Source organism: Mycolicibacter algericus DSM 45454 (assembly GCF_002086455.1).
GTDB lineage: Bacteria > Actinomycetota > Actinomycetes > Mycobacteriales > Mycobacteriaceae > Mycobacterium > Mycobacterium algericum.
Genome location: NZ_MVHC01000007.1, coordinates 113,894 through 217,718, shown reverse-complemented (window position 1 = coordinate 217,718; position 103,825 = coordinate 113,894). Strand labels below are relative to the sequence as shown.

Here is a 103,825-nt window from a genome sequence, read left to right as displayed (position 1 = left end):
ATCGCCCCCTGCCCGTCGCCACGGCTGGTCACGTGAGGTCACCCAGGCGACGTCCTGGTTCGCCGGAGTGCCCCCACCCCCGGCCATCGCCTGCATCATCGCCCCGGCCAGGGCCGCCTCACCGACCCCGGGTTGCAGTGCGTTCACCGTTGCCGCCAGCGCCGACTCCGCGACGGCGATGGCGCTGCGCAGCGCGGTCAGCTCGTCGGGCGTCTTTATCGCCCGGGCCGCCCGCATGGCCGGTTCACCGTCGACGAGTTCGGCTTTGGGAAAGGCCAGCGGCAGCAGTTGGGCGAACAGCGGTGAGATCGCGTCGGTTCCAACCCGGCGCGCGGTGAGAGCGCCCTCGATATGCGCCAGCGCGGCAATGATATTCGTCGGATTGCACGAGATCTCGTAGAGATTGTCGTGCGGGATGTCTTCGGGGACACCGTCGTCCCAACTGCTCAGCAGGTGGATGGCGCCGGTTGCGCGCACCAGAACGCAGTTGGGCGAGAACGGCCGGGTGCCGGCCGTCCAGCGCTGCGGTACGCCGGTGACATAGCGAACGTTGGCCTGGCGCCCCAGCACCAGCACGTCGAGGTCGTGAGCCGCCATCTGAGCCAGGGCACGCTCACGCCGCCCGCAGCGCAGCCCGGCGACATCGGGCAGGACTTCAGTGCTCATAGGGCGCAAACGGGTAGTCGGTCAGCGAGATGAAGCCTTCATCGGTGACCACCACGACTTCTTCGCCGCGGTATCCACCGGTGCCGTCTTCCCACACCATCGGCTCCAGCACCAGCACCATGCCGGGCTCGAAGACGAAGTTCCGGTCGAACTCCGCGCCCAGGTCGGTGCCGATCTTGGGCATCTCGGTATCGGTCACTCCGATGCCGTGGCCGAGGCAACCGTGCGGCAGCCACGGCCGCACGCCGGCATTGGCGGCGGTGGCCACGCGAGCCAGCTCGGCGGCATTGCAGCCCGCACGGATCACTTCCTGCATGGCCGAGATGATCTCCCGCCACCTCCGGAACTGGGCACGCTGGCTTGACGTCGGTTCGGAACCGGCTATCCAGGTTCGCCCGAGTTCTGAGCAGTACCCGTCACAGCTGATCGAGACCTGGCTCCACAGCACGTCGCCCGCGCTCAGCTCCCGCCCGGTCGCCAGCAGTGGCAGCGCCAACTCCCCGTGGGTGGTCCACACGCCGGCGGCCCTGCTGGCCGGCATCACCTGCCAGATCGGTTCGAACATGCTGGCGTCCGCACCCAATTCGAATGCCCGCCGCAGGAAGTGGGCTGACAGGTCGAGTTGGCGGGCCCCGGGCGCCAGCATCGCCTGCGCGGCGGCCATCGCCTGCTCGGTGATCCGGCAGGCGGAGCGGATGTAGGACAGCTCATCGGCGGTCTTGATCAACTTGGCGTCGGCGACCACCTGTATCGCATCGATCGGCCGTCGGCCGGGAAAGAGGTGCTGCTGAGCGCGGCGCATGGCACCGGTGCACTCGTCAACGCCGACCGCGGAGCCGGCCGGGATGAGTTCGGCGATCTGCTTGGCGAACTGCGCTACCCCTTCATCGAATTCGAGGTACACCGGCCCGTGCAGGTGATCGGCCGGCAGCTCCGGGTTCTCCGAGCCACCCCGGTGGAACGGCAGGAACAGATGCGGGTGCGGGTCATCGGCGAGGACCACCGCAACCGGTCGGTCCACGTGGGACAGTCCGGCGTCGCCGAGCCGACGGCTGGTTCCGGTTGCGTAGGTGACGGCGTCGTTGCCCAGCAGCACCAGGGCGTCGATTCCGCGTTCGGCCATCGCCGCGCGCAACCGGGCGCCGGTCTCCCGACGTAACCGTGCCCGGTCCGGGACATCTGCGATCTCAACGCTGCCGACCGCGGCCGGCAGCGTTGCCGCAGCCGGCCCCATCAGACCCTCAGGAAGTTCTTGATGTTGGCGCTCACCACTTTTGCGGCGTCCTCGGGTCCCAACGCGTTGACCACGCCGGCCAACGACTTCTCCGAGTAGCCGAAGGTGCTTTCGTTATGCGGGTAGTCCGACGACCACATCACCTTGTCCACCCCGATCTCGTCGATGAGCCGCAGGCCCAGCGGATCAACCATGAAGGACGCACTCATGTGGGTGTCCCAGTAGTGCCGGATGTCGTGCTGCAGCTGGTGGCTGAACATGTGCTGGTAGGACGCGAGCAGGTGTTCGGCGTCCTGCAAAGCGGTGGGGACCCAGGCGATCCCACCTTCGAACCAGCCGATCCGCAGCCCCGGGTGACGGTCCAGGATGCCCGAGAAGATGTATTTGGCGAACTGCTCCCGGAACGAGTCGACGTTGACCATCATGCCGACCACGACGCTGTTGATCTCACAGGGTGTCTTGGGCGGGGTTTCACCGATGTGGTGGGTGATCGGCAGCCCGGACTGCTCGATCTCATCCCATACCGGATCCATCGCCCGGGAACCGAAGTCGATGATGTTGCCGTCGTCGTCCTTGCCGGGGTTCAGTGGGAGCAGGAACGTCTTGAGCCCCAAGGATTTCAGTTCTTCCACGGTACGCCGGGTACCGGCAGGGTCCCACCAGTTGATCAGACCCACGCCGTAGAAGTGGCCGTTCGACCGCTCCTGCAGCTCCGCCATGTACTCGTTGTAGATCCGGAAGACCCGCTCCCGCAGTTCCTTGTCGGGAAAATGAAACAATGCGAGTACCGCATTCGGAAACGCCAGTTCCTTGTCGACGCCGTCGCTTGCCAGCTCCTGGATCCGGGCCTCGATATTGCTGCTGGCGGCGCCGGCCAGGTCGTCGTACTGCATCAGCACCGCCGAGAAGTCGCCCGGCAGGAACGACTGCCCCTTGCGCCCGACCATGTAAGCGCCGTCCTCGTACCAGATCCGGGGCGCCTTGTCCTTGAGGTCGTCGGGGAATCGTTGGTAGAAGATGTCGTCGGCGATCGAGATATGGTTGTCGGCGGAGAACACCTCGGTGCCGGTCGGCAGCCCCACGGCGTGGGCGTCGCCGCCGGCGTTGCCGCGACGGTCCTTGGGGGCGCCGTACCCGCCCGGCGGGTAGAACTCAGCGGTTTGTGTTGCGCTACTGGACATGTCAATCCACTCCAATCGGGCGGTTACCAGGTGACGGGGAGTTCGTAAACGCCGTAGGCGAGGCGGTCGTTCTTGAACGGGATCTCATCGACGCTCACCGCGAGCCGCAACGTCGGTATGCGGCGGAACAGCGTGCGGAAGGCGATCACCATCTCGGCGCGCGCCAGCTGCTGGCCTACGCACTGATGGGGACCGAAGCCGAAGGCCATGTGCTGGCGGGCCGGCCGGGCCAGATCGAGCACCTCCGGGTCGGGGAAGACGGCCGGGTCCCAGTTGGCCGGCGCCAGGTCGATGATGATGCCCTCGCCGGCGCGGATCGTCTCACCGCCGATCTCGATATCCTCGAGGGCGACCCGGCGCTGGCCGGTGTGAATGATCGACAGGTAGCGCAGCAGTTCCTCGACCGCGTTGGCGATCGCGGCGTCATCGTCACCGCGGAACACCGCGGTGCGCTCGGCGATCTTGTCGGGCTCACCCAGCAGCGCCACGATGCCCAGGCCGATCATGTTCGCAGTCGTCTCGTGGCCGGCGATGAGCATCCCGGTGCCCAGCTGGGTGGCCTCGCGCACCGACAGCTCGCCGCTGGTGACACGCTTGCCCAGATCCGAAACCATGTCCTCGGCCGGTTCGGCCATCTTGGCCTCCAACAACCGGACCAGGTACTTGGACAGTTCGGTGGCGCCCTCGGCGAGGTCGTCGGAGGTGGCGTTGCGGTCCACCCCCATGGTGGCGTGCTCTTGAAAGAACTCGTGGTCCTCATACGGCACGCCGAGCAACTCGCTGATCACCAGCGAGGGAATCGGCAGGGCGAATTTCTCGATCAGGTCGGCCGGCTGCGGTCCCGCCAGGATCGCGTCGATGTGCTCATCGGTGATCCGTTGTGCCACCGGGGTCATGGCTGCGACGCGCTTCATGGTCAGCGACGGCGACAGGATGCGCCGGTACCGGATGTGTTCGGCGCCGTCGGTGGTGAACACCGATTTCGGACGGTGGTCGACGCTGGCGCGCATCATCTCGTTCCAATGCGGGAAGCCGGGCTGGTGGTCGTCGACGCTGACCCGGGGGTCGGAGAACAGCGTGCGCACCGCCTCATACCCGGTGATCAGCCACGGCGTGCTGCCGTCCCAGATCCGCACCCGGCTCAGCGGAGCCTGCGCGGCCAGCGCCATGGTCTCCGGCGGCGGGGCGAACGGGCACCGAGCGTCCCGGCTCATCGGGTACTCCGGTGTTGCGGTGGCCGCAATGGTGGTTGCGTCGGTCACGCTTTACTCCTCGACGATCTTGATGGCTCCGGATGGACAGACTCGGGCTGCTTGCCGCACGGCGTCGGCGAGTTCTGCTGGGGGATTCTCATCGAGCACGACGACGACGCCGTCCTCGTCGCGTTGGTCGAATACCCGGGGCGCGAATCCGACGCACTGCCCCGACGACGCGCAGATGTCCTGGTTGGCGGTGACCTTCATGGCGAACCTCCCTGAACTCCGGTGACCGGGGCCAGCCACAGCCCGACGATCGCGTCGATGAGGCCGGACCCGGCCTCGCCCCAGCTGATCGACGCCGACGAACCGGAAGCCAGCGCACGTTCGTGGTCGGCACAGGTGTGCATCAACAGGTTTCGGGCCATCACGTTGCGGGCCTGGTGGACCCGCACCGGAAGCTCCGGCAGGCACCGATTGATGCCGTCGATGACCTGCACCAGAGAGGGCGAGCTCAGTGCGTCCTTGACGACGATGTCGTGATAGGCCGGGTCGGCCATCACCTGCGCGGCGAACCGCGCATACCAGGTCGGGTTACCCAGCGCGGCAAGATGATCGGTGAGTGGCCGCACCAGACAGGACACCCAGCCACGCAGATCGGCGGAATTCACCGCACCCGAGACCATGTTCTCGCGCAGCCGTTCGACCGGAACACGGTGGCGACGCTCGATCTCCCGCACCAGATCGGTCTTGGTACCGAAGTGGTAACCGACGGCGGCGTTGTTGCCCTGGCCGGCGGCTTCGCTGACCTGACGGTTGGAGACCGCGAACACCCCGTGTTCGGCGAACAGCTGTTCAGCTGCGGTGAGGATCGCCTCCCGCGTGCTATTGGCCCGCTCAGCGCGCACGGCCCGATCAGCGGTGGTCACCGCGCCAGTCAACCCCGTCCAACCAATTAAGTCAAGCGATTGATTTAACGCGTCCGGTCGCTCCGCCGACGGATCGCTTTGCCGGCCGATGTGCCGCCGTCGACCGGCAATACCGTGCCGGTCACATAGCGGGACCGATCGCCGGCGAAGTACAGCGCGGCTTCGGCCACGTCGGCCGCGGTGCCCTCCCGCTTCAGTGGGCGATCGGCGCGCATCGTCTCCCGGATGCCCGCTTCGTACCGTTCGATGGCCTCCTGGTCCAGCCCCGCGGCGGCCGACGACGCCACGAACGGCGTCGGAATGTTGCCGGGTGCGATGGCATTGACCCGGATGTCGTAGTACGCCAATTCGATGGCGGCGGACTTGGTGAACTGGATGACCGCAGCCTTCGAGGCACGGTAGGTCATCACCCCGCCACCGGCCTGGATACCCCCGATCGAGGTCAGGTTGATGATCGATCCTCCGCCGGCTTTGGACATCCGCCGGGCGGCATCGCGGGTGCCGGCCATCACGCCGAGCACGTTGACCGCCATGATCCGGTGAAAATCGGCCAAGTCGTCGTCAAGGAATCGGTTGTGCATGGTCCCCGAGACACCGGCGTTGTTCACCATGATGTCCAGGCCACCGAACGTCTCGACGGCGGCGTCGACCAGGTCGCCGACCTGTTGCGGGTCGGCGACGTCGGCGACCCGGAACACCGTGTCGGCGCCGAGCTCGTCGGCGAGCGCCGCCCCGCGCTCCGGGTCCAGGTCGGCGAGGACCACCCGGGCTCCCTCGGCGAGGAACCGCTCGGCGATCCCCCGGCCCAGACCGGATGCGCCCCCCGTGACGATCGCCGTCTTACCCGCCAGCTCGTTGACCATCGACCACCCTTCGCCAGGAACATCGCAGCGGTTCGACTCAACCCGTTTCACCTCGCTCAGTCAAGCGACTGAATTAAATGGCTGGGGCTCCGGGCCCGGCGGTCAGGGCGTGAACCGGATATGCAGTCTGGTCAGCCCGCGCAGGATGAAGGTCGGCAGGTACCGGTACCTGCGCTGCCCGGGCGGACCATGCACTTCCTCGTCGATCCGGATTTCAGAGGTGCGGTCGAGCAAGCGCTGGAGGCTGACCACCGCCTCGGTGCGCGCCAGCGGGGCGCCGGGACAACTGTGCGGACCGCGACCGAAGGCGACGTGATTGCGTGCGTTGGCGCGCTCGGCGTCGAAGGCCTCCGGGTCCTCGAACTTGGCCGGGTCCCGATTCATCGCCGCGTTGACCAGCATCACGATGGTGCCGGCCGGGAGGTCGACGCCGGCCACGGTGACCGGCACCCTGGCCATCCGGAAGTCGCCGCGCACCGGGCTCTCGTAGCGCAGGCATTCCTCGATGAACCGCGGCAGCAGATCGCGGTTGTCCCGCAGTCGTCGTTGCAGCGCTTGGTCTTCGGCGATGATCATGACCGCCGTCGACAACAGCCGCACGGTGGTCTCCTGGCCGGCGGCAAACAGGTTGGCCGCCACCCGGACGGCGTCGATCACCTCCGGCGTGGTGCCGTCGGGAAAGGTCGCCGAGGCCACACCGGTCAGCACATCACCGCGCGGTTCGGCGCGCCGGTCGGAGATGTACTCGGTGAATTTGCCGTACAGATACTCCAGCGGCGTATGCGTCATCGCATCACCGGAACTGCTCCCAATGGTCCCGGTGGCACCCTTGAGCAGTGCCGCGCGGAACTCGTCGTGATCGGATTCGGGAACACCGAGCAGATCCGCGATCACCAGCATCGCGAACGGGTTGGCGAAATCACCGATGAATTCGCACGATCCGCCGGTCAGCACCTCGTCGTACTGCTGGTCCGCCAATCGCCAGATGAACTCCTGATTCTCCTTGAGCCGCTTGGGCGTGATCATCCGGGCCAGCAGCTCCCGGTGCGCGGTGTGCTTGGGCGGGTCGAAGGTGGGCAGCTGATCGCTGAACGGCAGTTCGTCACGATGCTTGTCGATCAGCGGCGAGACGTCTTCCCCCTCCAGCGGAACCGGGAAACCAGGGAACGGCCCGGTCACCGACACGCAGGCCGAGAACCGCTCGGTGTCGTTGTAGATCGCCACCCCTTCGTCGTAGCCGGTCACCATCACCACACCGTGGTGCGGTTCCCTGCGCAGCGGGCATTCGTCGCGCAGCTGCGCGAGGTAGGCGTACGGGTCATGCAGCAGGGCGTTGTCGGTGAAGAAGTCGACCGCATCGATGTCGGTTCTGTTGGCGTCAAGGCTCACTCGGAGATCTCCACCGAGGAATAGCTGTCCAGCATCTCCATGTTCGGCAGTGCCATCTGCAGATACAGATCGATGTGGCGGATCTTTTCGTCGTCGGTGAACTCGTAGACCGACAGCGAGTTCACCACCGACGTGAAGTCGCCGACCTCACTGCGTTCTTCGAGTTCGAGGAAGACCACGCCGTCGACCTCACTGATCCGTTTGAACGAGGCCTCCCAGCTGGACGACGGCGCCCAGTTCGACAGAAATCCAAGGTACTCCGGCCAATTCATGACCTCTTTGAAATTGCCGACACGCTCGAACTCGCCGGTGTCGACCAGTGCCGCCAGCGGGGCCCAGTCGTCGGCGGTGAAGCCGGGCCGCTTGGCGGCGTCGGCCAGCCGTTTGACCGTCTGGGTGTACAACAGCACGGTGCGCGCCCGCCCGCTATAGCCGTCGATGACCTCGTCGATGTCCTTCATTGCAACTCTTTTCTCGGGGGCGGTATCCGCGGTCAGAGGGAGACTCCGGCCCTCTCCAGGCAGCGGTGCAGCGCGTCCACATACTCGGTGGTGCCGTGGAACGGGCCGCTGACTCCGATCGCAACTTCCAGGAACGGGCTGTACTCGTCGTTGACGTGGGTCTCCCAGCGCGACACCTCGCCCTTGTCGTTGGTCTCGACGAAGCTGTAGGAGTAGAAGCCCATGGTCTTGCCGTCTTTGGTGGTGCCCTGCCACCGGGTTTTCATCACGAATCCGTTGTCGGCGGGCCAGTAGTTGAAGCTGGCGGGTTTCCAGTCGGGAAAGGTCAGTGCGTAGGCCTTGGCCTCCATCGTGGCGGCCTGCGCGGTGTCGGCGGGAAACTCCTTGAGCAAAAAGACCTGATCGCCGGTGAAGTACGGCGAGACGTACACGCCGTCATCGGCGAAGGTCCACGCCTCGTAGGTCTCCCCGTCCTGAACCCCTTGGCGCAGATAGGCGTTGCGGTACGCCTCGGCCATCCGGCGGTGGTGCTCGATACGTTCCTGGATATCCATGCTGTTCACCCTTCGCTTCGGTGGTTTGAGTTCACGGACACGGCCGCGATGCAGTTGTCGATGACCGAGTGGAAGTGCGCGATCACCACTTCCTCTTTGACCAGTGCCATGTAGGTGAGCATGCTGTTGCGCAGCCCGGCCTGCTGGCGCGGCATCTGGTCGTAGTCCTGCTGCAGGGCCTCGAAGTACTTGTAGCTGCCGGGCTCGTCGACCACGAGAGGCTCGGCGACGAACGACGCCTTGTACTCATCGGGCAGGTACATGTAGCTGGCCACATGCCAGACACAGCGATGGGGATCGCCGTCCGGGTCCGGCAGCGCCATGATGATGTGGCATTCACCGGCACGGATGGTCATGAAGAAGTTGGGGAACAGCACCCACCCGTGACTGTCGCTCATCTGCGCGTCGGTCAGCCCACTGACGTCGAGCCCCATACCGGTCAACGTGTCGCGCGTCGCCTGCTGTAGCAGCGTGCGCGCGGTGACACCCTCGGGGAAGGTCAGTGCTCCGTCCGCCGATTCGTACTGCGCCACCAGCTCTTTGAATCGGGGCAACACGGCGGCCGTCGAGGGGAAGGTGTCCGGCAGCGCCATCGTCCCCTCGACCTGGTCCGCCGGGGTGGCGCCCACGACGTCGAACGGGGCGACGGCGACACTGTGCCGGTCGAAGAACCGGTACCGGGTGGTCGCCGGGTCGATGTTGATGACCCGCAGCAGCTGCGGGTGGATGCCGTTGATGTGATAGCCCTCCTGAAAGGCGTCCATGACGACCTTCCAGTTGCAATCGATGCGCTCGGTCACGTCCATCACGGTGACCATCTCGTCGAGGTGGTACGGGGCGAGCATCGTGGCGATCTCGTCACCGATGAACTCCGACAGCGGCGCGGCCTGCGGGTCCGGGTTGAGGAAGATGAAGCCGGCGAAGGTGTCCACCGGGACTTCGATCAGGCCGTGGGTGTCCTTGTCGATCGGTCCGGCCAGATCTTCACGCAGCATGCCGGTGAGCCTGCCCTGCAGGTCGTAGGACCACAGGTGGTAGTTACACAAGAAGTTGCGCTTGGTGTTGCCACGCGCCTCCGGACAGAGCAGGTTGCCCCGGTGGCGGCAGGCGTTGACAAAGCCGCGGATCTTGTCGTCCTTGCCGCGCACCACGATGAAGGACTGGTCGAGGATCCGATACTGCTTCCAATCGCCGGTCTTGCCAAGTTCGTCGACCCGACCGGCCACCTGCCAGGTCTTCATCCAGATCGATTCACGTTCCACCGCAGCGAATTCCGCGCTGGTGTAGCGCTCGGTCGGGATCTGCATCCGGTACCGGTCGGGCCCGATGTCGTCGAGGGACGTGGCGTTGTCGACCCAGGTCCCCGGGAGTGCTGTCTGCACTGCGGCCTCCTCTGTTGTGATTGACATCACGACTATACAGCGATGTATATTTCGTACAAGAGTGTCTATTAGTGGCGTGACTCACAAACCCGATCTCGAGAGGTGGCCGATGGTGCGATCCCGGATGGAGGTCTGGGCAGACGATCCAGGCGCCGCGGTCCGGTGGGCGGGCGGGCTGATCTGCGATCGCGCCATGGCCGGGTGGGACGTTGTCGTGCGACTGCCGGCCCCCTCCGGCGGCGCCGCCCTCAAGATCCTCGGAGCCGGCGTCCGCGGACACGACGGGCAGGCCGTGCCACCCGAGTGGGCAGTGCCGCTGGTGACGATGAGCGGCGCCTGCTATGACCCGAACTGCGAACACGAGTTCCTGTCGTACGTCTGCGGCTCCGTGGTGCCTGACGGGCTTCCCCTGCCGCTCGCCGACAACGGCTTTCGGCATCGGCTCAGTGTCGGAGCGCGCGCGTTCAAGGCCCATGCCCTGAGGGCATCCGGCCTGCCGGGAGAAGTGGCCAGCACTGAGCTGTTCTGGCCGGCGATGCCCCTACCGTTCTCCGTTGTCCGTGGAAGGATCGACAGATGGCCGAACGCTGGACGATGCAACGACGCCTTGAACACACCCGAAACCTGCTGTTAGACGCCGCCGAGCAGGTTTTCGCGCGCCGCGGGTTCGACGGCGCCGCGCTGGAGGACATCGCGGACGCGGCCGGCTACACCCGGGGCGCCATCTACTCGCACTTCGGCAGCAAGGCCGAGTTGTTCCTCGCGGTGATCGAACGGCAGCGCCAGCAGTTTCTCGATGGGTTCGCCGACGTCATCGCCACCTTCCACCGGCTCGACGAACTCGACATCGACGAACTCGCCGAGCGCTGGCGCCAGCTCATCACCAAAGAGGGCCCCGACCGTTCGGTGCTGGGGTACGAGTTCACGTTGTTCCTGCTGCGCAATCCCGATGCCCGCGAGCGTGTCGCGGCCCAGCGCGAGCAGACCGCGCAGGCCCTGGCCGACTACATCACCAAAGGCGCCGCGCGGCTGGGCGGTGAGCTCGCCATGCCCGCGCTGGAACTCGCCCGCGTCATCCTGGCGGCCAACGACGGTGTCACGCTGAACAGCCTGCTCGACGACCAAGCGGTGTTCCGGCCGTTTCTGCGCATGGTGGTCGCCAATATCGTTGCGCCGCGTGGTGGCTGAGCGCCGTTACGATCAGGGGACTTTCGGCTTGATCTCCTCGATCACCCACTGCGCGTAATCGAGGTACTCATCAACCTCGCGCACCGAGGGCAGTGGCACGGCACTGACCGTCACGCCCTGCTCGGCGAGCCAGCTCAGCCGATCGATGATCTGCTGACCGCTCATCCCTGATCGCGCGTTCGGGTCGTTGCGCGCAACGTGGCCCTCCCCGACCCGCGTGGTCGCCATGCCGTGCACCACCTCGAAGGGACGCCCGTCGTATTCCGGCTGGGACTTGATGAAATCCACGCGCTGCGCGATCTGCTCCGGCGGCGTCAGGAAACTCCACCACCCCGAGGCGTACTTCGCCGCACGCCGTAGCGCCGCATCTGCATCGCCACCGATCCAGACCGGCAGATGGGGTTTGCGCACCGGCTTCGGCTCGAACGCCACCTCGTCGAAAAAGACATAGCGGCCCTCGAATCGCGGCGACTCACTGGTCCACAACTCGATGATCGCCGCCAGGTACTCATCGGCGATGCGCCCGCGTTCAGCGAACGGCACGCCGAGTAGTTCGAACTCACGCTGGAGCCAGCCCACCCCGAAGGTGACCATCATGCGGCCGCCGCTGAGCCAGTCCGCGGTGGCGAGCGCCTTGGCGAGCACGATCGGCTGGTGCAGTGGCAGCACGGTGACGCACGAGTTCAGCATGATCCGGTTGGTCGCACCGGCGAGATATGCCTGGGCGGCCGTCGACTGGAAATAGTGCGGCCCGGACAGTTCCACGTGCTCGGTGGGGATCACGAAGTGCTCGGGGACGGCGATCATGTCGTAGCCCCACTCGTCGGCGCACTTGGCCATCCGGGTTTGGTCGGCTCCGGTGACGTCGGCCTCCCACGGTTGCATCATGGCTTTGAGCCGCAGCATGTGGGGAAGGTTGAATATTAGCTTCATCTCGCCGCTGACTCTACAACAGTAGAGACATTGCGGACTAGACTCGGCAGCACCATGCGACGCAAGCCCAATCCAGATCAACGCCGGCGCGAGCTCTGCGATACCGCCATCCGGCTACTCGCCGACGACGGGATCAAGGGGGTCAGCCATCTCAAGGTGGACCGCAAAGCCGGTGTCCCCGATGGAACCACATCGTTCTACTTCCGCACCCGGTCGGCGCTGCTGCAAGCGGTGGCGGTCCGGGTCTCCGAGCTGGATCTCAAGGACCTGATCGCGGCGACGCGGGCGCAAACGCCGGCCGAACTCACCGCGGACGAACCGTCCGGGTTGGCCACCCTGGTGATGCGCACGGCGACCGGCGCGAGGCTGATCCGCACCAAGGCCCGCTACGAACTCGCGCTGCAGGCCGGCCGGGACCCACTGCTCGACGAGGCACTCCGTAGCTACGGTGACCGGTTCCGCGCCCTGATCGTCGACGTGGTGCTGCGGCTACAGGACAAGCCGGACCGCGCGCTGGCCGACCGGCAGGCCTACGTGGTGATGATGTTCATCAGCGGTGTGATGCAGGCATTCGCCGGCGGTGACCGCAGTATTCGCAGCGCCGCGGAACTGGACGCGCTCATTTCGGGGATCGTCGCGGGAGTCGGCTCTTCCTTGGCTCTACGTTAGTAGAGTAGCGTTACCCCGCAGACGAAAGGATCTGCGATGACTGCGGTACAAGATGATTCGGGCGTGTTGGCCGGCGAGGCCCGGATGCTCGTCGACGGCGAGTTGGCAGAGACCAGCAGCGGAGCGACGTTCGACGTCGTGCACCCCGCCAGCGAACAGGTCGCCGGGACGGCCACCGACGGCACGGTCGACGATATGGAACGCGCGGTCGGCGCGGCCCGGCGCGCGTTCGACACCAGCGACTGGGCCCACGATCTGGAGTTCCGGCACCACTGCCTGATGCAGCTGCACGCCGCGCTGGAGGCCGACAAGGAACGGCTGCGCCGCATACTGATCACCGAGGTGGGATGCCCGGTCACGGTCACCGGCAGCCAGATCGAGTCCCCGATCGCGGAGGTGAAGCACTGGGCCGATCACGCCCGCGGGTTCGAATACCTGGTGGACACCGGACTGCACGACACACCGCTGGGACCGGCGCGGCGCAAGCTGCACTACGAACCGCAGGGCGTGGTCGGTGCGATCACACCGTGGAATGTGCCGCTGTACCTCAACATCGCCGAGACCGTGCCGGCGTTGCTGGCCGGTAACACCGTGGTGCTCAAGCCGGCGCAGCTCACACCGTGGTCCGGGAGCGAGCTGGGCCGGATCGTCGCCGAGAAGACCGACATCCCGGCCGGGGTGTTCAACGTCGTCACCTCGAACGCCAACGAGGTCGGCGCGGCTTTGTCGGCCGACGCGCGAGTCGACATGATCACCTTCACCGGGTCCACGGCCACCGGCCGGGCCATCCTGGCGGCCGCGGCACCCACGGTGAAGAAGACACTGCTGGAGCTCGGCGGCAAGTCGGCCCACATCGTGCTCGACGACGCCGACTTCAACTCCGCCCTGCCTATGGCGGCGATGATGGCCTGTGTGATGTCGGGCCAGAGCTGCGTGCTGCCGTCGCGGATCCTGTTGCCCCGCAGCCGCTACGACGAAGGCCTGGCGGTGCTGCAAGCGTCGATGGAGAACTTCCCGATGGGCGATCCGTGGACCCCGGGCAACATGCAGGGCCCGCAGATCAGCGAGACACAGCGACGCAAGGTGCTGGGCCTGATCGCCTCCGGCCTGGACTCGGGCGCACGGCTGATCACCGGCGGCGGCGTCCCGGAGCACCTGCCCACCGGGTACTACGTGCAGCCGACCCTGCTGGCCGACGTCGATCCGGACAGCCAGATCGCCCAGGAGGAGATCTTCGGCCCGGTGCTCACCGTCACCCCCTACGACACCGACGACGAGGCGGTCGCGATCGCCAACAACTCGATCTACGGCCTGTCCGGCGAGGTCAGCAGCGCCGACGTGGACCGGGCGATGGCGGTGGCGACCCGGATGCGCACCGGCAACGTCAGCATCAACGGCAAGAGCCACTTCGGTATCGACAGCCCGTTCGGCGGCACCCGGCAGAGCGGCCTGGGGTATCGCAACGGCGCCCAGGGCTTCACCGAATACCTGCACATCAAGACGATCGGGATGCCGGAATGACGTTCCCGGCCGGCGATCACCTGGAGATCGCTGCGCTGTTGTACCGCTACGCCCGCGCGGTCGACACCAAGGACTGGGCGCTGTACCGGTCGGTGTTCACCGATGACGCCGTCATCGATTACTCGTCGGCCGGGGCCATCTGCGGCACTCGCGACGAGGTGGCCGACTGGCTGGCCGCGGGCTTCACCGCGATCCCGATGTCGATGCATTACATCAGCAACATCGAGATACTTGACTACGCCGGGGATTCCGCGCAGGTGCGGGCGATGTTCTACAACCCGATGCAGCTACCGGGGATGGCCGAGCTCAGCTACTGCGGCGGCTACTACCACCACGACCTCGTTCGCGCCGCCGACGGCTGGCGCAGCCGGAGCCTGCGCGAGGAGAATCTCTGGTTCACCAACCCCCCGACGCGGCCCGACGCCTGCTGATTTCCCTTCCCCTCCCCCGAGCCTGTAGTTGGCGTGCCCGCTACTCGCAGTTTCACGCGCCAACTACAGGCTCGTGATTGGTCGAGGAGATGTCGGAGTTGATCAGTCGCCGAAACAGAAGTCGAGCAGTAGCCGGTTGACCTGCTCGGCCTGCTCGATCTGCGGGCAGTGCCCCGCGGCGTCGACGACGACCGACCGGCCGGCGGGAATCTGATCGGCGATCTGTGCCGCCCAGCCGGGCGGCAGCAGCTTGTCGCAGCCGCCCTCGATCACCAGCGCCGGCACCGAGATGCGCTCATAGGCACGGCTGTTCGACGGCGGCGGCGGGGGCTCGGCACCCGGCCGGCGGAACCTGGCCGCCGCGATGGCCTCCCACGCCCCGGGCGCAGTGCTCGATTCATAGCGCCGCCGCACATACTCCGCGTCGGCGGGATAGGCCGGGTCGTGGAACAGTGCCGCCACGATCCGGCGCATCGCGGGCAGCGTGGCGTCATAGTCGTAGAGCGCGGCCATGTGTTCGTTCTGCTGGATCTCGCCGCCGCCGCAGATGGCGACCAGGCGGCGTACCGGCAGCAGCGGCGCGGCCGAGGTGGCGTCGACGAGCAGCATGATCGCGCCCATCGAGTTGCCCACGAAATCGGCTGACTCGACACCCAGCTGGGCGCAGAACCGCGCGACGTGGCGAATCCGCATGCCGCGACCGTCGTTGAAGTCGATGACCTTGGCCGACTCGCCGAAGCCGAGCAGGTCCGGCGCCAGCACCCGGTGCCGCTGCGCCAGGGTGGTGATGTTGCGCTCCCACCCGATCTCGGCGCCCGCGCCGAATTCCCCGCCGTGCAGCAGCACCACCGCCGGGGCGGCCGGATCTCCGGCTTCGAGGTAGGAGGTGCTCAGGCCGTCCACGGCGACGGTCTTACGCTCGATCGGCAACGTCGGCTCCTCAGTCCGGGATCAGTGGGCCGACCGGCCGGGTCGTGGTGGCGTGCACCAGCAGTTCGGCGAGCTCGGCGGGGCGACTCAGAAAGGGCGAGTGCGAGGCGTCGATGGTCAACGGCTCGACTCCGAGTCGGCGGCAGACCAGGTCGGCGAGCCAGCGCGGATAGGCGCGGTCCTGCTCACAGCGAATGAAGCTGCGCGGAATATCGGCCGCCCAGAAGTTCGGCACCGACACCGGGGCGACCGTGGTATCGCCGAACCGTTCCGGGCCCAGCCGTTCGAACGCCCATCGCAGCGTGTCGTCGTCGCAATCGTGGTAGAAGTATTGCCGCGCACCGTCGATGTCGGCGAAGGTCATCGCGCCGTCGTCGGCGAAGTGCAGGTGGGACAGCATGTCGCCGGCCGCGGTGTCGAAGAACTCGGCTCCGTCGCTGCCCATCGTCATCGCATCGGTGTAGCTGCGTCCCTCCCGGGGCAGCGCCGCCGCGAGATAGACGATGTGGCGCACCAGGTCCGGTGCGCTGTCGGCGCCCAGCGTCGCATCGAAGCCGCCGCCGGAGTGTCCCACCAGGACGTCGCCGGGCTGTAGCACCTCCGTGACGGCCTCGCGCCGGTTGGCCAGCGTCGACTCCTCGCCGAGCCGGGCGCCGTGTCCGGGCAAGTCGATGGCGATAGCGCTGTGGCCGATGCGCTCCAGCTCCGCCATGGTGCGTTCCCAGCACCAGGCGGCGTGAAATCCGCCGTGGACGAATACGAATCGCATGTGCTTTCCTCTGCCGGTCTACTTGATCGCGATCGGGTTCACCGGTGACCCGACGCCACCGGTCACCCGCAGCGGTGGCGCCACCAGTTGGAACTCATAGACGCCGTCCGCGGCGCAGTCGGCAGCCAGCGCGCCGAGATCCCAGTACTCCCCGAGCATCATCCCCATGTCGCGCAAGCACAGCATGTGCATCGGCAAGAACGTGCCCTCGACCCCGGAGACCGGGTTCTCGACCATCAGGTTGTCGGCGGCCACCGCGGCGATGTCATGCTCGTGCAGCCAGGTGGCGCACCGCCAGTCCAGTCCCGCGCCCGGCTCGGCGCCGTCGCCGGTCTCGGAAAACCGTTGCCACCAACCGGTTCGGACCAGCACGATGTCGCCGGGGGAGATCGTGACCTGCTGGGAACGTGCTACGTCGTCGAGTTCGTCCGGGGTGATCGGGGTGCCGAGCGGCAGGAATGTCTCCGCACCACGGTGGGCGACCACGTCGAGCAGCACCCCGCGGGAGGTGATGCCCTTGCCGTCGACTTTGTCGATGCCGCAGTGGTAGGCGCCCAGGCTCGTCACCGAGCCGGCCGGGAAACCGTTGTAGAGCTGATCGTCGTAGTAGACGTGCGACAGCGCATCCCACTGGGTGGCGGCCTGCAGCGGCATGACGACCATGTCGTCGTTGAATCGGAAGGGATTGTCGGTGAAGAACTCACTCAGCTGCTGTGCCACGATATTGCGGTGCCATTCCGGGCCGTATTGCGCCAGCGTGTGCACGTCTCCGCCGTCCACGGTCATCACGTGAATCGGGTTGTGCCGGAACGCGAATGCGCCCTGCGGACCCGAGGATCCGAAGTCGACGCCGAGCGGGAAGACCTTGCCGCGGCGCACCAGGGCCGCGGCCGCAGCAACCTTCTCCGGTGTGATGAGGTTCAGCGTGCCCAGTTCGTCGTCGTCGCCCCAGCGCCCCCAGTTGCGCACCGCATCGCCGACCCGGCGGAACTCGGTCAGGCCGGCCATGCACACGATCCGTTCGGAAGCGTTGCGGCGGTGCGACTCCCGATGTTGCCGCCGTCGACCCAGAGCACCTGACCGGTGATATAACCGGCGGCCGGGCTGTTGAGGAACACCAGCGGTGCGGCCTGTTCGGCCGGGCTGGCAACCCGGCCGAGCGGTTTGGGGATGTCATCGAGATAGCGCTGCCCGTAGCTGCTGCGCAGCTGGTCCAGTATCGGTGTCTCGGTGACGCCGGGGGCCGTGCAGTTGATTCGGATACCACGACTACCCAGCCGGCCCGCGTTGATCATGCCGTAGAGGATGACCGCCTCCTTCGACAGCCGGTAGCCGCCGTCGGCGAGCGCTTCGGGATTCGCTCGGCACCACCGCAATCCGGCGGGCATGTCGGCGGTGTGCAGCAGGCCGGCGGTGGTCTCGGCGTTCTCCAGGTAGGCCGCGGCGGCCAGCGAGGAGACATTGGCGATCGCCGAGCCGGCCGACATCGCCGGCAGCAACGCCCCCGTGAGGTGGCGCATGCCCAGGAAGTTGATCATGACCACCCGCTCCGGATCGCCGATGCCCGACGACACCCCGGCGACGTTGAACAGCGCATCGACCCGACCTCCCGTTCGGATCGCCGCCACCGCAGAATCGATCGACGCCGGATCACTCAGGTCCAGCCGGTGGAATTCGCCCACCGCCCCGGTGGGCTCGGCCAGGTCCAGACCGATCACGTCAGCTCCGAGCTCACCGAGCTGGGCGACCAGCTCCGCGCCGATACCCGACGCGCAGCCGGTGACCACGGTCCGTCGACCGTCGTAGCGCCAAAGCCCGGCGGGTGCAGTCATTTCTGGCCGCGGCCCCGCTCTGCTCGCTCGTCTTTGGCCAGCTGTGCAGCCTGCACCCGGCCCTCGTTCATCTCGGCCATCGCCTCGGGGATCTCAGTCGCGGTGAACTTACCACCGCGGCCGGTCGGCAACCCGCCGAACGAGTAGGACTCGTCGAACTTCGGCGCGACCGACTCCGTACGCCGCGCCTCCAGTTTCTCCAGCACCGGCGCCAGCCGCTTGGCCTTGTCGGCGACCGCCTTCTCGTCGCGTTCGATGAACTCCGGCAGCACCTCTTTGCCCATCAGCTCGATGGCCTCCATCGTCGCCTCGTGGCTGCGCGGGTTGAGCAGCAGGATGAGCTCGTCGACACCGCTCTCCTCGTAGCCGCGCAGGAACTCCCGTGTGGTCGCGGGGCTGCCGATCGCGCCGCGGCCCGGCCCGTAGGCCAGCGTCGGGTCCTTCTCGACCTCTTCGAGGTAGCGCTCCCACACCCTGGTGCGGCCGGGGGTGTGCTCGCCGGTCATGTAGTAGTGCATGATCCCGAACGAGAAGAACCCACCGCCCACACCGAGCCGCTGCAACGCCTGCTCGTCGGTGGGGGCCACCATCATCGACAGGTCACCGCCGATGGCCAGGATGTTGGGGTTGACCTGCGGGGTGACCGGGACGCCGTTCTCCTCGAGTTCCTTGTAGTAACCGTTGACACGTTCGGCCAGCGGTCCCGGACCGGTGTAGGCGAAACTCAGTGCGCCGATGCATTTCTGGGCTGCCATCTGCACCGAGGCGGGCCGCGTGCAGGCCACCCAGACCGGCGGGTGCGGCTTCTGCATCGGCTTGGGGATGACGTTGCGGGCCGGCATCTGCACGTGCTGGCCCTCGAAGCCGGTGAACGGCTCCTCCGTCATGCAGCGGATCGAGACCTCCAGCGCCTCTTCCCACTGGGCGCGTTTGTCGGCCGGATCGATGCCGAATCCGCCGAGTTCGGCGATCGACGATCCCTCACCGGTGCCGAACTCGACCCGGCCGCCCGACAGCAGATCCAAGGTGGCGATCCGCTCGGCCACCCGGGCGGGGTGGTTGACCACCGGGGGCAGGTGCATGATCCCGAACCCGAGCCTGATGTTCTTGGTGCGCTGGCTGGCGGCGGCCAGGAACATCTCCGGAGCGGTCGCGTGGCAGTACTCCTCCAGGAAGTGATGCTCGGTGAGCCACACCGTCGAGAATCCGGCCTTGTCGGCGGCCTCCACCTCGTCGAGACCATCGGAGAAGAGGATGTGCTCGTCGTCGTCGGACCACGGCCGGGGCAGTGCGAATTCGTAGAACAGTGAGATCTTCACGGGTTACCTCCTTGGAGTTCGGTTGCAGTCTGGGTGCCGAGAGGCCGGCGGGTCGCGTGAATATGTCGGGCGGCGACGTAGCCGAAGGTCATCGCCGGGCCGATGGTGGCTCCGGCACCGGCGTAGCTGCGGCCCATCACCGGAGCCGAGGTGTTGCCCACCGCGTACAGCCCGTCGATCACCGAGTCGTCGGCGCGCAGCACCCGGGCGTGCTCGTCGGTACGCAGGCCGCCCGAGGTGCCCAGGTCACCCAGGATGATCTGGAACGCGTAGTAGGGCGGCCTGCCCAGCGGGTACAGGTTGGGGTTGGGCAGGGTCGGGTCACCGTAGTAGTTGTCGTAGGCGCTGTCGCCGCGGTTGAAGTCGTCGTCGTGGCCGGATCTCGCCAGCTCGTTGAACCGTTGCGCGGTGCGCTCCAGCCGGTCGGGCGGGACACCGATCGCAGTGGCCAGCTCGGCGAATGACTTGGCGGCCTTGACCACTCCCGAGTCGAGCCAGGCCTGCGGGATGTTGCGCCCGGTCGGTACCGGGGCCCCCGGGATCTTCGGGATCGGCAGGTGCCCGGCGACGACGTAGCGGTGGAAGGACCGCTGGTCGGTGATCAGCCAGCACGGGATGTGGGTGACGCCGGATTGCTGTCCGGCGATCATGGCGTGCGCGAAGTCCATGTAGGGCGCGGCCTCGTTGATGAAGCGTTCCCCGTCGCCGTTGACGATGAACTGCGACGGCATCATGCGTTCGTTGAGCATGAACTGCAGCCGTCCGTCCGGCCAGCAGATGGCCGGGAACCACCAGGCTTCGTCCAGCAGTTCGGTGGCCGCCCCGACGCGCTCCCCGGCCCGGATGCCGTCGCCGGTGGCGACGGGGTTGCCGAAGCTCCAGTCCTGTTCCAGCACCGGCTGATGCTCCTTGCGCCACGCCATGTCGTGGTCGAAGCCGCCGCTTGCCAGGATGACGCCGTGGCGCGCGGTGATGCGCTGCGGCCGACCGTCGCGCTGCACCACGGCGCCGGTGACCGCGCCGGAGGCATCGGTGATCAGCTCGGTCATCGGGGTGTCGAGCCAGAGCGGCATGTCGCGTTCGAGCATCGCCAGCCGCAGCCGGGCCGCCAGTGATTGGCCGATGGCCGCCATGCGGTCGCCGAACACCCGGGCGCGGAACATCCGCCATGCCAGCTTGAGCAGCACCGCCTTGCCGCGCCAGGACTGCCGCACTTGGTAGAACAGCCGCAGGTCCTTGGGACCGAACCAGATTCCCTTGGGCGCCAATGCCAACGGCGCCAGCAGGTGCTGCTCCTGATCGCCGAGCTTGCGCAGGTCGATCTCCGGCACGTTGATGGTGCTGCCCAGTGCCGATCCCCCCGGCAGCTCCGGATAGTAGTCGGCGTAGCCGGGCTTCCAGACGAACTCGAGCCAGCCGCTGGCCTGCTCCAGGAACGCCATCATCTTCGGCGCGGTGTCCACGTATTGCCGCAGCCGCGCCTCGGTGACCAGACCGCCGGTGATCGCGCGCAGGTAGGCGACGACACCGTCGGGGTCGGGGACGTAACCCTCCCGGCGCTGCGCCGGTGCGCCGGGCACCCAGATGCCGCCGCCGGACAACGCGGTGGATCCGCCGAAGTACGGCGACTTCTCCACGACCAGGGTCTGCAGGCCGCAGGCGTCGGCGGCCAGCGCGGCGGTCATTCCGCCACCGCCGGAGCCGATGACCAGCACGTCGACGATGTGGTCGTTCTCGGTCACGAGCCCACCTCCACCGGTTGCGCGGTGCGAACGGCGAATCCGGCGATCAACTCCGGGGCCGGCCGATAGTAGTGGTTGGCCGTACGGTACGGGCCTTGCGCCGCCAACGCACCGAAAGCAGCAGCCCAGGTGCGGATCTCGTGTGCAGATCCCCCACCCGCCTCGGTGATGTACGAATTCGACCAGTCGGCCAGGTCGTCGAGCCGGCCACTGTCGAGCACCGACAGGAACCGTTGATCGAACTCCGGGTTCAGCGGCGCGAGGTCGCTGGTTCCCGCGGCGAAGTCGCGGGCCGCCGCCATGACCGTGTCCTGGCGGGCCATCCGCTGCTCGGCACTCATCGGGGTGCCGTGCAGGATCCGGTCGCGGGTGACCGGTGGCGCGGTCGACAGGGTGGGAATCGGCGGATCGTGCGACAGTCCGCCCGATCCCAAAATCAGCACCCGAAGATCCAGGGTGCCCAGGTAGGCACCGACCGCGGCGCCCAGGGCGCGGGCGCGGTGTATCGGCCCCAGCGGGGCGGCGACGGCGTTGATGAAGATCGGGATCACCGGGCATGCGGATGCGTCGCCGAGCAGTCGCTCCAGCGGTTGCACCATTGCGTGATCGACAGCCATGTGAGCTGAAACTGCGACATCCACACCGTGTTCCAGCACCGCGGCCGCGGTTTCACCGGCGAGGTCGACGGCGACGTTCAACGGGCCGGCGTAGGTGCCGTAGTCGCCGACACCGTGCGCGGCGGTGCCGATGCAAAACGGCGGCATCAGCTGCAGGAAGAACCCGTTGTAGTGGTCCGGCGCGAACACCACCGTCAGCTGCGGGTCGAAGTCGGCGACGAACGCGGCCGCGTCGTCGACGGCGGCCTCGATGTCGGCCATCAACTCAGGGGGTGGTCCCGGCAGATTCAGCAGCGGGCTGTGGGACATGCAGCACAGGGCTAGTGCCATCGGCGGTATCACCCCCTACGGTCAGCGTCAGGACGTCGGCGAGCCGGGCGCTCATCTCGGCGGCGCGCTGAGCGATGCAGGCCGCGGCGATGCAGCGGTCGGGGCGCAGGAACAACACCGACTCGGTGTGGCGGTCGAACCAGGCTTTCAGCTCTCCGGTGCGGTCGCCGACGATGGTGACGGCCGGGTCATCGACCTGGCCTGTCGGCGTCCAGTGCAGCTGCGTCAGCGGCCGGACGGCGATGAAGCTCGCTCCCAACGCATTCCACCGCGCGAAGGCGTCCTCCCCGAGCAGGGCACGCGGATTGTTGTTCCAGGCCAGCACCGCGAACCCGCCCCCGATGACGTCGTCGAGGAGCAGATCCGTTCCGGTGCGGGTGTCCACGCGGGGCTGAATGAACAGCGTCCCGGTCGGCGAGTCGGGACGATGCGGCTGGTCGTGGACGACGGCACCGTGGTCGTAGCGCGGCATCGGCTTGAATCGCATCTCCAGCACGTAGCGCTTGAGCGTCGGTACCGCCGAGGCGGCCCGGATCACCCGGTCGCGCACCGCGGCGACCCGCCGGTTGGTCGGCGAGATCACCCGGCCCACCATCGTGGAGAGGTCGATCATGGCGCGGGCGTGCTTGCGCCGTTCGGTGTCGTAGCTGTCCAGCAGGCTCGGCTGCGCCTGCCCTTGCACCACCGCGGCCAGTTTCCAGCCCAGGTTCATCGCGTCGCGGATGCCGCTGTTGTAGCCCTGCCCCTGCCAGACCGGCATCAGGTGTGCCGCATCACCGGCCAACAGCAGCCGGCCGCGGCGGAACGCACCGGCGATCCGGGAGTGGTGGGTGTAGACCCGGTGCCGGATCACGTCGACATCGTGCGGATGCGGTAGGAACGGTGCCAGCATCGCCGCGACGAATTCGGGGTCTTCGGCCTGCTCGTCGGTTTCGTCGGCGTGGATCATGAACTCGAAGCGCCGGATGCCGTGGGCGATCGAGATGGAGGCGTAGGGCCGCGCGGGGTCGGCGCCGACCTCGCTGTTGGGGTGGCCCAGCGGATCGTTGGCGAGGTCGATGACCAGCCAGCGGGTCGAGGATGTGGTGCCGTCGAAGGACACCCCCATCAGGCGGCGGGTGGCGCTGCGGCCGCCATCGCAGCCGACGACGTAGCGAGCCGAAATCGGCTGCGGTTCCTGGCCATCCGAACCACCCAGGCTTACGGTGACGCCGTCGGCCGTCTCAGTGCAGCCGGTCATCGGGCGACCCCACAGCACCCGGACGTGGTCGAAGCGCTCCAAGCCGCGCAGCAGTTCGGCGTCGACCAGTGGTTGGACGAAGCCGTTGCGCTTGGGCCATCCGAAACACGCGTCGGCAGGAGCCATCTCGGCGAGCAGTCGCCGGTTACCGTCGAAGAATCGCAGGATCTGGTTGGGCACGGTGTGCGGCAGGATGGCATCCACCAGGCCGATCGCCTGGAACGTGCGCAGCGATTCGTCGTCGAGCCCGACCCCCCGGGGATAGTCGATGAGTGTGGCGCGGTCCTCGACCACCAGGGTCCGGACCCCTTGCAGGCCGAGGATATTCGCCAACGTCAAGCCCACCGGCCCGGCGCCGACGATCACCACGTCGACGTCGACGGCTGCACTCTTTTCAGCGGTCACGCTAACGCCCCAGCAGGAATTCCAGGTGCAGGCGGTTGAAGGTCGCGGGGTCTTCGTACTGCGGCCAGTGGCCGCAGCCCGGCATCAGCTCGAACCGGGCGCCCGGGATCATCGAGGCGATCCGCTTGCCCTCCTCGACGTCGGCCGTCGGATCGTCACTGGTCCAGACCACCAGCGTCGGCGCGGTGATCTTGCCGTAGTCCCCCGGACCCAGCAGATTGCGGGCGCGGATCTCGGGATCCTGCAGCGCCATGATGTCGCGCATCGCGTCGATGAATCCGGGCAGCCGGTAGATCCGCTGCCGGCTGGCCACGATGTCGTCGTAGCCCTTGGACTTGTCGGCCATCAGCCACTTGATGCGGGCCTGCACCGTCTCCCAGTCGGGGTTCTCCACCGCCGCCATCGACAAGGTGATGATCCGCTTCATCACCTCGGGATCGGCCTGGGAGCCGCCCGCGGTGTTGAGCACCAGGCGCTGCACCCGGTCCGGGTGGTCGATGGCGGCGCGCGCCGCCACCCAGCCGCCGAGTGATTCACCACTGATGCTGGCCTTGGGCGCACCGATGGCGTCCAGCACATCCATCAGGTGCGCCACGTAGTGGGGAATCTCCAACGGATGACCGGGTTTGTCGGTGTAGCCGTGACCGAGCATGTCCACCGACCAGGTCCAGAAGTGCTCCGCGTGCGCGGCCAGATTGCGGACATATGCCTCGGCGTGCCCGCCGGAGCCGTGCAGCAGCACCAGGACCGGCTTGCTCGGGTCGCCCGCCCGGAGGTAGCGGGTGCGCACCCCACCCGCATCGAGATACCCCTGCTCGAACGCAACGCCCTGAAGATCACTCCAGATGCTCTCGAACTCCGGCACCGGCCACCTCTCCTTGTGCTGTCACGGAAATGCAGTTCTCATTTTCCGATATTGAAGCGTGCTTTTATCGCACATGGATGTACGTTATATTGAAGAGCATCACTCTCTAATGGGTGGATGTCAAGGAGGCCGACCTGATGACCAGGCTGAAGCCCGACGGTGCCGCCGATGCCGCTCCGGGGTCGCAGACCCTGGCCCGCGGACTGGCCGCGTTGCAGGCGGTGGCCACCGCACCCGACGGGCTGACCATCCAGCAGGTCGCCGACCGGATCGGCGTCCACCGGACCATCGCCTACCGGCTGCTGAACACCCTGACGAGTCACCGATTGGTGGCCAAGGGCGAAGACGGCCGGTTCCGCTCGGCAGCGGCGCTGGCCGTCCTCGGCGCCTCGTTCGACAACAATGTCCGCCAGCTGAGCCTGCCGACGCTGCGCGCGCTCGCCGACGAACTCGGCACCACCGTGTCGCTACTGGTGGCCGAGGGCGACCAGCAAGTGGCCGTCGCCGTGATCGTGCCCACCCAGGTCGGCTATCAGTTGGCGTTCCACGAGGGCAGTCGCCACCCGCTGAGCCTCGGCGCCGCCGGAATCGCGTTGTCGGCCGCCATGCCGCGGCGCCCGGACGAACGCGACGTCGTCCAGCAGACCCGTGAGCGCGGCTGGGTGGTCACCCACGGCGAGATCGAACCCGGAACATTCGGTCTGGCGGTTCCGGTCCGTCGCCGGCCTCCCTCGCCGCCCACCTGCATCAACCTGATCTCCCACCGCGAGGACGTCGTGTTGCGCGGTCGGGATGCCGTGCTCGCGGCGGCCGACAAACTGTCTGAGATCCTCAGCTGAATCCGCTGCGCCCGAAAGGAAGACGTCATTGACAGTCGGTGATTGGGACGACGAGTTCGACGTGGTGGTACTGGGTACCGGCGGGGCCGGGCTCACCGCCGCGCTCACCGCAGCGGTCAACGGCGCCTCGGTCGCCGTCTACGAGAAGTCCGCGACCGTGGGAGGCACCACCGCCGTCTCCGGTGGCATCGCCTGGATTCCCGCGCATACCCGGGCCCCCGGTTTGACCGTCGAGGCCGCCCTGGACTACCTGCGGGCGCAGTCGTTCGGCGCGATGGACGACGAGCTGGTCTCGACGTTCGTACGCACCGGCCAGGAGATGGTCGACTTCGTCGAGAAGCACAGCGAGGTGCGCTTCGAAATCGCGTCCGGCTTCCCGGACTACAAGCCGGAGTTGCCCGGCGGACGCCCGTCCGGTGGCCGCTCACTGAGCCCATTGCCCTACGACATCTCCCGGCTGGGTGCCTGGCAGGACCGGATCACCGCCTTCCCTGCCGACTACAGCAATGTCGGATTCGACGCCGAGACCCGCGCCCGGCTGCATGCCGATATCGGCACGGCGTCGGACAACGTCTGCGTGGCCGGCACCGCGCTGATCGCCGGGTTGCTCAAGGGTGTGCTGGACGCCGGGGTCGCCCCGGCGACGGGCTGTCGCGGCGTCGAGCTCATCGGTGATGGCGGCGATGGCCGTATCGCCGGCGTCCGGGTGGACGCCAACGGGACGTCGCGGCGGGTGCGCGCCCGCCGGGGCGTCATCCTGGCCAATGGTGGATTCGAGTGGGACACCACTTTGGTGGAAGCCTTTCTGCGGGGGCCGATGCGGGGCGCGGTGTCACCGCCGAACAACACCGGCGATGCGCTGCGCATGGCCATGGCACACGGCGCCGACCTGGCCAACATGGGCGAGGCGTGGTGGGTTCCGATCGTCCGGATCCCCGGCGACACCATAGACGGCCAACAGCGCAGCCGCAGTGTGCGACTGGAGCGCACCCGGCCGCGCAGCATCATCGTCAACCGGTCCGGACGGCGGTTCGTCAACGAGGCATGTGACTACAACTCGATGGCCGGCGCCTTTCACTACCTGGAGCCGCGCGGCGGCTACGTCAACGATCCGGCGTGGATCGTCTTCGACGCCGAGCACCTGCGCCGGTACGGGTTCCTCGGCGTCGCCCCCGGCGGTGCGGCGCCGGAGTGGTTTTGCGAGTCGCCCGACCTGGCGGCGCTGGCCGCCCGAACCGGCATCGAACCGGAGGGTCTGGCCCAGACCGTGGCGGCCTGGAACCGCGGCGTGGCCGCCGGCGCCGATCCCGAGTTCGGGCGCGGCGCCAGCGCCTACGACGGGTACTGGGGCGACGATCAGGCGGATACCCCGGCCGGTCGCACCCTTGGGCCGCTCGACACCGCGCCCTACTACGCCGTACCGCTGTCGGTGGGAGCGATGGGCACCAAGGGCGGTCCGCGCACCGACGCCGACGGTCGCGTGCTGCACGTCACCGGGCGGCCGATCCGCGGCCTGTTCGCCGCGGGCAACGCGATGGCCGGGGTGACCGGCCGGGCCTACGGCGGCGCCGGCGGCACGATCGGACCGGCGATGGTGTTCGGCTTCCGTGCCGGACGCGCGGCGGCCACCGGCGATTCGTGCGTCTGACGAGCAGCACAATTCGCCCGCCGCCGCCCAACCGGAAATGCTATTCTTCTCCGCAAAGAATTTGAGTCTTTGGCAGGTGAGCGCACCCGGAGGAGCCCGTGACAACCAGGAAGTTCTCGGCGTCGCCCCTGGTTCTGGGCCTGGCGTTCACCGGCGCGCTTGCCACCGCCGCCCCGGCTCCCGCCGACGACTCGGCACCCCACCGGGTGCGCTACTTGGTCAGTGCGACCGAAACCGCCCAGGCGAACATCTACTACCGCGAGGTTCAGCCGCCCAACTTCGGCGAATACAGCCACAACCCGTACCAATACAGCCCGCGTGCCGACGTCACGATCGGGCCGAACCAGCCCTGGATCTTCGAGACCACCCTGGCCGACCCGCAGAACTGGGCGATGGTGGTGGTGTCGCTGCCGGGGATGCATCCCCAGCTGGCCTCTCCCGGGTTCGTCTGCGAACTGCGCATCGACGACGTCGTCGTCGCCACCGACGCCGGCACCAAGGGGGCGCTCTGCTCGCTCCGCACCTGGTGAGAGACCCGGTGCTACCGTTTCGGAGCGGGCTTGCGAGAGTGCTTGGCCTTGTGGGGGGCCCTGCCGGAGCTGGGTGGACAACGGACAGGAGGGCATATGCCGTCGCGTGATCCGGCGAAACCGGGTGGTGGTGGAAAGCACGCCGCCAAGCGCACCTCGAAGGATGCGCTGACGCTGGCAGAAGCCGAGGCGAAGGCCGCCGAGGCTGCAGCGGAGTTGGCCCGCGCCCGTGCCGAGCTGCTCAAAGCGCAACAGGGCTCCGAATCGAAACCCAGCCAAGCGGTCGACCCGGAAACCGCACCGGACGTCGAGCCGGCGGGCATCGAAGCCGATGCTCTGGCGCCGGGTGTCGACGAAGGTGCCGTCGATGAACCGGCTGAACAACCGCACGGGTTCATCGGCATCCGCAGACAACTGGGGTGGGTGGCGGCGACGCTGGCCGTACTGGCAATCGGCGGCTTCCTCGCCGTTGATGTGCTGATGCTGTCCCACCATCGCGACGTTGCCCAGCGCCAGCATCAAATGGGCGAGTACGCCGCGGCCGCCCGTCAGGGCGTGGTCACGCTGATGTCACTGAACTACGAGACAGTCGACGACGACGTCAAGGCGATTCTGGACAACTCCACCGGTGAGTTCAAGAAGGATTTCGAAGCCCACGCCGGCGACTTCGCCAAGGTGGCCCGCGAGTCCAAAACCGTCACCTCGGTTGACACGGTGGTCTCCGGCGTGGAATCGATGTCGGACAACGAGGCGGTGGTGCTGGTCGCGGCCACCACGAAGGTCACCAATACCGCCGGAGCCAAAGAGGAACCCCGCAGTTGGCGCCTGACCGTGCACCTGGCCCGCGAGGGCGACCAGGTCAAGATGTCGAAGGTGGACTTTGCGGCATGAGCGAATCCGACAGTGATGACGTGACACCCGAAGCGGTCGAGGACGATTCCGTGACTGCCGACGCCGACGTCGCGCCCGCCGATCCGGCGGCAGCGGAGTCACCTGCCGATCAATCCCAAGCCGGCCCGACGGTCTCAACGTCGCGCTGGATCGCTGCCACCCTGGGCTTGCTGCTGTTGGCGTCAGCGGGGCTGGCCGGCTGGCTGTACTTCGGTGTGCTCCGGGCAGATCAGCAACTCGGACCCGCGGCCGAGCAGGCCGTGATGGCCGCCGCCGCCGACGGTGCGGTCGCCGTACTGACGTACGCACCGAAGACGATGGAGCAGGATTTCGCCGCGGCCGAGAGCCACCTCACCGGTGACTTCCTCTCGCACTACACCGATTTCACCCAGAAGGTCGTCACCCCGGCGGTCAAAGAGAAGGAGGTGCAGACGATCGCTGCAGTGGTTCGCAAGGGCATCGTGTCGTTGCGTCCCGGCTCCGCCGAGGTGCTGATCTATCTCAACCAGACCACGATCAGCAAGACCAACCCCGACGGCTCCTACTCGATGAGCAGCGTCAAGGTCGGCTTGGAGAAGCACGGCGGCCGGTGGCTGATCTCCTCGTTCGATCCGGTGTAGGCCAACCCGCTTGCGGGGGCGCTACATCCGCACCAGCGCGAACGTCCAGGTGTTCACCCCGCCCGGACCATTCATACAGCCCACCTCGAAATGTGATTCGACGACGCCGGCCAGTGTGTTGGCATCCCAGGTGTAGGTGTCGCGGGTCGGCATCGACGGGCCGAACGGGCAGGTCAGACCGTTGGGGTAATCCGAGGTGAACGAGTACTGACCGTCCACCAGTTTGGCGGTGCCGCCGTAGTATCCGCGACCGAAGAAATGCGGTCGGTCGATCGCGCTCACCTCAACACAGCCGGCCGGCAGGTCGTCGAACTTGCCCATCGTCTCGCACGGGTAGGCCGCCCACACCCACGTCGCATCGGTCCACCGGTTGCTCAGCACCTCGTAGTTGCCGTAGCGCATATCGGCCGCGGCCGTCGGTGCCACAGCGGTGGCGCCCGCTGCAACCATCAGCGCGCCGAGCGCTGCACCAACAGTGGTTCGCATCATGGGTCGGACTCCCTCGACTTGCCAGGATTGTTGTGTCGCTAGAGGTCTCCGCGACGCCACCGGGCCTCGCCGTCGGCAACGCAGGCCAGGAAGAGTCCATCGGGCGCCTGCGCCACCTCGCCGACGTACTCGTCGCACCTGCTGTTCTCCTCCTTGATGCCGTGCATCTCCGGGGAACGGAACCAGCGCGGCTCGTACCGGCGGGGCGATCCGCAGTACACCAGCCTGCCCGGCAGGGTCGACGGCCCTGCGACAGCGGACCCGAAGACGAAGTAGGTGGTGTTGGAGCACGGCGCACCCAGCACGACATTCGGCGCGATTCCCGGTGTGCACGCCGGGACGTCGCACATCGGCACGTAGGGGTCGGCCACCGACGGCGCCGCCGAGGTCACCGCGGCCACCGCCCCGGCGGCCACAGCAGCCGCGGCGAACGTCATCATCACACGGGTGTTCCGCATCGTGTCTCCTACCGACTAAAGCCGCCGCACGCTCAGCGGCATGGTGATCACCGTGGGTTGGTTGCGTCCACAGGCCCCCGAGACGCCGATCGTTCTGTCGTAGCCGACCAGCAGGTCGATGTTGCGTTTGTCGTACTGGCCGTTGGAGTCGCTGCCCTGGAACTGGTAGCGCTGCCGCCCCGGCGAGGTGGTGCCGTCCGGGCAGGTCTGCCAGTTCTCATGGAAGCGGTCGACGATCCACCGCGAGGTGCGAAATTCCAGCGGCGCGGTCCAGCCCTGGTCGCTGCTGACCTGGCCGGTACAGACGTGCGCGTTCTCGCAACTGGAGCTGAACGTCCACACCGACGAGACGGTGACTTCGTCCATGAACACTTCGTTGGTCTTGGCCCAGTCTCCGCTCGAAGTGACCCGGTAGGGGCCGTTGAGCTCGAAGCCCAGGGCGGCATGCGCCGGCGGCGCCGAGGCCATCCCGGCAACAAGCCCGAACGCCGCTGTCGCGGCGGCTAATTCGCGTACCTGCATGTTATGTCCTCCTTCGGCTAGGACGGCATCAGGTCGGTCCACGTCTTGGGGCCCGAACCGGGCACCAGGTTGGTCTGCTGCTCGTAGCGCCCGTCGGGGGTCATGTACTTGCCGGTGTTCGGGTCATAGGGCAACACCGCCACCGGTGGCCGCTGCTCAGCACTCCCGTCGTGCCCGGCGAACGGCGGCGGCGGCGCCGGAACCTCGGGCCGGGGGGAATCCGGTGATGTCCCCGACGGGGTGGCCCACGGCGGCAACGGGGTGCCCCCGGTCGGGGCGAAGATCCGGTCGTTGAAATCGGCCCGGTCGTCGATCGGGATGCCCTGCTTGAGCAGGTTCGGGTCGATGGGTCCGGGTCCGGTGAGGTGCTGACGCATCGCGATGGGCACGAACCCCTTCGGGTCGTCGCACAGTTCGACCGTGGGCGCGCGCTTACCCGGGTGCTCGATACACGGGAAGTTGCGGGCGCCGCGCACCGACACGGGGGAATCCTGCGGGAGTTTGCAGTACAACCCATCGGGGGTGTCGATCGTGGTGGTGTCGGCCGGGGAGCGCCAGGAGGAGGCCGGCAGAAACCCCACGGTGCACGGGTTGGGGTCACCGAAGGTGAGGGTGAAGTCGCCCTGCGGCAGACCGGTCGGGTTGTTCTTGGGCAGACCGAACGACTGCTGGGCCGCAATGTATCCGGGCAACAGCACCATCAACTGTTCCAGCGATGGGTTGTAGACCATCAACACCTGCCCCAGGGTGTTCAGGTTCGCCAGCAGAATCGGCAGCGTGGGCTTGAGATCCTGCATCAGACCGGACACCTCCTCGGCGAATCCGGGACCGCGCTGCAAGATCGCGCGCAACTGCGGGTCGTTGACGGCGACCTGTTCGGAGATCCCGGCCACGCTGCGCGCCCAGGTCCGGATCGCGTCGGTGCTTTTCTCCTGGGAGTCCAGCAGTGGCGCACCGTCATCGACCAGCTTGCGCACCTTGTCGGCGACCCGGTTGGCGTCACCGCTGATCGTGGTCGCCGAATCCAGCAGTGATTGGAAGTCGTAACCCGCGCCGTCGAAGGCTTGGAAGGTCTCGTCGAGCAAGTCGCTGAGCCGGTCCTTGGGGATGCTGTCGACCAGGGCACTGACCTGATCGAGCATCGGACCGACCTGTTGGGGCACTTGCGTGTCGGACGCCGCGATCACCGAGCCGTTCTGCAGGTACGGACCGCCGTCGCTGCGCGGCAGCAGATCGACATACTGCTCGCCGATCGCCGAAACGCTACGCACCGCGGCGGTCAGATCCGCCGGGATCTTCGGTGATCGACTCAGCGACAACGTGGCGCGCACGCCGCCCGGCGTCAGCTCGACGTTGGTGACCGTGCCGATCTGCACCCCGTTGTAGGTGACGTTGGAGAATCGGTAGAGCCCGCCGGTCTCCGGCAGGTCCAGCTTGACCGTGACCCGGCCGATCCCGAGCAGGGTCGGCACCTGCATGTAGCCGAAGATCATGGCTGAAACGCCGATCACCGATGCTATGAGGAACAGGGCCAGCTGAATGCGTACGAAGCGTGTCAGCATCTATCCACCGCCTCCCGACCCGAGGGTTCCCGGCGGTAAGCCCTGGCTCGAAGCCTGCAGAATCGGTTCTTGCAGCGGGTCGTAGGAATAGTTCAGATACCACGGGTCACCGGGCGCCGGAACGAGTTTCGCATCTTCGTCACCCCACTGGGTGCCGGCGAACAGCGCCCGCTTGAGTCGCGGTTTGGTGAGGTCGAAGACGGCGAACAGGTTCAGGAAGTCACCCCGCACGGCGCGCTCGATCGCATTGGGCCCGTACGGGAAAGCCGAGGCGTAGGCGACCGCCGAGTTGAGCTCCGGGCCGATGTTGGCCAGCGACCGCAACGCCGGTTCGATGTGGATGAGGTCGGAGACCAGTTCGCGCCCAGAATCATTGACCAGCCCGGCCGACAGGTCGCCGAACTGGCCGAGTTTGGTCAACGCGGTGACGAACTTGGGTCGCTCCTTGATCAAGACGTCGATGGCCGGAGGAATCTTGTCCAGCGCACGGTGGATGGTGTCGCGCTGCCCGGCGAATGCCGTGGCCGTCCGGTTCATCTCACCGATGGCCTCGACGATGTTGTTCCGCTGCCGATCCAGCGCCCCGGTGAAGTTGTCCAGCCGGACGATCAGATCGCGGATGTCGGCCTCCCGTCCCGCCATGGAGGTGCTGAAGTTGTGGATGATGTCACCGATCTGGCCGAGCCCTCCCCCGTTGACGATTACCGCCAGCGACGAAAGGGTCTGCTCGGTGGAGGGGTACGTCGACGAGTCGCTCAGCGGTATGGTCGCGCCGGGTGCCAGCCGCCCCGTCGGCTGCTGCCCGATCGGCGGATTGAGCGCCAGATGCATCGAACCGAGCAGGCTGGTCTGCCCGACGGTCGCCACCGCATTGGCCGGGACCTCAACGCCGGGGTTGACCGCGATGTCGACGTTGGCGTGCCAGTCGGTGACGGTCATCTTGCCGACGCTGCCGATCACCACATCGGAGAGCATCACCGGCGAATTGGATTCCAATGTCCCGACATTGGCCAGCCGGACGGTGAAATGCTGCGCTCCGGAACCGCGGCCTTGAACGCCCGGCAGCGCCACCGAGTTCAGACCGCCGAAGGCGCAGCCGGTCGTGGTGGCGGCGACCACGAGGGCAAGCGCCGCGCTGCGCCGCAGTGAGCGTAGACCGATCATGGCGAGGGTGTCCCTTCCGCCGGCAACGGACCGGGCAGACCGGGCGGCGGGCCCGGAGGTGGCGGGCCGGGCAGCAGCATCCCGTCGAAGGTGGTCGGACTGGGCAGCGGCACTCCGGGGTTCAGTGGCGGTGTCGCTGCGGCCGGCAATCCGTCGGGCGCAAGGGAACCGCGCGGTTGCAGCGGATCCGTCCAGCCCGGCGGCGGCGGGACGTCGCCGTGCAGCCCGGTGTAGGCCGAGATCGACGGTTCCTGTTCCGGCAGGCTTCCCGGGTGCTCGGCGTGCGGCATCAACGCCGGGTCGGTATAGATCAACTTCTCCGGGCTGGCCGCCTTGGTCAGATACGGAGACATCGGCAACGGGAGCCCGTTGAAATTCAGCAGCCGCATGGCCGGCCCGAGGTACCCCTCGCACAATTTGCCGGTCTCCGTCGACGTCACGTTGCCGATCGCACCGGTCATCGTGCAGATCGCCTGAACCGGGTTGCTGAAGTTGGCGAACGCGAACGAGCCCACCGGGGTCCCGCTGGTCACGTTGTACATATTGAGTGTGTTGGCGATCGCGTTCGGGGTGATGTGCAGGATATTGCGGATCGCGTTCTTCGAATCCACCAGCGTCTGGCTGACGGCGGCCACACCCCGCAGCGCCTCGGCAGTTTCGGCGCGGCTCCCCGCCACGAAATCCCGCACCGTGTCGATCGCGCCGGCGAAGTCGGTGAGAGCGGCATCCAAGTTGGATCGGCTGTCGTTGACCACACTGGTCAACGTGGCGAGCCGCGACTCGAACACCACGATCTGCTGATCGCTGTCACGCAGCGCCGTCACGAACGTCTGCAGGCCCGTGATGATGTCGACGATGTTTCCGCTGCCCTCGGCAAAGATCCGGGCCATACCGGAGAGTTGAGCCAAGGTCTCGCGCAGTTTGGCGCCGTTGCCGTCCATCGCATTGGCCGCACTGTCGATGAAGCGCGACGCCGACGTTCCCGAAACACCGCTGCGCGGACCCAGTTCCGCGGCAAGCCGGTTCAATTGGGTCTTGACCTCATCCCACTCGACCGGGACCGCGGTGTGCTCACGCGGGATCACCGCGCCGTCAGGCAGGGTCGGCCCGTCGCCTCGATGGTAGGCGGGGGTGAGCTGGACGAACCGCGCCGCCACCAGGTTGGGTGCGACGATGACGGCTTTGGCGTCGGCCGGGATCGGCACCTTGCGGTCGACGCGCAGGGTGAGCTTGGCCTGGGTGCCCTGCGGTTCGATGCTGTCGATGGTGCCGACCTTCACCCCGGCGACCCGGACCTCGTCACCGGGATAGATGGCGGTTGCGGTGGAGAAGTACGCAGTGATCTTGGTCGGCTTCAGCACGGTGTGCCGGATCAGGATGCCCGCGCCCGCCAGCACCAGCAGCGCCGCCACGGCGGCCGCCGCGATCTGCAGTGATCTACGAGTCTTCATCGGGGCGGCAGGTCTCCTGGTTGCGGAATCCCGTTGATCGGGAACGGCAGTTCGGCACGCGGCCCGGCATTGTCCGGCGGTTGCCCGGCGTCGACGCCGCGCCGGAAGCCGAAGATGTAGTCGAAGAACGGCTGGAACAGCTGCGGCAGGAACAGGTTCGGAACGTAGGCGCTGTAGTAGGACCCGTTGGACACCGTCTCGCCTTGGGTGAGTTCGTATTTGGCCAGACCGGGCAGCGCCTTGGCGAGGTTGTCCCGGTTCTTCTCCAGGATCTTGTTCAGCTCGATGATCTTCGCCAGCGTCGGTTTGAGCTGTTCGTTGTTCTGGGCGACGAGTTCAGACAGCTGCCGCGACACCGCCGACGTGCTGACCAGCAGGTTGACGATCGCCTGCCGACGGGTGTTGAGCACGTCGACGAGGCTGTCGGCGTCCAGGATCAGCGAGTTGATCTGCTGGCTGCGTTCGGAGAGCACACCGGTGAGCTCGGCGGCCGATTTCAGCAAGTCGGCGAGGCCCTCGTTGCGGCTGTGGACCGCCCGGGACAACCTGCTCAGGCCGTCGAACGTCGGCCCCAGCTGCGGCGCGATCTGGTCGATGGTGTCCGACAGGGTGTCCAACGAACGGTTCAGTGATTCGGTGTCGGTGCCGGCGGTATTGGACGTCAGTTCGCCGACCGCGTCGACCAGCGAGTACGGCGACGACGTGCGGGTGAGCGGGATGACATCCAGCGGGCGCATCTTGTCGCTGCCGGCGGGCTCCACCGTCAGCACCCGCTCGCCGAGCAACGACCCGGTGCGGATGTGCGCGGTGGTCTGCGAGCCCAGCGGGTACTTGCCGGCCAGCGTGAACGTCACCAGAGCGTCGCCGTTGTCGAGTGCGACATCGGTGACCGAGCCGACCTTGATCCCCGACAGCGTGACGTCGGCACCGGTGCTCAGGCCACCGGCTTCGGCGAACCGGGCCTGGTAACGCACGCTGGTGGCCCACTGGATCAACTGTTCGGGCTGCAACCCGATCGCGACGATGAAGGCCACGACCACGATGCCGATCAGGCCCATCCTGCTCAATTGGCTGCCGCGGTATTTCAGCATCGGTGGCTCCCCCGCTGTACCGGCGCAGCGGCGGGCAGCACGCCGCTCAGTCGGTGTCGCTGCATCGGCCCTCCTCCGCTTTGATCCAGGGGAATACCGCCGTCCGGCCCTGGGTGTCGCTGACCCGGACCTGCACGGCGCAGATGTAGTACTGGATGAATCCGCCGTAGGCGCCGAGCCGGATAGCCTTGCGGTAGTTCTCCGGCGCCTTCTGTATCGACATGTCCAGGCCGGCCAGATCGGCGTTTATCGCGGTGGTCAACCGATCGACCTGGGTGATCGTGTTGGTCAGTGGATCGCGGGCGTTGCCGAGCAGATCGGCCAGCGACGCGGTGCCGCGGTCCAGGGCCGTCACCGCGGTGCCGATCGGGTCGCGGTCGGCCGCCAAGCCGGCGACCAGCTTGCCCAGTCGATCGATCGCCCCGGAAAACCGCTTGTCGCCGTTGGACAAGGTGGCCAGCGTGGCGCGCAGTTGGTCGATCAGGGACTCGATCACTTGGTTGTTGTCCGCCAGGGAGTTCGAGAACGACGATGTCCGAGACAGCAGTGAGTCGATGGTGCCGCCCTGGCCCTGCATGATCTGGATCAGCGATGCGGTGAGCGAGTTGACGTCCTGTGGGTTCAGTCCGCGGATCACCGGCTTGAGGCCGTTGAGCAGCAGGTCCAGATCCAGTGCGGGCGCGGTCCGCTCCAGCGGGATCTCCGAGCCGACCGGCAACAGCCGGGTCGAGCCGGGCCCGTCGGTCAGTTCCAGGTAGCGGTCGCCGACCAGATTCAAGTAGCGCACCGCGGCCTGAGTGCCGGTGGTGAGCGAAATGTTGCGGTCAGCCTGGAATTTCACCAGCACCGTGCCGTCCGGGCGCAGCGCGACGCGACCGACGGTGCCGACCCGAACGCCGGCGACTCGCACGCTGTCCCCGGCTTTCAGCCGGGAGGCGTCGGAGAAGACCGCCTGGTAGCCCGCCGTCGGGCCGGTCCGGACCTCGGCGAAGATCGCGAACAGAAAGATCGTGGCCAGCACCATCACCACGGCATAGATCCCGAACTTGACCAGTGGCCCCATGTCGCGTCTCATCCGGGCATCCCCACCTGGGCGCTGTTGCGGGGCGGTCCGCCGATCGGCCCGAACAGCGCCTGCTTGAGGCCGTCGGAGTTCAGCAGGATGCCTTGGTTGCCGTATTCATACGGGTTGGCTCCGACATCGGCGATCAACGCGGGCACCCGGTATTCGGGCGGTACGTCGGGCAGGCCCAGTTCCGTGCAGTAGGAGCGGTCGGAGCGGGCCGCCACCTTCGGTAGGTGGTCGGGGTAGCGGTAGCGTTCCTTGGCCAGGGTGAAGCTGGCGGTGATGATGATGCCGGGGACGTTGAAGGGCGGGGATTTGGCGAACGGCACCAAACCGCCGATCGAACAGCCGAGTTCGTCATTGTATTTGTCCAGCAGTTGTGCGGTCGGCTCCAGCACCCGCGTCAGGTCGGTCAGTCCCTGCCGGTTCTCGCCCAGTACCTCGTTGCCGGTATCGGCCAGGCCGATGGCGCTGAGCAGGAAGTTGTCCAGGCTGTTGCGTTCGGCCACGATGCTTTCACTCATGGTGCTGGTGGCGTTGAGCGCAGCGGTGAGATCCGGCGCCGCATCGGCGTAAGACCGAAACACCGGTGGCATCGTGGCGGCCTCATGTTCGAGGGTGTCCAGGCTGGGCTCGAGCTCTGCCAGTAGCTTGTCGAAGTCGGTCAGCGCCTGCCCCAGTTTCTGCCCGCGTCCGTTGAACGCCGTCGAGACGGCGCTGAGCGTTTCGTTCAGCTTCTTCGGGTCGATCTTGTCCAACACCCGCACCAGCTGTTGGAACACCGTGTTGATCTCGACGGTGACGTGCTCGCCGGCCAGCACCTGACCGGCGTGCAATCTGGTCGCCTCCGGGTCCGGGGGCGCCACCAGCTCGACGGATTTGGCCCCGAACACCGTCGTGGAGGCGATTCGGGCGGTGACGTTCGCCGGGATCAGCCGCAGCTGGTCGGGTTGCATCTCCAGTCGCAGCACGGCGGTGCCATCCGCCAGCGGCTCGATGGACCCGACCTTGCCCACCTGGACGCCGCGCAGCTTGACCTTGGCGTCGGGGTACATCACCAGACCGGCGCGCTGGGACAGCACCGTGACCGGCACCGTGCGGGTGAAGCTGCCGCGGAACAGCGCGATCGGCAGCGCGACGAGCGCCGCGATCGTCAGGATCGTCAGCAGCCCGATCATCGGCCGCACATAGGCCGGCGACTCTCGCCGCTGGCCGGTGGGCCGATGCCGCCCTGCCGCAGCCTCCTGTTGGCTCTGCTCGCCGTGTTCCCGGTCCAGCGGTGGATCGGCGGTTGCCCCCAGCACCATTACCGCACCGCCGCCCAGTTATTGACGGTCACGTCAATGTGGATGGGAAGCGCCGCCGTGCCGCTAAGCGCCATCGCCGCCCCCTTCCACGATGGTGACCGCCGCCACCGCAGTTGGCCCTCCGATGTTGTGCGCCAAGCCGATCCGGGCGCCATCGACCTGATTGACCGCTGTCCCGCGCAACTGCTCGAAGAGTTCTACGCACTGTGCCACACCGGTGGCCCCCGGCGGGTGGCCTTTGGACTTCAAACCACCGCTGGGATTGACCGGCAATGCGCCACCGACACTGGTCACCTCGGCTTCGAGCAACTTGTGGGCTTCGAACCGTTCGGCGAAGCCGAGGTCTTCGTAGCTGATCATCTCCACACCGGTGAAATAGTCGTGCACCTCGGCGACATCGATGTCCGACGGCGTCAGCCCGGCCATGGCGAAGGCCTGCTTGGCGGCGCGCAATGTCGCCGGAAACGTCGTCATGTCCCGTTTGTGCTGATGCATCACCGCGTCCAGACCCAGCCCCACCCCGCGGATCCACACCGGCCGATCGGTGAAGCGATCCACCACGTCCTCGGCGGCCAGCACCAGGGCGGCGGCGCCGTCGCTCTGTGGGGCGCAGTCGTACACCCCGAACGGGGAAGCCACCATGGGCGCTTCGAGGGCCTGCTGCATGGTGATCTCGAAACGCAGCCGCGCGCGGGGGTTACTGGTTCCGTGCCGGTGGTTCTTCACCGCCACCATCGCCAGGTGCTCGCGGGTAGCGGGCGACTCGTGCAGATAGCGCCGTACGTGCAGGGCGAAACCGGCCGGCGCGACCAACCCAAGCGGGTAGTCCCACGCCATGTCGCGCGCGGTTTCCTCCCAGGCCCAGAGCATGTCCTTGGTGGCGGTCTCCCGCAGCTTGTCGGCACCGATCACCAGCGCCACGTCGACCGCCCCGGACGCGACGCCGAACAACGCGTTGCGGACCGCGTCATTGCCGGTGGCGCAGGAGTTCTCCACCCGCGTAACCGGTAGGTCGGGCAGTCCCAAGGTGTCGGCCAGGATCCCGGACGGAAAGCCGTCGGTGGTGCCCAGCGCCCCGAACCAGGCCGCCTGCACATCGGTTTTGGCCAGGCCCTTGTCCACGCTGGCGGCACACTCGGCGAAGGCCATCGGCAGTAGGTCCTTGATGCCCAGCGCGAAGTGCTCCCGGAACGGCGTCATCCCGGCGCCGACGATGGCTACGCGTCTCATGCGCCGTTCCTCAGCATCACTCCGTCCCGCGCTGCTTCGCAGCTGGGGACTCCGCTCTGCATCGTCGCCGGCGGTCTCATGCGCCGCTCCTCAGCATCACTCCGTCCCGCGCTGCTTCGCAGCTGGGGACTCCGCTCTGCATCGTCGCCGGCGGTCTCATGCGCCGCTCCTCAGCATCACTCCGTCCCGCGCTGCTTCGCAGCTGGGGACTCCGCTCTGCATCGTCGCCGGCGGTCTCATGCGCCGCTCCTCATGCGACAGCCTCGGGTTGTTCCGACGGGTCGAAGGGCTCGAAGGCGTATCCGTAGTCGGGCACCCCGGAGCGCACCGCGATCCGGCGCAGCACCAGCCGGCCCCGGTCACCGATCCAGGCGCTGCCGGCCGGCGCTCCCGTCACCTTCACCAGCGCGCGGACCGCCACGTCATCGAGCTCGACGATGACCAGCGAGTACGGGGTGGTCAGCCCGGGCACCGGGATCTGTACGGTCACCTCGGTATAGACCGTGCCGACGCGGGGCAGCTCAACGAGCTCGTAGTTGGTGCTCAGCGTCGAGTCGTCGCCGACGCGGTAACGCGGCGGGAAGTCGAGTTCGTCGCTGTCCGGATGCTTGCCCGCCTCCCAGCGGACCTTGGCTTCGAAGGCACGCTCGTAGGCGGCCAGCGAAATCGGCAGGTCCGCGCCGGGAGTGTGCACCCGCTCGGGGATCGGCCGGGCCGCCGGTTCGTGCCGGTGCACCGGCGCCTCGCCTTCGACGACGGTGATCCCGGACAAGTTGGCCTGCTCGGCCGCCAGCAGCGGACCCACCATCTGCGTCTCGGCCAACACCGCCAGCGCGAACAGCCCCGAGCTGGCACCGGTGGTCGGCAGCGGAGCGGGCTTACCGGTGCAGAGTTCCACCGCGCGGTCATGTTCCACCCCGGCGAGCATCACCGGTGTCTCCGCCCAGGCGGCCACCAGCGACGCCACCACGCCCCGCTCGTAGAGCAGTCGCGGGTCGCCGTAGTCGTGCACCACCCCGTCGTTGCGGGTGCGCACCGGCAGACTGCGGGCGATACGGGCTGCGGTCCGGATACGCAGTCCGTTCTCGGCGGTGAGCACCGCCGCGGCGCCGGCCGGGTCCAGGTCGACCCCGATGATCAGGGTGCGCGGCCGGGCCGAGCTGAGCGCGTCCAGGGCGGCCGGGGCGCCGCCGAGACGCTCGACCACCTCGAGTTCGGGATCGAGGCCCAGGCCGGCCAGCAACACCGCGGCGTTGCTGCTGTCGGTCAGCGGAAAGTCACGACTGACCACCACCAGGCGCTCCACCGCGCCACCGCCGGTCAACGCCGCACGGCCGGCCTCGACAGCCAGCGTGATGGCATCCTCGTCGTCACCGATCAGCCGGCGCTGGGGCGTTCCCCAGCACGGCAGGTAGGTACCGATCGAAGCTACGTGCGGCATCGCATGACCTAGGTGACCGCGCCGGCGGTCTTGAGTTCGATGATGCGGTCCCAGTCCAACCCGAGTTCTTCCAGGATCTCGTCGGTCTGCTCGGCGAACCCGGGCGCCGGGCCGGCCGCCGGGGCGGCCACGTCGAACTGCACCGGGTTGGCGACCAACTCGAGTTCGCCTGCCTGCACGATGTATTCGTTGGCGCGGATCTGCGCGTCCTGGGCGGCCTGCAAGGTGTCCTGGACCGGTGCCCACGGCCCGGCCAATGTGGCAAAGCGCTCACTCCACTCGGGCAGCGTTCGCTTGGACATCGCCTCGCGCAGGATTTCCACCGCCGCCGGGGTGTGCTCGGCGAACGACTGGGCGGTGGCGAACCGGGGATCGTCGATGTAGTCGTCGAGTTCCATGTGTCGGCACACATCCGCCCAGAATTTGGTGGGCTGCATCATCACGAACGAGATGTAGCGTTCGTCGGCGGTCGCGTAGACCCCGACCAGCGGGTTGATCGGCGAGCCGTGCACCCCGGGCGGCTGTTGGACCAGCCGTTCGCCCAGATGACTGGTCAAGGCGACGGTGTGGCCCATGGCCCACAGGCCGCTGCCCAGCAGGGACACATCCACCACCGACGGCTCACCGGTGCGCTCGCGCTTGAACAGTGCCGCCGCGATACCACCGGCCAGATTGGTGCCCGAGATGGTGTCACCGTAGGCCGGTCCGGGCGGCGCGATCATGCCCTCGATACCGGGCGGGGTGATGGTCGCGGCGGTGCCGGCGCGACACCAGAAGGCGGTCATGTCGTAGCCGCCCTTCTCCGATTCGATGCCGCGGGGACCCAGCGCGCTGCCCCGGGCGTAGACGATCTTCGGGTTGACCGCGCGGATGTCGTCGACGTCCATGGCGAACTTGCGGCGGTGACCGGGAAGGAAACTGGTGAGGAAAACGTCGGCGCGCTTTGCCAATTCGAGCAGCACCTCGCGGCCCTCGGGCGTTGACACGTCCAGCCCGATGCTGCGCTTGCCGCGGTTGGCGTGCTCGATGTTGGGGTTGGGGTCGCCCTCCACCCGCAGCATGCCGGTCTGCCGCAGCCCGCGCTGCGGGTCACCGGTCACCGCATGCTCGACCTTGATCACCTCGGCGCCCCACTCCGCCAGTACCGCACCGGCCGACGGGACGAACCCGTACATCGCGACCTCCAGGACGCGGACCCCCTCCAGTGGCCTCATTCGGCGGCTCCCACGGGTGCGGCGAAGGTCTTGGACTCCATGAACTCTTCGAGCCCGGCGACGCCCATCTCGCGGCCGATGCCGGACTGCTTGTACCCGCCGAACGGCGCGTCCGGGCTGAAGTAGTTGCCGCCGTTGATCGAGAACGTTCCGGTGCGGATCCGGCGCGCCACGGCCACCGCCCGGTCCTGGCTACCGAAGACCGCGCCGGACAGCCCATAGATCGAGTTGTTGGCGATGCGTACCGCGTCGTCGTCATCGTCGTAGCCGATGACCGCCAGCACCGGCCCGAAGACCTCTTCCTGAGCGATCTCGCTGTCCGGATCGACTCCTGTCAGCAGCGTTGGGGTGTAGAAGAAGCCGGGATCGACCTTCTCGCCCCCGGTCACCAGGGTGGCGCCCGCGGCCACCGCGCGCTGCACCATACCGTCGACCTTGTCGCGCTGCTTGGCGCTGATCAGCGGACCCATATACGTCTTGGGGTCGGTCGGGTCGCCGTAGCGCACATGCGAGAAGTTGGTCTTGATCAGCTCGACGATCTCGTCGTGATGACTGTTGGGCACCAGCAACCGCGACGTCAGTGCGCAGCCCTGGCCGGCGTGGGTGACCATCGAGAACGAGGCGAAGACCGCGGCCATGTTGAAGTCGGCGTCGTCGAGCACGATCGCCGCGGACTTGCCACCCAACTCCAGGAAGACCCGTTTGAGCGTCTCGCTGGCGGCGGCCATGATCGCCCGCCCGGTCGGGGTGGAACCGGTGAAGGTGACCATGTCGACGCCCGCGTCGGTGGTCAGTGCCGCGCCGACCGCAGGGTCCGACGAACTGAGCACGTTGACCACCCCGGCCGGGATGTCGGTGTGGTTGGCGATCAGCTCGCCGAGCGCCAGCGTGATCAGCGGGGTGTCCGGAGCGGCCTTGAGCACCACGGTGCACCCGGCGGCCAGCGCGGGGGCCAGCTTCGCCAAGGCCAGCTGGTTGGGGTAGTTGTAGGCGATGATCGCGGCGACCACGCCGGCGGCCTCTTTCTCAACCCAGCGGTGGTGCAGCATGCCGCGACTCTCGATGTTGCCGAGGTCCTCGGTCATCGGATAGTCCTTGAGCAGATCGGCGTAGTAGCGCACGATCGCGATCGGCTGGTCCAGCTGCGCGCCCTGGGTCAGCGCCGGGGTGGCGCCGACCTCGGCGATGGTCAACGCGGCGAATTCGTCGCGGTGCTCGATCAGTGCCCGGTGCAGCTGATCCAGGCAGCGCACCCGCAGCGCGACGTCGGTGGCCCAGTCGCCGGTGTCAAAGGCCCGCCGCGCCGCCGCGACCGCCGCCCTGGCCTGCTCGACACTGGCTTCGGGGGCGTAGCCCAGGACTTCCCCGGTAGCGGGGTTCAGCGAGGGGTAGGTCCGGTCCGCCCCCACCAGCTTGCCGTCGATCAGCAGGTGCCGGGCGGCGACGTGCTCGGCGGCGTTTGCACCGTCGGCACCATCGGTGATGGTCGCTGCCGTTTCCTGCGAACCCATGCAAGCCTCCCGCCGGGTAACTACATTCTCATGTGCGGCGAATCATACATCTCGAGAGGGAGAACTCAAGCCGGAAACGGAAGCCATCCATACCGCAGAACTGCACCACGGCAAGCCCGCGATGCGACATCATCCCTGTTGAGAGCGGTTTCGCCGGAACCTTGCCAGAAACAGTCGTACGAGAGTACGATTCTCACGACTTGGAAAGGGGATTCTTTGTGGCCGAGACGGACCTCGTGAGGACGGCTGTCGTGACCGGGGGCGCCTCGGGGATCGGCGCGGCGGTGGTGAACCGCTTGCGCGCTGCCGGCCACCGCGTGGCGATCATCGATCTCAAACCCGGCGACGACGAGCTGTCGTTCGCCGCCGACGTCACCGATCGCGGGCAGATCGATACCGCGCTGACGCAGATCCGCGAACAGCTCGGGCCGGTCGGCATCCTGGTCAACGCCGCGGGGCTGGACGGCTTCAAGAAGTTCAACCACATCAGCTTCGAGGATTGGCAGCAGGTCATCGACGTCAACCTCAACGGCGTCTTCCACACCATCCAGGCGGTGCTGCCCGACATGGTGGCGGCCGGCTGGGGACGCATCATCAACATCTCCTCGTCGAGCACCCACTCCGGAGTTCCTTATATGGCGCACTACGTTGCGGCCAAATCCGCAGTGAACGGCCTCACCAAGACCCTGGCCCTGGAGTATGGGCCCAGCGGGATCACCGTCAACGCCGTGCCGCCCGGCTTCATCGACACCCCGATGCTGCGCAATGCCGCCAGCCACGGATTCCTCGGCGACATCGATGACAACATCGCCCGAACCCCGGTGCGCCGCATGGGCAAGCCCGAAGACATCGCGGCAGCGTGCGCCTTCCTGGCATCCGAGGAGGCCGGCTACATCACCGGGCAGATCCTCGGCGTCAACGGCGGCCGCAACACCTGACACTGCCGATACCGACGGTGCATCAACGAAAGGAACAGCTGTGGGACGCGTTGCCGGAAAGGTCGCATTCATCACGGGGGCCGCTCGCGGGCAGGGGCGCAGCCACGCGCTGCGACTGGCCGAGGAAGGCGCCGACATCATTGCCGTCGACCTGTGCCAGGACATCGAGACCATCGGCTACCCGATGGCCCGGCCGGAGGACCTCGAAGAGACCGCCAAGCTGGTCGAGAAGACCGGGCGCGGCATCGTCACCGCGCAGGCCGACGTGCGCGACGCGGCGGCGCTGAAGACCGCGCTGGAGGCCGGGCTGGCCGAATTCGGCAAGCTCGACATCGTCGTCGCCCAGGCCGGTGTGGCCGGCATGAAGGGCAACCCGCCGCTGCAGGCCTGGATCGACGTCATCAACACCAACCTGGTCGGCACCATCAACGGCATCCAGGTCGCGCTGCCCCACCTGGGCGAGGGCGCCTCGATCATCGCCACCTCGTCGGCCGCCGCGCTGATGGACGCTCACCAGAAGGCCAACCCCGGCAACGACCCGGGCGGCATGGCCTATATGACCTCCAAACGCCTGATGGCGCAGTACGTGCACGACCTGGCCACCGAGTTGGCGGTACGCGGCATTCGCGCCAACGTCATCCACCCGACCAACTGCAACACCGACATGCTGCAGAGCGAGCCGATGTACCGCTCCTTCCGGCCGGATCTGGACCACCCGACGCGCGCCGACGCCGAGCCGGTCTTCTACGTGCAGCAGGCGATGAAGGTGCCGTTCATCGAACCCGAAGACATCTCCAACGCGGTGCTCTGGCTCGCGTCCGAGGAGGCCCGGTACGTCACCGGCATGCAGTTGCGGGTGGATGCCGGTGGATATCTCAAGTGGTACGACTACCACGTCTGAGGCGTGACTGACGCAGATTCGCCCGTGTTCGATAGGAGCAGCATGAAAGTTTGGGTTGACCCGGAGCGCTGTCAGGGCCACGGCCTGTGCAAGATGATCGCGCCGGATTCCTTCGACCTCGACGACATCGACGGTCACTCCACTGCCGTCAGCGAAGACGTCGTCGCCGGACAACAGGAAGTGGTGATCGAAGCCATGCGATCGTGCCCGGAACGCGCGATCTTCGTCGACGGAAAGGACTCCACCGGCCAGGTCGCAACCGGTGCGGGGCAGCCAGATTGGACTGCGCAGTGAACGAGCAGAAGAAGCAGCGCTACTACTACTTCGACCGCCATGCGCCGGAATACCGTGATCGGTTCCTCGACATCACCGACGAGATGCAGGCCAAGTGTCCGATGGCCTGGACCGACACCTACGACGGCCACTGGGTGGCGGCCGGCGCCGCGGAGGTATTCGAACTGGCCCGGTGCCCACATGTCTCCAACGACCACGACATCAACAACGAGCGTCGGGGCTACAAGGGCATCTCCATCCCGCCGGCGAAGCGGGCACAGGCCCGCGGCGGCGTGCTCGAAATGGACGGCGAGGAACAGCAGTTCTACCGCGAGCTGCTCAACCCGTACATGTCGCCGGCGGCCATCAAGCGATGGATTCCGTTCATCGACGAGGTCACCCGCGCCGCGATCAACGAGAAGATCGAGGAAGGCCAGATCGACTTCGTCGACGACCTGGCCAATGTGGTGCCGGCCGTCTTCACGCTGGCGATCCTCGGTATCCCGCTGAAGAACTGGACGATCTACTGCGAACCGGTCCATGCGGCGGTGTACACCCCCGAGCACGACCCCGACTCGGTGCGCGTGGCCGAGATGCACCGGCAGATGGGCTTGGACCTGGCTACCAACTACTTTGAGGTCAAGCAGAATCCACGGCCGGGAATCGTCCACGCGCTCACCCAGGCGGTGCGGAACGGTGAACCGATTCCCGACATCGACGGCCTGTCGATGGTCGGCGTGGTGATCGGGGGCGGATTCGACACCACCACGGCGCTGACCGCCCACAGCCTGGAGTGGCTGGGCGAGCACCCGGAGGAACGGGAGCGCCTCAGTCGCGAGCGGGAGAAGCTGTTCAACCACGCCACCGAGGAGTTCCTGCGCTACTTCACGCCGGCCCCCGGCGACGGGCGCACCTTCTCCGACGATGTCGAGGTGGCCGGAGTGCAGGTCAAGGAGGGCGAACGGCTGTGGCTGTCCTGGGCGATGGCCAACCGTGACCCGTCGGTGTTCGAGGACCCCAACCGCCTCATCATGGACCGGAAGGGCAACCGGCACTTCAGTTTCGGTCTTGGTGTGCACCGCTGCATCGGCTCACACGTCGCCCGTGCCGTGTTCAAGTCGATGATGCTTGCGGTGCTCGACCGGATGCCGGACTACCGCTGCGATCCGGCCGGCGCGGTGCACTACGACACCATCGGTGTCATCCAGGGCATGCGGCATCTGCCGGCTACCTTCACCCCCGGCAAGCGCATCGGCCCGGGGCTCGACGAGACGCTGGAGAAGCTGCAGCGGATCTGCGACGAGCAGGGGGCCGCCCGGCCGATCACCGAGCTCAAGGAATCGGTGGTCATCGACTGAGTTTCGTGCCGCCACTGTGCGGTTTCGTACGCGACATACCGCGGGGTGCGTACGAAACCGCACAGTGGGCGGAATACTCGGCGAAGGTCAGCCGCGCGGCAGTCCCAGCACCTGCTGGGCGATGAGATTGCGGTGGATCTCCGAGGTGCCGCCGGCGATGGTGCCCGAGAAGCTGCGGGCATGACGCTCGAACCAGCTGGCGAAATAGCTGTCGAGGTTCATCGGCGCATACGGCCCTGAATTCGCCGGATGGACCAGGCCGGCCGCCCCGGCCGCATCCAGCGCGTGGCCCGAGGCGAACATCTCGGCTTCGGAGCCGAGCAGCTTGAGCACCGACAGCGCGGGCACATCCTCCTCGCCGCGCGAGGCCCGGGCCAGCGCCCGCGACCCCAGCAGGCGCAACGCCTGGTAATCCATGATGGCCGTGGCGAATTGATCACGCTGCAACGCATCGTCGGGGCGGAAGTCGGCGATCACGTTGTCGAGCCGGTCGGCGAAGCCCAGCCACATCATGGTGCGTTCGTGCCCCAGGGATCCGTTGGCCACCCGCCAGCCACCGTTGAGCGGGCCGACCAGATTGCCGGCCGGCACCCGCACATCGGTGAAGAACACCTCGTTGAAGTCTTTGTCGTCGATGCCGCAGATCGTGGGGAACGGGCGACAGACCACGCCGGGCGTGTCGGTGGGGATCAACAAGACGCTGATGCCCTTGTGTTTCGGAGCATCGGGATCGGTGCGCACGAATGTCAGCAGCACATCGGCGTCGTGGGCGCCTGAGGTCCACACCTTCTGTCCGTTGACGATGAAGTCATCACCGTCACGGTCGGCCCTGGTCCGCAACGACGCCAGGTCCGAGCCGGCGCTCGGCTCGCTCATGCCCAGCGACGCGGTGATCTCGGCACGCAGAATCGGCACCGCCCAGCGCTGCTTCTGCTCGTCACTGCCGAAGGAAAGCAATGAGGCCGCAATGATGTTGACGCCCTGCGGATTGAAGCTGTGATAGATCCGGCGCCGACACAGCTCCTCCAAATGGACGAACTGCTGCAGCAGCGTGGCGTTGCGACCGCCGAATTCCGGTGGGTTTCCGGGCAGCAGCCAGCCGTTGTCGAACAGCAACCGCTGCCAGCGGCGCGCCCAGTCGGGCATGTGGGACACCGACCGTGGCCGCTCCGCGGTGTCGGCCTCGTCGGGAAGATTCGCGTCGAGGAAGGCCGCGAATTCGGCGCGGAATTCTTCGACCTCGGGATCAAATGTGAGTTGCAAGGTATTCCTCGGCGATGGTCGCGCGATGCTGTGCGGCACCGCCCAGCATCAGCTCACCGGCTTTGGCTCGCTTGAGCGCGAACTGCAGGTCGTTCTCCCAGGTGAAGCCCATCGCGCCGAACAACTGCAGCCCGTGCCGGAATACCACCGACTGGCATTCTCCGGCGGCCGCCTTCGCCATCGCCGAGGCCATCCGGCGCCGCGGGTCGTCCGCCGCGATCGTGAGCGCCGCGAAATACGCCAGCGCACGGGCCCGCTCGATCGCGACATGCATGTCGGCCGCCTTGTGCTGGACGGCCTGGAACGAGCCGATCGGCACGCCGAACTGCTGACGGCCGCGTACGTGCTCGAGCGCCAGGTCGAGGATGCGCTGACAGGCGCCGACCATGGTCATCGCCATCCCGGTCAGCGCGACATGGCGCGCCCGGTCGATGTCGACCCGCATCCGGGCACTGTCGGGCACCTCGACCCCGGCGAAGGACACATCGGCCACGTGCAGCGTCGGGTCGAACACCGCGGACTTCCGCGTGGTCACCGCGGCGGCGTCCACCACGAACACCCCCGCGTCGGCGACCACCGCCAGCCGATCGGCCCGGTCACCGTCCAGTACGTGCAGTGCGGTTCCGTCCAGCACCCAGCCGGCGGCATTGCGGTGGGCGCTCACGCCGCCGAGAACCGCCGCCCCGGTGGAGCCGTCCGGTCGATGGTGCTCGCCGACCAACGGCGCGAACTGGGTCATGGTGGCCAGAAACGGCGTGGGATCGGTGGCGCGGCCGAGTTCTTCGAGAACGATCGCGAGCTCTACCGCGGTTTCCGGCTCGTGCAACTCGGTCCAGCCCAGATCGACATAGACCTTCCACAACGAGTCGACGGCACCGTCGTCTCCACCCTCGGCGATACCGCGCACCAACGACGGCGAGCACTGCTTGCCCACCACGTCGCGCACCGTGCCCTGCCACAGTCGCTGATCCTCGTCAAACTCCAACAGCATTGCAGTCACCTCCTCCACAGCCCGATCGAGAATAACATTCTCGTTAGTGAATGTAATGATCTCGTCGCGAGATACCGCGCTATCACAACGTATCGCGCGGTTACCGTAGCCGTGGCGGCGCCCGCCTGCACCGGCTCCGCGACAAGACTGCGAGAATCCAGTTCTTGCAAGCAAAGAATACAGCTATACAATGGTCGGCATCGGGACTCGGGTTCCCGGTGACTCTGCACGGCGCGCCCCGCGGCGGGCGCGGACTCGGGCGATACGGCGAAGGGCGGCGTAGATGATCGAAAACCCGGACGGCAGCCGCACCCCCGTCATCGACGCCAGCGTGCACATCTTCGCCGCATCCAACAAGGACCTGCGCGGTCACCTGCGCGAGCCGTACCGCAGCCGGGGATTCCCGGACTACGAGATGGACTGGTACGGAGCGCCGGGCGGCGAGTACGCTCCCGGCACCCAGGGGCCCGACGGCCAATACCCAGGCTCGGATCCCGAGGTGGTCGCCCAGCACCTGTTCGCCGATCGCGGGGTCGATGTGGCGGTGCTGCACCCGATGACCCGCGGCGTCATGCCGGATCGGCAGCTGGGGTCGGCGCTGGCCGCGGCACACAACGAAATCCTGGTGTCGCGCTGGTTGGACCACAGCGTGCACGGCGAGCGCTTCCGCGGCACCATCCGGGTCAACCCCGACGACATCGCCGGGGCACTGCGCGAGATCGACCGGTGGAAGGACCATCCTCGGGTGGTGCAGATCGGCGTTCCGCTGCAATCGCGGGAACTCTTCGGCAAACCCCAGTTCTGGCCGCTGTGGGAGGCCGCCATCGACGCGGGCCTGCCGGTGGCCGCACACATCGAGGTGGGCTCCGGCGTCGCCGCCTCCCCCACGCCGTCCGGGGTGCCCCGCGTCTACGAGCACTACGTCAGCTTCATGGCGTGCAACTACCTGTACCACCTGATGAATATGATCGCCGAGGGCGTCTTCGAGCGGATGCCGTCGCTGAAGTTCGTCTGGGCCGACGGCGCCGCGGATCTGCTGACGCCGTTCATCTGGCGGATGGACACCTTCGGCAGGCCACACCTGGAGCAGACGCCGTGGGCGCCGAAGATCCCCAGCGACTACCTGCCCGACCACGTGTTCTTCGTGCAGGGCGCCATGGACGGTCCCGGGGACACCGACTTCGCCGGCGAGTGGTTCGGCTTCACCGGCAAGGACGACATGGTGATGTACGGATCGAGCTATCCGCACTGGCAGCGCAACGAAGTGAGCGTGCCGAGCACGTTCAGCGCCGAACAGCGCGACAAGTTGTGCTGGCGCAACGCCAGTCGGCTCTACGGCATCGACGTACCGGCCCCCGCGGGCGCACACTAGAGAACAGTTGGGATCAAGGGAGATCACCATGACCGTGACAGCCACAGAGCGCAAACCGGCGGCGGAGCGCATCGCGGTGCGGTGTGTGGACTCCGATGTCCACCCGGTGCCGCGGCGCGGCGAACTGACCCAGTACATCCCGGAGCCGTGGCGCAGCAAGTACTTTCTGACCCGGCGCATCGGTGAGCAGATCTACTACGACGCACCGGACTACGCGCACGCATTCGCCATGCGCGTCGACGCGTTCCCGGCCGACGGCGAATTCCCGGGTAGTGATCCGGAGTTGGCGTTCAAGCAGCTCATCATGGAGGCGGGCTCGGACTTCGCGATCCTGGAGCCTGCCGCCTACCCGGCCCGCTTTCCCGAAGCGCAGCATGCGATGTCGTGTGCGCTCAACGACTGGCAGGCCAACCATTGGCTGGACAGCCACAACAACTGGCACCAGCGGTGGCGCGGCTCGATCTGCATCGCCATCGAGGACCCGGCGGGGTCCGTCGCCGAGATCGAGAGGTGGGCCGGGCACCCCTACATGGCCCAGATCCTGATCAAGGCCGAGCCGCGGCCGTCATGGGGCGACCCCAAGTACGACCCGATCTGGGCGGCGGCCACCAAACACGACATCACCGTCAGCTGCCACCTGTCGCGTAGCCACCATGAAGAGCTGCCGATGCCGCCGGTGGGCATGCCCAGCTACAACCACGATTTCATGGTCACCTACTCGCTGCTGGCGGCCAACCAGGTGATGAGCCTGGTGTTCGACGGCGTCTTCGACCGCCACCCGAACCTGCGCATCGTGCTGGTCGAACACGCCTTCACCTGGATCCTGCCGCTGATGTGGCGGATGGACGCCATCTATGAAGCACGCAAGTCGTGGCTGGACATCAAACGCAAGCCCAGCGAGTACGTCAAGGACCACATCAAGTTCACCACCCAGCCGCTGGACTACCCCGAGGACAAGACCGAGTTGACCCGGGCGTTCGAGTGGATGGAGTGCGAAAAGATCCTGCTGTACTCCTCGGACTACCCGCACTGGACCTTCGATGATCCGCGCTGGCTGGTCAAGCATCTACCGAAGGCGGCTCGCGAAGCGGTGATGTTCAAGAACGGCCTCAAGACCTACCACCTTCCGGACACGGTCCCGGCCCTCGAGGGTCAGGTGCGGGTGTTCTGAATGAGCGAAGAGAAACAGCGGCCCCGGCTGGCCCAGGGCCGCGAGCACATCGTTGCCACCGTCGACGAAATCCCGCCCGGCACGCGTAAACTCGTACCGATCGGCCATCACGGCGTCGGCGTGTACAACATCAACGGGACGTTCTACGCGATCGCGAACTTCTGTCCGCACCAGGGCGGCCCGTTGTGTTCCGGGCGGCTGCGCGGCCGCACCGTGGTCGACGAGAGCGCGCCGGGTGACGCCGCCATGGTCCGCGACCTCGAATACATCTACTGCCCTTGGCATCAATGGGGTTTCGAGCTCGCCACCGGCACCACCGCGGTCAAACCCGAGTGGAGCATCCGCACCTATCCGGTGCGGGTGGTGGGCAACGACGTCCTGGTCCAGGCCTAGCACACAGGAGCAATCGGTGGCCTCTGTCGAAATCAACGGCGGAAACGTTGTCTACGAGATCCTCGGCGACACCGGCGATCTGATCGTTCTGACCCCCGGCGGCCGGTTCTCCAAGGAGATTCCCGGCCTACGCCCGCTGGCCGATGAGCTCGTTGCCGGCGGCTACCGGGTGCTGTTGTGGGACCGCCCCAACTGCGGTGCCTCCGATGTGCAGTTCTACGGCCAGTCCGAATCGCATATGCGAGCGGAGACCCTGCACGGCCTGCTCACCGCCCTGGACACCGGACCTGTCATCCTGGCCGGCGGCTCGGGTGGTGCGCGGGACTCGATGCTGACCACCATGCTCTACCCCGAGTTGGTCACCAAGCTGGTGCTGTGGAACATCGTCGGCGGCATCTACGGCACCTTCGTACTGGGCTCGTACTACGTGGTCCCCAGCATCCTGGCGGTGCGCGGCGGCGGCACCCAGGCGCTGCCGGCCATGCGCGAATGGCAGGAACGCATCGAGGAGAATCCGGCCAACAAGCAGCGACTGCTCGACATGGACAGCGACGCATTTCTCAAGGTGATGCTGCGCTGGCTCAACGCGTTCGTATCCAAGCCGGGCCAGACGATTCCCGGAGTCGACGACGAGATGTTCGACCGCATAACGGTTCCCACACTGATCATCCGGGGCGGCGAGAACGATTGGGACCACCCGAAGCGCACCTCACTGGAGGTGAATTGCTTGATCAAGGGATCCGAGCTGATCGACCCGCCGTGGCCGGAGGACGCCTGGGAGCGGGCCGCCGAAGAGCGAGCCGCGGGAAAAGTGAGTCACTTCAACATGTTCGACACCTGGGTGCTGGCCGCCCCGGCGATCCTGGAATTTTTGGGGCGCTGATGGCCTCAACGGGTGTGGATGTGAACCTCGCAGTTCAGCGACGCCTCCAGCGCGGTGTGGATACGGCTCTCGCCGACCCGCGCCACGTCGGCATCGGCCAGCGTCACATGGACGACGTCGAGGCCGTCTGCTCCCGGGGTGCGGCCGATCTCGCCGGTCAGTCCCAGGCCCGCGAGCACCCCGAGCGCGTCGTCGTCGGTACCCCGGCTCACATAGGTCACCACGCCGGGCACCGGTTCGGTACCGAACGCTTTGGCGCACAATCGCATTCCGACATCGATGATGTCGGCGTCGGTGCCGGCGATCAACAATCGAACGTGGCGCCGCCCCGCCGGCATCGCCGCAACGTCGGTCTCGACCAGGTCGGCGCCGGCCGGCACCACCAGATCGCGCAACGTCGCCATCCCGGCCCTCAACTGCTGCTGTGTCAGTTGTCCGGCCGGGTCGACGTCGATGCGCACTACCGCGGTTCTCACGACCGCGAGCCTAACCAAACGAGGTGGCAATGACGACAACTGCGGCAAGCCCGGACATCACCGTCGCCGCTTGGCCGGGCAGCGAGCCGCGACTGCTGCGCGACGGCGTCGAGGACGGCGCGGCCTACGTCGCCGCCGGCGGCTACCGGACGCTGTCGGATGCCGACACACTCCTCGACGAGGTGGACCGCAGCGGGTTGCTCGGGCGCGGTGGCGCCGGGTTCCCGCTGGGGGTCAAGTTGCGCTCGGTGCGCGCCGCCGCCGCCCGCCGTGGCCTCGACGCCGTCGTCGTCGCCAACGGCGAAGAGGGGGAACCGGCATCGATCAAGGACCGCTGGCTGCTGCGCAACCGCCCGCACCTGGTGCTCGACGGCTTGCGGCTGGCGGCCGCGGCCGTGGCGGCCACCCGCACCTACGTCTACGTCTCCGACCCGGCAGCGGCCCGCAGCATCGAGGCCGCGCTGGCCGAGATCAGCACGGAAACCATTGCCGGGCCGCCGGTCAGCGTGTTCACCGTCGACGCCGGCTATGTGGCCGGCGAGGAGACCGCAGCGGTGCGTGCCATCAACGGCGGTCCGGCCAAGCCGACCGACAAACCGCCGCGGCCCTACCAGCGGGGGGTCGCCCAGCGCCCGACCTTGGTCTCCAACGTCGAGACGCTGGCGAATCTGCCGTATCTGCAGCGGCACGGCGCCGTGGCGTTCCGCTCAGCGGGCACCATGGCGTCGCCGGGAACCTTTCTGGCAACGGTGACCGGTGGCGGGCTGGCCCCGGTGCTCTACGAACTGCCGCATGGTATCGAGATCGGCGAATTGCTCGAGTTCCACGGGATTTCGCTCGGCCAGGTGCGCGGGCTACTGATGGGCGGTTACTTCGCCGGCCTGCTCAACCGCGACGGATTGGCTGCCACCCTGGACCACGAGACGCTGCGCGCCGGCGGCAGCGGCCTGGGCTGCGGGGCGATGGCCGTTCTCACCGACGATTGCCCGGTGGCGGTCGCCGCCTCGGTGCTGGCCTATTTCGGCCGGGAGAACGCCGGACAGTGCGGGTCGTGTTTCAACGGCACCGTGGCGATGGCAGCAGTGGCCGAGGCGCTGCGGGACGGGATCGCGACCGCCGAGGACGTCGAGCGACTGCAGCGGTGGGCCGGGGTGCTGCCCGGGCGCGGCGCCTGCGGGACGCTGGACGGTGCCACCACGGTGGCGGCCAGCCTGCTCACCCGGTTCCCGGAATTGGTGGCCGAGCACCTTGCCGACAGCTGCGACACCTGCCGCGGCGGCGCCTACCGGGCCGACCGTCCCTACGCGATCGAGGAGGTGACGGCATGAAGATCCGACTGGATCGCACGATGTGCGACGGGTTCGGCTACTGCGCCAAACACGCGCCGAAGTACTTCTCGCTGGACGACTGGGGCTATGCGTCGCTGACCGGCGACGGCACCGTGGACGAGGCGGATGAGCGTGACGTCATGCGTGCCCTGCTGGACTGCCCGGTGCACGCCATCATCGAGATCACCGAGGACGACGACCAGTGAGCGCACCGGGACGACCGCTGCCGACGGTCACCTTGGACAACGAGTTCTTCTGGACCGCAGGCGCCGACGGAGTGCTGCGGATGCAGGAATGCCGGGACTGCGCAGGTCTCGTCCATCCGCCGCAACCGGTCTGCCGCCACTGCCGTAGTCAGAACCTGGCAGTGCGCGACCTGTCCGGGCGGGCCACCCTGGCCGGGTTCACCGTCAATCACCGGTTCAGCCTGCCCGGTATGCCGGCACCGTATGTGGTGGCACAGGTGGCGATCAACGAGGATCCCCGAGTTCGCCTGACCACCAACATCATCGATTGCGATCCGGACGGTCTGGAGCTCGGCCAGCAGGTGGAGGTCGCCTTCGAGAACATCGACGACGTCTGGCTGCCGCTGTTCCGGCCGGTGCCGGCCGGAGCAGACGGCGCGGCAGGTTCAGCGCCCAAGCCGCTGCCCGAGGACGAGATCGCACCCGAGGACTTCGCGCGACACGTGCGCCCGATGGTGACCACCGAGAAGTTCGAGGACAAGGTGGCGCTCACCGGCATCGGGATGTCGACGCTGGGACGCCGGCAGATGGTGCCGCCGCTGTCGTTGACGGTGGCGGCCTGTAATGCGGCGATCGCCGACGCCGGGCTGAGCATCGACGACATCGACGGACTGTCGACCTATCCCGGTGGTGGTCTACCGGGTCCGTTCGGCGAGGGTGGGGTGACCGCGCTCGAGGCGGCGCTCGGTCTCCGGCCGACCTGGCACAACGGCGGCATGGAGACGTTCGGTCCGGGCGGATCAGTGATCGCCGCCATGCTGGCGGTGGCCACCGGGCTGGCGCGGCACGTGCTGTGCTTCCGGACGCTGTGGGAAGCCACCTACAACGAACTGATGAAGCAGGGCAAGGTCGCCCCGCTGGGCGGCGCTCGCACCGCGAGCTGGCAGATGCCGTTCGGGGCGATCTCGGCGGCGCACACGCTGGCGCAGAACGCCCAGCGGCACTTCCACCGCTACGGCACCACCCGCGAGACGCTGGGCTGGATCGCGTTGAACCAGCGCGCCAATGCCGTCCTGAACCCGACAGCGATCTACCGCGACCCGCTGACCATGGACGATTATCTGTCCGCCCGGATGATCACCACACCGTTCGGGCTCTATGACTGCGACGTCCCGTGCGACGGCGCCGTCGCGGTGATCGTGTCCGCGGCCGACGCGGCCCGTGATCTGGCCAAGCCGCCGGTACTGGTGGAGGCGGTCGGCACTCAGATCCTCGAGCCGATCGATTGGGACCAGAGCACGCTGACCCATGAGCCGCAGGTGCTGGGCCAGGCCGCGCACCTGTGGTCGCGGACCACCCTGCGCCCAGCCGATGTCGACGTCGCGGAGCTCTACGACGGGTTCAGCTTCAACTGCTTGTCGTGGATCGAGGCACTGGGCTTCTGCGGCATCGGTGAGGCCAAGAGCTTCCTGGACGGCGGGGCCAACATCGCCCGCGACGGGGTGCTTCCGCTGAACACCCACGGCGGGCAGCTCTCCCACGGCCGCACCCACGGGATGGGACTGATCCACGAAGCGGTCACCCAGTTGCGGGGCGAGGCCGGTGCACGCCAGGTGAGCGGCGCCCGCGTAGCGGTGACCAGCAGTGGCGGGCTGACTCCCAGCGGGGTGATGTTGCTGCGGGCCGACTCGTGAGAGCCGCCCGATGAGCCACCCCGTTCGGCCGCGCACGGTCAATGCCGACGGGATACCGATGTCGGCGCTGCTGGCCGAAGTTGCCGATCCGCGTGCCGTGGTCGTCGCCCTGCACGGCGGCGGCACCACTTCGCTGTACTTCGACTGCCCGGGACAACCCGAATTGTCGCTGTTGAGAACCGGTGCGGCACTGGGCTACACGGTGATCGCGCTGGACCGGCCGGGCTATGGCACCTCGGCGCTGTACCCGGAGGCGGTGACCGACCCACAACAGCGTGTCCGGTTGGCCTACCTGGCCGTCGATGCCGTCCTCGGTGACCGGCCGCGAGGCGCCGGGCTGTTCATCCTGGGCCACTCCAACGGCTGCGAGCTGGCGATGCGGATGGCGGTCGACGCGCGCCGCGCCGAGTTACTCGGGCTCGAACTGGCCGGCACCGGACTGCATTACCGGGGCGCCGCACGGCAGGCCTTGAGCTCGGCTGGACCGGGGCAGCGTCCGGTCGGTCTGCGTGAGTTGCTCTGGGAGCCGGCAACGCTGTATCCCGAAGCGGTTCTGCGCGGGACCACCAGCTCATCGCCGGGGTCACCGTATGAAGCCGCCATGGTGGCCGATTGGCCGCGGCACGATTTTCCCTCGCTGGCCGCTCAGATCCGGGTGCCGGTGCGCTTCACCTTCGCCGAACACGAGAAGATTTGGCAATCAGATGCGGCTGCGCAGCGCGACATTCGCGCCCTGTTCACCGCCACAGCCGGCTTCACCACCAATCAACAACCCGAGGCCGGCCACAATCTCAGCCTCGGCTTCAGTGCGGGCAACTACCACCGTTCGGTGTTGTCATTCGTCGACAAGTGCGTGGCGACCGCCGCGCGGAATTCGGAGGTCAGTTGATGCGGGTCGGTTTCATCGGACTGGGCAGCCAAGGCGCGCCGATGGCGCGACGCATCATCGAGGGCGGCTACTCGACGACGCTGTGGGCACGCCGGGCCGCCACGCTGGAGGCCTTCGCCGACACCGAGGCGCGCGTCGCGGACTCGCCGGCCGACCTCGGTCATGCCAGCGACCTGGTCTGCCTGTGTGTGGTCGGCGATGCCGATGTCGAGCAGGTGGTGCAGGGCGAGAACGGCGTGCTGGCCGGGATGCAGCGCGGCGGCGTCATCGCGATTCACAGCACCGTGCACCCGGACACCTGTCGCCGGTTGGCCGAACACTGCGCCCGGCAGGGCGTGTCGCTGATCGACGCACCGGTCAGTGGCGGCGGACCGGCCGCCGAGGCCGGGACGCTGCTGGTGATGGCCGGCGGCGACGAGGAGGTGGTGCAGCGGTGCCGGCCGGTATTCGACACCTACGCCGACCCCGTCGTGCATCTGGGTGGACTCGGATCGGGCCAGGTGACCAAGCTGCTCAACAACCTGCTGTTCACCGCCAATCTGGGCACCGCCGCGACCGCGCTGGCACTGGGCGAGCAACTGGGGGTGTCGCGGGAGCGGCTGGCCGAGGTGGTCAGTCGTGGCAGTTCGAACAGCTTTGCGCTCAACAGCATCCGGGGATCCGGCGGAACCCTGGATCGGCTGGCGGCAATGGCCGGGACGCTGTTGCAGAAGGACGTGCGCCTGGTGGCCGATCTGGCACAGCAGGCGGCGGCGACACCGGGCGCGGTGCTCGACGCCGCCGACGCCGCGCTGGCGCTGATGGATCATCCGCGATGACGACGCCGGACTTTCCGAATCCCCTTCCGCGGTAGACCTGTTTATCTTACAGTTGGGCATACGGTCTAACGCCCGGTCACCACGTTTTTCAGCCGGTTCTCGCCGCTGAGGAGGATTCAATGACCAAGCCGAAACTCGTCTTCGACCCGTTTTCGGAGGAGTATTTCAACGATCCGTTCGAAATCTATCGGCGTATGCGCGAAGAAACCCCGCTCTACTACGACGAGCAGGAGGACTTCTACGCACTGACCCGGCACGAGGATGTGGCGGCGGCACTCAAGGATTTCGAGACCTACTCCTCGGCCCGCGGTTGCGACCTGGCGATGGTGCGCTCGGATGAACCCCCCCAGAAGTCGATCATCTTCATGGACCCGCCGGATCACCGGCACATGCGCAGCCTGCTCAACAAGGCGTTCACGCCGCGGGCGATCCAGGCGCAGCGGGCGACCATCATCGAGCAGGTCGAGCGGTTCCTCGGCGCCGCGAACCCGGATCACTTCGATGTGGTGCAGGATTTCTCCGGCCCGTTCCCGGTCGAGGTGATCACCCGAATGGTCGGGGTGCCCGATGAGTTCCGGCAGCAGGTGCGGCATTGGATGAATATCTCGCTGCACCACGAACCCGGGCAGATCGAAATCAGCGAAGTCAACATGCAGGCCAACATCGATACCGCGATGTACTACTACGGGTTGGTGCAGGAACGGCGGACCAACCCGCAGGACGACATGCTCAGCAGGCTGATCGCCGCCGAGATCCCCGGCGACGACGGTCAGCCGCGCCGGCTCGACGATATTGAAATCACCGGTTTCGCTGCGCTATTGGGCGGCGCCGGCGCCGAGACGGTCACCAAGCTGGTCGGCAACGCCGCGGTGATCTTCGCCCGAAACCCGGACCAGTGGCGCAAACTGCTCGACGACCGCAGCAAGGTGCCGGCTGCCGTGGAGGAGCTGCTGCGCTACGAGGGGCCGGTGCAGTACAACGTGCGCTACACCCTCAAGGAGGCGCACGTCAGCGGCGGCACCATCCCGGCGGGCAAGCCGGTGTTCTTGCTCAACGCCGCGGCGAACCGCGACCCAGATGCCTTCACCGACGCCGACACCTTCGACATCGACCGGGATCAGACCGAGGCACAGCACCTGGGCCTCGGCTATGGGATCCACAGCTGTCTGGGAGCGGCGCTGGCCCGGATGGAGAGCACCATCGCGCTGGAGCGATTGTTGGACTTCATGCCCCGCTACGAGGTGCAGTGGGATGGCCTGCAACGGGTTCACATGCAGAACGTCGCCGGCTGGCAGAACGTCCCGGTCCGGGTGCTCCGGTAGGTGCCGGCGCCCATGACAAACCGGAAAGTCGTCGTCGACTACGGGCTGTGTGAAGCCAACGCGATCTGCATGGGCATCAACCCGGACGTGTTCCACCTCGATGACGACGACACCCTGCACATCCTGCAGCCCGACATCACCCCCGAGACCGAGAATGATGTGCTCGAGGCGGTCCGCCGGTGCCCACGGCAGGCGCTGTCGATCGTCGAGGACGGCGACTAGCGCGCCGGGAACCCGGAGAGGATGACGGCGTTGCAGTCGGCGGCGGCCTGCCGCAGTTTCGCCGCCTGCTGGTAGCCCTCGGAGTGGTACCAGGCTCGGGCGGCGTCCACCGACTCGAATTCCAGTACAATGGTTTGATTCCCGTGCCAGTCGCCTTCGACCACCTCGGCCTTGGTGTCGACCGCCAGGATCTTCGCGCCGCCCGCTGCCATCGTCGGCTGGGCGGCCTTACCGTAGGCGATCATGCCCTCCGGGTCGTTGATGGCCTCGGTCAGAATGACATAGCCCTTGGGCCCGTTGGACATTAGCTCTCCTCTTGCGAATCGGTGACATCGTCGATGGCGTGTTCCGGGCATTGTTTGATGGCGTCACGAACCGCGTCCTCGAGGTGCGCCGGCACCTCATCGACGGTGACCTCGGAGTAGCCGTCGTCGTTGATGGCGAAGACCTCGGGGCAGATCGTGGTGCAGATGCCATGGCCGGCACAGCGATCCGGGTCGACCCACGCCTTCATCGCGTTCCCTCCCCGGCCGGGGTGAACTCCAGATTCAGGTCGATCAGACCACGCAGGATGTAGGTCGGAATGTAGCTGAAACGTCGTGCGCCGGGCGGGCCGTGCCGCTCTTCGGAGATGCTGATCTCGGCCGTTCGATCCAGCAGCCGCTCGAGCGCGATGCGGGTCTCGGCCCGGGCCAGCGGCGCCCCGGGGCAGCTGTGGATTCCCCGCCCGAACGTGATGTGCTGGCGCGCATTGCTGCGGGCGGGATCGAAGGTGTCCGGGTCGCTGAAGCGGCGTGGGTCGCGGTTGGCGCCGGCAGCCAGCACCATCAGCGTGGTGCCGGCCGGGACTGCGACCCCGCCGACCTCGGTGTCGACCCGGGAGAGCCGGAAGTCACCCTTGACCGGGGTCTCAAAGCGCAGCACCTCCTCGATGAAGTTGGGGATCAGTGCCCGGTCGTCACGCAGCCGCTGCTGGATCGCGGGAGTCTCCCCGAGGATCTTCAACGCGGACCCGAGCAGTCGCACCGTCGTCTCCTGGCCGGCCGAGTAGACGTTGGCGGCCACCCGCGCCACGTCCATCGGGTCCGGGATCGAGCCGTCCGGGAACGTCGCCTCGGCCATCCCGGTGAGCACGTCGCCGCGCGGATTACGGCGACGGTCGGCGATGTAGTCGGCGAAGGTGGCGTAGAGGAACTCCAGCGGACTGTGCGCCAGCGCCTTGGCATCGGTACTGCCGATCCCGCCGCCCACATTGCGCCCCATGTTGTTGACGAACTCGTCGCGGTCTTCATCGGGGACGCCCAGCAGGTCCGCGATGACCAGCAGGGTGAACGGGGCGGCGAAGCCGTTGATGAACTCTCCGGCGCCGGGGGCGAGAAATCCGTCGAGCACCTGATCGGCCAACTCCCACATCGCGTCCTCGTTCTCCTTGAGGCGCTTGGGGGTCAGCAGGCGCATCAGCAACGCCCGGTGGTTGGTGTGCGTCGGCGGGTCCAGCGTCGGAAGCTGGTCGCTGAACGGCAGTTCGTCGCGGTGCTTGTCGATCAGCCCCGCCACGGTCTCGCCGCCCAGGTCGCCGTCGAGGGGCACCGGGAAGCCGGGGAACGGGCCCGTCACCGCGATGCACGACGAGAACACGTCGGCGTTGCCGGCCACGGCGCACGCCTCATCCCACCCGGTCACCATCATCACGCCGTGGTGGGGCTCGCGGGTGACCGGCGAGCGCTCCCGCAGGGCGTGCAGATAGGGGTAGGGGTCGCCGACGACCGCCTGGTCGGTAAAGAAATCGATGTCATCCGGATTCATCACGAGCCCCGCTCCACTCCCTGGATCTCGCATCCGAGAATGCCATTCTCGAATACGATCGACACACTTTCACACCCGCGGGTGCCCGTCAACGCAAGCCCCCGCTCAGCTGTTCGACCGCGCCGCGTCCATCAGCGCATTCGCCTGTCGCTCACCGTGCTTGTGCTGGCTGAGCGCGCGAATCGAGACATCATGGCCCTCGGCGGCTTTCCGCAACCCGCCCACCGTGGCCTGGTCACGCGGGATGTGGGCGAACGGGTCGAACGAGTACCAGCGCATGGCGTTGAGGTGGGTCATCTTGTTGATGTCGTCATCGGGGACGTTGTTGGCGCTGAGCACATCCCAGAGCTCTTCGGGCGCCCCCGGCCACATCGAGTCGCTGTGCGGGTAGTCGGCCTCCCACGCGATGTTGTCGATGCCGATATCGTGCCGGAGCTTCACACCGACCGGATCGGAGATGAAGCAGGTCAAGAAGTGCTCCCGGAACACCTCGGAGGGCAGCTTGCCGCCGAAGTCCTGCCCGGTCCAGACCGAGTGCATCTCGTAGGTGCGGTCCACCCGCTCCAGGAAATACGGGATCCAGCCGGTGCCGCCCTCGGAGAGCGCGATCTTGAGGTCGGGATAGTCCTTCACCGGCTTGGACCACAACAGGTCCGCGGCCGCCTGCACGATGTTCATCGGCTGCAGCGTGATCATCACGTCCATCGGCGCGTCCGGCGCGGTGATGGCCAGCTTGCCCGACGACCCGATGTGGACATTGAGCACGGTGTCGGTGTCACACAGCGCTTTCCACAGCGGGTCCCAGTAGGGATCGTGAAAACTCGGGTAGCCCATGGCCGCCGGGTTCTCACTGAACGTCAGGGCGTGCACACCCTTCTTGGACACCCGCCGCACCTCGGCGGCGCACTTCTCGGCGTCCCAGATCACCGGTAGCCCCATCGGTATGAAGCGCCCCGGGTACGCCCCGCACCACTCGTCGATGTGCCAGTCGTTGTAGGCCTGCACCAGTGCCACCGAGAAGTCGGGGTCGTCGGTGGCGAACAGCCGCCCGGCGAAACCGGGAAACGACGGAAAGCAGATCGAGCCGAGGATGCCGCCGGCGTTCATGTCTTTGATGCGCTCGTCGACGTTGTAGCAACCGGGCCGGATCTCGTCGAGCCCCTGGGGCTCCAGACCGTATTCCTCCTTGGGCCGGCCCGCGACCGCGTTGAGGGCGACATTGGGGATCACCACATCACGGAACTGCCAGGTATCGGAGCCGTCCGCGTTGTGCACCAGCCGCGGCGCGTCATCGAGGTACTTGCGCGGCAGGTGGTTGGCGAACATGTCCGGCGGTTCAACGGTGTGGTCATCGACGCTGACCAGAATCATGTCGTCCTTGTTCACGGCCCAGCCTCCGATCCGGGTCCGGCAGCGGCGCCGGTCCCCTGACGCTTCTGACGTCTGCAATGAAAACTAGCTTCCCCATTTCGGAGAATCAACCTTCTGGCCGCCCCGGCGGGCCGGGCGCCGCCGGACGCGGTCGCACAACCCCCGAACGCGCCCGGCCCGACCGCCCTGCCAGCGGCGACGGCCGAGTGTTGACCAATCGCGAGAAACATGGAAATCTATTGGTCAAATATGAGAATGTGATTCTCACTAGCGAGGAGGAGCAGATGCGGCTGGCCCCGCTGTCGCAGTCCCAGTGGGACGATGAGGCGGTCCAGCGTGCGCTCGCCCAGGTGCTGACCGCCGATCGGCGCAACCCGCGCGACGCCGGCTCCGCGATGACCATGCTGGTCCACCACCCGAAACTGGCCCGGGTATTCCTGAAGTTCAACGTCGAACTGCTCTACCGCGGAACGCTGCCCGACAAGTTGCGCGAGCTCGCCATCCTGCGGACCGCCCACCGCCGCGGCTGCGAATACGAGTGGGTCCACCACATCACGATCGGCAAAGAGGCCGGGCTCACGGACGCCGACATCGAAGACCTGCAACACGGCGCGGCGGGCGACGTGTTGCATCAGGCGGTGCTCACCGCCGCCGACGAGCTCGACGAGGATTCCCGGCTCTCCCCCGCCACCGAGGCGATCCTCACCCAGCACCTGGACGAGCACCAGCTGATGGAACTCGTCTTCACGGTCGGCTGCTACAGCATGCTGGCCATGGCCTTCAACACTTTTGGCGTTGAACTCGATGAAGAACCCGAATCAGGGAGGTAATTTCCGTGGCACATTTCCCCAAGCCGGCAGCCGGTAGCTGGACGCAGGCCTATCCCGAGCTCGGCACTGAGCCGGTCGATTACACCGACTCGTTCGATCCGGCGCATTTCGCCGACGAGCAGGAGGCGATCTTCAAGCGCACCTGGCTACACGTCGGGCGAGTCGAGCGGCTGCCCAAGACCGGCAGCTACTTCACCCGGGAACTCCCCTCGGTGTGCAAGGGCACCTCGATCATCATCGTCAAGGGCAAGGACGGCGTGGTCCGGGCGTTCCACAACATCTGCCGCCACCGCGGAAACAAGTTGGTGTGGAACGACTTCCCGAACGAGGAGACCGAGGGCACCTGCCGCCAGTTCACCTGCAAGTACCACGCGTGGCGCTACAGCCTCGACGGCGACCTGACGTTCATCCAGCAGGAGGGCGAGTTCTTCGACGTCGACAAGAGCCAGTACGGCCTGGTCCCGGTGCGCTGCGAGGTGTGGGAAGGTTTCATCTTCGTCAACTTCGACGACAACGCCGGCCCGCTCAACGAATACCTCGGATCGCTGGCCAAGGGCCTGGAGGGCTACCCGTTCGCCGAGATGACCGAGGTCTACTCCTACAAGTCCGAAATCGGCAGCAACTGGAAGCTGTTCCTCGATGCGTTCGTGGAGTTCTACCACGCGCCGATCCTGCACCAGGGCCAGTACACCAAGGAAGAAGCCGCCAAGATCCAGAAATACGGCTACGAAGCGCTGCACTACGAGTTGGCCGGACCACACAGCCTGCAATCAACGTGGGGCGGTCAGTCGCCGCCGGCCGACCTCAACATGGTCAAGCCGCTGGACCGGGCGCTGCGCAGCGGATTGTTCGGCCCTTGGGACAAGCCGGATCTCATCGCCGACCTCAAGGAATTGCCACCGTCGGTGAACATCAAGCGAGTGCCGCAGTGGGGCATCGACTCGTTCGTGTTCTTCCCCAACTTCATGATTCTGATCTGGGAGCCGGGCTGGTACCTGACTTACCAGTACTGGCCGACCGCTGCCGACAAGCACACCTTCGAGGCGAGCCTGTACTTCGTGCCGCCGCGCAATGCCCGGGAGCGTCTGGCCCAGGAACTGGCCGCGGTGACCTTCAAGGAGTACGCGCTGCAGGACGCCAACACCCTGGAAGCCACCCAGACCATGATCGGCACGAAGGTCGTGGACGACTTCTTGTTGTGCGACCAAGAGGTCCTGATTCGACACCTGCACAAGACCGCCCGCGACTACGTATCCGAATACAAGAAGGAGCACGCCAATGGCGCTACCGTCTGACTTCGCTGACCTGCAGCCCTACGCCGACTGGGATCTGGCGACCGAGCCGGAGCGCTACGCCAAGCGACTGGCCTCCACCATGGGCGAGATGCAGGAGTTCTACGACGCCGCGTTCGGGCGACTCGAGGACGCCATCAACTACCTGGACAAGTTCGACCTGAACGATCTGCCCGATGATGCACGCTCGCTGATGCACCTCATGCAGTCTTTGGTGATGGTCTCCTTCCCGATCGAGGCCTGGAAGCAGCCGCGAGTCCCGGACAGCGGCGCCGCCTGGATCGACTGCATCAAGGAACCGGTCGTCTAAAGGTGCTGACGCTCAAGGCGGCCGGGCTGCTTGACGTCGACTCCGGCGAGATCATCCGGCCCGGGGTCATCCGGGTCGAGGGTGATCGGATCGTCGGCATCGGCGACGCCGCGGCCTCGGATGACGAGGTGCTGGATCTGGGTGACCTGATCCTGCTGCCCGGGCTGATGGACATGGAGGTCAACCTGCTGATGGGCGGCCGGGGTGAGAACCCCGGCCTGTCCCAGGTCCAGGACGATCCGCCGACCCGGGTACTGCGTGCGGTGGGCAATGCCCGGCGCACGCTGCGGGCCGGCTTCACCACGGTGCGCAACCTCGGGTTGTTCGTCAAGACCGGCGGCTACCTGCTCGACGTTGCGCTGGGCAAGGCGATCGACGCCGGCTGGATCGAAGGCCCGCGGGTGGTGCCGGCCGGCCATGCCATCACGCCCACGGGCGGGCACCTGGATCCGACGATGTTCGCCGCATTCATGCCCGGCGTGCTGGAGTTGACGGTCGAGGAGGGCATCGCCAACGGTGTCGACGAGATCCGCAAGGCGGTCCGCTACCAGATCAAGCACGGTGCACAACTGATCAAAGTGTGCTGTTCCGGTGGCGTCATGTCGCTGACCGGAGAGGCGGGCGCCCAACATTATTCGGACGAGGAACTGCGCGTGATCGTCGATGAGGCGCACCGCCGCGGGCTGCGCGTCGCCGCGCACACCCACGGCGCCGAGGCGGTCAAACACGCGGTGGCGTGCGGGATCGACTGCATCGAGCACGGCTTCCTGATGGACGACGAGGCGATCGCCATGCTCGTCGAGCACGACCGCTTCCTGGTCACCACACGGCGGTTGGCCGAGGCGATGGACGTCTCCAAAGCCCCGCCGGTGTTGCAGGCCAAGGCAGCCGAGATGTTCCCCAAGGCGCGCACTTCCATCAAGGCCGCCTACGAGGCGGGGGTGAAGATCGCCGTCGGCACCGACGCACCGGCGATCCCGCACGGCCGCAACGCCGACGAACTGGTCACCCTGGTCGACTGGGGGATGCCGCCGGCCGCCGTGCTCAAGGCGGCGACGGTGACCGCTGCCGAACTGATCAACGCGGCCGACCGCGGCCGGCTGGCCGAGGGCCTACTCGCAGACATCATCGGGGTACCGGGAGATCCGTTGTCCGACATCACCGTTACCCGCAACGTACAGTTCGTCATGAAAGGCGGTCAGGTGTATGTCAACAAGAACTGACGACCTCGTCGAGATCCAGCAGACGCTGGCGCGCTACGCGGTGACCATCACCCAGGGCGACATCGACGGGCTGGTGGCGGTGTTCACCCCGGACGGCACCTACAGCGCGTTCGGCGAAACCTACTCGCTGGACCGGTTTCCGGTGCTGGTCGATGCCGCCCCCAAAGGCTTATTCATGACCGGCACCCCGGCGATCGAACTGGACGGCGACACCGCGACCGGCACCCAACCGTTGTGCTTCATCGACCACGCCAGCCACGACATGCGCATCGGCTACTACAACGACACCTACGTGCGCACCGCCGACGGCTGGCGGCTTCGGACCCGCGAGATGACGTTCATCCGGCGCAGCGGCGCCCATGATGCGGGGCGGCCGCACGCCGTGGGCAGGCCCGAAGCGGGATGAGTGCACTGCACGATCCCGCCGAGTTCCGCACCCAACTACGCGCCTGGCTCGACGCCAATGATCTGGCGCCGTCCGAGGACGACTCGCTGGAAGCGCACATGCGGCAGTTCGCCCGGGTCCAGCGCGCGCTCTACGAGGCCGGGTGGGGCCGTTACGGCTGGCCCGAGCGCGCCGGCGGCCTCGGCGGCCCGGACGTGCTGCGGGCCATCGTCGGTGAAGAGGTCGTCGGTCGCCGATTGGCGGAGCCGGGACCGTACTCCATGCTCGAGGTGCTCACGCCGACGATGATCGACTACGCCCGGCCCGAGCTCGCTGCCGAGATGGTCCCCCGACTGTTGCGCGGCGACGAGCAGTGGTGCCAAGGCTTTTCCGAGCCGGGCTCGGGAAGCGACCTGGCCTCGCTGACCACCCGGGCCGCCCCGCGCGGCGACCAGTGGGTGATCAACGGGCAGAAGGTCTGGACCAGCTTCGCCCAGCACTCGCAGCGGTGCATTCTGCTGACGCGTACCGGCGACGCGGATACGCCCAACCACCAGGCGATCACGGCGTTCTTCGTCGACGTCGACAGCCCCGGGATCGAGGTGCGGCCGCTGCAGACCATGCACGGCGTCGACGAGTTCTGCGAGGTGTATTTCGACGATGTGGTCGTCGACGGCTCGCGGATGCTCGGCAAGCCCGGCGACGGGTGGCAACTCGCCATGGACCTGCTGCCCTATGAGCGGTCCACCTGCTTCTGGCAGCGCATCGCCTACCTGTACTCGCGCTTCGACGCACTGATCGCCGCGGTGAAGCGCCAGGGCGCCGAGATCGACAGCGACCTGGGCGCGGTGTATCTGGCGCTGCACACCTTGCGTTGCCGCTCCCGGGCCACCCAGCACCGGCTGGCCGACGGCCATCGGCTGGGCGCGGAGACCTCGATCGACAAGGTGCTGCTGGCCGCCGCCGAACAACTGCTCTACGACACCGCCCGCGAGTTGCTGCCGGGCACGATCGAGCTGGCCGAGGGCGAATGGCGCACTGAGTACCTGTACTCCAGGGCCGCCACGATCTACGGGGGTACCGCCGAGGTGCAACGCAACATCATCGCCCGCCGCCTGCTCGAGCTCGGGAAGGAGTGACGATGTCCGGCGAGATCGACGCGGCATCACTGGCCCTGCTGGAGGGCACCCTCCGCAAGACCATGCTGGGATGTTCCGGCGCGGAGCTGGACGGGGCCCTGGCCGAGCTCGGTTGGGCGGAAATGCTCTCCGAGAACCCGGATCTGGCCATACCGCTGGTGTTCCGGCTGCTCGGCGAGACGGGTTCACATGCATCGGTGCTCAACGACGTGATCCTGGAGACCATCGGTGGCCTGCCCGGCGGCACCCCGCCGATGCCCTATGCCGGTGGCCGCTGGGTGATCTGGGAACGCGGCCGGCACGAGGGCGATACCGCCGCCCTCGGTGGGCTTCCGCTGCGAGAGGTGCCCGACGGCGAGCTGATGCGACTCGGCGAGGCGCGGCGCGCGGTGTGCTGGTGGCTGATCGGCTCGGCGCGCGCAATGCTCGCCCTGGCCCGCCAACACGCCCTGGACCGAGTGCAGTTCGGTAAGCCAATCGCGTCCTTCCAGGCCGTTCGGCACCGGCTCGCCGAGACCCTGGTGGCCATCGAGGGCGCCGAGGCGACGCTGGCGGCGCTGACCGCGGAAAGCCCGGACCTGTCCTCCATGCTGGCCAAGGCCGCCGCGGGCAAGGCCGCACTGACCGCGGCCAAGCACTGCCAGCAGGCGCTGGGCGGTATCGGGTTCACCGCCGAGCACGACCTGCATCGTCACGTCGAGCGGGTGCTGGTGCTCGACGGATTGCTCGGCGGCTCCCGGGAACTGACGCGCCGGGTCGGCGGCGGCCTGCGGGCCCGCGGCTCGGCGCCCCGGCTGGCGCAGCTTTAGACCGCCGAGCAGACGCCAAAGCCCCCAAATCCACGCGTTTTAGGGGGCTTTAGCTGGGGGCACCTCCCGCTTGCGGGGGACTGCTCGCGCTATTTACCGCGGCAGGCCCAGCACCCGTTGCGCGATGATGTTGCGCTGGATCTCCGACGTGCCACCGGCGATGGTCCCCGAGAAGCTGCGCAGGTAGCGATCGAACCAGCCGGCGGTCGCGTAGTCCTCGTTCATCGGCATGTAGGTGCCGGAACTGCCCGGGTGTGCCAGGCCGCCGCTGCCGGCCGCGTCGAGCGCGTGCTCGGCCGCGGTCTGCACCGCCTCAGAGCCCAGCAGCTTCAGCACCGACAGCGCAGGGACGTCCTGTTCGCCGCGCGCCGCCTGGGCCAGTGCCACCGAGCCGAGCAGCTGCAGCGCCTGGTGATCCATCAGCAAGGTCGCGAAACGGTCGCGGTTCAGCGCCCCGGCCGGCCGGAAGTCGTGGATCAGGTCGCGCAACCGATCGGCGAAGCTCATCCACAGCAGCGTCCGTTCGTGCCCGAGCGAGCCGTTGGCCACCCCCCAGCCGCCGTTGAGCGGACCGACCAGGTTCTCGGCGGGAACCACCACGTCGGTGAAGAACACCTCGTTGAAGTCGACGTCGTCGTGGTCGCACGCCGACGCGAACGGCCGCCGCACCACGCCGGGGGTATCGGTCGGGATCAGCAAGACACTGATGCCCTTGTGTTTGGGGGCGTCCGGGTCGGTCCGTACGAAGGTCAACAGCACGTCGGCGTCGTGGGCGCCCGAAGTCCATACCTTCTGACCGTTGACCACGAAATGGTCGCCGTCCAGTACCGCGCGGGTCTGCAATCCGGCCAGGTCCGAGCCCGCACCCGGCTCGCTCATGCCCAGCGACGCCGTGATCTCGGCACGCAGGATCGGGACGGCCCACCGCCGCTTCTGCTCATCGGTGCCGAACGAGAGCAGCGACGCCGCGATGATGCCGACCCCTTGCGGATTGAAGCTGGGGTAGATCCGCCGGCGTGACAACTCCTCGGAGTGCACGTACTGCTGCAGGATCGTGGCGTTGCGGCCGCCGTACTCCGGTGGGTTGCCGGGCAGCAGCCAGCCGTTGTCGAACAGCAGTCGCTGCCAGCGCCGTGCCCAGTCCGGGACGTGGGAGCACGACCGAGATCGCTCGAGCGCCTCGGCGTCGGTGGGTAGATGTTCGTCGAGGAACGCCGAGAACTCCGCCCGGAAATTCTCGACGTCGGAATCAAAGGCCAGCTGCACCGACACTCCTCGGCTCGGGCGTCTCGGGCTCTCCGTCCGGACCGGCTCGGATGTTGCGAGTCCGCTTCCATAGACGCAGCGATGAGAATATCATTCTCGAATGGAGAAGTTGCGATCTCAGAATCGTCAGCCCCGATCCGGTGTGGCGCGACGCCGGCTGGTTACCGTCCAGTACAGTTGCGCTGTGCCTCGCCTACCGCACACCCGCCCGGAGTGCCGGTGACCAGCCCGAGCGAAGAACCCGCCTGGAAGCAGCGCGCGGTCGAACGCTCCATCAAGACAGCGAAAATTCGCGCGGCACAACGCGTCCAGCGGTTCCTGGACGCCGCCCAGTCGATCATCATCGAGAAGGGCAGCACCGACTTCACCGTGCAGGAGGTCGTCGACCGCTCGCGGCAATCCCTGCGCAGCTTCTACCTGCAGTTCGACGGCAAACATGAGCTGCTGCTGGCACTGTTCGAGGACGCCCTGAGCCGCGCGGCCGAACAGATCCGCGCCGCGGCAGCCAACTACACCGATCCGCTCGAACGCCTCAAAGTCGCGGTGGAGTTGCTGTTCGAGTCGTCGCGGCCGGACCCGGCGGCCAAACGGCCGCTGTTCACCGACTTCGCCCCGAGCCTGCTGCTGACCCACCCCGCCGAGGTCAAGGTCGCCCACACCCCGCTGTTGGCATTGCTCACCGAGCTGACCGAAGACGCGGCCGCCGCCGGGCGGCTGCGCGCCGGCTCCAACCCCAAACGGGTGGCGGCGATGATCATGCAGACGGTCATGTTCAACGCCCAATCCAGCCCGGCCTCAGCCGATCCGGCCGTCAAACCGCTGACCGCCGACGAGGTGTGGGACTTCTGCGCGAACGGCTTCGCGCGCAGCTGACCGCCGCGCTCGACCCGGTTCGTCCGCCCGCTGATCGCCGAGCGCGAGCGGAGCGCTCCGCTGCGGCTCGGCAACTCCAGAACCCTGGACTTCCCCTCGTGAAGCGCATAGCCTCATGCTGCGAACCCAATTATCCGCATGCGAGAAGAGGATTACCCATGTCGGTGCAGACGGTGTTGGATGACATCCGGAAGGTTCCCGGCACCGGTGACGTGATCCCGATCATCGACCCGGCCACCGAAGAGCAGCTCACCGAGTTCACCGACTGCGGACCCGAAGCCGTCAACGACGCCGTCGCCCGCGCCAAGGCCACCGCCGAGTCCGGTGTGTGGTCACAGCTGGCCGACTACGACCGGGCCCGGGTGCTGTGGCGGATCGCCGACCTGATCGACGAGAACGCCGAGATCCTCGCCGAACTCGAGTCCGTCAACGCGGGCATCCCCGCCTCCCAGGCCGCCATCATCACCAAGGTCGGCTCGGAGTGGTTCCGCTATTACGCCGGCTGGTGCACCAAGATCGACGGCATCGCACGCGACGTGAACACCGGCGGCCTGACCGGCATCGAATCCCATCAGCACGTCTACACCCTGCGCGAGCCCTATGACGTGGTGGGGCTGATCTTCCCGTGGAACGGCCCGGTCTTCAACTTCTGCGCCAAGCTGGCCCCGTCGCTGGCCGCCGGTTGCAGCAGTGTCGTCAAGCCCGCCGAGGAGACCCCGCTCTCGGCACTGGTGCTGGACCGGATCCTGTCCGAGGCCGGGGTGCCCGACGGCGTGGTCAACATGGTGCTGGGCTACGGGCACACCGCCGGTGCGGCCATCACCGCGCATCCCGACGTGGACAAGGTCGCGTTCACCGGTTCCACCGAAGTCGGCCGGGAGATCGTACGGGCCTCGGCCGCAAGCAATCTCAATAAGGTGACGTTGGAACTCGGCGGCAAGTCGCCGGTGCTCATCTACGACGACGCCGATCTCGACATGGCCATCACCATGGCCTCGTTCGGCACGTTCGTGCACTCCGGGCAGGCGTGCGTGTGCGGCTCGCGCATCTTCGCCCAGCGCGGCGTTTACGAGCGGGTCGTGGAGGGCGTCGCCAACATGGCCAACAGCATGCAGCTCGGCGGCCCCAAAGACGACGGCGTCATGATCGGACCGCTGATCAGCCAGAAGCAGCTCACCCGGGTGCTCGGCTACCTGGAGCAAGGCAGGTCCGACGGTGCCGAGCTCGTCACCGGTGGACACCGGCTGGACCGCAAGGGCTACTTTGTGCACCCCACCGTCGTCACCGACGTCGACCCCGACTCCAGCCGGCTGTTCCAGGAGGAGATCTTCGGGCCGGTGGTCACGATCCTGCCGTTCGACGACGACGACGAGGCGATCGCGCTGGCCAACAACAGCACCTACGGGTTGGCCGCTACCGCGTGGACGTCCAACCTGGGCCGGGCCCACCGGCTGGCCAAGCGTCTCAAGGCCGGAACGGTGGGGTTGAACTGCCAGATGCAGTTCGACCACTCGATGCCGTTCGGCGGGTACAAGCAATCCGGCTGGGGCTACGAGTCGGGCAAGGCCGGTATCGAGACCTATCTCCAGACGAAGGTCGTCTGGGCGCAGATGTAGGCAAGACAAGGTGATACATATGGCGACCGTCCCCTATCGGATCGTCCAGTGGACGACGGGCAACGTCGGCAAGAGTTCCGTCCGGGCGATCGCCGCCAATCCCGATTACGAACTCGTCGGACTCTTCGCATGGTCCGACGACAAGGTCGGCCGCGATGCGGGCGAATTGGTCGGCATCGATCCGCTCGGGATCCCGGCCACCAACGACGCCGCGGCGCTGCTGGCGCTGAAACCCGACTGCGTGGTCTACAACCCGATGTGGATCAACGTCGACGAACTGGTCGAGATCCTGTCGGCGGGCGTCAACGTGGTGACGTCGGCGTCGTTCATCACCGGTCGCAACCTCGGCGACGATCGAGCCCGCCTCGAGGAGGCGTGCCGCAAGGGCGGCGCCACGCTGTTCGGTTCCGGTGTCAGTCCCGGATTCGCCGAACTGCTGGCCATCGTGGCGGCGACGGCCTGCGACCGGGTCGACAAGGTCACCATCACCGAAACGGCCGACACCACGCTGTATGACTCCCCCGACACCGAGCGCCCGGTGGGGTTCGGTGCCGCCATCGACGACCCGGACCTGGCGCCGATGGCCGCCAACGGCACCGCGGTGTTCGCCGAGGCGGTGCAGCTGGTCGCCGACGCGATCGGCGTCGAGCTCGACGAGATCACCTGTGTATCCGAATACGCCCAGACCACCGAGGATCTGGCGATGGCGTCGTGGACCATCCCGGCCGGTCACGTCGCGGGCGTGTTCGCCAGCTGGCGGGGCATCGCCGGCGGTGAGACCGTGATCGACATCAACGTGCGGTGGCGCAAGGGCCAGACGCTGGAACCAGATTGGCAACTCGACGGCGACGGTTGGAAGATCACTATCGACGGCCGCCCGACGGTCAACATGCAAGTCGGCTTCACGCCGCCGCCGGACCTGATCGCCTCGGCGAAGTCGATCGACGATTTCTTCGAGCTCGGCCACATCATGACCGCGATGCCGCCGATCAACGCCATCCCGGCCGTGGTGGCAGCCGAGCCGGGCATCGCCACCTACAACGATCTGCCGCTGCACCTGCCGCGCTGGTCGGCCCGGAAGCGGTCCTGAAGTCTCATTCGCCCTCCGGCGACAACAGCCGCTCCGCCGCCGAATAGGGGTCATCGCTGCCGTCGACGACCAACTCGGCGAGTCTGCCCAGCGCCGGGTGGGACCGCAGCCGGGTCTGTGCCAGCGACAGGATCTGTGACCGCGCCCGCGCCAGCCGGCGGTCCCGGCTGTCGGTGCGGTGGTGGGCCTCGATGGTGTCGACCAGCTCGCCGAGACCGTCGCCCCGCGAGGCGATCAGGGTGAGTATCGGTGCGCCGGTGTGCTTCAGCTCGACCCGGAGGTCACGTACGGTCTGTTGCGCGCCTTCGCGGTCGGCCTTGTTGACCACCACGATGTCGGCCACCTCCAGCAGTCCGGCCTTGGCGGCCTGCACCGCATCACCGGCACCCGGATTGAGCACGACGATCGTCGGCGCCGCGATCGCGGCGATCTCGATCTCGGACTGGCCCACCCCGACCGACTCCAGCAGCAGCACGTCGTAGCCGAGCCCGGCCAGCAACTGGATGGCCGCCGGCACCGCTTCGGCCAGCCCGCCGAGGTGGCCACGGGAGGCCACCGAGCGGATCAGCACCGCCGGATCGTTGATGTGCGCGGCCATCCGGATGCGATCACCTAGCAGCGCGCCGCCGCTGAACGGCGAGGACGGGTCGACGGCCAGCACCGCCACCCGCAGGTCCCGCTCGCGATATGCCCCGACCAGAGCCGCGATCGTGGTGGACTTGCCGGCGCCGGGCGGCCCGGTCACCCCGATGACCCGGGTGGTGGCGGGCCCGACGGCGGACAGCACCTCGGTGCGCCGGCCGCTTTCGACCAGGCTGAGCAGCCGCCCGGTGGCACGCACCGAGCCGGCCCGCGCCGCGACGAGCAACTCGGCAATCTGCATCGGCGGGGTCAATTCTGCTTCGCGGTGAGCCGATCGATGATGGCGTTGAAGTCGTCGGTCATAAACGACTGGTCCTCGGCCATGTTCGCGAAGTCCAAGGTGGCCAGCACCGCGCGCTCCAGGTGGATGTTGAGCAGCCGCTTGGTGCTCTCCACCGCCTGGCGGGGCAGCTCGATGATGCGCTTGGCACACGAGATCGCCTCGGCCACCGGGTCTTCCACCACGTGGTTGGCCAAGCCCAGCTCGACTGCGCGGGCGGCCGGAATCCGGGCTCCGGTCAGCGCGTACTCCTTGGCCTGCAGCAGACTCATCTGCAACGGCCAGGTCAGCGGTCCACCGTCGGCGGCGACCAGACCGACCTGCACGTGCGGATCCGCGAGGTAGGCGCCTTCGGCCATGTAGACGATGTCGCTGAGCGCCACCAGGCTGCAGCCCAGCCCGACGGCGGGCCCGTTGACCGCGGCGATCACCGGGGTTCGGCAGCGCGCCATCCCCAGCACGATCTCCCGGCCGTGCGCAATCGTCTTGGCGCGCAGCTTGTCGTCGCGGCGGATCTCGTCGAGGTAGCTGAAGTCGCCGCCGGCAGAGAATGCCCGCCCACTGCCGGTCAGCACCGCGGCACGGGCATCGTGATCCTCGTCCAGCTGTGTCCACAGTTTCGCCAGGCCGCAGTGCAGTGCGTCATTGACGGCATTCAGCGCGTCGGGGCGGTTGAGCGTGATGATGCGCAACGGACCATCGGCGCGCACGTCGATTTCAGCAGGCATGTCGTACATGTCTAGACTCCCTTATCTTGTCGTGACCCGCTTCACCCGGGCTTCGCCCGCGTTCGCGATCACTCGGTCAATCCCAGGATTCGGCCGGCAATGATGTTCTTCTGAATCTGCGAGGTCCCGCCCATCACACTCTGGGCGCGGCTGTAAAGGTAGGCGCTGAGCAGGTCGGGGTCGTCGACGCCACCGACCGCCAGCGCGGCGTGGCCGACGGACTGTTCCACCCAGGTCATCAGCAGCTTGTCCAGCGAGCCCTCGGGCCCGTGCGACAGGCCGTCAAGCTGTTCGGAGAGCCGCCGACGGACGTGTAACCGCAGCATCTCCGTTTCCACTGCCGCCCAAGCCAATTCCTCGGGCACCTCGGCACCGGCACGATCCACCCGAGCCGCCATCTGGCGGACGAGTTTACCGTAGCGGGCCGAGTACCCCAGCGTCGACGGCTCGCGCTCGTGGCCGACGACGGTCATCGCCAGTTTCCACCCCTCGCCCGGTTCGCCCACCAGCTGGCTCGCCGGAACGGTGGCGCCGTCGAAGAGCACCTGCCCGAATTCGGTGGTGACACCGTTGATCATCCGCAGCGGCCGCTGCTCGATGCCGGGCTGGTGCATGGAGATGATGAACGCCGAGATACCGCGGTGCCGCGGCGCGTCCTTGTCGGTGCGGGCCAACAGCAGACACCAGTCGGCGACGTCGGAGTAGCTGGTCCAGATCTTGTGGCCGTGAATAACGTAATCGTCGCCATCGCGGGTCGCGGTGGTGGTCAGCGACGCCAGGTCCGAGCCGGCTCCGGGCTCGGAGAACCCCTGGCACCAGCGCTGCGTGCCGTCGATCATCCCGGGCAGGAACCGTTGCTGCAGTTCCTTGCTCGCGTGGCGGCCCAGCCCGACGACCAGATAGCCCAGGCTCGGTCGCGGCGGGGCGCCGGCGGCGGCCAGTTCCTCGTCGACGATCACGTCGTAGACCGGTGGCAGCTCCTGGCCGCCGTACTCGCGGGGCCAGGACACCCCGAAGAAGCCGGCGCCGTAGAGGGCCTGGTGCCATTCGCCCTGGCGCGCCCAGTACTCGTCGTCGCCGGCGGCGGGAAAGGTGCCGGCCCGCTCGGTCAGCCAGGACCGAAGCCGGTTGCGGAAGTCGGCCTCGGCGGGCGAGTCACGAAAGTCCATCAGCGATCTCCCTAATCGTCACGGGCCACAGGCCGGTCGAGGTCAACGCACGCCGCAGGTACACATGCGCCAGGCATTCCCAGGTGTTGCCGATACCGCCGTGCACCTGGATCGCGGTCTCGCAGACCGTCCGGGCGGTGCGGGCGCAGTAGATCTTGGCGATGCGGGCGGCACGGACCGCGTCGGCCGCGTCGGCCTCGTCGACCGCCCAGGCGGCATGCCGTAGCACGCTCACCGAGCCTTCGATCAGTGCCAGACCCTCGGCGAGCAGATGGGCGATGGCCTGATAACTGCCGATCGGTTTGCCGTACTGTTCGCGGATCTTGGCGTAGTCGCATGCCAGTGCGTGCGCGCCGCGCGCGGCGCCGACCAGGTCGGCGCCGGTGGTCACCAGCGCCAGCGCCTGCCACGCCGCGGCGCTCTCGGCGCTGAGCTCACCGAGCTGGTGCGGCTCCCCGGCCAGTTCGGCGCCGGGCCGGGTCAAGTCGGCTCCGCACCGCAGCGCGCCGAGCGGGACGGTCAGTACCGCGCGCTCGCGCACCGTGACGGCCTGCTCGGCCCCGCGGGCGTCGACGGCGGTCCGGTGGTGGGTGACCGTGGCCGGCGCTGATCCCAGCGTCACGTGCCGGCCCAGATCGTCGGCGAGCACCGGACCGAGGAACGGCACGTCGACCAGGCCGCGGCCGAACTCCTCGGCGACGATCGCCACCTCCACGCCGGACGCCCCGTCGGAGCGCAGCGAGCGCCAACCCGTTTGGGCGACAGCCTTTTCCAGCCGGGCCACTCGACCGGCATCGTCGAGTTCGGCGACCGAGCCGGGCCCCAGATCGTCGGCGAGCTTCGCCGCGGCCTCCCGCAGTTGTCGCTGCTCGGCATTCAGCCGGACATCCATAGGCGCTCCTTCAGTAGTCGACGCAACAGCTTTCCGGACGGCAGCCGGGGAATCTCGGGAACGACCACGACCCGGCGCGGGTGCTTGTAGGTGGCGAGCCGATCGGCCACCAGCTCGGTCAGCTCAGCCTCGCTGACCGGTGCGCGCAGCGCGACCGCTGCCACGACGGCCTCCCCGTCGCGCTCATCGGGCACCCCGAACACCCCGCAGTCGGCGACGGCCGGATGCTCGTGCAGCACCGCCTCGATCTCGGCGGGGGCCACCTGAAAACCGCGGACCTTGATCATCTCCTTGCAGCGGTCGGTGATCCGCAACCAACCGCCGGCGTCGAGGTAGCCGACATCACCGGTGTGAAACCAGCCGTCGCGCAATACTTCCGACGTCGCCTCGTCGGGAAGATAGCCGGCCATCAACGACTCGGAACGGGCCAGGATCTCACCGGGGACGCCCGGCGGCAGCGGCTCGCCGGTGGCCATGTCCACCACCTGAAGCGCCACCCCGGGAACCGGGCGACCGACGGTGTCCAGCACCGCCTCGTCCCCGCGGGCCCCGTCGGTCGGGCTGCAGGCCAGCACCGGCAGCTCGCTGGTGCCGTAGGCGGGCACCCAGCTGACCCCGGTGCGCCGGGTGACCTGTTCGGCGACGGCGGCGGTGATGGGCGTGGCGCCCCACATGATGTAGCGCAGCGACGACAGGTCGAACGATTCCAGCTCCGGGTGTGCGGCGATGGCCAGCGCGATCGGTGCCACCGCCATCTCCACGGTGATCCGGTCTTGGCCGATCGTTGCCAGCATCACGTCGATGTCGAAGCGGCGGTGCAGCCGCACCTGCGCCCCGACGCTCAGCGCGGTCAGGATGTTGAGCAGCCCGAGGATGTGTGACGGCGGGGTCACGACCTGGATCCGGTCATCCGCGGTCAGCCCCAGCGCATCCCGCCAGTGCCGCACTCCCGCGGCCAGCGAGGCGTGGGTGTGCCGTACCGCTTTGGGCAGGCCGGTGGTACCGGAACTGAACACCAGCAGTGCGTCGGCGCCCGGCAGCGGTGGATCACCCTCCCAGGTGCCAGCCGGAATCTCGGCCGTCACTTCATCGAGGTGCCGCATCGGCATCAGCTCGGCCAGCACCGACTGGTCGCCGAGCGCGTAGCGGGGCTGGGTCAGCGCCAGCGCGTGCGCCACCTCGTCGCGCTTCCAGGCGGGACTGATCAGGGCGGCCACCGCCCCGAGCCGCCAGATGGCCTGCACGGCGACGACGAACTCGGGCCGGTTCGACGCCATCAACGCGACCCGGTCACCGGCCGTCACGCCGTCGGCGGCCAGCGCGGCCGCCAGCGCGCCGGCCCGTGCGTCAAGCTCCGGCAGGGGTAACTGCCGGTCCTCGAACGTGAGCACCGCGGTGGATGACGCACGCAGCCCAGAAGACATTTGAGAAGATCCTATCGGTTTGAGAGAATAGTATTCTCTGTAACGAAGAACGCAAACCGGAAGGGGTGGTCATGGCGGTCACTCATGTTTTCCAGCGGGCGACCGTGACCCGCATCGTCAAGGAGACCGCCGACGCGTACACGTTCGTGCTGGCACCGCATGAGGGGACGTTCCCCTACCGGGCCGGTCAGTACTCGACGTTCCAGGTACACGTCGACGGCGAGGAGCTCTACCGGTCCTACTCCATGTCGAGCGCCCCGGAGACCGACACCGAGCTGATGACCACGGTCAAGCGGGTGCCCGGCGGGAAGGTGTCGAACTGGTTGCTGGACAACCTCGCCGAGGGCGACGAGTTGACCATGACCCGCGCGGCGGGGACCTTCTGCCTGGACTCCTCGGACTCCCCGCTGCTGGGATTCTCCGGCGGCAGCGGGATTACGCCGATCCTGTCGCTGGCCAAGAGCGCGCTGGCCACCACCGACCGCACAGTACGGCTGCTCTGCGCCGACCGGGACGCCTCGGCGGCGATCTTCGACGACGCGCTGAGCGAACTCGCCGCCCGGTACCCGGGCCGGCTGTCGGTGCAGCGGCATCGCGACGCCGAGAACGGGCTGCTCGACGCGGCGGCCGTCACCGCGTTCGTCGGCGCGGACACCGGGGCCGACTGCTACCTGTGCGGCCCGGAGGGCTTCATGGCGGTGGTGCGCCAGGCCTGGCCGGGCCCGGGTCGGCTGTTCGTCGAGGACTTCGACACCGGCGGCGCTGCCGCCGAGATACCGACGGCGGCACCGGCCGCTGCCGGCACCGCGGCCGAGGTGAGCGGGACGGTGACGATTCACCTCGGGCGCAAGAAGGAGTCGGTGCCGCGCGTCGCCGGCGAGACCCTGCTGGAGAGCGCCCGGCGGGCCGGGCTGACACCGCCGTTCTCCTGCGAGGCCGGCAACTGCGGCACCTGCATCGCCCACATCAGCGAGGGCAGCGCGAAGATGATCGCCAACACCGCACTCGACGATGATGAGGTCGCCGACGGCTACATCCTGACCTGCCAGGCTGTTCCCGAAGGCGGCTCGATCACCGTCCACTACGAATAGTCATCGAATGGTCGGGCCGGGCCCGGCCGCCGGTTGTCAACCGGCGGCGGCCCCGTAGCCCAACGTGCTCTTGATCTCCACATATTCGTGGAAACCGGCATCGCTCCACTCACGGCCGTTGCCGCTGCGCTTGTAGCCGCCGAACGGTGCGTTCATGTCGAAGGCGTGGTTGATCGCCACCGAGCCGGCCCGGATCCGGCGGGCGATCCCGCGCGCGGCGTCGAGGTCGGCGCCCGACACGTAGCCGGCCAGGCCGTAGTCGGTGTCGTTGGCGATCTCGACGGCCTCGTCCAGGTCGTCATAGCCGAGGATGCACAGCACCGGGCCGAAGATCTCTTCGCGCGCGATCGTCATCTGGTTGTTCACGTGCGCGAAGACCGTCGGTCGAACGAAGTAGCCGCTGTCGAGTCCGTCGGGCCGGCCCGCGCCGCCCGCGGCGACGGTCGCCCCCTCGGCGATGCCCTGCTCGATCAGGCCCTGCACCTTGGCGAACTGCGCCGCCGACGCCACCGGGCCGATCGCCTTGGCGTCGGCGGGATCACCCACCTTCACCTGCTCGGCGACCGCCTTCGCAATCGCGATGGCCTCGTCCATCCGGGAGTTGGGCACCAGCATCCGTGACGGCGCATTGCAACTCTGCCCGGAGTTGACCATCATGACCGACACGCCCGCGGTGACGCTGGCGGCGAACGCATCGTCGTCGAGCACGATGTTGGGGCTCTTGCCGCCGAGTTCCTGGGTCACCCGCTTCACCGTCGGCGCGGCGTTCTCGGCCACCGCGACACCGGCCCGGGTCGAACCGGTGAACGACACCATGTCGACGTCGCGATGTTGCGCCAGGGCCACCCCGACGCCGGGACCGTCGCCGTTGACCATGTTGTAGACGCCGGCCGGAACGCCCGCGGCGGCCATGATCTCAGTGAAGATGTAGGCCGAGAACGGCGCGACCTCCGAGGGTTTGAGCACCATGGTGCACCCGGTCGCCAGCGCCGGGTAGACCTTCACCGCGATCTGGTTCAGCGGCCAGTTCCACGGGGTGATCAGACCGCAGACCCCGATCGGCTCCCGGACCACCAGGGTGTCGCCACGCTGTTCTTCGAACGCGAAGTTCTTCAGCGCGTCGATCGCGGTCAGCATGTGGCCGAGCCCGAGTTGCACCTGGGTTCCCCCGGCCAGCGCGGGCGGCGCCCCGATCTCCTCGTGCACCGCATCGGCGAGATCACTGCTGCGGCGCTGATATTCGGCCAGGATCGACTGCAGCAGATCCAGGCGTTCGGTACGGCTGCTCTGCGACCAGCCGGCAAACGCCCGCCGCGCCGCAGCGACGGCACGGTCGACGTCGGCGGCCGAACCGAGCGCGATCTTGCCGGCGACCTGCTCGGTGGCCGGGTTCTCGACGTCGAGGGTGGTGAGCTCGACCGGGTCCACCCACTGGCCGTCGATGTAGAACTTGAGGTATTCGCGCATCACTACACTCCTTTGAACTACCGGGTTCCCTGGGTCTCGTCGGGCACCTGGACCGGGTGGGCCAGGCCGAAGCTGTATCGGATGTGGTCGGCGTGGCCGTCCGGCACCACCGGGAAGACCACCGGCGCCGTGACATCCCGGATCTCCTCGATCCGTCGGTCCACCTCCTCGAGGGTCCACGACGGCTGGTAGACGCCCGGGCTTTCGGCCACCACCGCCCGGGCGACCCGGCCCGCCAGCGCGATCAGCACTTCGCCGGTGACCGAGCAGGATTCGTGCGCAAGCCAACCGACCACCGGCGCGACCAGTTCGGGCTCCATCGGCGGGTAGCCGGACGTGTCGATGCCCTCGGCCATCCGCGTCACCGCCGCCGGCACCACGACGTTGCAGCGGACACCGGCCGGCGCGCCCTCCAGCGCCGCGACATTGCTCAGCCCGATCACGCCGGCCTTGGCGGCCGCATAGTTGGCCACACCGAAGTTGCCGTAGAGGCCGCCGATCGACGAGGTCAACACGATGCGACCGTAGCCTGCATCGCACATCACCGGAAAGGCCGGCCGCACCACGTGGAAGGCCCCCCGCAGGTGAACGTCGAGGACGGCGTCGAAATCTTCCGAGCTCATGTCCCGCAACGAGCCGCGTCGGACGTTTCCGGCGTTGTGGATCACGGCGTCGAGCCGGCCGTAATGCTGCAGCGCCGCGGCGATGATGTCCCGGCCGCCCTGCGGTGTCGCGACCGACGCGGTGCAGGCGATCGCGTCGCCGCCGGCGTCGCGGATCTCGGCGGCCACCGCCTCGGCGGGGTCCTCGCGCACGCCGTCACCGCTGAGGTCGGCACCGGTGTCGTTGACCACGACCCGCCCGCCCCGCTCGGCCAGCAGCTGCGCGTAAGCGCGACCCAGCCCCCGCCCGGCGCCGGTCACCACGGCGACCCGGCCATGGAAGTTCAGCGGCTGCCCTGTGCTCAAGCGAAGGGTTCCTCACCGGCCAGCTTGGTCCGTCGCAGCATCCGGCCGGAGTTCGGGTCGTACGGCAGCGCCCGGTGCATCGTGCCGGTGTTGTCCCACATGACCAGATCGCCGACCGACCACCGGTGCCGGTAAACGAACTGTGGTTGGGTAGCCCAATCACGTAGCCGCACCAGGGTTTTGGTGCTCTGCGCGTAGTCCATGCCGACGATGTTGCTGGCGGTGCAGCCCAGGATCAGCGATTTGCGCCCGCTGCGGTGCGTCCAGACCACGGGCAGTTCCCGCTCTCCGATCGCCATCATCTGCCGAAGTGTCGCGAAGTCGGGCTCGGGGTCGTAGTACAGCAGCGAGTTCCAGGCGGAGTGCATGGCGCGCAGCGACGCGATCTGGTCCTTGTCGTCCTCGGAGAGGTCGTCGTAGGCGGCGTAGGTGTTGCAGAACTCGGTGTCACCGCCGCCGTCGGCCGGCAGCACCCTGCTCGACAGCAGCGATGCGAGGATCGGCACCTGGTTCATGGTGCCGTCCAGGTGCCAGTAGAAGGAGCCTTTGAGGTAGTCGGCCTGCTTGTTGACGTTGGTGTCCAAGGTGACGTCGTAGACGGCCTCGCCGTCCCGTTCGGGCGCCAGCGTGCCCAGCGTCTCGGTGAAGGCGATCTGTTCGGCGTCGGTGAACCCGATCTGCGGGAACACCAGCACGCCGCGCCGCTCGAGCAGTTCGCGGATCGCCCCGGCATGGTCGCCGCTCAGCAGCGCCGCCTTGTCGGCGTGGACCTCGGTTGCGATGCGCTCGGTGAGGTCGCGTGTCGGCAACGTGCTCGTCGTCTGCAATGTCACTGCAGTTCCATACCTTTCAGGTCGCCCGCCTCGCGCCACTGCTTCAACAGATCATCGAAGGCGTAGAAGCCCGGTGAGTAAACCTCTCCCAGGAAAGAGCGGCTGGCGTCGCCGAACCCCCGGCCCTCGTTGTTGTAATAGCCGGGCGTGCAGGACAAGTCGAACGCCGAATTGTCGAACGCCAACTCCCGGATGGTGTTCACCCAGGCGTCCTGGCCTTCCTGACTGGGCTCGACGACCGTCGCTCCCCGGTTGAAAGCCTCGGCGATGATGTAGGCGATGTGCTCGGCCTGCTGCTCGAACATCGCGGTGGTGTTGGCAGACACGCCGCCCTGGATGAAACCGGTGTGGAACTGGTTGGGGAAGCCGCGGCTGGTCATCCCGTGCAGGGTCCGGAACCCGTCGCGCCAGTGGTCGAACAACGACACGCCGTCGCGGCCCTCGATGACGTCCATCGCGTATCGACGGCTGATCTCCGTGGAGATCTCGAAACCACTGGCGAAGATGACGCAGTCGACCTCGTACTCGACTCCGCCCGCGACAATGCCCTTCTCCGTGAGCTTTTCGACGCCCTTGGACTCGGCCACGTCGACCAGCGTGACGTTGGGCCGATTGAACGCGGGCAGGTAGGTGTCGCTGGAGGTCGGTCGCTTGCACATGAACCGGTAGTACGGCTTGAGCGCCTCGGCGGTCTGCGGATCCTCGACGATGTCGGCGATCCGGCGGCGCAGCCGCTCCATGATCTTGTAGTCCTCCTCCTCCCGCATCGCCATGATCTCCTCGACGCCCAGCGCCGTCGGGTCGGGACTGGCGCCGATGCGGGCGGTCAGGTTGCGACCCAGTTCGGTCCAGAAGTCGCACACCATATCGGGGGCGTCGAAGACCACGCCCTCGAACGGCGACCAGCGGTGAAAGTTGCGCTTGCGTTCGGCCTGCCAACCCGGCTGCAGCGACGCCGCCCACTGCGGGTCGGTGGGCTCGTTGCCGCGGAAATCCACCGACGACGGGGTGCGCTGGAAAACATAGAGATGCTTGGCGTCTCGGCCCAGGTGCGGGACCAGCTGCACACCGGTCGCGCCGGTGCCGACCAGCGCCACGCGCTTGTCGGCCAGCTTGTCCAAGCCACCGCCTGAGTCACCGCCGGTGTAGTCGTAATCCCAGCGGGCCGAGTGGAAGACGTGGCCGCCGGCGTTCATGAAGTCCTTGATGCCCGCGATGCCGGGCAGCTTGGGCCGGTTGTAGGAGCCCTGGGCCATCACCACGAACCGCGGCCGCAGGTCATCGCCCCGGTTCGTCGTCAGCCGCCAGCGCCGGAGTTCCTCGTCCCAGCGGACGGTGCGTACCTGGGTCGAGAAGATCGCGCCGTCATAGAGGCCGAAGTGCTTGCCGATGTTCTGGCAATGCTGGAATATCTCGGCGCCGTCGGCGAACTTCTTGGACGGCATGAAGTCGAGCTCTTCGAGCATCGGGATATAGCAGTAGGCGTCGTTGTCGCACTGGATTCCGGGGAAGCGGTTCCAGTACCAGACGCCGCCGAAGTCGCCGGCCATCTCGATGACCCGCACATCGCGCACGCCGGCCTTCTTCAGGTAGGCGCCGGCCAGCAGTCCGGCGATGCCACCGCCGAGGACCACGACTTCGATGTCGGCGTCGATGGGTTCACGTGGCGTCACCGCGGTGTGCGGATCCACCTCGGCGAACTCCACGAAATCGTCTTTGAGTTCGAGGTACTGACTCGATCCGTCGGAGCGAATGCGTTTAGCCCGTTCGGCGGCGTACTTCTCACGGAGCGCTTCGATGTCGAAGTCGTCCGGGGTCTGGGTCGGCGGGCACTCCGTCATCGGTCATTTCCTGTCGGGATCTGCTCGGGCGCGCCGGCGGCCATGTATTTCGCCAGCTGGTGGTGCAGGTTGACGATGGCGCGCTCCCGGTAGGGGTTGGGCCTGGCGCCCTGATAGCCAAGGGATTTCATCCCCTGTTGCACGGCGGCCATGTTGGAGAAGTCCTGCGGCAGCACCGAGCGCCACCGCGGGTCCCCCACCGGGGTGTACTCCCAGCGGGTCTGCGGCTCCTCGCCCTTGGGGAACAGCTCGAAGACCGAGACCTCGAAGATGCACTTGTCCGGGTTGTAACTGGGATGCGGCCGGGCGCTGTAACACAGTGCGCTGGTGAGACCCTGGCCGATCTGGAAGTTCGGGAAGATCTGCCAGGCGGTGCCGGCCTGCCCGAGCACGTCGGCCGGGATCGTCGGCCAGATGACGCCGCGGGCTTCGTCGTCGCGGCGTGCCGAGGCCAGCCAGTGTTCGAGGACCTTTTCGGCCGGCGTGCCCTCGGGAAGCTCGTCGACCAGTCGCTTGGCGGCGTTGACCAGCGTCGCCGTGGTGGTGGCGTTGGTCTCCTCCATGGTGTAGATCTGCATCTCCGCGGTCGACACCCGGGGGTCGGCACCGGTGCCCAGCCGGATCTTGGACTTGGTGGTCTCCAGATCCTCCGGAGCGTCGTAGCCGATGTTGCTGTGGCGGCCCTGCACCTTGGCCCAGCCCTTGAACTCGCCGAACCTGTTGAACTCCGGGTGGGTCGTGTAGACGTGGTAGGTCTCGTTGAAGGCCTCCATCGCGACCTTCCAGTTGCAGTCGAATTCCAGCCACTTGCGCCACTTGTAACGCATGTTCTCCAGGCCGAACGGTTCCAGGATCTTGGCGGCGGGGAACAGGTAGTCCGCCAGGGACTCGCAGTCCGGATCCATATTGATCCAGACCCAGCCGCCCCAGGTGTCGACGCGCACCGGGCGTAGGTGGGTGTTCTCCGGCGTCAGGGTGCCCTGCCAGTCGTCCTGCTCGCGGATGTGGGTGCATGCCCCGTCCAGGCCGTAGCTCCAGCCGTGGAAGCCGCAGACGAATGACTTGCGGGTGCGCGCGCAGGCGTTCTTCTCCCCGGCCGGGGTGTCGACCAGCCGGCGGCCGCGATGCTGGCAGACGTTGTGGTGGGCCCGAAAAGAGTCCGAGCCTGAGGTCGAGCCGGTGCGCACCACGATGATCGAGTCGTCGAGGATGTCGTAGGTGAGGTAGCTGCCCACCTCCGGCAGATCCTCGACCCGGCCGGCCTGCTGCCACACCTTGCGCCACAACTTGTCGCGTTCGGCACGGGCGTAGCTCTCCGAGGTGTAGGCCTCGACGCCGATCGTCATGGGTTGCGACAGTTCTTCGGCCGAATCGGCGTTGTGCACCGGATCGGTCATGACATCCTCCTCATCGCTGCGCGGAAGGTTTCGTCTTTGAGGAACAGCGAGGTGTTGTCCGCGCCGAGGTGACTCCACTTGAGGTTGAGTCCACCGTCGACCAGCAGGGTCTGCCCGGTGATGTAACTGGACAGGTCCGACAGCAGGAACAGGATCGGCCCGGCCTGCTCCTCGGGTCGGCCGCGCCGTCCCAACGCGATCGCGCCTCGGTCGCGATCGGGGTCCTCGTCGACGTAGGTTCCCGATGCCGCGGTCTCGGTCACCCCCGGCGCCACCGCATTGACCCGGATGCCGGCGGCCGCCAACTCAAGGGCCATGGTGCGCGTCATCGCCACGACGCCGGCTTTGGCGGTGCCGTAGGCGATGTGGAACGGCGCGGTGTTCATCCCGCTGATCGAAGAGATCGAGACGATCGAGCCCGGCCGCCGCTGCGCCAGCAGCTCGGCGGCGACCGCACGGCTCATGAAGAACGCCGTTTCGAGGTTGTGCGCGAAGATCTCCCGCCAATCGGAGCGGGCCACCCGGGTCGAGGCCATCCAGGTCGACGGCGCCGCCCCGCCGGCGACGTTGACCAGCCCGTAGAGCTGCCCGTCGGCGTTGCGCGCCGCGTCGAGCACCGCGGTCACGCCCTCGTCGGTACCGGCGTCGGCGGCCACCGATACCACCGGCAGGCCGGCAGCGACCAGCGGCGCGATGTGCTCGTCGAGGTTCTCCGCCGAGCGGCTCACCGCGATCACCGTGGCGCCGGCCTGCGCGGCCATCGCGGTGACCGTCGTCCCGATGCCGCCGCCACCTGCTCCCGACACGATGACGACGCGGCCATCAAGGCCCAGCAAGCTCGAGTGACTCAGCAGGCTGGAGTGATCCGCCATGACCCGCCTTCTCCTGGCACAAGCAGCAGATCCGCACCCTCCGGCGGCGACGTCAGACACCGGGTATGCAGATTTGTCCGGACAACATACGTGATTCTTCGTTCTGAAGAACACTATTCCGCAGCACGATGGGCGCAGTCAAGGGCAGAGACAAGCGGCCAGGCGGTTTTATTGTCTGGACTAACGGGCCGAGCCTCGAGCGCCTGCGGCGACGTGCGTGGACGCATCCGGCCGCGGCGTCGGCCCGCGCGGCCGGACCGGCACACCCGTCGACCGGCGCCGAACCGGGACGAATCACCGCCGGACGAAGCCGGCCCGTACCCGCGGTGCGTCATGATGGAACTCGGCAACCGCAGGCTATTTCGACTACCACCGTTGTCAGACCCGAGGAGAGATTGAAGTGCCGTCCGGTCAACGCCGGGGCCGCTGGTCCGGGGTCCCGCTGGCGGAGCGCCCGGCCCTGCGCCGCGACGAATTCATCGAGGCCGGCGTCGGACTGCTCGGCGACGAGAACGGGCCCACGCTGACCATCCGGTCGCTCTGCCGGGCCGCCGCGCTGACCGAACGCTACTTCTACGAGAGCTTCACCGACCGCGACGAATTCGTCCGCGCGGTCTACGACGACGTATGTACGCGCGCGATGACAACGCTGCTGTCGGCCCAGACGCCGCGAGCGGCCGTGGAAGCCTTTGTCACGTTGATGGTCGACGATCCCGTGCTCGGCCGGGTGCTACTGCTCGCGCCGGCAACGGAGCCGGTACTGACCCACTCCGGGGCGCAATGGATGCCCAACTTCATCGGGATGCTGCAGCGCAAACTCACCCGGATCGGCGATCCGGCGCTGCAGCACATGGTCGCGACCGGGCTGATCGGCGCGTTGACCGCCCTGTTCACCGCCTACCTGGACGGGCGGCTCGCCGCCACTCGCAGCCAGTTCATCGATTTCTGCGTCGACATGCTGCTCAATACCGGCCGGCCCGAAGACGGCGACGGCAACACACCCAAACGAGCTTGATGTCACTGACGTACACAGATATATTGCCTGCAACTGATCGACACAGATACTCAGGGAGCTGTTATGGCGCGCGAATGGACTGACCTGGAGTTGCTGCACGAACTCGAGCCGGTCGTCGAGAACGCGGTCAACCGGCACTTCTCCATGACCAAGGACTGGAATCCCCACGACTACGTGCCCTGGTCGGAGGGCAAGAACTACTACGCCCTCGGCGGGCAGGACTGGGATATCGAGCAGTCGAAACTGTCCGAAGTCGCCCGGACAGCCATGGTGCAGAACCTGCTGACCGAGGACAACCTGCCCTCCTACCACCGCGAGATCGCGATGAACTTCACCATGGACGCCCCGTGGGGCACCTGGGTGAACCGGTGGACCGCCGAGGAGAACCGGCACGGCATCGCGCTGCGGGACTACCTCGTCGTGACCCGCAACTGCGACCCGATCGAGCTGGAGACGCTGCGGATGGAGACCGTCAACCGCGGCTTCAGCCCGGGCCAGAACCAGCAGGTCTCCGGCGACCTGTTCGCCAAGAGCTTGTTCGACTCGGTCGTCTATGTGACCTTCCAGGAGCTGGCCACCCGGATCTCGCACCGCAACACCGGCCGGGCCTGTAACGACCCCGTTGCCGACCAGCTGCTCGCCCGGATCTCAGCCGACGAGAACCTGCACATGATCTTCTACCGCGACATCAGCGCGGCCGGTTTCGACATCGCGCCAGAGCAGGCGATGTACTCGCTGCACCGGGTGCTGGCCAACTTCCAGATGCCCGGATACGTGGTCCCGGAGTTCCGCCGCAAGGCGGTGATCATCGCCGTCGGCGGTGTCTACGACCCACGCATCCACCTGGACGACGTGGTGATGCCGGTGCTGAAGAAGTGGCGCATCCTCGAACGGGACTTCACCGGCGAAGCGGCCCGCTACCAGGACGAGATCGGCAAGATCGTCGCCGAGCTGGAACAGACGTGCGAGAAGTTCGAGGTGGCCAAGCAGCGCCGGCTCGAGCGGGAGGCCAAGATGGCCGAGAAGCGCGCCGCCAAGAAGGAATTCGCCTCATCGGCGCCGTAGTCGGTAGCAGCGGCGGTAACGTGCTGACCGCGCAGCGGCGCGGGCTGTCTGATGGCGGGGACCTGCGGCGCCCGGCTCCGCCGCGCTTGCAGTCCCCGCTGAAGATCGGTTCGCTCACGGTCGCCAGCCCGGTGGTGCTGGCACCGATGGCCGGCGTGACCAACGTCGCCTTCCGCACGCTCTGCCGCGAACTGGAACAGTCCCGGGCCGGCACGGTCAGCGGGCTCTACGTGTGCGAAATGGTGACCGCCCGCGCGCTCGTTGAGCGCCATCCGGCCACGCTGCACATGACGACGTTCTCACCCGCCGAGTCACCGCGCTCGTTGCAGCTCTACACGGTGGACCCGGACACCACCTACGCCGCGGCGAAGATGATCGCCGACGAGGGTCTGGCCGACCACATCGACATGAATTTCGGCTGCCCGGTGCCCAAAGTGACCCGGCACGGCGGCGGGTCGGCGCTGCCCTACAAGCGCCGGCTGTTCGGCAACATCGTCGCAGCGGCAGTAAAGGGGACCTCCAACTCCGGTATTCCTGTGACCGTGAAATTCCGGATCGGGATCGACGACGCCACCCACACTCACCTCGACGCCGGGCGAATCGCCGAGGCCGAGGGCGCCGCGGCGGTGGCCCTGCACGCCCGGACAGCAGCGCAGCGCTACTCCGGCAAGGCCGACTGGGAGCAGATCGCCGCACTCAAGGCGCAGGTGCGCTCGATTCCGGTGCTCGGCAATGGCGACATCTTCGAGGCGGGCGACGCCCTGGCCATGATGGCGGCGACCGGCTGCGACGGCGTCGTCATCGGGCGGGGCTGTCTGGGGCGCCCGTGGCTGTTCGGTGAGCTGTCGGCAGCATTCGCCGGTCGCCCCACCCCAACCCCGCCCACGCTGGGTGAGGTCGCCGACATCGTCCGCCGCCACGGTGAACTGCTGGCGTCGCACTTCGGCGAGGACAAGGGTATGCGGGAGATCCGCAAGCACGTGGCCTGGTACCTGCACGGCTTTCCGGCGGGCTCGGAGTTACGGCGCGGGCTGGCAATGGTCACGACGCTGGCCGAGCTCGACGCGCTGCTCAAGCAACTCGACGGGTCGATCCCCTTCCCGACTGCTGCGACCGGACCGCGCGGACGGCAAGGCTCACCGGCCAAGGTCACCCTTCCCGAGGGTTGGCTCGCCGACCCGGACGACTGCTCCGTGCCGAGCGGAGCCGACATTATGCACTCGGGTGGCTGAAATGAGACGTTCTCGACATCGCGTGTCTGGAAACTTCTCAGTAGAATAAGTAGCTTGTTGCCCCGGGGGGTTGTCCCCTGCGGGGGGCGGAAACAGGCACGGCGAATCGACGGCGATCTCCCGTGCCAGGCTGACGTGTGATCGACGCCCGTCAGGCCCGAAGACTCGGAGGCCCTTGAGGACATGAGTGACGGCGATAGCGCCACTCCTGGACGCTGGCCTGGAGAGGGCCGGGACGACGGTGACCATCAGCTGATGACGATGACGCCGCCTGGACCCGCCCCGTGGGAACGCTGGCAGACCCCGGCCGACGACCACACGCCGGCCCCGCGTCGGCCGGCCGCGTCACGCCGCCGCCACCGTGGTGACGGTTCGGTGACCGTCGCGGACCTGATCGCCCGGGTCAACGGCGGTGTTCCGCCGTCCGGTGGCCGCAGCCAGCGCCGTGCCGCCACCGTCGCCGACGAGCCGGCGGCGCCTGCCGATCCCGCCGATGGCGGAGAAGCCGCCGAACCCCGGGACACCACGCCCGACCCGGATCCCGAGCCCTGTGCGGCCCTCGCCGCGACGGACGCGCCGAGTTCCACCGCCGACATCGCGGAGGTGGCCTACCCCTCGGAGTTGCCCGATCTCGACCGGATTCACGGCACGGACTACGACGAGCCCGGTGAAACCGACTGGTCCGACGACTGGGCCGGGTCCGAGCCCACCACCGAACCGGCGGGTTCGGTCGGCGGTCCCAGCTTCGCCCGCGAGCTACCGCCGGCGCGAATCGACCCGCCGGGGCACGACGACCTGGAATCCGACGAGCCGCGGCCGCGAAAGACCGGTCACGGGGCGCTGCTGGCCGGCCGGGCGGCAGCGGCCATGATGGCGGTTCTGGCCCTGGTGCTGACCGGTTCGGCCTGGCAGTGGAGCGCCTCGAAGAACCGCAGCCTCAACCACGTCAGCGCGCTGGACCCCAACTCGCACGACATCCTCGACGCGGCCGGGCAGTACGGCGACGAGAACTTCCTGATCGTCGGCGCCGACACCCGGGCCGGGGCCAACAGCAATATCGGCGCCGGCAGCACCGAGGACGCCGAGGGTGCCCGGTCCGACACGATCATGCTGGTCAACATCCCGGCGAACCGGAAACGCGTGGTGGTGGTGTCCTTCCCACGCGACCTGGCGATCACGCCGATTCAATGCGAGGTCTGGAATCCCGAGACGGGCGCCTACGGCCCGATCTACGACCAGGACACCGGCACCTACAGCGACGACACGGTCTACACCGAGACGAAGCTGAACTCCACCTACGCCTTCGGCGGTCCCAAGTGTCTGGTCAAGGAGATCCAGAAGCTCTCCGGGCTGGCGGTCAACCGCTTCATGGCCGTCGACTTCGTCGGCTTCGGCAAGATGGTCGACGCCCTGGGCGGCGTCGAGGTGTGCACCACCAGCCCGCTCTACGACCTCGAGCTGGGCAGCGTGCTGGAGAACAGCGGGCGCCAGCGGGTCAATGGCGCGACCGCACTGAGCTACGTGCGCGCCCGCAACGTCACCACCGAGGACAACGGCGACTACGGCCGGATCAAACGCCAGCAGCTCTTTTTGTCGTCACTGCTGCGCTCGCTGATCTCCACCAACACCTTCTTCTCCCCGACCAAGCTCAACAACGTGGTCAACATGTTCATCGGCGACAGCTACGTGGACAACATCAAGACCAAGGACCTGGTGAACCTGGGGCAGTCGCTGCAGAAGGTGTCCGCCGGGCACATCACCTTCGTCACCGTGCCGACCAGTGAGACCGACGAGAACGGCGACGAGGTCCCTCGGATGGACGACATGCGAGCGCTGTTCGACGCCATCATCAACGACGACCCGCTGCCCGGCGAGAACGATCACAACGCCACGTCGGTCCCGACCACCGCGACCAGCCCGACTCCGCATTCCACCCAGGCCGCCGCGACACCGGCCAGCCCGACCGCCAAGCCGTACAGCGAGCAGGTCCGGGCGGTCACCACCTCCCCCGGCGAGGTCACCGTACGGGTATCCAACGCCACCGACCAGTCCGGCCTGGCCGCCGCCACCTCCGAGGGCCTGCAGCACTGGGGCTTCGACGTCGACAGCGCCGACGACTACCCGGCTACGGTCAAGAACACCAAAGTGCTGTTCTCTCCGGGCAATGAACAGGCCGCCGCCACCGTGGCCTCAGCGCTGACCGGTGCGCCGATCGAACGGGTCGCCGGGCTGGGCAGCATCGTGCGCGTGGTGCTGGGCGCGGATTTCCGCGCCGTCAGCAGGCCGGCGGTCACCGGCTCGCAGATCAACGTGCAACTCAACCGCGGCGCCAGCGTCGAACCCACCGAGCTGCCCGACGACCTGACGGTCACCAACGCCGCCGACACCACCTGCGAGTAAGCGCGGCGGCGGCGCGCAGCCGCCTCGAGCCCCGTCCGGGTTAGTCTTGAGGGCATGCGAACCGCCTATCACGAGCAACTCTCGGACTTGGCCGAACAGCTCGGCAAGATGTGCGGCCTGGCCGGAATCGCCATGGAACGTGCCACGCAGGCCCTGCTGCAGGCCGACCTGGTGGTGGCTGAGCAGGTGATCACCGACCACGAGAAGATCGCCGCGATGAGCGCGCGCGCCGAGGAGAGCGCTTTCGTGCTGCTGGCGTTGCAGGCACCGGTCGCCGGGGACCTGCGGGCCATCGTCAGCTCCATCCAGATGGTCGCCGACATCGACCGGATGGGCGCGCTGGCACTGCACGTCGCCAAGATCGCCCGCCGCCGGCACCCGCAACACGCCCTGCCCGAAGAGGTGAACGGATACTTTGCCGAAATGGGCAGGGTGGCAGTCGATTTGGGAAACAGCGCACAAGAGGTGCTGCTGTCGCGGGACCCGGAGAAGGCCGCCCGGATCCGCGAAGAAGACGATGCGATGGATGATCTGCACCGGCATTTGTTCTCGGTGATGATGGACAAGGAGTGGCGGCACGGCGTCGCCGCGGCAGTCGACGTGACACTGCTCGGCCGGTTCTACGAACGATTCGCCGACCACGCTGTGGAAGTGGCGCGCCGGGTGATCTTCCAGGCGACCGGCAAGTTCCCCGACGAGAACACCCTGCCCCCACCCGACTAGGACGGTCGCGCGCCCAGCAGCGCGACGCCGGCTACCGCGTCGTCGCCTCGTGCGGCGGGTCCGTTTTTCAGGTCCATTTCCAAGAGGAATATCATCCTTTTTTTCGACAGCAGGCTGTTAGTCTGCTGGCAGCCCGTGCCGTGCTTGCTCCGTGTGGTTTCGCGGCCGGGCCGATCCGGTGATACAGCGGGTGTGTAGCAACCTTGATTCGACACCCTGATTCGACCCGAAAGGCCCCGAGATGACACGGAACGGTTACGGTGCGGCACTGGGAATCCTGGCCGCCGGCACGCTGGCCTTGTCCGGCTGCGGCAGCGACCCCAACACCACCTCTCACGGCACCGATTCCTCCGGAGGTTCGTCGGCCGGCAGCGACTGCGGCGGCACCGAGACGCTGAAAGCGAGCGGATCGACGGCCCAGCAGAATGCCATGGCCAGATTCGTCAAGACTTTCATCGCAGAGTGCCCCGATCAGACGGTGAACTACACGGCCAACGGGTCCGGTGCCGGCATCCGCGAATTCGTCGGCGGCCAGACCGATTTCGCCGGCACCGACGTGCCGCTCAGCGCCGATGAGTACGCCCAGGCGCAGCAGCGCTGTGGCTCCCCGGCCTGGAACCTGCCCGCGGTGTTCGGCCCGATCGCGATCACCTACAACATCGCCGGTGTCGACAATCTGATTCTCGACGGTCCGACCGTCGCAAAGATCTTCAACGGCGCCGTCACCAGCTGGGACGACCCTGCGGTGAAAGATCTCAACCCGGGCGCCGCACTGCCCGCCGCGCCCATCCATGTGGTGTTCCGCAGCGACGAGTCCGGCACCACCGACAACTTCCAGCAGTATCTGGAGGGCGCCTCCGATGGCGCGTGGGGCAAGGGCACCGGGAAGTCGTTCAACGGCGGCGTCGGCGAGGGCGCCAAGGGCAACGACGGCACCGCGGCCGCGATCAGCACCACCGAGGGCGCCATCACCTACAACGAGTGGTCGTTCGCCCAGGCCAAGAATCTTCGCACCGCGCAGATCATCACATCGGCCGGTCCGGATCCCGTCGCGATCAGCACCGAATCGGTCGGCAAGACGATCGCCGGAGCCACCATCAAGGGCGAGGGCAACGATCTGGTGCTCGACACCGCGTCGTTCTACAAACCCAGCAACGCCGGCTCCTACCCGATCGTGCTCGCCACCTACGAGGTGGTCTGCTCGAAGTACCCCGATGCCGAGGTGGGCACCGCTGTGCGGATGTTCCTGAAATCGACCATCAGTTCCGGACAGTTCGGCCTGGACGAATACGGATACGTGCCGATCCCGGATGCGTTCAAGCCGCGCCTGTCGACCGCAGTCGACGCCATCGAGTGATCCTGCCCCACCGGTCACCGCGGTTTCGAGGGTGTTGTCGCCGTGGCCGATAACACCTCGGAATCGTCGGCGCCCGTATCACTGCCCCGCAAGCACGGGTCCGGCGGAGAACGGATATTCCGGGCGCTGGCGCTGTCGGCCGGTTCGACGGTCGTCGTCGCGATCGCGCTGATCGCCGTCTTCCTGTTGATCCGCGCCGTACCGTCCCTGCAAGCCAACACCGCGAACTTCTTCACCACCGCCACCTTCAGCACCGGCGGCGCCGACGGTCTGGCGTTCGGGATCCGGGACCTGCTGGTGGTGACGGTATTGACCTCGCTGCTCGCATTGGTAGTGGCGGTGCCGATCTCGATCAGCATCGCGATCTTCCTCACCCGCTATGCGCCACGGCAGCTGTCGCGGCCGTGCGGGATCGTCATCGACCTGTTGGCTGCGGTCCCGTCCATCATCTTCGGACTGTGGGGGATCTTCGTGCTGGCGCCGATGCTCTATCCGGTGACGAAGTTTCTCAATCACCACCTGGGCTGGCTGTTTCTGTTCGCCAAAGGCAATGTGTCACTGGCCGGCGGCGGAACCATCTTCACCGCCGGGATCGTGCTGGCCGTGATGATCCTGCCGATCATCACCTCGGTGTCCCGGGAGGTCTTCCGTCAGACCCCGACCGCGCACATCGAGGCGGCTCAGGCGCTGGGCGCCACCCGATGGGAGGTGGTGCGGATCGTGGTGCTGCCCTACGGCCGCAGCGGTGTCATCGCCGCGTCGATGCTGGGGCTGGGCCGTGCCCTGGGCGAGACGATCGCCATGCTGATCATCTTGCGAGCGGCCCCGCGCCCCGGTAACTGGTCGCTGTTCGACGGCGGGTACACGTTTGCGTCCAAGATCGCGTCCGCCGCCTCGGAGTTCAGTGCCCCGCTGCCGACCGGCGCCTACATCGCCGCTGGTTTCGCCCTGTTCGTCCTGACGTTCGTCGTCAACGCCGCCGCGCGTGCGGTGGCCGGCGGAAAGGTCAACGGATGAGCGCCCCCGCACTGACAGCACCGGTCAAGTCCCGGGTGCGCAGCCACATCAGCATCAGGCGCCGGATCAAGGACCGCTTCGCCGCGCTGATATTCATGATCTCGTTCGGCATCGCGACGGTGCCGCTGATCTGGCTGCTGTGGGTGGTGATCGCGCGCGGCTGGCGGGCAGTCGTCCACGCGTCCTGGTGGACGCACTCGCTGCGCGGCGTACTGCCCGATGAGTTGGCCGGCGGGGTGTATCACGCGTTGTACGGCACCCTGGTGCAGGCCGGGGTCGCCGCCCTACTGGCGGTACCGCTGGGTCTGATGACCGCGATCTACCTGGTCGAGTACGGCTCGGGCTGGTGGGCCCGGTTGACCACGTTCATGGTCGACGTGCTCGCGGGGGTGCCGTCGATCGTCGCCTCGCTGTTCATCTTCAGTCTGTGGATCGCCACCCTGGGCTTCGAGCAGAGCGCGCTGGCGGTCTCGCTGGCACTGGTGCTGCTGATGCTGCCCATCGTGGTGCGGTCCGCCGAGGAGATGCTTCGGCTGGTCCCCGACGAGTTGCGGGAGGCCAGTTACGCGTTGGGCGTACCGAAGTGGAAGACGATCATCCGGATCGTGCTTCCGACCGCCCTGTCAGGGATCCTGTCCGGAACATTTCTGGCGCTGGCCCGAATCATCGGTGAGACGGCCCCGGTGCTGGTTCTGGTGGGTTACAGCCGCTCGATCAACTACGACATCCTGCACGACAACATGGCCTCACTACCGCTGCTGATCTACAGCGAACTCGCCAATCCGGAGGCCGCCGGCCATACCCGGGTGTGGGGGGCGGCACTGACATTGATCATCGTGGTGGCGCTCAGCGCCGTGATGGCCGCGGTGGCAACCCGGCTCACCTCGGTCCGCCAGCGATGACCCGGCCGCCGGCCGGACCGCTATGAGCCGGCCGCCAGCTTGACCACCCGGTTGTTACCGCGGTCGGCTACGTACACCGCACCGTCGGCGTCGACCACCACCTGCAAGGGGGTGTTGAGGCCGGAGAACGGCAACTTGGTCTGGTTGTTGGTCACGGGATCCAGCTTCATGACCTTGTGGTTCTCGTGGTTGGTGACGTAGACGTTGTCGGCGCGGTCGACCGAGACGCCCCACGGTGAGGACAGCCCCGTGAACGGAAGGTCCGTCTGGGTATTGGACCCGGCGCTCAGCCGCACCACCCGGTCGTTGTCGGTGTCGGTGACGTAGACGTTGCCGTTGCTGTCGACGGCCACGTCGTCTGGATGATGAAGTCCGGTGAAGGGCAGCACCACCTGGGCGCCGGCTCCGGCCGGCAACTTGAGCACCCGGTTATTGCCCCGGTCGGCGACGTAGACGCTGCCCTGAGCGTCCACCTCCACCCCCTCCGGGTAGTTGAGTCCGGCGAACGGCAGTTCGGTCTGTTCGCCGGTGTCCGGGGCCAACTTCACCACCCGGTTGTTGAAGTCGCTGACATAGACCGAGCCGTCGGCGGCGACGGCCACGCCCTGCGGCTCGTAGAGACCGGTGAACGGCAATACTTCCGGATTGCTCGATCCCGGCGCCAGCTTCAGCACCCGGCCGTACATGCTCTGGTTGGTGATGTACAGATTGTCGTCACCGTCGAGCGCCAGGCCACCCGGGGACAGCCGAAAGCTCAGCCCCTCCAGCGGCACCACGCTCTGCCCGTCCGCCGAGACGCCGGTTGTCGAACCCGACTCACGGCTGAGCGCGTATCCGCCGGCCACGCCCGCGATGGCAAGCACCACCGCCGCCACGGCGGCCGGCAGCAGCCACTTGCGTCGGTGTCCGCGCGGTGCCGCGGCGAACGACCGGCTCTCGAACCGTTCGGGCGTCGACCGCTGCGGGGGCGCCGGCCGCTCCCGCCACGACTCGGCGGCCGCCGGCCGGGCCATGGTCGCGTCGAAGCCGCCCGTTTGCCCGGGTTGGCCGGGGTGGCCGTTGGGCCGCTCGGTCGTGCCGCCGACCGCGATTCCGGCAACGCTGACCGGGCGGTCGGCTTCCTCACCCCGCCGCACGATCATGGCGGCCCGATGCTGCTCTGCCACCGTCAGCGCGTCGTGAGCGGCGTTCGCCAGATCCCCGGCGCTGCTGTAGCGCTCCCACGGACTCTTCGCCATGCCCCGGGCGACCACCTGATCGAGGGCTATCGGGACGACGCCCGGCCGCAGCTGACTGGGCCGCGGCGGGGGCTCCATCAGGTGCGCGGTGATCAGCCGCTCGACGCTATCGACCCGGAATGGCGGCACACCGGTCAGGCACTCATTGAGCACACAGGCCAGTGAATAGATGTCTGACCGGTAGGTGACCTCGTCGGCGCCGAACCGTTCCGGGGCCATGTACTTGTAGGTGCCCACGGCGGTACCCGTCTGGGTCAATCCCGGATCGGTCGCGGCGCGTGCGATACCGAAGTCGACCAGATAAGCGAAATCGCGGCGGGTGATCAGGATGTTCTCCGGCTTGACGTCGCGGTGCGTCACGCCGTTGCCGTGGGCGGCGTCAAGGGCGGCGGCCACCTGGTCGATGATGGCCACCGCTCGTGCCGGGTTCATCGGACCGGACCGCCGCAGCACCGCGGCCAGATCGTCGCCGTCGACCAACTGCATGGCAACGAACATCTGGCCGTCGATCTCGCCGTAGTCGTGGATGGGCACCACGTGCGGTTCCCTGAGCTGTCCCGCCGCGTCCGCCTCCCGTTGCATGCGGGCCCGAAACATCGGGTCACCTGACAGCGGCGGCGAGATCAGTTTCAGTGCGACCGACCGGTGCTTGCGGACGTCTTCGGCTTCATAGACCTCGCCCATCCCGCCACGACCCAGCAGCCGCAGCAGCAGGTAGGGCCCGAATTGCGTCCCTACCAGCGAACTCGCCTCACGACTGTCCACGACACTCCCTCCGACCTAGTCATGCCGATGGCACCGGCGTGACCCGCTCTGCAGCATGACTGCAGCGACCTCCCAAATGAAGGGCAGGTTAACCAGAGGTTACAGCTGAACCTTAAGGTAGGGCTACATTCCTGGTCAGAATGAAATTCAGAAGAACCACGAATTCGTATCGGCAACACCCCCTGCGGGGCCGCCAACGCAACCGGAGACCGGTCGGCTATTGGATCGCGTCGATTGCCGTCCGCAATTTCGCCCGGAACGAATCCGGCAGCGGTATGTAGCCGTACTGATCCAAATCCTCCTGGCCGGCGCCGATCGCCGCGCTCATGAACGCCTTCACCGCCTGCCCGTTCGAGGCGTTGGGGTACTTCGAGCACACGATCTCGTAGGTCACCAGCACGATCGGGTAGGCCCCGGCGTCAGTCGGCTTGTAGAACGATGACGTGTCGACCACCAAATCGTTGCCCTCGCCGATGAACTTGGCACCGGCAATGGTTTTCTCCACCGACTCGGTCGAGATCGTCACCGGTTCCGGGCCCGCCGAAGTGATGATCCGGGCCATTTTCAACTGCCGCCCCACCGCAAAAGACCATTCGTTATAGGTAATCGATCCCTCGGTGCTGCGCAGTAGCGCGGAAGTCCCGTCGTTGCCGGTCGCCCCGACGCCGACACCACCGTTAAAAGTTTTACCGGCGCCCCTGCCCCAAGCGCCGTCGGAGGCAGCGTCGAGATACTTCTGGAAATTGTCGGTGGTCCCGGACGAGTCACCGCGGAACAACACATGGATCGGCTCGGCCGGTAACTGCACGTCCTCGTTGAGAGCCCGCAGCGCGGGATCGTCCCAACTGGTGATGGTGCCGTTGAAGATCTTCGCCAGCGTCGGCCCGTCCACGGCGAGATCACCGACACCACTGACGTTGTAGGTGACCGCGATCGGACCGAACACTGTGGGCAGATGCCACGCCGGCGACCCACAGCGGGCCGCTACCCGTTGCGGCTCGCCCGTCGACGGGTCCAGCGGGGAGTCGGACCCGGCCAGCTCGGTGTGGCCACTGGCGAACTGTGCGACTCCCGTGCCGGAGCCGTTGGCCCGATAGTCCAACGTGTAGTCCGGACAGGCCCGGATGTAGGCATAGACGAACTGCTCGATGGCATGGGCCTGGGCGGTCGACCCGCTGGCGAGCAGCTTCTTCTTTCCACCGCACTGCACCGATATATTCGAGGCGGAGTCCGACTTCGTCGAGCCGCCACAGCCCGCGACCAGCAGCAGAGTCGTCACCATCAGGCTCAACGCGATGCGGAATCGATTGGACTTCACACACATTCCTCCCGCCGGCGCTGATCACTACACCGTAGTCGATCTCGGTGTCGGAAATACCGGCTACATGCGCAACCGTTCGCCTGCGCTGTCAGCCGTTCGGGGTGCGGGGTCAGCCGAACCGGCCCGAGATATAGTCCTCGGTCTCCTTGCAGCTGGGGTTGGAGAAGACCTTCTCGGTGCCGTCGATCTCGATCAGCCGGCCCGGTTTGCCAACGGCCTCGAGGTTGAAAAACGCGGTCTGGTCACTGACCCGGGCAGCTTGCTGCATGTTGTGGGTGACGATGACGATGGTGTAGTCCTGCTTGAGTTGAGCGATCAACTCCTCGATGGCCATCGTCGAAATCGGGTCCAGCGCCGAACAGGGCTCGTCCATCAACAGCACGTCGGGCTGCACCGCGATGGCCCGGGCGATACACAATCGCTGCTGCTGCCCGCCCGACAGCCCGCCGCCGGGCCTGTCCAGCCGGTCCTTCACCTCGTTCCACAGGTTGGCGCCGCGCAGCGAATGCTCCGCGGTCTCGTCGAGTAGCTTGCGGTTGCGAACACCCTGCAACTTCAGCCCGGCGACCACGTTGTCGCGGATCGACATGGTAGGAAACGGGTTCGGACGCTGGAAGACCATGCCGATGGCCTTCCGCACCCCGACGGGATCGATCGACGGGCCGTAGATGTCCTCACCGTCGAGCAGCACCGACCCGTCCACCCGGGCGCCGGAGATGACCTCGTGCATCCGGTTCAAGGTGCGCAACACCGTCGACTTGCCGCATCCGGACGGTCCGATGAACGCGGTCACGCTGCGCGGGGCGACCGACAGCGTCACGTCGGCAACGGCATGGAAGGCCCCGTAATAGATGTTGAGATCGGTCAGGTCCAACCTTTTAGCCACCGTGCAGCACTCCTAATTATTCTTCTCCCACCGCTTCGCGCTGGATTGCCGTCAGACTAGAACTTCTTGGGCGCGAACACCCGCGCTCCGAACCTGGCCGCGATGTTCAGTATCGCTATCAGGACGATCAGCGTCAGCGCGGCACCCCAGAGCCGATCGGTGGGAACCGCGCTGGTGCCCGCGCCCGCCGACGTCTGGTCGTACATCATGCCCGGCAACGACCCCATGAAGCCCTGGAACATGTCGAAGTTGATCGCCTGCGAATAACCGACCAGGATCAGCAGCGGCGCCGTCTCGCCCATCACCCGGGCCAGCGCCAGCAGGATCCCGGTGATGATGCCCGACAGCGCGGTCGGGATCACGATGCTGACGATGGTCTTCCACTTCGGCGCGCCCAGTGCGTAACTGGCCTCTCGCAGATCCATCGGAATGATCCGGAGCATCTCTTCGGTGGCCCGGACGATCACCGGCACCATCAGCAGCACCAACGACAACGACACCGCGAAACCGGAGCGGTGAAAGCCCAGCGTCGCCACCCACAGCGCGTAAATGAACAGCGCCGCCACGATCGACGGGACCCCGGTCAAGATGTCGACCATGAATGTCGCAAGCTTGCCGAGCCGGGTGTCGGCACCGTATTCGACGAGATAGATCGCCACGAAGATGCCCAGTGGGATCGACAGCGCCGCGCACACCAGTCCCTGCAACAGGGTTCCCACGATCGCGTGGTAGGCGCCGCCCCCGGCTGCGAAAGCCGTCATCCCGGCCTGCGAATTCGTCCACCAGACACTGGAACTGACCGCGCCGAACCCGCGTTCGAACACCGAGTACATCACCCAGATCAGCGGCACCAGCGCTACCCCCATCGCGACGGTGACCAACACCGTCGCGATGGCGTTGGCCACCCGGCGACGCAGGCTCACCGTCGCGAAGGTGCGCTCCTTGACGGGCCGGTCCAGCAGGGCGGTCATCAGTGCACCTTCTTCGTGATGGCTGCACGTGCCAACGCGTTGACCACCAGGGTCAGCACGAACAGCACCAGTCCGGCCGCGATGTAGGCGCCGGCCTTGTACTGGTCGTTGAACTCCGATGCGGTGGCGGCGATCTTGGTGGCGAAGGTGTAGCCGCCGTCGAACAGCGACCAGTTGAACGTCGTCTGGGTGGCCCGCAGAATGATCAACAACGCAACCGTCTCGCCGAGCGCACGGCCCAGCCCCAGCATCGCGGCGCTGATGTAGCCGGACCGCCCGAACGGCAACATCACCACCTTGACCACTTCCCAGCGAGTCGCACCCAGCGCCAGGGCGGCCTCGACCTGGCCCCGGGGGGTCTGAGCCAGCACCTCCCGGGTGACCGCGGTGATGATCGGCAGGATCATCACCGCCAGCACGATCCCGCCGGTGAAGACCGTGCCGCCGCCGGCGACGGAGGCGTTGCCGGTGGCGAACAGGAAGAACCCGCCGAGATTGTCGTTGAGCCACTGCGCCGTGCTCCGCAGCTGCGGCGCCAGCACGTACAGCCCCCACGCGCCGTAGATGATCGACGGCACGGCCGCCAACAACTCGACCATGTAGGCGAGCGGTCCGACGAGCCGCCGGGGAGCGTACTCGGTGAGGTAGATCGCGACACCGAGCGCCACCGGCATGGCCAGCAGCAGGGCGAACACCGAGACGAACACCGTCACCTGCAGTAGCTCGGCGACGCCGAAATGCATGGCGGAGGTGTCGGTGGTGACCCAGTTGCCGCCGTAGGTGAAGAAGTTCTCCTTGTTGCGCTGCAACGCCGGGACGGCACGCAGCAGCAGGAAGCCGCCGACGGCGGTGATCAAGACGATGATCAACACGCCGGAACCCTCGGCCACCCGCCGGAACAGCCGGTCGGTCAGGGAACCCGTGGCGGAGCGCCTCGTCGGCGGAGTCAGCGGCGACTTGTTCGCCACCGGTGACTCCGTCACGCTGAAACTCGACGACTCGGCGATACTAGACACCCCTTCGGTTGCGCGGTGCCGCTACTGAATCGCGTCGATAGCGCTACTCAGTCGCCGCTTGAGCTGGTCGGGCAACCGGACATAGCCCACGTCCGCCAGGCCTTCCTGACCGGTGGTCGACGCCGCCTTCAGAAAGGACTTCACGC

The 103,825-nt window shown here is 67.3% G+C and carries 101 protein-coding genes and 2 pseudogenes (1 of these 103 only partly in view); 44 read left to right on the top strand and 59 right to left on the bottom strand.

Annotated elements, in window-relative coordinates; translation table 11 throughout:
- The 11 genes from BST10_RS10055 to BST10_RS10005 all read right to left on the bottom strand — a co-directional run.
- A partial coding sequence (locus BST10_RS10055) for a M24 family metallopeptidase (protein WP_207567901.1) occupies positions 1–666 on the bottom strand: 666 nt, incomplete at its 3' end.
- The gene (locus tag BST10_RS10050; RefSeq protein WP_083037635.1) at positions 656–1,900 is read right to left on the bottom strand and encodes a M24 family metallopeptidase; all 1,245 of its coding nucleotides are present in this window, start codon (positions 1,898–1,900) and stop codon (positions 656–658) included. The genes BST10_RS10050 and BST10_RS10055, both read right to left, overlap by 11 nt.
- Positions 1,900–3,081 carry an amidohydrolase family protein gene (locus tag BST10_RS10045; protein WP_083037634.1) on the bottom strand — a complete coding sequence of 394 codons (1,182 nt, stop codon included), beginning with the start codon at positions 3,079–3,081 and terminating at the stop codon, positions 1,900–1,902. Before BST10_RS10045 ends, BST10_RS10050 begins: the two co-directional genes overlap by 1 nt.
- 23 nt (positions 3,082–3,104) lie before the next feature.
- Positions 3,105–4,295: a cytochrome P450 gene (locus tag BST10_RS10040; protein ID WP_083037657.1), complete on the bottom strand. Its 1,191-nt coding sequence runs from the start codon at positions 4,293–4,295 to the stop codon at positions 3,105–3,107.
- Positions 4,296–4,346: 51 nt separating this feature from the next.
- Positions 4,347–4,544 (bottom strand): ferredoxin, encoded by a 198-nt coding sequence (locus BST10_RS10035; RefSeq protein ID WP_083037633.1) that lies wholly within the window; start codon positions 4,542–4,544, stop codon positions 4,347–4,349.
- The gene (locus BST10_RS10030) at positions 4,541–5,206 is read right to left on the bottom strand and encodes a TetR/AcrR family transcriptional regulator (RefSeq protein ID WP_083037632.1); all 666 of its coding nucleotides are present in this window, start codon (positions 5,204–5,206) and stop codon (positions 4,541–4,543) included. The genes BST10_RS10035 and BST10_RS10030 overlap by 4 nt, the downstream gene beginning before the upstream one ends.
- A gap of 44 nt (positions 5,207–5,250) precedes the next feature.
- Positions 5,251–6,069, bottom strand: a complete 819-nt coding sequence (locus tag BST10_RS10025) for an SDR family NAD(P)-dependent oxidoreductase (protein WP_083037631.1) — start codon at positions 6,067–6,069, stop codon at positions 5,251–5,253.
- Between the two features lie 102 nt (positions 6,070–6,171).
- On the bottom strand, positions 6,172–7,458 hold the full coding sequence (locus BST10_RS10020; RefSeq protein WP_083037630.1) for a cytochrome P450: 1,287 nt from the start codon (positions 7,456–7,458) through the stop codon (positions 6,172–6,174).
- Positions 7,455–7,919 (bottom strand): hypothetical protein, encoded by a 465-nt coding sequence (locus BST10_RS10015; protein ID WP_083037629.1) that lies wholly within the window; start codon positions 7,917–7,919, stop codon positions 7,455–7,457. Before BST10_RS10015 ends, BST10_RS10020 begins: the two co-directional genes overlap by 4 nt.
- 32 nt (positions 7,920–7,951) lie before the next feature.
- Positions 7,952–8,473 carry a hypothetical protein gene (locus tag BST10_RS10010; protein ID WP_083037656.1) on the bottom strand — a complete coding sequence of 174 codons (522 nt, stop codon included), beginning with the start codon at positions 8,471–8,473 and terminating at the stop codon, positions 7,952–7,954.
- A gap of 5 nt (positions 8,474–8,478) precedes the next feature.
- Complete coding sequence (locus tag BST10_RS10005) at positions 8,479–9,855, bottom strand: aromatic ring-hydroxylating oxygenase subunit alpha (RefSeq protein ID WP_205277422.1); 1,377 nt, start codon at positions 9,853–9,855, stop codon at positions 8,479–8,481.
- A gap of 124 nt (positions 9,856–9,979) precedes the next feature.
- Between BST10_RS10005 and BST10_RS23250 the strand changes: the two genes are divergently transcribed.
- Together BST10_RS23250 and BST10_RS09995 are read left to right on the top strand one after the other, a co-directional pair.
- Positions 9,980–10,489: a hypothetical protein gene (locus BST10_RS23250; protein WP_083037627.1), complete on the top strand. Its 510-nt coding sequence runs from the start codon at positions 9,980–9,982 to the stop codon at positions 10,487–10,489.
- Positions 10,432–11,043, top strand: coding sequence for a TetR/AcrR family transcriptional regulator (locus tag BST10_RS09995; protein ID WP_083037626.1), 612 nt, complete (start codon positions 10,432–10,434; stop codon positions 11,041–11,043). Before BST10_RS23250 ends, BST10_RS09995 begins: the two co-directional genes overlap by 58 nt.
- 12 nt (positions 11,044–11,055) lie before the next feature.
- Here the strand turns inward: BST10_RS09995 and BST10_RS09990 are convergent, their stop codons facing one another.
- The gene (locus BST10_RS09990; protein ID WP_083037625.1) at positions 11,056–11,976 is read right to left on the bottom strand and encodes a TIGR03619 family F420-dependent LLM class oxidoreductase; all 921 of its coding nucleotides are present in this window, start codon (positions 11,974–11,976) and stop codon (positions 11,056–11,058) included.
- A gap of 54 nt (positions 11,977–12,030) precedes the next feature.
- On the opposite strand from BST10_RS09990, the gene BST10_RS09985 reads away from it, so the two are divergent.
- The 3 genes from BST10_RS09985 to BST10_RS09975 are packed head-to-tail and all read left to right on the top strand — an operon-like array spanning position 12,031 to position 14,597.
- Entirely contained in the window at positions 12,031–12,645 is a 615-nt protein-coding gene (locus BST10_RS09985) for a TetR/AcrR family transcriptional regulator (protein ID WP_083037624.1), read from the top strand.
- Positions 12,646–12,681: 36 nt separating this feature from the next.
- Positions 12,682–14,166 (top strand): aldehyde dehydrogenase family protein, encoded by a 1,485-nt coding sequence (locus BST10_RS09980; protein ID WP_083037623.1) that lies wholly within the window; start codon positions 12,682–12,684, stop codon positions 14,164–14,166.
- Positions 14,163–14,597, top strand: coding sequence for a nuclear transport factor 2 family protein (locus BST10_RS09975; protein ID WP_083037622.1), 435 nt, complete (start codon positions 14,163–14,165; stop codon positions 14,595–14,597). The genes BST10_RS09980 and BST10_RS09975 overlap by 4 nt, the downstream gene beginning before the upstream one ends.
- Positions 14,598–14,699: 102 nt before the next feature.
- Here BST10_RS09975 and BST10_RS09970 read toward each other — a convergent pair whose 3' ends face one another.
- Genes BST10_RS09970 through BST10_RS09930 form a run of 9 tightly spaced genes read right to left on the bottom strand, consistent with a single transcriptional unit; the run spans position 14,700 to position 24,646 of the window.
- Positions 14,700–15,527, bottom strand: a complete 828-nt coding sequence (locus BST10_RS09970) for an alpha/beta fold hydrolase (RefSeq protein ID WP_083037621.1) — start codon at positions 15,525–15,527, stop codon at positions 14,700–14,702.
- A 10-nt stretch (positions 15,528–15,537) separates the two neighbouring features.
- Positions 15,538–16,296, bottom strand: coding sequence for an alpha/beta fold hydrolase (locus BST10_RS09965; protein ID WP_013830377.1), 759 nt, complete (start codon positions 16,294–16,296; stop codon positions 15,538–15,540).
- An 18-nt stretch (positions 16,297–16,314) separates the two neighbouring features.
- Positions 16,315–17,304, bottom strand: a complete 990-nt coding sequence (locus BST10_RS09960) for a cyclase family protein (RefSeq protein ID WP_083037620.1) — start codon at positions 17,302–17,304, stop codon at positions 16,315–16,317.
- Positions 17,292–18,128: a coniferyl-alcohol dehydrogenase gene (locus BST10_RS09955; RefSeq protein ID WP_083037619.1), complete on the bottom strand. Its 837-nt coding sequence runs from the start codon at positions 18,126–18,128 to the stop codon at positions 17,292–17,294. The genes BST10_RS09960 and BST10_RS09955 overlap by 13 nt, the downstream gene beginning before the upstream one ends.
- Positions 18,125–19,447 carry an LLM class flavin-dependent oxidoreductase gene (locus tag BST10_RS09950; RefSeq protein WP_083037618.1) on the bottom strand — a complete coding sequence of 441 codons (1,323 nt, stop codon included), beginning with the start codon at positions 19,445–19,447 and terminating at the stop codon, positions 18,125–18,127. Before BST10_RS09950 ends, BST10_RS09955 begins: the two co-directional genes overlap by 4 nt.
- Entirely contained in the window at positions 19,444–21,189 is a 1,746-nt protein-coding gene (locus BST10_RS09945) for an FAD-binding protein (RefSeq protein ID WP_083037617.1), read from the bottom strand. Before BST10_RS09945 ends, BST10_RS09950 begins: the two co-directional genes overlap by 4 nt.
- Entirely contained in the window at positions 21,186–22,115 is a 930-nt protein-coding gene (locus BST10_RS09940; protein ID WP_235673641.1) for a 3-carboxyethylcatechol 2,3-dioxygenase, read from the bottom strand. Before BST10_RS09940 ends, BST10_RS09945 begins: the two co-directional genes overlap by 4 nt.
- The gene (locus BST10_RS09935) at positions 22,072–23,781 is read right to left on the bottom strand and encodes a bifunctional 3-(3-hydroxy-phenyl)propionate/3-hydroxycinnamic acid hydroxylase (protein ID WP_083037615.1); all 1,710 of its coding nucleotides are present in this window, start codon (positions 23,779–23,781) and stop codon (positions 22,072–22,074) included. The genes BST10_RS09940 and BST10_RS09935 overlap by 44 nt, the downstream gene beginning before the upstream one ends.
- A gap of 1 nt (position 23,782) precedes the next feature.
- A complete protein-coding gene (locus BST10_RS09930) occupies positions 23,783–24,646 on the bottom strand; it encodes an alpha/beta fold hydrolase (protein WP_083037614.1) in 864 nt (287 codons plus the stop codon).
- Between the two features lie 137 nt (positions 24,647–24,783).
- Here BST10_RS09930 and BST10_RS09925 point away from each other — a divergent pair, with 137 nt between their 5' ends.
- From BST10_RS09925 to BST10_RS09905, 5 genes are all read left to right on the top strand, one after another.
- The gene (locus tag BST10_RS09925; protein WP_083037655.1) at positions 24,784–25,485 is read left to right on the top strand and encodes an IclR family transcriptional regulator; all 702 of its coding nucleotides are present in this window, start codon (positions 24,784–24,786) and stop codon (positions 25,483–25,485) included.
- A gap of 28 nt (positions 25,486–25,513) precedes the next feature.
- Positions 25,514–27,133 carry an FAD-dependent oxidoreductase gene (locus BST10_RS09920; protein WP_083037613.1) on the top strand — a complete coding sequence of 540 codons (1,620 nt, stop codon included), beginning with the start codon at positions 25,514–25,516 and terminating at the stop codon, positions 27,131–27,133.
- Between the two features lie 98 nt (positions 27,134–27,231).
- Positions 27,232–27,663, top strand: coding sequence for a hypothetical protein (locus tag BST10_RS09915; protein ID WP_083037612.1), 432 nt, complete (start codon positions 27,232–27,234; stop codon positions 27,661–27,663).
- Positions 27,664–27,759: 96 nt separating this feature from the next.
- Complete coding sequence (locus BST10_RS09910) at positions 27,760–28,554, top strand: hypothetical protein (protein ID WP_083037611.1); 795 nt, start codon at positions 27,760–27,762, stop codon at positions 28,552–28,554.
- The gene (locus tag BST10_RS09905; RefSeq protein WP_083037610.1) at positions 28,551–29,174 is read left to right on the top strand and encodes a twin-arginine translocation pathway signal; all 624 of its coding nucleotides are present in this window, start codon (positions 28,551–28,553) and stop codon (positions 29,172–29,174) included. The genes BST10_RS09910 and BST10_RS09905 overlap by 4 nt, the downstream gene beginning before the upstream one ends.
- 21 nt (positions 29,175–29,195) lie before the next feature.
- Here the strand turns inward: BST10_RS09905 and BST10_RS09900 are convergent, their stop codons facing one another.
- The 13 genes from BST10_RS09900 to BST10_RS09840 form a co-directional block, all read right to left on the bottom strand.
- On the bottom strand, positions 29,196–29,663 hold the full coding sequence (locus BST10_RS09900; RefSeq protein WP_083037609.1) for a hypothetical protein: 468 nt from the start codon (positions 29,661–29,663) through the stop codon (positions 29,196–29,198).
- A 38-nt stretch (positions 29,664–29,701) separates the two neighbouring features.
- The gene (locus BST10_RS09895; protein WP_083037608.1) at positions 29,702–30,121 is read right to left on the bottom strand and encodes a hypothetical protein; all 420 of its coding nucleotides are present in this window, start codon (positions 30,119–30,121) and stop codon (positions 29,702–29,704) included.
- 15 nt (positions 30,122–30,136) lie between these two features.
- Positions 30,137–30,643 carry an Rv2253/PknI dimerization domain-containing protein gene (locus tag BST10_RS09890; protein WP_083037607.1) on the bottom strand — a complete coding sequence of 169 codons (507 nt, stop codon included), beginning with the start codon at positions 30,641–30,643 and terminating at the stop codon, positions 30,137–30,139.
- A 17-nt stretch (positions 30,644–30,660) separates the two neighbouring features.
- Positions 30,661–32,205, bottom strand: a complete 1,545-nt coding sequence (locus BST10_RS09885) for an MCE family protein (protein WP_083037606.1) — start codon at positions 32,203–32,205, stop codon at positions 30,661–30,663.
- Positions 32,206–33,369: an MCE family protein gene (locus tag BST10_RS09880; protein WP_083037605.1), complete on the bottom strand. Its 1,164-nt coding sequence runs from the start codon at positions 33,367–33,369 to the stop codon at positions 32,206–32,208.
- A complete protein-coding gene (locus BST10_RS09875) occupies positions 33,366–34,820 on the bottom strand; it encodes an MCE family protein (protein ID WP_083037604.1) in 1,455 nt (484 codons plus the stop codon). Before BST10_RS09875 ends, BST10_RS09880 begins: the two co-directional genes overlap by 4 nt.
- A complete protein-coding gene (locus tag BST10_RS09870; protein ID WP_083037603.1) occupies positions 34,817–35,911 on the bottom strand; it encodes an MCE family protein in 1,095 nt (364 codons plus the stop codon). The genes BST10_RS09875 and BST10_RS09870 overlap by 4 nt, the downstream gene beginning before the upstream one ends.
- A 46-nt stretch (positions 35,912–35,957) precedes the next feature.
- On the bottom strand, positions 35,958–36,986 hold the full coding sequence (locus tag BST10_RS09865; RefSeq protein ID WP_083037602.1) for an MCE family protein: 1,029 nt from the start codon (positions 36,984–36,986) through the stop codon (positions 35,958–35,960).
- Positions 36,983–38,155 carry an MCE family protein gene (locus tag BST10_RS09860; RefSeq protein WP_083037654.1) on the bottom strand — a complete coding sequence of 391 codons (1,173 nt, stop codon included), beginning with the start codon at positions 38,153–38,155 and terminating at the stop codon, positions 36,983–36,985. Before BST10_RS09860 ends, BST10_RS09865 begins: the two co-directional genes overlap by 4 nt.
- 192 nt (positions 38,156–38,347) lie before the next feature.
- A complete protein-coding gene (locus tag BST10_RS09855) occupies positions 38,348–39,514 on the bottom strand; it encodes a thiolase C-terminal domain-containing protein (protein WP_083037601.1) in 1,167 nt (388 codons plus the stop codon).
- A 250-nt stretch (positions 39,515–39,764) separates the two neighbouring features.
- Complete coding sequence (locus BST10_RS09850) at positions 39,765–40,955, bottom strand: OB-fold domain-containing protein (protein ID WP_083037600.1); 1,191 nt, start codon at positions 40,953–40,955, stop codon at positions 39,765–39,767.
- Positions 40,956–40,963: 8 nt separating this feature from the next.
- A complete protein-coding gene (locus BST10_RS09845) occupies positions 40,964–42,169 on the bottom strand; it encodes a CaiB/BaiF CoA transferase family protein (RefSeq protein WP_083037599.1) in 1,206 nt (401 codons plus the stop codon).
- Positions 42,166–43,680 carry an aldehyde dehydrogenase family protein gene (locus BST10_RS09840; RefSeq protein WP_083037598.1) on the bottom strand — a complete coding sequence of 505 codons (1,515 nt, stop codon included), beginning with the start codon at positions 43,678–43,680 and terminating at the stop codon, positions 42,166–42,168. Before BST10_RS09840 ends, BST10_RS09845 begins: the two co-directional genes overlap by 4 nt.
- Positions 43,681–43,916: 236 nt before the next feature.
- Here BST10_RS09840 and BST10_RS09835 point away from each other — a divergent pair, with 236 nt between their 5' ends.
- The 4 genes and pseudogenes from BST10_RS09835 to BST10_RS09820 all read left to right on the top strand — a co-directional run bounded on the left by BST10_RS09835 (position 43,917) and on the right by BST10_RS09820 (position 47,150).
- On the top strand, positions 43,917–44,618 hold the full coding sequence (locus BST10_RS09835; protein WP_083037653.1) for an SDR family NAD(P)-dependent oxidoreductase: 702 nt from the start codon (positions 43,917–43,919) through the stop codon (positions 44,616–44,618).
- 40 nt (positions 44,619–44,658) lie between these two features.
- A complete protein-coding gene (locus tag BST10_RS09830) occupies positions 44,659–45,519 on the top strand; it encodes a mycofactocin-coupled SDR family oxidoreductase (RefSeq protein ID WP_083037597.1) in 861 nt (286 codons plus the stop codon).
- A gap of 42 nt (positions 45,520–45,561) precedes the next feature.
- Positions 45,562–45,747 (top strand): annotated as a pseudogene (locus BST10_RS09825) (ferredoxin); the annotation flags it as partial.
- 62 nt (positions 45,748–45,809) lie between these two features.
- Entirely contained in the window at positions 45,810–47,150 is a 1,341-nt protein-coding gene (locus tag BST10_RS09820; RefSeq protein WP_083037596.1) for a cytochrome P450, read from the top strand.
- An 87-nt stretch (positions 47,151–47,237) separates the two neighbouring features.
- On the opposite strand, the gene BST10_RS09815 is transcribed toward BST10_RS09820, so the two are convergent.
- Together BST10_RS09815 and BST10_RS09810 are read right to left on the bottom strand one after the other, a co-directional pair.
- A complete protein-coding gene (locus BST10_RS09815; protein WP_083037595.1) occupies positions 47,238–48,413 on the bottom strand; it encodes an acyl-CoA dehydrogenase family protein in 1,176 nt (391 codons plus the stop codon).
- Complete coding sequence (locus BST10_RS09810) at positions 48,397–49,404, bottom strand: acyl-CoA dehydrogenase family protein (protein ID WP_083037594.1); 1,008 nt, start codon at positions 49,402–49,404, stop codon at positions 48,397–48,399. Before BST10_RS09810 ends, BST10_RS09815 begins: the two co-directional genes overlap by 17 nt.
- Before the next feature lie 283 nt (positions 49,405–49,687).
- Here BST10_RS09810 and BST10_RS09805 point away from each other — a divergent pair, with 283 nt between their 5' ends.
- The 4 genes from BST10_RS09805 to BST10_RS09790 are packed head-to-tail and all read left to right on the top strand — an operon-like array spanning position 49,688 to position 53,223.
- Entirely contained in the window at positions 49,688–50,776 is a 1,089-nt protein-coding gene (locus BST10_RS09805) for an amidohydrolase family protein (protein ID WP_083037593.1), read from the top strand.
- Between the two features lie 28 nt (positions 50,777–50,804).
- A complete protein-coding gene (locus tag BST10_RS09800) occupies positions 50,805–51,947 on the top strand; it encodes an amidohydrolase family protein (protein ID WP_013830412.1) in 1,143 nt (380 codons plus the stop codon).
- Positions 51,948–52,340, top strand: coding sequence for a Rieske (2Fe-2S) protein (locus BST10_RS09795; protein ID WP_013830413.1), 393 nt, complete (start codon positions 51,948–51,950; stop codon positions 52,338–52,340).
- Positions 52,341–52,356: 16 nt separating this feature from the next.
- Positions 52,357–53,223, top strand: coding sequence for an alpha/beta fold hydrolase (locus BST10_RS09790; protein ID WP_083037592.1), 867 nt, complete (start codon positions 52,357–52,359; stop codon positions 53,221–53,223).
- Between the two features lie 5 nt (positions 53,224–53,228).
- On the opposite strand, the gene BST10_RS09785 is transcribed toward BST10_RS09790, so the two are convergent.
- Positions 53,229–53,699, bottom strand: coding sequence for a hypothetical protein (locus tag BST10_RS09785; RefSeq protein ID WP_083037591.1), 471 nt, complete (start codon positions 53,697–53,699; stop codon positions 53,229–53,231).
- 29 nt (positions 53,700–53,728) lie between these two features.
- Between BST10_RS09785 and BST10_RS09780 the strand changes: the two genes are divergently transcribed.
- The 7 genes and pseudogenes from BST10_RS09780 (at position 53,729) to BST10_RS09750 (ending at position 60,157) form a co-directional block, all read left to right on the top strand.
- On the top strand, positions 53,729–55,027 hold the full coding sequence (locus tag BST10_RS09780; RefSeq protein WP_083037590.1) for an NADH-ubiquinone oxidoreductase-F iron-sulfur binding region domain-containing protein: 1,299 nt from the start codon (positions 53,729–53,731) through the stop codon (positions 55,025–55,027).
- Positions 55,024–55,218: pseudogene (locus BST10_RS09775) on the top strand (ferredoxin); the annotation flags it as partial. The gene BST10_RS09780 and the pseudogene BST10_RS09775, both read left to right, overlap by 4 nt.
- An 11-nt stretch (positions 55,219–55,229) precedes the next feature.
- The gene (locus BST10_RS09770) at positions 55,230–56,906 is read left to right on the top strand and encodes a thiolase C-terminal domain-containing protein (protein ID WP_083037589.1); all 1,677 of its coding nucleotides are present in this window, start codon (positions 55,230–55,232) and stop codon (positions 56,904–56,906) included.
- 10 nt (positions 56,907–56,916) lie between these two features.
- Positions 56,917–57,795 (top strand): alpha/beta fold hydrolase, encoded by an 879-nt coding sequence (locus tag BST10_RS09765; RefSeq protein WP_041318738.1) that lies wholly within the window; start codon positions 56,917–56,919, stop codon positions 57,793–57,795.
- Complete coding sequence (locus BST10_RS09760) at positions 57,795–58,613, top strand: NAD(P)-dependent oxidoreductase (RefSeq protein WP_013830420.1); 819 nt, start codon at positions 57,795–57,797, stop codon at positions 58,611–58,613. The genes BST10_RS09765 and BST10_RS09760 overlap by 1 nt, the downstream gene beginning before the upstream one ends.
- Before the next feature lie 119 nt (positions 58,614–58,732).
- The gene (locus BST10_RS09755; protein WP_083037588.1) at positions 58,733–59,935 is read left to right on the top strand and encodes a cytochrome P450; all 1,203 of its coding nucleotides are present in this window, start codon (positions 58,733–58,735) and stop codon (positions 59,933–59,935) included.
- A 12-nt stretch (positions 59,936–59,947) separates the two neighbouring features.
- Positions 59,948–60,157, top strand: coding sequence for a ferredoxin (locus tag BST10_RS09750; protein ID WP_083037587.1), 210 nt, complete (start codon positions 59,948–59,950; stop codon positions 60,155–60,157).
- Here the strand turns inward: BST10_RS09750 and BST10_RS09745 are convergent.
- The 4 genes from BST10_RS09745 to BST10_RS09730 all read right to left on the bottom strand — a co-directional run bounded on the left by BST10_RS09745 (position 60,154) and on the right by BST10_RS09730 (position 63,349).
- The gene (locus BST10_RS09745; protein ID WP_083037586.1) at positions 60,154–60,462 is read right to left on the bottom strand and encodes a DUF1330 domain-containing protein; all 309 of its coding nucleotides are present in this window, start codon (positions 60,460–60,462) and stop codon (positions 60,154–60,156) included. The genes BST10_RS09750 and BST10_RS09745 overlap by 4 nt on opposite strands.
- The gene (locus BST10_RS09740; protein WP_013830424.1) at positions 60,462–60,671 is read right to left on the bottom strand and encodes a ferredoxin; all 210 of its coding nucleotides are present in this window, start codon (positions 60,669–60,671) and stop codon (positions 60,462–60,464) included. Before BST10_RS09740 ends, BST10_RS09745 begins: the two co-directional genes overlap by 1 nt.
- A complete protein-coding gene (locus BST10_RS09735) occupies positions 60,668–61,963 on the bottom strand; it encodes a cytochrome P450 (RefSeq protein WP_083037585.1) in 1,296 nt (431 codons plus the stop codon). Before BST10_RS09735 ends, BST10_RS09740 begins: the two co-directional genes overlap by 4 nt.
- Before the next feature lie 105 nt (positions 61,964–62,068).
- Positions 62,069–63,349 carry an amidohydrolase family protein gene (locus BST10_RS09730; RefSeq protein WP_083037584.1) on the bottom strand — a complete coding sequence of 427 codons (1,281 nt, stop codon included), beginning with the start codon at positions 63,347–63,349 and terminating at the stop codon, positions 62,069–62,071.
- A 269-nt stretch (positions 63,350–63,618) separates the two neighbouring features.
- On the opposite strand from BST10_RS09730, the gene BST10_RS09725 reads away from it, so the two are divergent.
- Genes BST10_RS09725 through BST10_RS09695 form a run of 7 tightly spaced genes read left to right on the top strand, consistent with a single transcriptional unit; the run spans position 63,619 to position 69,322 of the window.
- Entirely contained in the window at positions 63,619–64,164 is a 546-nt protein-coding gene (locus tag BST10_RS09725; protein WP_083037652.1) for a carboxymuconolactone decarboxylase family protein, read from the top strand.
- 5 nt (positions 64,165–64,169) lie between these two features.
- Positions 64,170–65,459: an aromatic ring-hydroxylating oxygenase subunit alpha gene (locus BST10_RS09720; RefSeq protein WP_013830428.1), complete on the top strand. Its 1,290-nt coding sequence runs from the start codon at positions 64,170–64,172 to the stop codon at positions 65,457–65,459.
- Positions 65,443–65,766, top strand: coding sequence for a hypothetical protein (locus tag BST10_RS09715; protein ID WP_013830429.1), 324 nt, complete (start codon positions 65,443–65,445; stop codon positions 65,764–65,766). Before BST10_RS09720 ends, BST10_RS09715 begins: the two co-directional genes overlap by 17 nt.
- Before the next feature lie 2 nt (positions 65,767–65,768).
- Positions 65,769–66,989 carry a metal-dependent hydrolase family protein gene (locus tag BST10_RS09710; RefSeq protein WP_013830430.1) on the top strand — a complete coding sequence of 407 codons (1,221 nt, stop codon included), beginning with the start codon at positions 65,769–65,771 and terminating at the stop codon, positions 66,987–66,989.
- Complete coding sequence (locus tag BST10_RS09705) at positions 66,973–67,395, top strand: nuclear transport factor 2 family protein (protein WP_083037583.1); 423 nt, start codon at positions 66,973–66,975, stop codon at positions 67,393–67,395. The genes BST10_RS09710 and BST10_RS09705 overlap by 17 nt, the downstream gene beginning before the upstream one ends.
- Positions 67,392–68,513 carry an acyl-CoA dehydrogenase family protein gene (locus tag BST10_RS09700; protein ID WP_013830432.1) on the top strand — a complete coding sequence of 374 codons (1,122 nt, stop codon included), beginning with the start codon at positions 67,392–67,394 and terminating at the stop codon, positions 68,511–68,513. Before BST10_RS09705 ends, BST10_RS09700 begins: the two co-directional genes overlap by 4 nt.
- 2 nt (positions 68,514–68,515) lie before the next feature.
- Positions 68,516–69,322, top strand: coding sequence for an acyl-CoA dehydrogenase family protein (locus tag BST10_RS09695; protein WP_013830433.1), 807 nt, complete (start codon positions 68,516–68,518; stop codon positions 69,320–69,322).
- Between the two features lie 93 nt (positions 69,323–69,415).
- On the opposite strand, the gene BST10_RS09690 is transcribed toward BST10_RS09695, so the two are convergent.
- Positions 69,416–70,588: an acyl-CoA dehydrogenase family protein gene (locus BST10_RS09690; RefSeq protein ID WP_083037651.1), complete on the bottom strand. Its 1,173-nt coding sequence runs from the start codon at positions 70,586–70,588 to the stop codon at positions 69,416–69,418.
- A gap of 219 nt (positions 70,589–70,807) precedes the next feature.
- On the opposite strand from BST10_RS09690, the gene BST10_RS09685 reads away from it, so the two are divergent.
- The 3 genes from BST10_RS09685 (at position 70,808) to BST10_RS09675 (ending at position 74,167) form a co-directional block, all read left to right on the top strand.
- Positions 70,808–71,461 (top strand): TetR/AcrR family transcriptional regulator, encoded by a 654-nt coding sequence (locus BST10_RS09685; RefSeq protein ID WP_112683995.1) that lies wholly within the window; start codon positions 70,808–70,810, stop codon positions 71,459–71,461.
- 158 nt (positions 71,462–71,619) lie between these two features.
- The gene (locus BST10_RS09680) at positions 71,620–73,077 is read left to right on the top strand and encodes an aldehyde dehydrogenase family protein (protein WP_083037581.1); all 1,458 of its coding nucleotides are present in this window, start codon (positions 71,620–71,622) and stop codon (positions 73,075–73,077) included.
- A 19-nt stretch (positions 73,078–73,096) separates the two neighbouring features.
- A complete protein-coding gene (locus BST10_RS09675; protein WP_083037580.1) occupies positions 73,097–74,167 on the top strand; it encodes an NAD(P)H-dependent amine dehydrogenase family protein in 1,071 nt (356 codons plus the stop codon).
- 4 nt (positions 74,168–74,171) lie between these two features.
- Here the strand turns inward: BST10_RS09675 and meaB are convergent, their stop codons facing one another.
- Genes meaB through BST10_RS09650 form a run of 5 tightly spaced genes read right to left on the bottom strand, consistent with a single transcriptional unit; the run spans position 74,172 to position 79,302 of the window.
- Positions 74,172–75,050, bottom strand: a complete 879-nt coding sequence (gene meaB, locus BST10_RS09670; protein ID WP_083037579.1) for a methylmalonyl Co-A mutase-associated GTPase MeaB — start codon at positions 75,048–75,050, stop codon at positions 74,172–74,174.
- 8 nt (positions 75,051–75,058) lie between these two features.
- Positions 75,059–75,826 (bottom strand): enoyl-CoA hydratase/isomerase family protein, encoded by a 768-nt coding sequence (locus tag BST10_RS09665; protein WP_083037578.1) that lies wholly within the window; start codon positions 75,824–75,826, stop codon positions 75,059–75,061.
- A gap of 59 nt (positions 75,827–75,885) precedes the next feature.
- The gene (locus tag BST10_RS09660; protein ID WP_013830440.1) at positions 75,886–76,986 is read right to left on the bottom strand and encodes an acyl-CoA dehydrogenase family protein; all 1,101 of its coding nucleotides are present in this window, start codon (positions 76,984–76,986) and stop codon (positions 75,886–75,888) included.
- A complete protein-coding gene (locus BST10_RS09655) occupies positions 76,973–77,878 on the bottom strand; it encodes an acyl-CoA dehydrogenase family protein (protein WP_013830441.1) in 906 nt (301 codons plus the stop codon). Before BST10_RS09655 ends, BST10_RS09660 begins: the two co-directional genes overlap by 14 nt.
- Positions 77,863–79,302 carry a class I adenylate-forming enzyme family protein gene (locus BST10_RS09650; protein ID WP_083037577.1) on the bottom strand — a complete coding sequence of 480 codons (1,440 nt, stop codon included), beginning with the start codon at positions 79,300–79,302 and terminating at the stop codon, positions 77,863–77,865. Before BST10_RS09650 ends, BST10_RS09655 begins: the two co-directional genes overlap by 16 nt.
- A gap of 71 nt (positions 79,303–79,373) precedes the next feature.
- Between BST10_RS09650 and BST10_RS09645 the strand changes: the two genes are divergently transcribed.
- Positions 79,374–80,393 (top strand): ferredoxin--NADP reductase, encoded by a 1,020-nt coding sequence (locus tag BST10_RS09645; RefSeq protein ID WP_013830443.1) that lies wholly within the window; start codon positions 79,374–79,376, stop codon positions 80,391–80,393.
- Positions 80,394–80,429: 36 nt separating this feature from the next.
- Here the strand turns inward: BST10_RS09645 and BST10_RS09640 are convergent, their stop codons facing one another.
- From BST10_RS09640 to BST10_RS09615, 6 genes are read right to left on the bottom strand one after another with little or no spacing between them, the layout of a single operon-like run.
- On the bottom strand, positions 80,430–81,860 hold the full coding sequence (locus BST10_RS09640) for an aldehyde dehydrogenase family protein (protein WP_013830444.1): 1,431 nt from the start codon (positions 81,858–81,860) through the stop codon (positions 80,430–80,432).
- Between the two features lie 17 nt (positions 81,861–81,877).
- The gene (locus BST10_RS09635; RefSeq protein ID WP_013830445.1) at positions 81,878–82,828 is read right to left on the bottom strand and encodes an SDR family NAD(P)-dependent oxidoreductase; all 951 of its coding nucleotides are present in this window, start codon (positions 82,826–82,828) and stop codon (positions 81,878–81,880) included.
- A complete protein-coding gene (locus BST10_RS09630) occupies positions 82,825–83,661 on the bottom strand; it encodes a TauD/TfdA dioxygenase family protein (RefSeq protein WP_013830446.1) in 837 nt (278 codons plus the stop codon). Before BST10_RS09630 ends, BST10_RS09635 begins: the two co-directional genes overlap by 4 nt.
- The gene (locus tag BST10_RS09625) at positions 83,658–85,502 is read right to left on the bottom strand and encodes a flavin-containing monooxygenase (protein ID WP_013830447.1); all 1,845 of its coding nucleotides are present in this window, start codon (positions 85,500–85,502) and stop codon (positions 83,658–83,660) included. Before BST10_RS09625 ends, BST10_RS09630 begins: the two co-directional genes overlap by 4 nt.
- On the bottom strand, positions 85,499–86,899 hold the full coding sequence (locus BST10_RS09620; protein ID WP_013830448.1) for an aromatic ring-hydroxylating oxygenase subunit alpha: 1,401 nt from the start codon (positions 86,897–86,899) through the stop codon (positions 85,499–85,501). Before BST10_RS09620 ends, BST10_RS09625 begins: the two co-directional genes overlap by 4 nt.
- Positions 86,896–87,771: an SDR family NAD(P)-dependent oxidoreductase gene (locus BST10_RS09615; RefSeq protein WP_083037576.1), complete on the bottom strand. Its 876-nt coding sequence runs from the start codon at positions 87,769–87,771 to the stop codon at positions 86,896–86,898. The genes BST10_RS09620 and BST10_RS09615 overlap by 4 nt, the downstream gene beginning before the upstream one ends.
- Before the next feature lie 400 nt (positions 87,772–88,171).
- Here BST10_RS09615 and BST10_RS09610 point away from each other — a divergent pair, with 400 nt between their 5' ends.
- From BST10_RS09610 to pstA (BST10_RS09575), 8 genes are all read left to right on the top strand, one after another.
- A complete protein-coding gene (locus BST10_RS09610; protein WP_083037575.1) occupies positions 88,172–88,786 on the top strand; it encodes a TetR/AcrR family transcriptional regulator in 615 nt (204 codons plus the stop codon).
- 63 nt (positions 88,787–88,849) lie between these two features.
- Positions 88,850–89,851 (top strand): acyl-ACP desaturase, encoded by a 1,002-nt coding sequence (locus BST10_RS09605; protein ID WP_013830451.1) that lies wholly within the window; start codon positions 88,850–88,852, stop codon positions 89,849–89,851.
- Positions 89,852–89,913: 62 nt separating this feature from the next.
- Positions 89,914–91,083: a tRNA dihydrouridine synthase DusB gene (gene dusB, locus BST10_RS09600; protein ID WP_371869226.1), complete on the top strand. Its 1,170-nt coding sequence runs from the start codon at positions 89,914–89,916 to the stop codon at positions 91,081–91,083.
- A gap of 255 nt (positions 91,084–91,338) precedes the next feature.
- On the top strand, positions 91,339–93,483 hold the full coding sequence (locus BST10_RS09595; protein WP_371869158.1) for an LCP family glycopolymer transferase: 2,145 nt from the start codon (positions 91,339–91,341) through the stop codon (positions 93,481–93,483).
- A 54-nt stretch (positions 93,484–93,537) separates the two neighbouring features.
- Positions 93,538–94,206: a phosphate signaling complex protein PhoU gene (phoU, locus tag BST10_RS09590; protein WP_013830454.1), complete on the top strand. Its 669-nt coding sequence runs from the start codon at positions 93,538–93,540 to the stop codon at positions 94,204–94,206.
- 241 nt (positions 94,207–94,447) lie between these two features.
- Positions 94,448–95,563, top strand: coding sequence for a phosphate ABC transporter substrate-binding protein PstS (gene pstS / locus BST10_RS09585; RefSeq protein ID WP_083037573.1), 1,116 nt, complete (start codon positions 94,448–94,450; stop codon positions 95,561–95,563).
- Positions 95,564–95,605: 42 nt separating this feature from the next.
- Positions 95,606–96,580: a phosphate ABC transporter permease subunit PstC gene (gene pstC, locus BST10_RS09580; RefSeq protein WP_371869159.1), complete on the top strand. Its 975-nt coding sequence runs from the start codon at positions 95,606–95,608 to the stop codon at positions 96,578–96,580.
- Complete coding sequence (gene pstA / locus BST10_RS09575; protein ID WP_083037572.1) at positions 96,577–97,482, top strand: phosphate ABC transporter permease PstA; 906 nt, start codon at positions 96,577–96,579, stop codon at positions 97,480–97,482. Before pstC (BST10_RS09580) ends, pstA (BST10_RS09575) begins: the two co-directional genes overlap by 4 nt.
- A 20-nt stretch (positions 97,483–97,502) precedes the next feature.
- Here pstA (BST10_RS09575) and BST10_RS09570 read toward each other — a convergent pair whose 3' ends face one another.
- From BST10_RS09570 to pstS (BST10_RS09545), 6 genes are all read right to left on the bottom strand, one after another.
- The gene (locus BST10_RS09570; protein ID WP_083037571.1) at positions 97,503–99,485 is read right to left on the bottom strand and encodes a serine/threonine-protein kinase PknD; all 1,983 of its coding nucleotides are present in this window, start codon (positions 99,483–99,485) and stop codon (positions 97,503–97,505) included.
- A 217-nt stretch (positions 99,486–99,702) separates the two neighbouring features.
- Positions 99,703–100,767 (bottom strand): phosphate ABC transporter substrate-binding protein PstS, encoded by a 1,065-nt coding sequence (pstS, locus tag BST10_RS09565; protein WP_371869228.1) that lies wholly within the window; start codon positions 100,765–100,767, stop codon positions 99,703–99,705.
- 148 nt (positions 100,768–100,915) lie between these two features.
- Complete coding sequence (pstB, locus tag BST10_RS09560) at positions 100,916–101,692, bottom strand: phosphate ABC transporter ATP-binding protein PstB (protein ID WP_041318753.1); 777 nt, start codon at positions 101,690–101,692, stop codon at positions 100,916–100,918.
- Positions 101,693–101,748: 56 nt separating this feature from the next.
- On the bottom strand, positions 101,749–102,663 hold the full coding sequence (gene pstA, locus BST10_RS09555) for a phosphate ABC transporter permease PstA (protein ID WP_013830461.1): 915 nt from the start codon (positions 102,661–102,663) through the stop codon (positions 101,749–101,751).
- Positions 102,663–103,613, bottom strand: coding sequence for a phosphate ABC transporter permease subunit PstC (gene pstC, locus BST10_RS09550; RefSeq protein ID WP_275987029.1), 951 nt, complete (start codon positions 103,611–103,613; stop codon positions 102,663–102,665). Before pstC (BST10_RS09550) ends, pstA (BST10_RS09555) begins: the two co-directional genes overlap by 1 nt.
- Positions 103,614–103,700: 87 nt before the next feature.
- Positions 103,701–103,825, bottom strand: the final stretch of a protein-coding gene (gene pstS, locus BST10_RS09545) for a phosphate ABC transporter substrate-binding protein PstS (RefSeq protein WP_083037569.1). Its footprint extends 979 nt past the window's final position; only the last 125 of its 1,104 coding nucleotides appear in the window; its start codon lies beyond the right edge, outside the window; it ends in the stop codon at positions 103,701–103,703.

Excerpts from the sequence above, each read along its gene's own strand:
- BST10_RS10050 (WP_083037635.1), bottom strand. The coding sequence starts at position 1,900 with ATGGGGCCGGCTGCGGCAACGCTGCCGGCCGCGGTCGGCAGCGTTGAG.
- BST10_RS10045 (WP_083037634.1), bottom strand. The coding sequence starts at position 3,081 with ATGTCCAGTAGCGCAACACAAACCGCTGAGTTCTACCCGCCGGGCGGG.
- BST10_RS10040 (WP_083037657.1), bottom strand. The coding sequence starts at position 4,295 with ATGAGCCGGGACGCTCGGTGCCCGTTCGCCCCGCCGCCGGAGACCATG.
- BST10_RS10035 (WP_083037633.1), bottom strand. The coding sequence starts at position 4,544 with ATGAAGGTCACCGCCAACCAGGACATCTGCGCGTCGTCGGGGCAGTGC.
- BST10_RS10025 (WP_083037631.1), bottom strand. The coding sequence starts at position 6,069 with ATGGTCAACGAGCTGGCGGGTAAGACGGCGATCGTCACGGGGGGCGCA.
- BST10_RS10015 (WP_083037629.1), bottom strand. The coding sequence starts at position 7,919 with ATGAAGGACATCGACGAGGTCATCGACGGCTATAGCGGGCGGGCGCGC.
- BST10_RS10010 (WP_083037656.1), bottom strand. The coding sequence starts at position 8,473 with ATGGATATCCAGGAACGTATCGAGCACCACCGCCGGATGGCCGAGGCG.
- BST10_RS23250 (WP_083037627.1), top strand. The coding sequence starts at position 9,980 with ATGGAGGTCTGGGCAGACGATCCAGGCGCCGCGGTCCGGTGGGCGGGC.
- BST10_RS09995 (WP_083037626.1), top strand. The coding sequence starts at position 10,432 with ATGGCCGAACGCTGGACGATGCAACGACGCCTTGAACACACCCGAAAC.
- BST10_RS09990 (WP_083037625.1), bottom strand. The coding sequence starts at position 11,976 with ATGAAGCTAATATTCAACCTTCCCCACATGCTGCGGCTCAAAGCCATG.
- BST10_RS09985 (WP_083037624.1), top strand. The coding sequence starts at position 12,031 with ATGCGACGCAAGCCCAATCCAGATCAACGCCGGCGCGAGCTCTGCGAT.
- BST10_RS09980 (WP_083037623.1), top strand. The coding sequence starts at position 12,682 with ATGACTGCGGTACAAGATGATTCGGGCGTGTTGGCCGGCGAGGCCCGG.
- BST10_RS09975 (WP_083037622.1), top strand. The coding sequence starts at position 14,163 with ATGACGTTCCCGGCCGGCGATCACCTGGAGATCGCTGCGCTGTTGTAC.
- BST10_RS09965 (WP_013830377.1), bottom strand. The coding sequence starts at position 16,296 with ATGCGATTCGTATTCGTCCACGGCGGATTTCACGCCGCCTGGTGCTGG.
- BST10_RS09960 (WP_083037620.1), bottom strand. The coding sequence starts at position 17,304 with ATGGCCGGCCTGACCGAGTTCCGCCGGGTCGGCGATGCGGTGCGCAAC.
- BST10_RS09955 (WP_083037619.1), bottom strand. The coding sequence starts at position 18,128 with ATGACTGCACCCGCCGGGCTTTGGCGCTACGACGGTCGACGGACCGTG.
- BST10_RS09940 (WP_235673641.1), bottom strand. The coding sequence starts at position 22,115 with ATGTCCCACAGCCCGCTGCTGAATCTGCCGGGACCACCCCCTGAGTTG.
- BST10_RS09925 (WP_083037655.1), top strand. The coding sequence starts at position 24,784 with ATGACCAGGCTGAAGCCCGACGGTGCCGCCGATGCCGCTCCGGGGTCG.
- BST10_RS09910 (WP_083037611.1), top strand. The coding sequence starts at position 27,760 with ATGCCGTCGCGTGATCCGGCGAAACCGGGTGGTGGTGGAAAGCACGCC.
- BST10_RS09905 (WP_083037610.1), top strand. The coding sequence starts at position 28,551 with ATGAGCGAATCCGACAGTGATGACGTGACACCCGAAGCGGTCGAGGAC.
- BST10_RS09900 (WP_083037609.1), bottom strand. The coding sequence starts at position 29,663 with ATGATGCGAACCACTGTTGGTGCAGCGCTCGGCGCGCTGATGGTTGCA.
- BST10_RS09895 (WP_083037608.1), bottom strand. The coding sequence starts at position 30,121 with ATGCGGAACACCCGTGTGATGATGACGTTCGCCGCGGCTGCTGTGGCC.
- BST10_RS09890 (WP_083037607.1), bottom strand. The coding sequence starts at position 30,643 with ATGCAGGTACGCGAATTAGCCGCCGCGACAGCGGCGTTCGGGCTTGTT.
- BST10_RS09885 (WP_083037606.1), bottom strand. The coding sequence starts at position 32,205 with ATGCTGACACGCTTCGTACGCATTCAGCTGGCCCTGTTCCTCATAGCA.
- BST10_RS09880 (WP_083037605.1), bottom strand. The coding sequence starts at position 33,369 with ATGATCGGTCTACGCTCACTGCGGCGCAGCGCGGCGCTTGCCCTCGTG.
- BST10_RS09875 (WP_083037604.1), bottom strand. The coding sequence starts at position 34,820 with ATGAAGACTCGTAGATCACTGCAGATCGCGGCGGCCGCCGTGGCGGCG.
- BST10_RS09870 (WP_083037603.1), bottom strand. The coding sequence starts at position 35,911 with ATGCTGAAATACCGCGGCAGCCAATTGAGCAGGATGGGCCTGATCGGC.
- BST10_RS09865 (WP_083037602.1), bottom strand. The coding sequence starts at position 36,986 with ATGAGACGCGACATGGGGCCACTGGTCAAGTTCGGGATCTATGCCGTG.
- BST10_RS09860 (WP_083037654.1), bottom strand. The coding sequence starts at position 38,155 with ATGATCGGGCTGCTGACGATCCTGACGATCGCGGCGCTCGTCGCGCTG.
- BST10_RS09855 (WP_083037601.1), bottom strand. The coding sequence starts at position 39,514 with ATGAGACGCGTAGCCATCGTCGGCGCCGGGATGACGCCGTTCCGGGAG.
- BST10_RS09850 (WP_083037600.1), bottom strand. The coding sequence starts at position 40,955 with ATGCCGCACGTAGCTTCGATCGGTACCTACCTGCCGTGCTGGGGAACG.
- BST10_RS09845 (WP_083037599.1), bottom strand. The coding sequence starts at position 42,169 with ATGAGGCCACTGGAGGGGGTCCGCGTCCTGGAGGTCGCGATGTACGGG.
- BST10_RS09840 (WP_083037598.1), bottom strand. The coding sequence starts at position 43,680 with ATGGGTTCGCAGGAAACGGCAGCGACCATCACCGATGGTGCCGACGGT.
- BST10_RS09810 (WP_083037594.1), bottom strand. The coding sequence starts at position 49,404 with ATGCTGTTGGAGTTTGACGAGGATCAGCGACTGTGGCAGGGCACGGTG.
- BST10_RS09805 (WP_083037593.1), top strand. The coding sequence starts at position 49,688 with ATGATCGAAAACCCGGACGGCAGCCGCACCCCCGTCATCGACGCCAGC.
- BST10_RS09800 (WP_013830412.1), top strand. The coding sequence starts at position 50,805 with ATGACCGTGACAGCCACAGAGCGCAAACCGGCGGCGGAGCGCATCGCG.
- BST10_RS09795 (WP_013830413.1), top strand. The coding sequence starts at position 51,948 with ATGAGCGAAGAGAAACAGCGGCCCCGGCTGGCCCAGGGCCGCGAGCAC.
- BST10_RS09780 (WP_083037590.1), top strand. The coding sequence starts at position 53,729 with ATGACGACAACTGCGGCAAGCCCGGACATCACCGTCGCCGCTTGGCCG.
- BST10_RS09765 (WP_041318738.1), top strand. The coding sequence starts at position 56,917 with ATGAGCCACCCCGTTCGGCCGCGCACGGTCAATGCCGACGGGATACCG.
- BST10_RS09760 (WP_013830420.1), top strand. The coding sequence starts at position 57,795 with ATGCGGGTCGGTTTCATCGGACTGGGCAGCCAAGGCGCGCCGATGGCG.
- BST10_RS09755 (WP_083037588.1), top strand. The coding sequence starts at position 58,733 with ATGACCAAGCCGAAACTCGTCTTCGACCCGTTTTCGGAGGAGTATTTC.
- BST10_RS09750 (WP_083037587.1), top strand. The coding sequence starts at position 59,948 with ATGACAAACCGGAAAGTCGTCGTCGACTACGGGCTGTGTGAAGCCAAC.
- BST10_RS09745 (WP_083037586.1), bottom strand. The coding sequence starts at position 60,462 with ATGTCCAACGGGCCCAAGGGCTATGTCATTCTGACCGAGGCCATCAAC.
- BST10_RS09740 (WP_013830424.1), bottom strand. The coding sequence starts at position 60,671 with ATGAAGGCGTGGGTCGACCCGGATCGCTGTGCCGGCCATGGCATCTGC.
- BST10_RS09735 (WP_083037585.1), bottom strand. The coding sequence starts at position 61,963 with ATGAATCCGGATGACATCGATTTCTTTACCGACCAGGCGGTCGTCGGC.
- BST10_RS09725 (WP_083037652.1), top strand. The coding sequence starts at position 63,619 with ATGCGGCTGGCCCCGCTGTCGCAGTCCCAGTGGGACGATGAGGCGGTC.
- BST10_RS09715 (WP_013830429.1), top strand. The coding sequence starts at position 65,443 with ATGGCGCTACCGTCTGACTTCGCTGACCTGCAGCCCTACGCCGACTGG.
- BST10_RS09705 (WP_083037583.1), top strand. The coding sequence starts at position 66,973 with ATGTCAACAAGAACTGACGACCTCGTCGAGATCCAGCAGACGCTGGCG.
- BST10_RS09700 (WP_013830432.1), top strand. The coding sequence starts at position 67,392 with ATGAGTGCACTGCACGATCCCGCCGAGTTCCGCACCCAACTACGCGCC.
- BST10_RS09695 (WP_013830433.1), top strand. The coding sequence starts at position 68,516 with ATGTCCGGCGAGATCGACGCGGCATCACTGGCCCTGCTGGAGGGCACC.
- BST10_RS09680 (WP_083037581.1), top strand. The coding sequence starts at position 71,620 with ATGTCGGTGCAGACGGTGTTGGATGACATCCGGAAGGTTCCCGGCACC.
- BST10_RS09675 (WP_083037580.1), top strand. The coding sequence starts at position 73,097 with ATGGCGACCGTCCCCTATCGGATCGTCCAGTGGACGACGGGCAACGTC.
- meaB (WP_083037579.1), bottom strand. The coding sequence starts at position 75,050 with ATGCAGATTGCCGAGTTGCTCGTCGCGGCGCGGGCCGGCTCGGTGCGT.
- BST10_RS09665 (WP_083037578.1), bottom strand. The coding sequence starts at position 75,826 with ATGTACGACATGCCTGCTGAAATCGACGTGCGCGCCGATGGTCCGTTG.
- BST10_RS09660 (WP_013830440.1), bottom strand. The coding sequence starts at position 76,986 with ATGGACTTTCGTGACTCGCCCGCCGAGGCCGACTTCCGCAACCGGCTT.
- BST10_RS09655 (WP_013830441.1), bottom strand. The coding sequence starts at position 77,878 with ATGGATGTCCGGCTGAATGCCGAGCAGCGACAACTGCGGGAGGCCGCG.
- BST10_RS09650 (WP_083037577.1), bottom strand. The coding sequence starts at position 79,302 with ATGTCTTCTGGGCTGCGTGCGTCATCCACCGCGGTGCTCACGTTCGAG.
- BST10_RS09645 (WP_013830443.1), top strand. The coding sequence starts at position 79,374 with ATGGCGGTCACTCATGTTTTCCAGCGGGCGACCGTGACCCGCATCGTC.
- BST10_RS09640 (WP_013830444.1), bottom strand. The coding sequence starts at position 81,860 with ATGCGCGAATACCTCAAGTTCTACATCGACGGCCAGTGGGTGGACCCG.
- BST10_RS09625 (WP_013830447.1), bottom strand. The coding sequence starts at position 85,502 with ATGACGGAGTGCCCGCCGACCCAGACCCCGGACGACTTCGACATCGAA.
- BST10_RS09620 (WP_013830448.1), bottom strand. The coding sequence starts at position 86,899 with ATGACCGATCCGGTGCACAACGCCGATTCGGCCGAAGAACTGTCGCAA.
- BST10_RS09615 (WP_083037576.1), bottom strand. The coding sequence starts at position 87,771 with ATGGCGGATCACTCCAGCCTGCTGAGTCACTCGAGCTTGCTGGGCCTT.
- BST10_RS09605 (WP_013830451.1), top strand. The coding sequence starts at position 88,850 with ATGGCGCGCGAATGGACTGACCTGGAGTTGCTGCACGAACTCGAGCCG.
- BST10_RS09595 (WP_371869158.1), top strand. The coding sequence starts at position 91,339 with ATGACGATGACGCCGCCTGGACCCGCCCCGTGGGAACGCTGGCAGACC.
- phoU (WP_013830454.1), top strand. The coding sequence starts at position 93,538 with ATGCGAACCGCCTATCACGAGCAACTCTCGGACTTGGCCGAACAGCTC.
- pstS (WP_083037573.1), top strand. The coding sequence starts at position 94,448 with ATGACACGGAACGGTTACGGTGCGGCACTGGGAATCCTGGCCGCCGGC.
- pstA (WP_083037572.1), top strand. The coding sequence starts at position 96,577 with ATGAGCGCCCCCGCACTGACAGCACCGGTCAAGTCCCGGGTGCGCAGC.
- pstS (WP_371869228.1), bottom strand. The coding sequence starts at position 100,767 with ATGGTGACGACTCTGCTGCTGGTCGCGGGCTGTGGCGGCTCGACGAAG.
- pstA (WP_013830461.1), bottom strand. The coding sequence starts at position 102,663 with ATGACCGCCCTGCTGGACCGGCCCGTCAAGGAGCGCACCTTCGCGACG.